The 111,388-nt window shown below is 73.6% G+C and carries 99 protein-coding genes, 3 tRNA genes and 2 riboswitches (1 of these 104 cut by a window edge); of the genes, 31 read left to right on the forward strand and 71 right to left on the reverse strand.

Going from position 1 to position 111,388, the window contains the following annotated elements; genetic code table 11:
* Nucleotides 1-245 carry the start of an FGGY family carbohydrate kinase gene (locus ACZ6CZ_RS21925; protein WP_469023646.1) on the reverse strand. It extends 1,186 nt beyond the left edge of the window, so the window shows 245 of its 1,431 coding nt (coding positions 1-245); the start codon lies at nt 243-245; the stop codon falls past the left edge of the window.
* 290 nt (nt 246-535) lie between these two features.
* Here ACZ6CZ_RS21925 and ACZ6CZ_RS21930 point away from each other — a divergent pair, with 290 nt between their 5' ends.
* From ACZ6CZ_RS21930 to ACZ6CZ_RS21945, 4 genes are all read left to right on the forward strand, one after another.
* Nucleotides 536-1,525, forward strand: a complete 990-nt coding sequence (locus ACZ6CZ_RS21930; RefSeq protein WP_469023649.1) for a hypothetical protein — start codon at nt 536-538, stop codon at nt 1,523-1,525.
* Nucleotides 1,526-1,655: 130 nt separating this feature from the next.
* Nucleotides 1,656-3,197 carry an amino acid permease gene (locus tag ACZ6CZ_RS21935; protein WP_469023652.1) on the forward strand — a complete coding sequence of 514 codons (1,542 nt, stop codon included), beginning with the start codon at nt 1,656-1,658 and terminating at the stop codon, nt 3,195-3,197.
* Nucleotides 3,198-3,397: 200 nt separating this feature from the next.
* Complete coding sequence (locus tag ACZ6CZ_RS21940) at nt 3,398-4,513, forward strand: mechanosensitive ion channel family protein (RefSeq protein WP_469023655.1); 1,116 nt, start codon at nt 3,398-3,400, stop codon at nt 4,511-4,513.
* A gap of 55 nt (nt 4,514-4,568) precedes the next feature.
* Complete coding sequence (locus ACZ6CZ_RS21945) at nt 4,569-4,997, forward strand: DUF4186 family protein (RefSeq protein WP_469023657.1); 429 nt, start codon at nt 4,569-4,571, stop codon at nt 4,995-4,997.
* 1 nt (nt 4,998) lies between these two features.
* On the opposite strand, the gene ACZ6CZ_RS21950 is transcribed toward ACZ6CZ_RS21945, so the two are convergent.
* Entirely contained in the window at nt 4,999-6,588 is a 1,590-nt protein-coding gene (locus tag ACZ6CZ_RS21950) for a M1 family metallopeptidase (protein WP_469023660.1), read from the reverse strand.
* Nucleotides 6,589-6,830: 242 nt separating this feature from the next.
* Here ACZ6CZ_RS21950 and ACZ6CZ_RS21955 point away from each other — a divergent pair, with 242 nt between their 5' ends.
* Both ACZ6CZ_RS21955 and ACZ6CZ_RS21960 read left to right on the forward strand, forming a co-directional pair.
* Nucleotides 6,831-9,050: an NADP-dependent isocitrate dehydrogenase gene (locus ACZ6CZ_RS21955; RefSeq protein WP_469023663.1), complete on the forward strand. Its 2,220-nt coding sequence runs from the start codon at nt 6,831-6,833 to the stop codon at nt 9,048-9,050.
* A 145-nt stretch (nt 9,051-9,195) separates the two neighbouring features.
* Complete coding sequence (locus ACZ6CZ_RS21960; RefSeq protein ID WP_469023666.1) at nt 9,196-9,993, forward strand: N-formylglutamate amidohydrolase; 798 nt, start codon at nt 9,196-9,198, stop codon at nt 9,991-9,993.
* A gap of 27 nt (nt 9,994-10,020) precedes the next feature.
* Here ACZ6CZ_RS21960 and ACZ6CZ_RS21965 read toward each other — a convergent pair whose 3' ends face one another.
* The 3 genes from ACZ6CZ_RS21965 to ACZ6CZ_RS21975 form a co-directional block, all read right to left on the reverse strand.
* On the reverse strand, nt 10,021-10,491 hold the full coding sequence (locus ACZ6CZ_RS21965) for a hypothetical protein (RefSeq protein WP_469024004.1): 471 nt from the start codon (nt 10,489-10,491) through the stop codon (nt 10,021-10,023).
* A gap of 62 nt (nt 10,492-10,553) precedes the next feature.
* The gene (locus ACZ6CZ_RS21970; protein ID WP_469023669.1) at nt 10,554-11,192 is read right to left on the reverse strand and encodes an RNA polymerase sigma factor; all 639 of its coding nucleotides are present in this window, start codon (nt 11,190-11,192) and stop codon (nt 10,554-10,556) included.
* On the reverse strand, nt 11,189-12,625 hold the full coding sequence (locus ACZ6CZ_RS21975) for a S8/S53 family peptidase (protein ID WP_469023671.1): 1,437 nt from the start codon (nt 12,623-12,625) through the stop codon (nt 11,189-11,191). The genes ACZ6CZ_RS21970 and ACZ6CZ_RS21975 overlap by 4 nt, the downstream gene beginning before the upstream one ends.
* Nucleotides 12,626-12,782: 157 nt before the next feature.
* On the opposite strand from ACZ6CZ_RS21975, the gene ACZ6CZ_RS21980 reads away from it, so the two are divergent.
* Entirely contained in the window at nt 12,783-15,347 is a 2,565-nt protein-coding gene (locus tag ACZ6CZ_RS21980; protein ID WP_469024006.1) for a CHAT domain-containing protein, read from the forward strand.
* Nucleotides 15,348-15,378: 31 nt separating this feature from the next.
* On the opposite strand, the gene ACZ6CZ_RS21985 is transcribed toward ACZ6CZ_RS21980, so the two are convergent.
* The 8 genes from ACZ6CZ_RS21985 to ACZ6CZ_RS22020 form a co-directional block, all read right to left on the reverse strand.
* On the reverse strand, nt 15,379-17,214 hold the full coding sequence (locus tag ACZ6CZ_RS21985) for a LuxR family transcriptional regulator AbsR2 (protein WP_469024009.1): 1,836 nt from the start codon (nt 17,212-17,214) through the stop codon (nt 15,379-15,381).
* A gap of 328 nt (nt 17,215-17,542) precedes the next feature.
* A complete protein-coding gene (locus ACZ6CZ_RS21990) occupies nt 17,543-18,916 on the reverse strand; it encodes an NtaA/DmoA family FMN-dependent monooxygenase (protein WP_469023674.1) in 1,374 nt (457 codons plus the stop codon).
* 19 nt (nt 18,917-18,935) lie between these two features.
* On the reverse strand, nt 18,936-20,183 hold the full coding sequence (locus ACZ6CZ_RS21995) for an LLM class flavin-dependent oxidoreductase (RefSeq protein ID WP_469023676.1): 1,248 nt from the start codon (nt 20,181-20,183) through the stop codon (nt 18,936-18,938).
* A gap of 102 nt (nt 20,184-20,285) precedes the next feature.
* Nucleotides 20,286-21,314, reverse strand: a complete 1,029-nt coding sequence (locus ACZ6CZ_RS22000) for an ABC transporter substrate-binding protein (RefSeq protein ID WP_469023677.1) — start codon at nt 21,312-21,314, stop codon at nt 20,286-20,288.
* Between the two features lie 111 nt (nt 21,315-21,425).
* Complete coding sequence (locus ACZ6CZ_RS22005) at nt 21,426-22,220, reverse strand: amino acid ABC transporter ATP-binding protein (protein ID WP_469023680.1); 795 nt, start codon at nt 22,218-22,220, stop codon at nt 21,426-21,428.
* Entirely contained in the window at nt 22,217-23,299 is a 1,083-nt protein-coding gene (locus ACZ6CZ_RS22010; RefSeq protein ID WP_469023682.1) for an amino acid ABC transporter permease, read from the reverse strand. Before ACZ6CZ_RS22010 ends, ACZ6CZ_RS22005 begins: the two co-directional genes overlap by 4 nt.
* Nucleotides 23,300-23,654: 355 nt before the next feature.
* Nucleotides 23,655-23,778: riboswitch (SAM riboswitch) on the reverse strand.
* A 78-nt stretch (nt 23,779-23,856) separates the two neighbouring features.
* A complete protein-coding gene (locus ACZ6CZ_RS22015; RefSeq protein ID WP_469023685.1) occupies nt 23,857-24,753 on the reverse strand; it encodes a glutathione S-transferase C-terminal domain-containing protein in 897 nt (298 codons plus the stop codon).
* A gap of 131 nt (nt 24,754-24,884) precedes the next feature.
* Nucleotides 24,885-25,007, reverse strand: coding sequence for a putative leader peptide (locus ACZ6CZ_RS22020; protein WP_469023687.1), 123 nt, complete (start codon nt 25,005-25,007; stop codon nt 24,885-24,887).
* Between the two features lie 263 nt (nt 25,008-25,270).
* On the opposite strand from ACZ6CZ_RS22020, the gene ACZ6CZ_RS22025 reads away from it, so the two are divergent.
* Entirely contained in the window at nt 25,271-25,663 is a 393-nt protein-coding gene (locus ACZ6CZ_RS22025) for a hypothetical protein (RefSeq protein ID WP_469023689.1), read from the forward strand.
* A 195-nt stretch (nt 25,664-25,858) separates the two neighbouring features.
* Nucleotides 25,859-26,686: a hypothetical protein gene (locus tag ACZ6CZ_RS22030; RefSeq protein WP_469023692.1), complete on the forward strand. Its 828-nt coding sequence runs from the start codon at nt 25,859-25,861 to the stop codon at nt 26,684-26,686.
* Between the two features lie 125 nt (nt 26,687-26,811).
* Here the strand turns inward: ACZ6CZ_RS22030 and ACZ6CZ_RS22035 are convergent.
* Both ACZ6CZ_RS22035 and ACZ6CZ_RS22040 read right to left on the reverse strand, forming a co-directional pair.
* Nucleotides 26,812-26,885: transfer RNA gene (locus ACZ6CZ_RS22035), tRNA-Pro, on the reverse strand.
* 152 nt (nt 26,886-27,037) lie between these two features.
* Nucleotides 27,038-27,577 (reverse strand): hypothetical protein, encoded by a 540-nt coding sequence (locus tag ACZ6CZ_RS22040; RefSeq protein WP_469023694.1) that lies wholly within the window; start codon nt 27,575-27,577, stop codon nt 27,038-27,040.
* Between the two features lie 140 nt (nt 27,578-27,717).
* On the opposite strand from ACZ6CZ_RS22040, the gene ACZ6CZ_RS22045 reads away from it, so the two are divergent.
* Nucleotides 27,718-28,062, forward strand: a complete 345-nt coding sequence (locus tag ACZ6CZ_RS22045) for a cupin domain-containing protein (protein WP_469023697.1) — start codon at nt 27,718-27,720, stop codon at nt 28,060-28,062.
* Between the two features lie 130 nt (nt 28,063-28,192).
* Here ACZ6CZ_RS22045 and ACZ6CZ_RS22050 read toward each other — a convergent pair whose 3' ends face one another.
* Nucleotides 28,193-28,381: a hypothetical protein gene (locus ACZ6CZ_RS22050; RefSeq protein ID WP_469023700.1), complete on the reverse strand. Its 189-nt coding sequence runs from the start codon at nt 28,379-28,381 to the stop codon at nt 28,193-28,195.
* 275 nt (nt 28,382-28,656) lie between these two features.
* Between ACZ6CZ_RS22050 and ACZ6CZ_RS22055 the strand changes: the two genes are divergently transcribed.
* Genes ACZ6CZ_RS22055 through ACZ6CZ_RS22075 form a run of 5 tightly spaced genes read left to right on the forward strand, consistent with a single transcriptional unit; the run spans nt 28,657 to nt 35,203 of the window.
* A complete protein-coding gene (locus ACZ6CZ_RS22055) occupies nt 28,657-29,970 on the forward strand; it encodes an ABC transporter substrate-binding protein (protein ID WP_469023702.1) in 1,314 nt (437 codons plus the stop codon).
* Nucleotides 29,967-30,947, forward strand: coding sequence for a carbohydrate ABC transporter permease (locus tag ACZ6CZ_RS22060; protein WP_469023705.1), 981 nt, complete (start codon nt 29,967-29,969; stop codon nt 30,945-30,947). Before ACZ6CZ_RS22055 ends, ACZ6CZ_RS22060 begins: the two co-directional genes overlap by 4 nt.
* Nucleotides 30,944-31,840, forward strand: coding sequence for a carbohydrate ABC transporter permease (locus ACZ6CZ_RS22065; protein WP_469023707.1), 897 nt, complete (start codon nt 30,944-30,946; stop codon nt 31,838-31,840). Before ACZ6CZ_RS22060 ends, ACZ6CZ_RS22065 begins: the two co-directional genes overlap by 4 nt.
* Nucleotides 31,841-31,865: 25 nt before the next feature.
* Entirely contained in the window at nt 31,866-33,179 is a 1,314-nt protein-coding gene (locus ACZ6CZ_RS22070) for a glycoside hydrolase family 36 protein (protein ID WP_469023709.1), read from the forward strand.
* Nucleotides 33,176-35,203, forward strand: coding sequence for a beta-galactosidase (locus ACZ6CZ_RS22075; RefSeq protein WP_469023712.1), 2,028 nt, complete (start codon nt 33,176-33,178; stop codon nt 35,201-35,203). The genes ACZ6CZ_RS22070 and ACZ6CZ_RS22075 overlap by 4 nt, the downstream gene beginning before the upstream one ends.
* Before the next feature lie 22 nt (nt 35,204-35,225).
* On the opposite strand, the gene ACZ6CZ_RS22080 is transcribed toward ACZ6CZ_RS22075, so the two are convergent.
* The 8 genes from ACZ6CZ_RS22080 to ACZ6CZ_RS22115 form a co-directional block, all read right to left on the reverse strand.
* Entirely contained in the window at nt 35,226-36,212 is a 987-nt protein-coding gene (locus ACZ6CZ_RS22080) for an aldo/keto reductase (RefSeq protein WP_469023715.1), read from the reverse strand.
* A gap of 61 nt (nt 36,213-36,273) precedes the next feature.
* Entirely contained in the window at nt 36,274-38,241 is a 1,968-nt protein-coding gene (locus ACZ6CZ_RS22085; protein ID WP_469023717.1) for an ArnT family glycosyltransferase, read from the reverse strand.
* A 56-nt stretch (nt 38,242-38,297) separates the two neighbouring features.
* Entirely contained in the window at nt 38,298-39,383 is a 1,086-nt protein-coding gene (locus ACZ6CZ_RS22090; RefSeq protein ID WP_469023719.1) for an NlpC/P60 family protein, read from the reverse strand.
* A 44-nt stretch (nt 39,384-39,427) separates the two neighbouring features.
* Nucleotides 39,428-39,910 (reverse strand): poly-gamma-glutamate biosynthesis protein PgsC/CapC, encoded by a 483-nt coding sequence (locus ACZ6CZ_RS22095; protein ID WP_469023722.1) that lies wholly within the window; start codon nt 39,908-39,910, stop codon nt 39,428-39,430.
* Nucleotides 39,907-41,442, reverse strand: a complete 1,536-nt coding sequence (gene pgsB / locus ACZ6CZ_RS22100; protein WP_469023725.1) for a poly-gamma-glutamate synthase PgsB — start codon at nt 41,440-41,442, stop codon at nt 39,907-39,909. Before pgsB ends, ACZ6CZ_RS22095 begins: the two co-directional genes overlap by 4 nt.
* Before the next feature lie 15 nt (nt 41,443-41,457).
* Entirely contained in the window at nt 41,458-43,710 is a 2,253-nt protein-coding gene (locus tag ACZ6CZ_RS22105; protein ID WP_469023727.1) for a HAMP domain-containing protein, read from the reverse strand.
* A gap of 250 nt (nt 43,711-43,960) precedes the next feature.
* Entirely contained in the window at nt 43,961-45,304 is a 1,344-nt protein-coding gene (locus ACZ6CZ_RS22110; protein WP_469023730.1) for an alpha/beta hydrolase family protein, read from the reverse strand.
* 313 nt (nt 45,305-45,617) lie between these two features.
* Nucleotides 45,618-45,691: transfer RNA gene (locus ACZ6CZ_RS22115), tRNA-Pro, on the reverse strand.
* A gap of 105 nt (nt 45,692-45,796) precedes the next feature.
* Between ACZ6CZ_RS22115 and ACZ6CZ_RS22120 the strand changes: the two genes are divergently transcribed.
* Nucleotides 45,797-46,318, forward strand: a complete 522-nt coding sequence (locus ACZ6CZ_RS22120) for a DUF309 domain-containing protein (protein ID WP_469023733.1) — start codon at nt 45,797-45,799, stop codon at nt 46,316-46,318.
* Nucleotides 46,319-46,410: 92 nt separating this feature from the next.
* Entirely contained in the window at nt 46,411-47,184 is a 774-nt protein-coding gene (gene cobF, locus ACZ6CZ_RS22125) for a precorrin-6A synthase (deacetylating) (protein WP_469023736.1), read from the forward strand.
* 19 nt (nt 47,185-47,203) lie between these two features.
* On the opposite strand, the gene ACZ6CZ_RS22130 is transcribed toward cobF, so the two are convergent.
* The 4 genes from ACZ6CZ_RS22130 to ACZ6CZ_RS22145 form a co-directional block, all read right to left on the reverse strand.
* Nucleotides 47,204-47,950 carry a cobalt-precorrin-6A reductase gene (locus ACZ6CZ_RS22130; RefSeq protein WP_469023739.1) on the reverse strand — a complete coding sequence of 249 codons (747 nt, stop codon included), beginning with the start codon at nt 47,948-47,950 and terminating at the stop codon, nt 47,204-47,206.
* A gap of 101 nt (nt 47,951-48,051) precedes the next feature.
* Nucleotides 48,052-48,834, reverse strand: coding sequence for a sulfite exporter TauE/SafE family protein (locus tag ACZ6CZ_RS22135; protein ID WP_469023741.1), 783 nt, complete (start codon nt 48,832-48,834; stop codon nt 48,052-48,054).
* A 108-nt stretch (nt 48,835-48,942) separates the two neighbouring features.
* A complete protein-coding gene (locus tag ACZ6CZ_RS22140; protein ID WP_469023744.1) occupies nt 48,943-50,451 on the reverse strand; it encodes a long-chain-fatty-acid--CoA ligase in 1,509 nt (502 codons plus the stop codon).
* A gap of 168 nt (nt 50,452-50,619) precedes the next feature.
* Nucleotides 50,620-51,807 (reverse strand): thiolase family protein, encoded by a 1,188-nt coding sequence (locus ACZ6CZ_RS22145; protein WP_469023746.1) that lies wholly within the window; start codon nt 51,805-51,807, stop codon nt 50,620-50,622.
* Nucleotides 51,808-51,955: 148 nt separating this feature from the next.
* Between ACZ6CZ_RS22145 and ACZ6CZ_RS22150 the strand changes: the two genes are divergently transcribed.
* The 3 genes from ACZ6CZ_RS22150 (at nt 51,956) to ACZ6CZ_RS22160 (ending at nt 53,877) form a co-directional block, all read left to right on the forward strand.
* On the forward strand, nt 51,956-52,774 hold the full coding sequence (locus tag ACZ6CZ_RS22150; protein ID WP_469023748.1) for an alpha/beta fold hydrolase: 819 nt from the start codon (nt 51,956-51,958) through the stop codon (nt 52,772-52,774).
* Between the two features lie 217 nt (nt 52,775-52,991).
* Nucleotides 52,992-53,474 (forward strand): Dps family protein, encoded by a 483-nt coding sequence (locus ACZ6CZ_RS22155; protein WP_469024010.1) that lies wholly within the window; start codon nt 52,992-52,994, stop codon nt 53,472-53,474.
* A gap of 67 nt (nt 53,475-53,541) precedes the next feature.
* A complete protein-coding gene (locus ACZ6CZ_RS22160) occupies nt 53,542-53,877 on the forward strand; it encodes a DUF3140 domain-containing protein (RefSeq protein ID WP_469023751.1) in 336 nt (111 codons plus the stop codon).
* A gap of 146 nt (nt 53,878-54,023) precedes the next feature.
* Here ACZ6CZ_RS22160 and ACZ6CZ_RS22165 read toward each other — a convergent pair whose 3' ends face one another.
* Nucleotides 54,024-54,884, reverse strand: a complete 861-nt coding sequence (locus tag ACZ6CZ_RS22165; RefSeq protein WP_469024012.1) for a Cof-type HAD-IIB family hydrolase — start codon at nt 54,882-54,884, stop codon at nt 54,024-54,026.
* 215 nt (nt 54,885-55,099) lie between these two features.
* Here ACZ6CZ_RS22165 and ACZ6CZ_RS22170 point away from each other — a divergent pair, with 215 nt between their 5' ends.
* Complete coding sequence (locus ACZ6CZ_RS22170) at nt 55,100-55,636, forward strand: NUDIX hydrolase family protein (protein ID WP_469023753.1); 537 nt, start codon at nt 55,100-55,102, stop codon at nt 55,634-55,636.
* Nucleotides 55,637-55,795: 159 nt separating this feature from the next.
* Here the strand turns inward: ACZ6CZ_RS22170 and katG are convergent, their stop codons facing one another.
* The 3 genes from katG to ACZ6CZ_RS22185 form a co-directional block, all read right to left on the reverse strand.
* Nucleotides 55,796-58,030: a catalase/peroxidase HPI gene (gene katG, locus ACZ6CZ_RS22175; protein ID WP_469023756.1), complete on the reverse strand. Its 2,235-nt coding sequence runs from the start codon at nt 58,028-58,030 to the stop codon at nt 55,796-55,798.
* Nucleotides 58,031-58,190: 160 nt separating this feature from the next.
* A complete protein-coding gene (locus ACZ6CZ_RS22180) occupies nt 58,191-58,622 on the reverse strand; it encodes a Fur family transcriptional regulator (protein ID WP_469023759.1) in 432 nt (143 codons plus the stop codon).
* A gap of 158 nt (nt 58,623-58,780) precedes the next feature.
* A tRNA-Pro gene (locus ACZ6CZ_RS22185) sits at nt 58,781-58,857 on the reverse strand.
* Nucleotides 58,858-58,981: 124 nt separating this feature from the next.
* On the opposite strand from ACZ6CZ_RS22185, the gene ACZ6CZ_RS22190 reads away from it, so the two are divergent.
* Together ACZ6CZ_RS22190 and ACZ6CZ_RS22195 are read left to right on the forward strand one after the other, a co-directional pair.
* Entirely contained in the window at nt 58,982-59,701 is a 720-nt protein-coding gene (locus ACZ6CZ_RS22190; RefSeq protein WP_469023762.1) for a transketolase, read from the forward strand.
* Between the two features lie 64 nt (nt 59,702-59,765).
* Nucleotides 59,766-60,686, forward strand: coding sequence for a transketolase family protein (locus ACZ6CZ_RS22195; protein ID WP_469023765.1), 921 nt, complete (start codon nt 59,766-59,768; stop codon nt 60,684-60,686).
* Between the two features lie 9 nt (nt 60,687-60,695).
* On the opposite strand, the gene ACZ6CZ_RS22200 is transcribed toward ACZ6CZ_RS22195, so the two are convergent.
* The 15 genes from ACZ6CZ_RS22200 to ACZ6CZ_RS22270 all read right to left on the reverse strand — a co-directional run bounded on the left by ACZ6CZ_RS22200 (nt 60,696) and on the right by ACZ6CZ_RS22270 (nt 74,905).
* Complete coding sequence (locus ACZ6CZ_RS22200) at nt 60,696-62,129, reverse strand: MFS transporter (RefSeq protein WP_469023768.1); 1,434 nt, start codon at nt 62,127-62,129, stop codon at nt 60,696-60,698.
* 49 nt (nt 62,130-62,178) lie between these two features.
* The gene (locus tag ACZ6CZ_RS22205) at nt 62,179-62,529 is read right to left on the reverse strand and encodes an MmcQ/YjbR family DNA-binding protein (protein WP_469023770.1); all 351 of its coding nucleotides are present in this window, start codon (nt 62,527-62,529) and stop codon (nt 62,179-62,181) included.
* A 10-nt stretch (nt 62,530-62,539) separates the two neighbouring features.
* Nucleotides 62,540-63,112, reverse strand: coding sequence for a GNAT family N-acetyltransferase (locus ACZ6CZ_RS22210; RefSeq protein ID WP_469023772.1), 573 nt, complete (start codon nt 63,110-63,112; stop codon nt 62,540-62,542).
* Nucleotides 63,109-63,687: a helix-turn-helix domain-containing protein gene (locus ACZ6CZ_RS22215; protein ID WP_469023775.1), complete on the reverse strand. Its 579-nt coding sequence runs from the start codon at nt 63,685-63,687 to the stop codon at nt 63,109-63,111. Before ACZ6CZ_RS22215 ends, ACZ6CZ_RS22210 begins: the two co-directional genes overlap by 4 nt.
* A 67-nt stretch (nt 63,688-63,754) precedes the next feature.
* On the reverse strand, nt 63,755-64,657 hold the full coding sequence (locus tag ACZ6CZ_RS22220; RefSeq protein WP_469023777.1) for a LysR family transcriptional regulator: 903 nt from the start codon (nt 64,655-64,657) through the stop codon (nt 63,755-63,757).
* Between the two features lie 61 nt (nt 64,658-64,718).
* Complete coding sequence (locus tag ACZ6CZ_RS22225) at nt 64,719-65,912, reverse strand: glycine C-acetyltransferase (protein ID WP_469023780.1); 1,194 nt, start codon at nt 65,910-65,912, stop codon at nt 64,719-64,721.
* A gap of 59 nt (nt 65,913-65,971) precedes the next feature.
* Nucleotides 65,972-67,000, reverse strand: coding sequence for an L-threonine 3-dehydrogenase (gene tdh, locus ACZ6CZ_RS22230; protein ID WP_469023782.1), 1,029 nt, complete (start codon nt 66,998-67,000; stop codon nt 65,972-65,974).
* 186 nt (nt 67,001-67,186) lie between these two features.
* A complete protein-coding gene (locus tag ACZ6CZ_RS22235; protein WP_469023785.1) occupies nt 67,187-67,762 on the reverse strand; it encodes a GAF domain-containing protein in 576 nt (191 codons plus the stop codon).
* A gap of 61 nt (nt 67,763-67,823) precedes the next feature.
* Nucleotides 67,824-68,423: a GTP-binding protein gene (locus ACZ6CZ_RS22240; RefSeq protein WP_469023788.1), complete on the reverse strand. Its 600-nt coding sequence runs from the start codon at nt 68,421-68,423 to the stop codon at nt 67,824-67,826.
* Nucleotides 68,401-68,772 (reverse strand): DUF742 domain-containing protein, encoded by a 372-nt coding sequence (locus ACZ6CZ_RS22245; RefSeq protein WP_469024015.1) that lies wholly within the window; start codon nt 68,770-68,772, stop codon nt 68,401-68,403. The genes ACZ6CZ_RS22240 and ACZ6CZ_RS22245 overlap by 23 nt, the downstream gene beginning before the upstream one ends.
* 2 nt (nt 68,773-68,774) lie before the next feature.
* Nucleotides 68,775-69,209 carry a roadblock/LC7 domain-containing protein gene (locus ACZ6CZ_RS22250; protein WP_469023791.1) on the reverse strand — a complete coding sequence of 145 codons (435 nt, stop codon included), beginning with the start codon at nt 69,207-69,209 and terminating at the stop codon, nt 68,775-68,777.
* 116 nt (nt 69,210-69,325) lie between these two features.
* A complete protein-coding gene (locus ACZ6CZ_RS22255) occupies nt 69,326-71,296 on the reverse strand; it encodes a sensor histidine kinase (RefSeq protein ID WP_469023794.1) in 1,971 nt (656 codons plus the stop codon).
* Between the two features lie 276 nt (nt 71,297-71,572).
* Complete coding sequence (locus ACZ6CZ_RS22260; RefSeq protein WP_469023795.1) at nt 71,573-72,790, reverse strand: MBL fold metallo-hydrolase; 1,218 nt, start codon at nt 72,788-72,790, stop codon at nt 71,573-71,575.
* A 170-nt stretch (nt 72,791-72,960) separates the two neighbouring features.
* Nucleotides 72,961-73,746 (reverse strand): SGNH/GDSL hydrolase family protein, encoded by a 786-nt coding sequence (locus ACZ6CZ_RS22265; protein ID WP_469024017.1) that lies wholly within the window; start codon nt 73,744-73,746, stop codon nt 72,961-72,963.
* Nucleotides 73,747-73,984: 238 nt separating this feature from the next.
* The gene (locus ACZ6CZ_RS22270; RefSeq protein ID WP_469023797.1) at nt 73,985-74,905 is read right to left on the reverse strand and encodes a M23 family metallopeptidase; all 921 of its coding nucleotides are present in this window, start codon (nt 74,903-74,905) and stop codon (nt 73,985-73,987) included.
* A gap of 4 nt (nt 74,906-74,909) precedes the next feature.
* A riboswitch (cyclic di-AMP (ydaO/yuaA leader) is annotated at nt 74,910-75,067 on the reverse strand.
* A gap of 406 nt (nt 75,068-75,473) precedes the next feature.
* Here ACZ6CZ_RS22270 and ACZ6CZ_RS22275 point away from each other — a divergent pair.
* Entirely contained in the window at nt 75,474-76,271 is a 798-nt protein-coding gene (locus tag ACZ6CZ_RS22275; protein ID WP_469023798.1) for a tyrosine-protein phosphatase, read from the forward strand.
* 9 nt (nt 76,272-76,280) lie between these two features.
* Here the strand turns inward: ACZ6CZ_RS22275 and ACZ6CZ_RS22280 are convergent, their stop codons facing one another.
* The 18 genes from ACZ6CZ_RS22280 to ACZ6CZ_RS22365 form a co-directional block, all read right to left on the reverse strand.
* Nucleotides 76,281-76,400 carry a DUF6126 family protein gene (locus ACZ6CZ_RS22280; protein ID WP_469023799.1) on the reverse strand — a complete coding sequence of 40 codons (120 nt, stop codon included), beginning with the start codon at nt 76,398-76,400 and terminating at the stop codon, nt 76,281-76,283.
* Nucleotides 76,397-77,020 carry a helix-turn-helix domain-containing protein gene (locus ACZ6CZ_RS22285; RefSeq protein ID WP_469023802.1) on the reverse strand — a complete coding sequence of 208 codons (624 nt, stop codon included), beginning with the start codon at nt 77,018-77,020 and terminating at the stop codon, nt 76,397-76,399. The genes ACZ6CZ_RS22280 and ACZ6CZ_RS22285 overlap by 4 nt, the downstream gene beginning before the upstream one ends.
* A gap of 106 nt (nt 77,021-77,126) precedes the next feature.
* The gene (locus ACZ6CZ_RS22290) at nt 77,127-78,512 is read right to left on the reverse strand and encodes an aspartate aminotransferase family protein (protein ID WP_469023805.1); all 1,386 of its coding nucleotides are present in this window, start codon (nt 78,510-78,512) and stop codon (nt 77,127-77,129) included.
* Between the two features lie 124 nt (nt 78,513-78,636).
* Nucleotides 78,637-79,659: an adenosyl-hopene transferase HpnH gene (gene hpnH, locus ACZ6CZ_RS22295; protein WP_469023807.1), complete on the reverse strand. Its 1,023-nt coding sequence runs from the start codon at nt 79,657-79,659 to the stop codon at nt 78,637-78,639.
* Between the two features lie 5 nt (nt 79,660-79,664).
* The gene (locus ACZ6CZ_RS22300) at nt 79,665-80,327 is read right to left on the reverse strand and encodes a phosphorylase family protein (protein ID WP_469023810.1); all 663 of its coding nucleotides are present in this window, start codon (nt 80,325-80,327) and stop codon (nt 79,665-79,667) included.
* Entirely contained in the window at nt 80,327-82,363 is a 2,037-nt protein-coding gene (shc, locus tag ACZ6CZ_RS22305) for a squalene--hopene cyclase (RefSeq protein WP_469023813.1), read from the reverse strand. Before shc ends, ACZ6CZ_RS22300 begins: the two co-directional genes overlap by 1 nt.
* 119 nt (nt 82,364-82,482) lie before the next feature.
* Nucleotides 82,483-83,610 (reverse strand): polyprenyl synthetase family protein, encoded by a 1,128-nt coding sequence (locus ACZ6CZ_RS22310; protein WP_469023816.1) that lies wholly within the window; start codon nt 83,608-83,610, stop codon nt 82,483-82,485.
* A complete protein-coding gene (gene hpnE / locus ACZ6CZ_RS22315; protein ID WP_469023818.1) occupies nt 83,610-85,037 on the reverse strand; it encodes a hydroxysqualene dehydroxylase HpnE in 1,428 nt (475 codons plus the stop codon). Before hpnE ends, ACZ6CZ_RS22310 begins: the two co-directional genes overlap by 1 nt.
* Nucleotides 85,034-85,186 (reverse strand): DUF6380 family protein, encoded by a 153-nt coding sequence (locus ACZ6CZ_RS22320; RefSeq protein WP_469023821.1) that lies wholly within the window; start codon nt 85,184-85,186, stop codon nt 85,034-85,036. Before ACZ6CZ_RS22320 ends, hpnE begins: the two co-directional genes overlap by 4 nt.
* Complete coding sequence (hpnD, locus tag ACZ6CZ_RS22325) at nt 85,186-86,139, reverse strand: presqualene diphosphate synthase HpnD (protein WP_469023823.1); 954 nt, start codon at nt 86,137-86,139, stop codon at nt 85,186-85,188. Before hpnD ends, ACZ6CZ_RS22320 begins: the two co-directional genes overlap by 1 nt.
* Nucleotides 86,136-87,062: a squalene synthase HpnC gene (hpnC, locus tag ACZ6CZ_RS22330; RefSeq protein WP_469023825.1), complete on the reverse strand. Its 927-nt coding sequence runs from the start codon at nt 87,060-87,062 to the stop codon at nt 86,136-86,138. The genes hpnD and hpnC overlap by 4 nt, the downstream gene beginning before the upstream one ends.
* Before the next feature lie 327 nt (nt 87,063-87,389).
* Entirely contained in the window at nt 87,390-88,190 is an 801-nt protein-coding gene (locus ACZ6CZ_RS22335) for an ABC transporter ATP-binding protein (protein ID WP_469023828.1), read from the reverse strand.
* The gene (locus tag ACZ6CZ_RS22340) at nt 88,183-89,112 is read right to left on the reverse strand and encodes an ABC transporter permease (RefSeq protein WP_469023830.1); all 930 of its coding nucleotides are present in this window, start codon (nt 89,110-89,112) and stop codon (nt 88,183-88,185) included. Before ACZ6CZ_RS22340 ends, ACZ6CZ_RS22335 begins: the two co-directional genes overlap by 8 nt.
* A 141-nt stretch (nt 89,113-89,253) precedes the next feature.
* Nucleotides 89,254-90,126: a glycosyltransferase family 2 protein gene (locus ACZ6CZ_RS22345; RefSeq protein WP_469024020.1), complete on the reverse strand. Its 873-nt coding sequence runs from the start codon at nt 90,124-90,126 to the stop codon at nt 89,254-89,256.
* Nucleotides 90,127-90,149: 23 nt separating this feature from the next.
* Nucleotides 90,150-90,935, reverse strand: a complete 786-nt coding sequence (locus tag ACZ6CZ_RS22350) for a CDP-alcohol phosphatidyltransferase family protein (RefSeq protein ID WP_469023832.1) — start codon at nt 90,933-90,935, stop codon at nt 90,150-90,152.
* Nucleotides 90,913-91,974, reverse strand: coding sequence for an iron-containing alcohol dehydrogenase family protein (locus tag ACZ6CZ_RS22355; protein WP_469023834.1), 1,062 nt, complete (start codon nt 91,972-91,974; stop codon nt 90,913-90,915). The genes ACZ6CZ_RS22350 and ACZ6CZ_RS22355 overlap by 23 nt, the downstream gene beginning before the upstream one ends.
* Entirely contained in the window at nt 91,962-92,714 is a 753-nt protein-coding gene (locus ACZ6CZ_RS22360; protein ID WP_469023836.1) for a phosphocholine cytidylyltransferase family protein, read from the reverse strand. Before ACZ6CZ_RS22360 ends, ACZ6CZ_RS22355 begins: the two co-directional genes overlap by 13 nt.
* Entirely contained in the window at nt 92,711-94,519 is a 1,809-nt protein-coding gene (locus ACZ6CZ_RS22365) for a DUF5941 domain-containing protein (RefSeq protein WP_469023839.1), read from the reverse strand. Before ACZ6CZ_RS22365 ends, ACZ6CZ_RS22360 begins: the two co-directional genes overlap by 4 nt.
* Nucleotides 94,520-94,795: 276 nt before the next feature.
* Between ACZ6CZ_RS22365 and galE the strand changes: the two genes are divergently transcribed.
* From galE to idi, 3 genes are all read left to right on the forward strand, one after another.
* The gene (galE, locus tag ACZ6CZ_RS22370; protein ID WP_469023842.1) at nt 94,796-95,767 is read left to right on the forward strand and encodes a UDP-glucose 4-epimerase GalE; all 972 of its coding nucleotides are present in this window, start codon (nt 94,796-94,798) and stop codon (nt 95,765-95,767) included.
* A gap of 134 nt (nt 95,768-95,901) precedes the next feature.
* On the forward strand, nt 95,902-96,843 hold the full coding sequence (locus ACZ6CZ_RS22375; RefSeq protein WP_469023844.1) for a cation diffusion facilitator family transporter: 942 nt from the start codon (nt 95,902-95,904) through the stop codon (nt 96,841-96,843).
* Nucleotides 96,844-97,015: 172 nt separating this feature from the next.
* Nucleotides 97,016-97,609 (forward strand): isopentenyl-diphosphate Delta-isomerase, encoded by a 594-nt coding sequence (idi, locus tag ACZ6CZ_RS22380; protein WP_469023847.1) that lies wholly within the window; start codon nt 97,016-97,018, stop codon nt 97,607-97,609.
* 30 nt (nt 97,610-97,639) lie between these two features.
* Here the strand turns inward: idi and ACZ6CZ_RS22385 are convergent, their stop codons facing one another.
* Complete coding sequence (locus ACZ6CZ_RS22385) at nt 97,640-98,134, reverse strand: ATP-binding protein (RefSeq protein ID WP_469024022.1); 495 nt, start codon at nt 98,132-98,134, stop codon at nt 97,640-97,642.
* 201 nt (nt 98,135-98,335) lie between these two features.
* Here ACZ6CZ_RS22385 and ACZ6CZ_RS22390 point away from each other — a divergent pair, with 201 nt between their 5' ends.
* Nucleotides 98,336-99,091, forward strand: a complete 756-nt coding sequence (locus ACZ6CZ_RS22390) for an enoyl-CoA hydratase/isomerase family protein (RefSeq protein ID WP_469023850.1) — start codon at nt 98,336-98,338, stop codon at nt 99,089-99,091.
* Here the strand turns inward: ACZ6CZ_RS22390 and ACZ6CZ_RS22395 are convergent.
* Nucleotides 99,063-99,713, reverse strand: a complete 651-nt coding sequence (locus tag ACZ6CZ_RS22395; protein ID WP_469023852.1) for a DJ-1/PfpI family protein — start codon at nt 99,711-99,713, stop codon at nt 99,063-99,065. The genes ACZ6CZ_RS22390 and ACZ6CZ_RS22395 overlap by 29 nt on opposite strands.
* A 27-nt stretch (nt 99,714-99,740) precedes the next feature.
* Nucleotides 99,741-100,703: a GlxA family transcriptional regulator gene (locus ACZ6CZ_RS22400; protein WP_469023855.1), complete on the reverse strand. Its 963-nt coding sequence runs from the start codon at nt 100,701-100,703 to the stop codon at nt 99,741-99,743.
* Nucleotides 100,704-100,864: 161 nt separating this feature from the next.
* Here ACZ6CZ_RS22400 and ACZ6CZ_RS22405 point away from each other — a divergent pair, with 161 nt between their 5' ends.
* Nucleotides 100,865-103,306: a Tex family protein gene (locus ACZ6CZ_RS22405; protein ID WP_469023858.1), complete on the forward strand. Its 2,442-nt coding sequence runs from the start codon at nt 100,865-100,867 to the stop codon at nt 103,304-103,306.
* A gap of 63 nt (nt 103,307-103,369) precedes the next feature.
* Here ACZ6CZ_RS22405 and ACZ6CZ_RS22410 read toward each other — a convergent pair whose 3' ends face one another.
* A complete protein-coding gene (locus ACZ6CZ_RS22410) occupies nt 103,370-105,013 on the reverse strand; it encodes an ABC-F family ATP-binding cassette domain-containing protein (RefSeq protein ID WP_469023861.1) in 1,644 nt (547 codons plus the stop codon).
* A gap of 142 nt (nt 105,014-105,155) precedes the next feature.
* On the opposite strand from ACZ6CZ_RS22410, the gene ACZ6CZ_RS22415 reads away from it, so the two are divergent.
* Nucleotides 105,156-106,088 carry an FAD-dependent oxidoreductase gene (locus ACZ6CZ_RS22415; protein ID WP_469024024.1) on the forward strand — a complete coding sequence of 311 codons (933 nt, stop codon included), beginning with the start codon at nt 105,156-105,158 and terminating at the stop codon, nt 106,086-106,088.
* 6 nt (nt 106,089-106,094) lie between these two features.
* Here the strand turns inward: ACZ6CZ_RS22415 and ACZ6CZ_RS22420 are convergent, their stop codons facing one another.
* Nucleotides 106,095-108,065, reverse strand: a complete 1,971-nt coding sequence (locus ACZ6CZ_RS22420) for a Xaa-Pro dipeptidyl-peptidase (protein ID WP_469023864.1) — start codon at nt 108,063-108,065, stop codon at nt 106,095-106,097.
* Between the two features lie 173 nt (nt 108,066-108,238).
* On the opposite strand from ACZ6CZ_RS22420, the gene ACZ6CZ_RS22425 reads away from it, so the two are divergent.
* Complete coding sequence (locus tag ACZ6CZ_RS22425) at nt 108,239-109,729, forward strand: M1 family metallopeptidase (RefSeq protein ID WP_469023866.1); 1,491 nt, start codon at nt 108,239-108,241, stop codon at nt 109,727-109,729.
* A gap of 68 nt (nt 109,730-109,797) precedes the next feature.
* Here ACZ6CZ_RS22425 and ACZ6CZ_RS22430 read toward each other — a convergent pair whose 3' ends face one another.
* The gene (locus ACZ6CZ_RS22430; RefSeq protein WP_469023868.1) at nt 109,798-111,258 is read right to left on the reverse strand and encodes an amino acid permease; all 1,461 of its coding nucleotides are present in this window, start codon (nt 111,256-111,258) and stop codon (nt 109,798-109,800) included.
* Between the last annotated feature and the right edge of the window lie 130 nt (nt 111,259-111,388).

Genomic DNA, 111,388 nt, shown 5'->3' on the forward strand with positions numbered 1-111,388 from the left:
ACGGTCTCGCCCTGGTTGGCCAGGCCCATGGCCGTGACCGGCTCGCCCGCCTCGGCGAGGGCGCGGCGCCCGGCGTCGAGGACGGAGGCGTACAGCTCGCCGGGGTCGGCCTCGACCAGGCCGCCGGGCCGGTAGCGGGGCCGTACGGCGGCGAAACCGGTGCCGATGACGCCGCGTTCGGGGCAGACCACCAGGGCCTTGGTGCCGGACGTGCCCTGGTCGACGGCGAGCACCGGCCCGGTCATCGCACTCTCCCCCACCCTCGGCGCGCGCCCCGCAAGATCGCGGGCGGGCGACAGCCTGCCGCCGTGCGCCGCCCCGCGTCAAGAACACCTCACCGACAGTCACCGAAACGCGAACTGGGCATATGTGTGAGGGCAGTTCACTACCGGGGCGTACGGTCGGCGCGGCACGGGCCGGGCGTCTATAGTTTCCGCCGACCAAGTCGATCTCCTCAACCGCCGCCCCCGGGAGCGCTGTTGTTACTCCGCCCCACCGCCCTGCCGGTCCGTCCGCGGACCGGAACGGACGGCTGATGGCCAAAGAAGGAGCACGTCCCGCCTACGACCCCGCCGGTCACGACTCCGCCCTGCGCACCGCCCTGCAGGACCTGCGCACCGGGCGCTGGATGGCCATGCGGGAGCTGCTCCAGGACACCTCGGGCTGGCCGCTGTGGACCCGGCGCACCCAGGTCCTCGCGGCCGCGGCCGCCGGTACCGACGTCGTGCGCGCCTGGCTGGCGGAGGAGCCCCACAGCGTGCCGGGCGCGGTGATGAACGCCCGGGTCGCCGTGGAGCGGGCGCTGCGCGCGCACCGCGAGCGGCACCGCCGGGGGCACGAGTGGTGGATCGAGGCGTGGGACGTCGCCGACGCGGCCACCCGGACCGCACCGCGGGACCCGGTGCCCTGGGTGTGCCTGCTGGCGCTGGCCCAGCTCGACGCGGAGCAGTCCTGGGCGGAGCACCGGGCGCCGGCCCCGGAGCCGACGCTGCCGCCCGGACCCTGGGGGCTGCTGGCCGAGGCCGCCGCGCGTGACCCGCACAACCGTGAAGCGCATCACCGCATGCTGCAGTTCCTCTACGCGCGAAGCTCCTCGGGCCGGCTCGCGGAGGCGGCCCGGTACGCCCAGTGGGCCGCCGCGGCCGCGCCGCCCGGCTCCGCGCTGCACCTGCTGCCGCTGTACGTCCGGGTGGAGCGCTACCACCGGGCCGGCGGCCACGACGCGGCGCTCGACCTGCACTGGGTGGCGGAGGACGCGACCCGGGAGGCGGAGCGCGCGCTGGGCGCCTGGTTCGAGCCCTCGCGCCCGGCCGACCGCTCCACGCTCGACCTCAACCACCTGGCGCACGCCCTGTGGGGCGCCCTCCGCTTCCCGGACGCCGCCCGGGTGTTCGACGCGATCGGCCCCTACTGCACACCCCTGCCCTGGATGTACCGCACCCCGGACCGGACCCGCGCCGTGGAGGTCTTCCTGCGCGCGCGGGACCGCTGCCGGGCGGCGGCCGGGCCCCCGGCCCACCCCTGACCCGCCCGCACGCCATACGCACGTCCCGCACGTCCCGCACGTCATACGCGCGCCCCGCAGGCCGTAGTCACGCCCCGCACGCCCCACCCCCGTCCGGTCCGGCTCCGCCCAACTCCCCGGAGGCTCACGCATGTCCCCCACCCCCGACCCAGCGCTCTCCCCCGGTTCGCCCGTCGTGCCCCCGCACGACGAGGAACAGCGCCTGCGCGAACTCGGCTACCGCCCCGTGCTGGCCCGGCGCATGGGCGGCTTCGGCAACTTCGCGATCAGCTTCTCGGTCATCTCGATCCTGTCCGGCTGCATGACCCTGTACGGCTTCGGCCTCGGCACCGGCGGACCCGCCGTGATGCTGTGGGGCTGGGCCGGCGTGGGCCTGTTCGTGCTGTGCGTCGGTCTCGCGCTCGCCGAGGTCACCAGCGCCTACCCGACGTCCGGCGCCCTGTACTACATGGCCGACCGGCTCGGCGGCCGCCGCTGGGGCTGGTACACCGGCTGGCTCAACCTGCTCGGCCTGCTCGGTGCCATAGCCGGCATCGACTACGGCGCCGCCCTGTTCACCGGGGCGTTCGCCAATCTCCGGTGGGGCTTCACGCCCACGCCCGGCAGGACGATGCTGATCTTCATGGCGATCCTGCTGCTGCACGCCGTGCTGAACCTCTTCGGCGTCCGCCTGGTCAGCGTGCTCAACTCGGTCAGCGTGTGGTGGCACCTGGCCGGCGTCGCCCTCATCGTGGGCGCCCTGGCCGTCGTCCCGGACCACCACCAGTCGCCGTCGTTCGTGTTCACCACGTTCGTCAATGACACCGGCTGGCACAACCCGGTGTACGTGGCGGCGATCGGTCTGCTGCTCGCCCAGTACACCTTCTCCGGCTACGACGCCTCCGCCCACCTGTCCGAGGAGACCTCCAACGCCTCGGTGTCCGCGGCCCGCGGCATCGTGCGCTCCATCTGGGTGTCGTGGCTGGCCGGGTTCGTGCTGCTGGCCGGCCTGACCTTCGCCATCCAGGACTACGACGCCACCCGCACCAGCGCCACCGGAGTGCCGCCCGCGCAGATCCTGCTGGACGGACTGGGCACCGACGGGGCGAGCGCCCTGCTGCTCGTGGTGATCGTCGCCCAGCTGTTCTGCGGCAACGCCGAGGTCGCCGCGGCCAGCCGCATGGTGTTCGCGTTCAGCCGGGACGGGGCGCTGCCCGGCTCGCACCTGTGGCGCACGGTCAGCAGCCGCACGCAGACGCCGGTGGCCGCCGTGTGGCTGTCGGTCGTCGTCGCCTGCCTGCTGGCCCTGCCGTCCCTGTACTCGACGACCGCCTACGGCGCGGTCACCGCGATCAACGTCATCGGCATCACCCCCGCCTACGCCATCCCCGTGCTGCTGCGGCTGCGGGCCGGTGACCGGTTCCGGCCGGGCCCGTGGAGCCTGGGCCGGTGGAGCAGGCCGATCGGCTGGATCGCGGTGGTCTGGGTGGCCTGTGTGACGGTGCTGTTCTGCCTGCCGCAGTCCTCGCCGGTCACCGCGGACACGATGAACTACGCGGTCGTGGCCCTCGCCGTCGTCCTCGTCCTGGCCAGCGTGTGGTGGTACGTCGCCCGCCGTTCGTACGGCACCCCGACCACCGCCGCCTACGGCAGCGACCGGGACCAGGCCGAACTGGCGGAGGGCATCGTCTGAACCCCGCTCCCGCGCCGCCGCTCCGGATTGCGAACTCCCGTTCCGGATACGGCAGGATGAACGCTCGCGCCGGTCACGGTCCCGTACCGGGCCGGCGCGCGTGGCACATCCCGCAGACGAGCAGGTGACAACGTGACGAGTCCTCATACCGGTGCGACCGCGGCCCGGCCGGCCGCAGCACCCCGCCCCGGAGGTGACCGGTGAACCGGGCGCTCACCCTGGACGACCTCGTGCTGGCCGGAATCGCCCTGGGCGCGGGCCTGTTGCTGGCCTTCCTGTCCCGCACCCTGCTGCGCTGGCTGGCCAAGCACGCCAAGCGGACCCGCTGGGGCGGCGACGACGTCGTGGTGGACGCGCTGCGCGGCGTGGTGCCGTGGGCGGCGATCTCGGGCGGCGTGGCGGCGGGCGCCGCGGTGCTGCCGCTGACCGGGACGGTCCGGCACCACACCGACCAGAGCCTCCAGGTCCTGCTGATCTTCGTGGTGACGCTGTCCGCGGCCCGGGTGATCGCCGGTCTGGTGCAGTCGGTCACCCAGTCCCGCTCCGGCGTGGCGGGCTCGGCGACGATCTTCGTGAACATCACCCGGGTGCTGGTCCTGGCCATCGGCTTCCTGGTCGTCCTGCAGACGCTGGGCATCTCGATAGCGCCGCTGCTCACCGCCCTCGGCGTGGGCGGTCTGGCCGTGGCGCTGGCCCTCCAGGACACTCTCGCCAACCTCTTCGCGGGCATCCACATCCTCGCCTCCAAGACCGTCCAGCCGGGCGACTACATCCGGCTGAGCAGCGGCGAGGAGGGGTACGTGGTGGACATCAACTGGCGCCAGACGACCGTGCGGCAGCTGTCCAACAACCTGGTGGTCGTGCCCAACGGGCAGCTCGCCAAGTCGAACATGACCAACTACACCCGCCCCGAGCAGCAGCTGACCGTCCTGGTGCAGGCGGGGGTGGGCTACGACAGCGACCTGGACCACGTCGAGCGGGTGACGGCGGAGGTGGTGGCGGAGGTGATGACCGAGATCACCGGTGCCGTGCCGGACCACGAGCCGGCCGTCCGCTTCCACACCTTCGGCGACTCCCGCATCGGCTTCACGGTCATCCTGGGCGTCGGCGAGTTCAGCGACCAGTACCGGATCAAGCACGAGTTCATCAAGCGCCTGCACCGCCGCTACCGCGCGGAGGGCATCAGCATCCCGGCGCCCACCCGGACGGTGACCCTGCACGCGGAGCCAACGGAGTCCGGGGAGTCCGTGGAGTCCGTGGTGATCCCGCAGCAGCGCGGCGGGCGGCGGACGGCCGCGGGGCCGCAGGCGGAGTAGCGCGGGGCCGGGCCAGGCGGGGCGCGGGGCGCGGGGTCGTATGCTCGGAACGGCGATGACCCGTCACCCCGAATCACCCGAGATCCCCGGACCGCCGGGCCGGACGCTCGACGAGCGGCTCGACGCGCTGGCGCGCGTGCCGTTCCGGGCGCGGTTCCGGCTGCGGGGCCCGGAACGGGTCACCGCCGAGCTGCACGGCCCCGCGACGCTGCGGTGGCACGCCCGCGACCTGATCGCGGCGCGGCTGGCCCCGGCCGCGCCGCGCAACGACGGCAGGCAGACCCCGTACCGGGGCCACCCGGTGTTCGTCGCCCAGCACGCGACCGCCACCTGCTGCCGCCGCTGCCTGCGGCGCTGCCACGGCATCCCCGAGGGCCGGGAGCTGAGCCGCGGCGAGCGGGCCTACGTGGCCGACGTGATCTGCCGCTGGATCGAGCGCGAGGTGGCGGGCGGCGCCGGTCCGGGCCCCGCCCGCCACCGCTGACTCAGAGCGTGGCCGAGTTGTCGTGCCAGTGCCCGCCGCGCCGGCTGTGCGGCGCCGCGAAGGACGACGCGACCGGGGTGACCGTCCAGTCCGGGTGGCCCGGCATGCGCGGTGTCTTCGTGCCGTACAGCCAGTCGGTGAGGAATCCGGACAGGTCCTGGCCGGAGACCTCCGAGGCCACGGCGATGTAGTCGGCCGTGGACGCCGCCGCGTCACGGAAGCGCTCCAGGAACGTGCGCTCGACGGCGGTGAAGACCTGCTCGCCGACCAGTTCCCGCAGCGCGTACAGCACCAGGACGCCGCCCAGGTAGCGCTGGCTGTCGAAGAGGTTGGCGGCGTCGGGGGCGGCGACCGGGCCGGAGTCGTGGCGCCACTGGTCGCCGCGGGCGTAGGTGTCCTTCATCCGGGCCTCCATGGTGCTCAGGCCCAGGGAGTCGGTCCAGCCCCGCTCGTAGCGGTACAGCAGCCCGTAGAAGTCGGCGTGGCCCTCGTTCAGCCACAGGTCGGCCCAGGTGGCGGGGGAGACGAGGTTGCCGAACCAGGAGTGGACCAGCTCGTGCATCATGTGCGAGCCGATCTTCTTCTCCTCCTGGAGCAGGAAGTTCGGCTTGTACAGGGTGAGGGTCTGCGTCTCCAGGCCGGTGAAGTCGAAGGCCTTCGGGTCGTCCGAGTTGCACGGCAGCAGGCCGTACGTCTCGAAGGGGTAGGCGCCCAGGCGGTCCTCGAGCCAGGTCACCAGGCCGGGGGTGAGCGCGAGCGCCGGTTCCAGCGCGGCGGCCCGGGCGGTGGGCACGACGTCGCGCAGCGGCAGCCCGTGCGGGCCCTGCCGGTCCTTGACGACGTAGTCGCCGACGGTGATCTGGACCAGCTCGGTGGCCATCGGGGAGGCCGACCGGTACGAGTACGCCGTCCGGCCCCCGTCCAGCGCCTCGGTGCCGGTCGGCAGGCCGTTCGCCACCGCGCGCAGCCCGTCGGGCACCGTGATCCGGAAGCTGAAGTCCGCCTTGTCCGACGGGTGGTCGTTGCACGGGAAGACGGTGTGCGCGGAGTCGGGCTGCGGGCAGATCGCGAAGCCGTCCGGGGTGGGCACCCAGGCGGTGTGCGCGAGGGTGGCGCGCGGGTCGGCGGAGTACTCGACGCGGACGGAGAGGGTCGTGTCCGCCGCCGGTGCCTTGGCCGGGGTGATCCGCAGCTTCTCGCCCGCCTGCTCGAAGGCCGCGGCGCGGCCGCCGACGCGTATGGAGCGCACGTCCAGCCCGAGGGCGTCGAGCGAGAAGCGGCTCAGGGCGCGGGTGGTGCGGATCTTCAGGGTGGCGGTCGCGTCGACCCGCCGGGTCGTGGCGTCGTAGGCGAGGTCGAGGTGGTAGGCGCAGACCCGGTAGCCGTCGTTGCCCAGGCCGGGGAAGACGGGGTCGCCGAGGGTCTCCGGGCCGGGGGCCGCCGTGCGAGGGGCCGGGGTGCGCCGTGCCGCTCCGGACGCGGCCGCCCCCGCGCCGGCGGGCCGGGCCTGGGCGGGGGTGCCGGCCGCCAGCGCGGCGGCCGTGCCGATCAGCGCGGCCGCCGGGGCCGTCACTCTGCTGCGATATCTCATGGTCAGCTTTCGCTCGGACGGCCGGGTGGTCAGGTCCGGCCGCGGTTCGGTGAACGATCACTTGTCATGACCACTAGATTCGCCGTCCGGTTGCACAAGGACCGCGATCGGCGCCCGGAGGAAGAGGAGGCGGTCCTTCCGGGCCGGCGGACCCGCCCGTGACGCGGACCCCTGTCGAACCGGGGTCCGTCACGAGATATCTTGATGTCGAGCAATGTTGCAGACGTGGAGCGGAGCACCCGGTGACTGACTCGACCATCATCTACACCTACACAGACGAGGCCCCGGCCCTGGCGACGCATTCGTTCCTGCCGGTGGTGCAGGCGTACGCCTCGCAGGCCGGTGTCGCCGTGGACACCCGCGACATCTCGCTGGCAGGGCGCATCATCGCCGTCTTCCCGGAGTACCTGGACGAGGCGCAGCGCATCCCGGACGCCCTGTCCGAGCTGGGTGAGCTGGCCAAGACGCCCGAGGCCAACATCATCAAGCTGCCGAACATCTCGGCGTCGATCCCGCAGCTCAAGGCCGCCGTCGCGGAGCTGCAGGCCAAGGGCTACGCCCTGCCGGACTACCCCGACGACCCCAGGACCGACGAGGAGCGCGACATCCGCGCCCGCTACGACAAGGTCAAGGGCTCCGCCGTCAACCCGGTCCTGCGCGAGGGCAACTCCGACCGCCGCGCCCCGGCCTCGGTGAAGAACTACGCCAAGGCCCACCCGCACCGCATGGGCGCCTGGACCGGCGAGTCCCGCACGAACGTGGCCACCATGGGCGAGAACGACTTCCGCTCCACCGAGAAGTCCGTGGTGATCCCCGAGGCCGGCGCCCTGCGGATCGAGCTGGTCGCCGAGGACGGCGCCACCACCGTGCTGCGCGAGTCCGTACCGGTCACCGAGGGCGAGGTCGTCGACGCCTCCGTGCTGCACGTGGCCGCGCTGAACGAGTTCCTCGCCGCGCAGGTCGCCCGCGCCAAGGAGGAGGGCATCCTCTTCTCGGTGCACCTGAAGGCCACGATGATGAAGGTCTCCGACCCGATCATCTTCGGCCACGTCGTGCGCACGTTCTTCCCCCAGACCTTCGCCAAGTACGGCCGGACCCTCGCCTCGGCCGGCCTCACCCCGAACGACGGTCTCGGCGGCATCCTCAAGGGCCTGGACAAGCTCCCGGAGGGCGCCGAGATCAAGGCCTCCTTCGACGCCGAGCTGGCCGAGGGCCCGGCCCTCGCCATGGTCGACTCCGACAAGGGCATCACCAACCTGCACGTGCCGTCGGACGTCATCATCGACGCCTCCATGCCGGCCATGATCCGCACCTCCGGCCACATGTGGGGCCCGGACGGCCAGGAGCAGGACGCCCTCGCCGTCATCCCGGACTCCTCCTACGCCGGTGTCTACCAGGCCGTCATCGAGGACTGCCGGGCCAACGGCGCCTACGACCCCGCCACCATGGGCTCGGTGCCGAACGTCGGCCTGATGGCGCAGAAGGCCGAGGAGTACGGCTCCCACGACAAGACCTTCGAGATCCCGGCCGCCGGCACGGTCCGCCTGGTCGACGGATCCGGCAACGTCGTCATCGAGCAGCCGGTCGCCCAGGGCGACATCTTCCGCGCCTGCCAGACCAAGGACGCGCCGATCCGGGACTGGGTGAAGCTGGCCGTCACCCGCGCCCGCGCCACCGGCGACCCGGCGGTGTTCTGGCTGGACGAGGAGCGCGCCCACGACGCGCAGCTGATCGAGAAGGTCCGGCAGTACCTGCCCGAGCACGACACCGAGGGCCTGGACATCCGCATCCTCAACCCGGTCGAGGCCACCAAGCTGTCGGTGGAGCGCATCCGCCGCGGTGAGAACACCATCTCGGTCACCGGCAACGTGCTGCGCGACTACCTCACCGACCTCTTCCCCATCCTGGAGCTGGGCACCAGCGCCAAGATGCTGTCGGTCGTCCCGCTGATGGCCGGCGGCGGCCTGTTCGAGACGGGCGCCGGCGGCTCGGCCCCGAAGCACGTGCAGCAGCTGGTCAAGGAGAACTACCTGCGCTGGGACTCCCTGGGCGAGTTCTTCGCCCTGGTGCCGTCCTTCGAGCAGTACGCCGAGGCCACCGGCAACACCCGTGCCAAGGTCCTCGCCGACACCCTCGACCGCGCCACGGCGACCTTCCTCGAGGAGGACAAGTCGCCGACCCGTCGCGTGGGCGGCATCGACAACCGCGGCAGCCACTTCTACCTGTCCCTGTACTGGGCGCAGGAGCTGGCCCGGCAGACCGACGACGCCGACCTCGCCAAGGCGTTCGCGGCGTTCGCCGAGACCCTCGCGGCCGCCGAGGGCACGATCGTCGAGGAGCTGAACGCGGTGCAGGGCTCCCCGGTCGACATCGGCGGCTATTACCAGGTCGACAAGGCCAAGGCGGACGCGGTCATGCGCCCGTCGGCCACCTGGAACGAGGCGCTCGCCTCCATCGGCTGACGCGGGGGCCCGCAGGGCCGTTCCCGTTCCCGTGAGTGATCCGCCCCGGTCGGCACAGCCCGGCCGGGGCGGCGCCGTACCCGCCGTGACCCGCTCACCCGGTCCGTTCTCCCTCCCCCGCCGACGACGCCCCCCGGAGCCGCCCGTGTCCCGTCCCGCGCCCTCGTTCGAGTTGCTGCCCGGTGCCGGCGACTCGCCCGTGATCCTGCACGTGCCGCACGGGGCACGGGAGATACCGGCGGCCGTGCGGGCGGGCATCCTGCTGGACGACGCGGCGCTGGAGCGGGAGCTGGACCACATCACCGACGCGCACACGGCGGAGCTGGCCGGTGCGGCGGCCGGGCTGGCCGCGCTGACGCCCTGGCGGTTCGTGAACCGGCTGTCCCGGCTGGTCGTCGACCCGGAGCGGTTCCCGGACGAGCGGGAGGAGATGGTCCGCGCCGGGATGGGCGCGGTGTACACCCGCACCACGCACCGGGCGCCGCTGCGGCCCGCCGGCACCGACCCGGAGCCGCTGCTGGCGCGGTACTACCGGCCGTACGCCCGGGCGATGACCGAGGCGGTGGCCGGCCGGCTGGCCGCGACCGGGCGGGCCGTCGTGATCGACGTGCACTCCTACCCCAGCGCGCCGCTGCCCTACGAGCTGCACGGCACGGGCCCGCGGCCGCCGGTGTGCCTGGGCACCGACGCCTTCCACACCCCGCCGCAGCTGGTGGAGGCGGCCCGGACGGCCTTCGCGGAGTGCGGCGGGACCGGGCTGGACAGCCCGTTCAGCGGCGCCTACGTGCCGCTGGAGTTCTACGGGGGCGACCCGCGGGTCACCGCGTTGATGGTGGAGATCCGCCGGGACACCTACCTCACCGAGCCGGGCGGACCCGCCGGGCCGGCGCTGTCCCGGCTCGCGGCGGCGCTGGCCGCCCTGGTCGACGCCGTCCCCCGCTGACGGCCGCCCGGCGGCCGGGCCCGGCCGTCAGGCCCGCAGCCACTCCGTGACGATCACGTCCCCGCCGGTGCGCAGCCGGAGCGCGAAGGGACCGGCGGGCGGGGTGTCGCTGGTGAAGCGGCCCAGGGCGTCGACGGTGACCGGGTCGGCCGTCCGCGGGCCGCCGAGCAGCTCGATCCGGGCCGGCTGCGGCGGCAGCACCTGGCCCATCAGCCCCTCCCCGGTGACCTCGACGTCGACCGTCAGCCCGTCCGTGCGGAAGGTGAGCATCCGCGGCGCGTCCGTCACCCCGCGCACCGGCAGCGCGTCGACCAGCGAGTCGAAGGCCAGCTCGGCCACCTGGGCCTCCAGGTCGTGCAAGGCGTAGGCGGCCAGGGCGAGTTGGCGCAGCTCGGCGGGGACCGGGTCCAGGACGGCGGCCGCCTGCCGCAGTTCCTCCTCCAGCAGGGCGTCCCCGAACCCGTCCGCCGCGCCGTCGGGCATCGCGTGGCCGGGCATCGCGTCACCGGGCCTTTCGTCGTCGGGCATCCCGTCGCCGTGCGGGTTCTCGTGCATGCCGCTCACACCGCCCCCCGGGTGTCCATCCGGGCCCGCAGCCGGCGCAGACAGCGCTGGCGCAGGGGTCCGATGCTGCCCACCGCGATACCGAGCGCGGCGGAGATCTCCGCATAACTGGGCGGGGGCGACGCCATCAGGACGCGCAGCAGCTGCCGGCAGCGGTCGCCGAGTGCCTCGAACTCCTGCCACAGCCGGCGCACCCGCTCGGCCTGGGCCGCCGCCTCCTCCGAGTCGATCAGCGACTGCTCGGGCGTACGGTCGTCGCTGGCCCGGTCCAGGAGCTGCGGATCGTCCGTCGGCATCAGCCGCATCAGCCCCTTGATCACCTTCAGGCACTCGTGGCGGGCGGTGCTGGCCAGCCAGGACCCGGCCTTCTCGGGCTCGCGGATGCGGCCGAGGTGCTGGGCGAAGCGGAACCAGACGGTCTGGTACACCTCGTGCCCGTCGGCGTCGGAGAGCCGGTGCGCCCGTACGACGGACCACACCAGCGGACTCAGCCCTTCCACCAGCGCCTTCCAGGCCGCCGCGTCACCGTCGACGGCGGCCCGGACCAGCGCCCCGACCTCTGCTCGGTCCACGGTCCCACCCCTCGTGTACGGCACGTCATCGTACGCCGTGGAGGGGACGCAACCCGACGTCATGCCGACGCCGCCGGCCGATCGAGGGGCACCGGGCGCCATGTGGGCGGCCGCAGCGCCGGTACGTGCGCCCCGCGCACCTCCGCGTACTCCGGGGTGCCGTCGAGGAGCTGGGTGCGTGCCAGGCGGGGATCACGCTCCTTGTGCGCCGTCATGTGGGCCGCCACCAGCGCGGCGGCGACCGGGGTGGCGAACGAGGTGCCGCTCCACTGCGCGAACCCGTCGAACATCACCTGGTCCGGCTTGCCCGAGGTGCTCTGCCGGGCCTCGCTCAGCACGCCGGTGTGGCGCGGGTGGCGGCAGGTGCAGGCGTAGGTGAAGCCGTACCGGCAGGTGTCGTAGGTGGAGTGCTGGTAGATGTACGGCACCGGTGCGTCGAAGCCGGTCAGGGCGCTGGTGAGGCGCTCGCCGGGGGCGTAGACCCGCACCCAGGGGCCGTGGTTGCTGAAGCAGGCGCCGTACTCGCCGTCGCCGCGCAGCGCGCCGACCGACAGCACGGCGTCCTGGAACTCGGGCAGCGCCGCGTAGGCGGCCGGCCAGAACGGGGCGGCGCTGGCGTTGTTGCCGGCGGCGGCGACCAGGAGGGTGGGGTGGTCGAGCAGTTCGCGCAGGAACGCGTCCAGGCCGAGGAGGCCGTCGGTGCGGCCGTTGGCGGTGCCCGCGGAGAGGCTGATGATGTCGGGCCAGCCGTCGCGGTCGACGGCCTCGAACAGCTTGGCGCCGAACTCCGACTCCAGTACGGCGCCCGCGTCGTTGAGCGTGCCGCGCACGGTGACGTCGGTGTTGGGGGCGACGGCGGCGACCAGCCCGGCGATGAACGTGCCGTGGCCCACGTACTGCTGGAGGACGCCGGCCTCGTCCGTCTCCCGGGCCTGGCCGTCGCCCTCGGTGCGGGCCAGCGGCGGGTAGGAGCGGTAGTCGTGCATGAGCCCGGTGTCGACGACCAGGACGCCGACGGCGGTGTCCGGGTCGTACGGGACCTCGGCGGCCGCCGGGTTCGGCGGCCCGGTGCGCGGGGCGGGCACGGGTTCGTCGCCCGGGCAGGCGTTGACGGCGATGGACACCACGTGGTTGCGGCTGACCAGCCGGTGCCCGCGGCGTCCCTCGGCCTCCCGCAGGGCGCGCAGGGCGTGGGCGACCGCGCGGTCGCCGGTGTGGTCGCCGTGCGCGGGGTCGCCGACCTGGATGCGGGTGATGCCGCTGCGGCTGGTCTCCGGGCCGGCCCGGCGGACATGGTCGGGCACCAGGTCGGGGGCGGCGGTGAAGTGGGCCCGTACGGTGTCCTCGACGGCCCGGGCCTCCTCGCCGTCGCGGGCGAGGACGACGCCCTTCTCGTAGACGAACTCGGCGGAGTCGTCAGGTCCCATCGCCAGGGGGACGTGCGGCATCGATCGCTGGATCTGGCCGAACTGCTCATGGAATCGCTGAAGTGCCATGCGGTGTCCTCCCCTGCGGCGGTGGTCGTCAGTCAGAGCCGCGGCCACTGCCGGTGATACAGGCGCCCGGGCGGCGAACCCGTGTGGGGCGGGCCGGCCGGCCACTACCATCCGAGGAGTGACAGCACGCAGCGAGGCGGTGTACGACCTGCTGCCGATGGTGTTCGCCGACCCGGGCGAGGCGCGGGTGCGGGCGGAACAGGTGCTGCGCGACGGGCCGCCGCCGCTGCACGCCTGCGTCGCCCATCAGGTGCTCGGCATCTGGCAGCGGGACTTCGGCGACCTGCGCATCGCGCTGCGCCACCTGCGGCGGGCCCGGGACCTCGCGGCCCGCGCGGAGTCGGCCGAGCGCGAGGCGGACGTCCTCGCCACCCTCGGGGTCGCACTGGTGCACGCGGGGCGCACACGGCAGGGGCTCGCGTCGTTCGAGCGGGGCGTCGCGCGGGGCAGCGGACACACCCGCGCCCGGGTGCTGTACCGCCGGGCGTACGTCTGGTGGGTGCTCGGCCGGCACCGCGAGGCCCTGGAGGACGTCCGGCGGGCGATACCGGTGCTGCGGCAGGCGGACGACGTGATCTGGACGGCGCGGGCGCTGACCCTGCGGGCCACGGTGCACCTGGCGCTGGGCGCGGTGGACCGGGCCGACGCCGACTTCACGGCGGCGGAGGCGCTGTGGGACACCACGGGGCAGGAGCACGACAAGGCGGACGCGGTGGAGAGCCGCGGCCTCGCCGCCTTCCGCTCCGGAGACATCCCGGCGGCGCTGCGGCTGCTGGACGAGGCCGAGGAGCGGTACGCCAGGCTCGGCACCCCGACGTTCATGCTGTCGATCCGGCGCTGCGAGGTGCTGATGGCGGCCGGTCTCGCCCCGGAGGCGCTGGCCGGCGCGGACACGGCGATCGCGCTGCTGGACCGGATCGGCGGCCAGTCCACGCGCAAGGCCGAGCTGCTGCTCGCCGCCGCCCGGGCCGCCCGGTCGGCCGGGGACCCGCACACCGCCATCGCCCGCGCCGCCGTCGCCGTGCGGCTGTTCGCCGGGCAGCGGCGGACCTGGTGGGAGACGCACGCCCGGCTGGTGCTGGCCGAGGCGCGGCTGGCGGCGGGCCGCCGGTCGGGGCGGCTGGTCGCGGACGCGGCCGCCGTCGCCGAACGGCTGGCGTCCTTCGGCTCGCCCGCCGCGCCGGAGGCCTCGCTGCTGGCCGGCCGGATCGCGCTGGCGCTGGGCTGGACGGCGGACGCGGAACGGCACCTGGCGGTGGCCGCGCGCAGCAGGCACGCCGGTCCGCCGTCGGCCCGGATGACGGGGTGGGCGGCGCAGGCGCTGCGGGCCCGGGCGGCCGGTTCCACCCGCGGGGTGCTGGAGGCCTGCCGGCGCGGCCTGGCCGTGCTCGACGACCACCGGATGACGCTGGGCGCCTCCGAGCTGCGGGCCCGGGCCACCGCGCAGGGCGCCGAACTGGCCGCGCTGGCCCAGGAGGTGAGCCTCGGGCGCGGCGAGCCGCGCCGGCTGCTGGAGTGGAGCGAGCGGTGGCGGGCCACGGTGCTGTCCGCGCCGCCGGCCCGGCCGCCCGCCGACCCGGCGCTGCTGCGCGGCCTGACCGCGTTCCGGGAGATCGCCTCCCGTGCGGAGGCCGCCCGGATGGACGGCCGTCCGGTGCCCGCGCTGGAGCGTGAACAGCGGCGCCTGGAGCGGGAGATCCGCTCCCGTACGCACCACATGCGCGGCGCCGCCTCCGGCGACGGCGGCCGCTTCTCCGCCAAGCGGCTGCTGGAGCGGCTCGGGGACGGGTGGCTGCTCGAACTCGCCGTGGTGGACGGGCAGGTGCACGTGCTGCTGTGCGGGCAGGGCAGGGTGCGGCGGTTCCCGGGCGGGACGCTGGCGGAGGCGGTGGCCGAGGCCGAGTACGTGCAGGCGGGGCTGCGGCGCCTGGCGCACCCGGGCGCGGAGGGCCGGCTGGCGCTGGTGGAGGCGGCCGGCCGGCGTCTGCAGGAGCTGCTGCTGGACGGGGCCGTGCCGCATCTGGGCCCGGGGCCGGTGGTGGTGGTGCCGCCCGGCGCGCTGCACCGGGTGCCGTGGGCGCTGCTGCCGGCGCTGCGGGAGCGGGTGCTGAGCGTGTCGCCGTCGGCGAGCAGCTGGCTGCGGGCGCGGGAGACCGAGCCGCCGCCGGGCGGCCGGACCGTGCTGGTGCGCGGGCCGGGTCTGGCGACGGGCGGGGCGGAGGTGCCCGAACTTGCGGACCGGTACGGCACGGCGACGGTGCTGGAGGGCGGTGACGCCGAGGTGCCGCGGGTGCTGGAGGAGCTGGACGGGGCGGTCCTGGCGCACCTCGCGGCGCACGGCACCTTCCGCGCGGACAGCCCGCTGTTCTCCGCCCTGCGGATGGCCGACGGCCCGCTCATCGCGCACGACTTCGAGCGGCTGGCCCGCAGCCCCTACCGGATCATCCTCTCCAGCTGCGACACCGCCCGGCTCGCGTCGGTGGGCGCGGACGAACTGCTCGGCCTGGTCACGGCGCTGCTGCCGCTGGGCACGGCCGGGGTGGTGGCGAGCAGCGCGCCGGTGAACGACGCGGCGGTGGTGCCGCTGATGCTCACCCTGCACAAGGGGCTGGGCGCGGGCCTGTCGCTGGCCGAGGCCCTGCGGGACGCCCGCGCCGCCCTGCCGGGCGACGCGGTGCACCAGGCGACGGGGTGGGCGTTCGCGGCGTTCGGCGCGGCGTGAGCGGCGGCGCGCGGGAGCGGCGGACGGTCCCTCACGCCGACTCGGCCGCGGGCAGGTCCGCCGGCCAGGGCAGGGAGCCGCGGTCGCTGGCGCCGAGCCGGGTGTAGGCGCCGTAGAGGTGGTTGCCGACCGTGCGGACGGAGAGGGTGAGCCGTTCGGCGATCTGCCGGTTGCTCAGGCCGGCCGCGGCGAGGGTGACGATCTGCCGCTGCCGGGCGGTCAGTTCACCGAGGACGAGCCGGGTCAGGGCCGGGGTGCGGGCGCCCTGGCAGCGGGCGGCCAGCGCGGCCGCCCGGGTCCGGGAGAGCCGGGCGGCGCGCGGGTCGCGGTGCGCGTGCACGGCCTGGGCGTGCGCCTCGGCCGCGAACAGCAGGAAGCCGCGCTCCCCCAGCTGCTCGGCCACCCGGTCCAGGGCGGGTCCGTCGTCGCGGGCCAGCGCGTCGGCGTGCCGGGCGAGCACCGAGCCCGCGGGCAGCAGCCCGGCGACCCGTTCGGGCGCGCCGAGCCGCACGGCGTCGTACCGGGCGAACACCCCGGGCCCACCGGCCCGCGCGAGCGCCCCGTCGAGGTCGCCGCGTGCCGCGGCCTCCCACACCGGCGCCTCGGCGACTCCGGCCACCTCGCCCGACTGGGCGGCGGCGAGGGCGAGTTCGGTACGGCAGCCGCTGTCGTCCGGCGTGCCCCGCAGCCCCTCCCGCGCCCACGCCGCCGCCTCGCGCAGCTCCCCCCGCAGCCGCGCGTACCGGGCGCGTACGGCCGCGTACCCGGCCGGTACCGGCGCGCCCTCCGCCGCCAGCCACTCCCCCAGCGGCGCCGACGGCTCCCGGACGTCGAGGCGTTCGATCCGGCGGGCCAGCGCGGCCTGTTCGGTGGCCAGCGCGACCCCGGTTCCGGCCGGGGTGCGGGCCAGCCGCCGGGCCGGCAGCCGCCCGGCGGTGGCCCGCAGCACGGGGCCGTACAGCGGGTGGGCGAGGCGGACCCGGCCGTGGCCGTCGACCTGGACCAGGCCGTCCGCCTCCAGGCGTTCCAGGACATCCAGCGCCGGGCCGTCGGCGCCGAGGTCGTCCTCCGGGGCGTGGCCGGCCGCGGCCAGGTCGCCGAGGCCGAGCGGCAACGGCTCGGCGAACGCCAGGCGTTGCAGTGTCTCGCGCTCCTCGGCGCGGGGGCGGTCCAGGGCGGCGGTGCGGTCGCGGACGGTCGCGGTGACCGGCACCGGGCCGCGCCAGGCCCACTCGCCGGTGTCCGGCACGGGAATCAGCCGCCCGGAGCCGCGCAGCGCCCCGAGCAGGTCGCGCAGCAGCCGCAGGTCGCCCCGGCACAGCCGGTGCAGGCGGCGCACGGTGAGCGGCTCGAGCCCGCCCATGGCCGGCAGCCGGGCCGTCTCCTCGCCGGACAGCGGCTCCAGTTCGAGTCGCGGCAGCAGTTCCGCGGTCCACAGCCGGGACACCGCGCCGGGCACCCGGGCGCCGTCGGCGGCGCTCACCAGCAGCCGGGTGCGGCCGTGCACGGCGAGCTGGTGGACCAGGGCGGCCGAGGACTCGTCCAGCAGGTGGGCGTCGTCGACCACGAGCAGCCTGGCCCCGGACAGCAGGTGCAGGGCGCGGTGCAGGGAGACGGTGCCGGGCAGCAGGTGCGCGAACGCCGCGAAGGGCAGGCCGCGGGCCCCGGGCGTGCCGGTGACCCGGACGCACTCCGCGCCCCGGACGGCCTCCGTGATCAGGCGGGTCTTGCCGCAGCCCGGGGGGCCGGTCACGGCGATCCCGGGCCGGCCGGCGGCCAGCGAGCGCCGGATCAGGTCGAGTTCGTCGTCCCGGCCGGTGAACGGCCAGGGCAGTTCCAGGGTCTTCACGTCGGACACGTCGGTCACCGGGTAGGTCGTCACGGCAACAGGAGTCGGGCGACTCACTCCTGATACAGGGTGACTTGAGTACCCCCCGACTCAGGCGCCCGGGCGGCGGGCACGGCAGGCTGGCCGCACGACCCGCCGCCACCGCCCGCTCCCGCGGCAGTCGCCCCGGCCTTCGCTCCGGGGCCGACCGCAGCGGCTCGGCGCGCTGCCCGGCGGACGGCGGATGCGGGTCGGCGGCACGGTCCGGCACCGGGGGGGAAGCGGCCGGGGGAACGTCACCTTCGGGGGAGGGAGACGTTCTCCCGGCCGCGCTACCGTGCCGGTCGGCGGGTGGCGGCGGCCTGCCTCACGAAGCGGCCCGCTCGCCCGCCGGCTCGTCCGGGTGAGCCAGGCCCAGGTGGTCGCGCAGGGTGGTGCCCTCGTAGTCGGCGCGGAAGACGCCCTGTTCCTGCAGCAGCGGCACGACCCGGTCGGCGAACGGGTCGAGGCCGCCGGGGGTGATATGCGGGACCAGGATGAATCCGTCGGAGGCGTCGCTCTGCACGAACTCGTTGATGGTCCGGGCGACGGTGGCCGGGGAGCCGACGAAGGTCTGCCGGTTGCCGGTGTGGATGACCAGCTCCCGGATGGACCACCCGTTGGCCTCGGCCAGCTCCCGCCACTCGCGGGCGGTGGCCAGCGGGTCGCGGTACATCCGTACCTGGGCGCGGCCCCGGGAGATGTGCTCCGGGCCGACCAGCGGGTCGACGTCCGGGAGCGGGCCGTCCGGGTCGTAGCCCGACAGGTCCCGGTTCCAGACGAACTCCAGGTGCTTGAGGGCGGTGGCCCCGCTGACCTGCTGCCGGCGCACCTCGCGCGCCAGTTCCTCGGCCTCCGCGTCGGTGTCGCCGAGGACGAAGGTGGCGGCGGGCAGGATGAGCAGCTGGTCGTGGCGGCGGCCGTACTTGGCGAGGCGGTTCTTCACGTCCGTGTAGAAGGCCTGCCCCTCGCGCAGGGTGGCGTGCCGGCTGAAGATGGCGTCGGCGCCGGAGGCGGCGAACTCGCGGCCCTCCTCCGAGTCACCGGCCTGGAAGATCACCGGGCGGCCCTGCGGGGAGCGGGGCACGTTGAAGCGGCCGTGGATGTCGAAGTGCTGCCCCTGGTGCACGAACGCGCCGGCCTTCGCGTCGCTGAGGAAGGTGCCGGTCGCCTGGTCGGCGAGGATCTCGTCGCCGCGCCAGGAGTCGAACAGCTCGTGGGCCGTAGCCAGGAACTCCTCGGCGCGGGAGTAGCGCTCCTGCTGGGGCAGGAAGCCGCCGCGGCGGAAGTTCTCGCCGGTGAAGGCGTCCCAGGAGGTGACCACGTTCCAGGCGGAGCGGCCGCCGGAGAGGTGGTCGAGGCTGGCGAACTGCCGGGCCACCTCGTAGGGCTCGTTGAAGGTGGAGTTGATGGTGCCGGTCAGACCCAGGCGGTCGGTGACGGCGGCCAGCGCGGCCAGCACGGTGAAGGTGTCGGGGCGGCCGACGACGTCCAGGTCGTAGATCTGCCCGGCCTGTTCGCGCAGGCGCAGTCCCTCGGCGAGGAAGAGGAAGTCGAACTTGGCGCGTTCGGCGGTGCGCGCGAAGTGCGCGAAGGAGCTGAACTCGATGTGGCTGCCGGCGGCCGGGTCGCTCCATACGGTGGTGTTGTTGACGCCGGGGAAGTGGGCGGCCAGGTGGATCTGCTTCAGCGGCTTGCTCATGGCGTGCGGGTCCTCCGGCTCAGGCGGTTGCGGTGGGGGTCACCCCGGGCTCGAGCGGAGCCGAGAGCTTGGGGGCGTAGCGGTTGGCGGGGCGCGGCAGGCCGAGCAGGCCGCGCAGGGTGCGGGCCTCGTAGGCGCTGCGGAACAGGCCCCGGCGCTGGAGTTCGGGCACGAGTGTCCGGGTGATGGCGGGCAGGTCGTGGCCGAGCACGGCGGGCCGCAGCCGGAACCCGGAGATGCCCGCTGCCTGGAACTCCTCCAGCAGGTCGGCGAGTTGGGCGGGGCTGCCGGCGAAGATCCGGGCGTCGCTGGTGTACGGGGTGCCCGCGAGGCCGTCGAGGCGCTCGCGCCGGGCCACGGCCAGGGCGGGGTCGTCGTCCAGGAAGACCACCAGGTCGGCGAAGACGTGCACGGTCTGGTCCGCGCGTCCGGCCGCCTGCTGTCCGGCGCGGATCTCGGCGATGATCGCGCGGGCCTGATCGGCGTCGTGCGGGGTGACGTACCCGACGTCGGCCTGCCGGGCCACCAGCCGGAACGGCTCGCTCTGGTGGGCGAGCGCGGTGACCGGCGGCTGTCCCTGGGGCGGGCGGGGGGTGATGGAGGGGCCCTTGACGCTGAAGTGGCGGCCCTCGAAGTCGATGTAGTGCAGTTTGTCGCGGTCGATGAAGCGGCCGGTGGCCGCGTCCCGGATCTCCGCGTCGTCCTCCCAGCTGTCCCACAGGCGGCGCACGACCTCCACGTGGTCGGCGGCCTCGTCGAACAGCTCGGCGACGGTCTCGCGGGCGGCCGGGCTGTCGTAGGCGTCGATCCGGGGGATGGTGCGGCGGCCGAAGTGCGCGGCCTCGTCGGGCCGGGCGGTGATCTGCACGCGCAGGCCCGCGCGGCCGGCGCTGACGTAGTCGAGGGTGGCGATCGCCTTGGAGATGTGGAACGGCTCCGTGTGCGTGGCCACCACGGTCGGCACCAGGCCTATGTGGTGGGTCACCGGTGCGACGCGGGAGGCGATGAGGACGGCGTCCAGCCGGCCGCGTACCTGGTCGGTGCGGTCGTCGGGTGCGAGGAAACGCGAGGTCTGCGGGCCAAGGCCGTCCTCGATGGTGACGAAGTCGAGCAGGCCGTGCTCGGCCTCGGTGACCAGGTCGGTCCAGTAGCGGGCGGTGAACAGCTCACGCGGCCGGGCCACCGGCTCGCGCCAGGAGGCGGGGTGCCAGCCGGTGCCGTCCAGGGCGACGGCGAGGTGCAGGAGGGGGGCGGGGGTCGAGGACACGATGGGTGCCTTCCTGGAGGTCCGTACGGGGGCGCCGGCGCACCGGCGGCGGGGTGCGCCGGCGGGACGGGGACGGGCCGCCGGGCCCGTCCCCGTCCGGGGTCAGGAGTTGTCCAGCGGCAGCCCGGGCGGGTTGACCTCCGCCTTGGTGACGGCCTCGTCGGAGAGGTTCCAGGCGGCCAGCCACTTGGCGTACTGCCCGTCGGCCACGAGGTGGTTGATGGCGTCGGCGAAGGGCTTGGCCAGGCCGCTGCCCTTCTTCGTGGTCGCCCCGATCAGGCCCTGCAGGCTCGCGCCCGCGCCGGAGAAGGTGCCCGCGCTGCGGGTCGGGTTCGGCGACTTGGCGGTCTGCGTGACGTGGTAGGCGACGCCCGGGTTGGCGGAGAAGTAGGCGTCGATGCGGCCGCCGGTCAGCGCCAGGTAGGTGGCGTTCTTGCTGGCGTAGTGCTTGACGGTGACGTTCTTGCCCTCCTTCTTCAGCTTCGCCTGCCACTCCAGGAGGATCTTCTCCTGGTTGGTGCCGTTGTCCACGGCGACCGTCTTGCCCGCGAGGTTGCGGTAGTCGCCGTCGAAGTTCCACGTGCTCTTCTTCAGCACCTCGAAGCCGACGTTGTCCTTGCGGTAGGAGGCGAAGTCGTACTTCTTCTTGCGCTCCTCGGTGTCGGTGATGTTGGCGAAGGCGGCGTCGTACTTGCCGCTGTCGACGCCGACGAACATGTTCTCCCAGGTGGCGTTGGAGAACTCGGCGTTCAGCCCGAGGACCGCGGCGACCAGCCGGGCGAGGTCGGGTTCGGCGCCGGTGAGGGTCTTCTGGTCGCTGCCGACGTACGCCAGCGGCGGGAAGCCGTCGGGCAGGGCGCCGACGCCGACGCGCAGGACACCGCTCTTGCGGACGGAGGCGGGCAGTTCGGCCCGTATCGACGCGACCTGGGAGACCTTCAGCGCGGTCTGCCGGGCGGCGCCGTTGGACAGCTGGCCCACGGTCACCGTGCCGGTGGCGTCCTTCACCTGGGCGGAGGTGGCGGCGTCGCTGTCGCCGCCGCAGGCGGCGAGCCCGGTGGCGAGGGTGGCGACGGCGGTCGCCGCGGTCAGGCCGCGCAGCAGGTGGCGCCGGGTGAAGTGGCTGGGCATGGCTGTCCTGTTCGTTCGGTGAAGTGCGACGGTGTATCGGTGTGTCGGTATGACGGTGTGTCGGTAAGTCGGTTCATGGACATGTCGAGCGGTATGCGTGATGCCGGGGTGTCAGAGGACCTTGCTGAGGAAGTCCCGGGTGCGGGTGTGCCGGGGGTTGTCCAGCACCTCGGCGGGCGGCCCCTGTTCGACGATCCGGCCGCCGTCGATGAAGACGACCCGGTCGGCGACCTCGCGGGCGAAGCCGATCTCGTGGGTGACGATGACCAGGGTGGTGCCGCTGGTCGCGAGGTCCTTGATGACGGAGAGCACCTCCCCCACCAGTTCGGGGTCGAGGGCCGAGGTCGGCTCGTCGAAGAGGATGATGCCCGGCCGCAGCGCCAGGGCGCGGGCGATGGCGACGCGCTGCTGCTGGCCACCGGACAGCTGCCGCGGATAGGCCTCGGTCCGGTCGCCGAGGCCGACCCGGGTGAGCAGTTCGCGGGCCAGCTCCCGGGCCTCGGCCCTGGGCAGCCTGCCGGTGGCGGCCGGGGCGGCGGCGACGTTGTCGAGGACGGTCAGGTGCGGGAAGAGGTTGAAGTTCTGGAAGACGAAGCCGATCCGGCTGCGCTGCGCGAGGATGGCCCGCTCGCTCAGCTCCTTCAGCCGGTCTCCGCTGCGCCGGACGCCGATCAGTTCCCCGCCGACGCTGACGTACCCGATCTCGGGCTTCTCCAGGTGGTTGATGACCCGCAGCAGGGTGGACTTGCCCGAGCCGGAGGGACCGAGGATCACCGTCACCTCGCCGGGGCGCACGGTCAGGTCGATGCCGTCCAGGACGCGCTGGGCGCCGTACCACTTGTGGACGTCGTGGACCTCCAGCGCGGCGGGGGTGAGGGCGAGCGTCTCGGTCTCGGTGGCGGTCATACGGCGGCCTCCTGGCGCAGCCGGGCGCGCAGGGCGCTCAGCCCGGCCCGTGCCTTCTGAAGCGGCGTCGGCGGCAGGGCGCGGGTGGCGCCCCGGGCGAAGTACCGCTCGACGTAGAACTGGACGACGGACACGGCGCTGGTCAGCAGCAGGTACCAGACGGTGGCGACCAGCAGCAGCGGCACGATGTCGCCGGGGTAGGTGCTGCCCATGGTCTGCACGGAGCCGAACAGGTCGAGCAGCGACACGTAGAAGACCAGGGACGTGCCCTTGATCAGGCCGATGAGCTGGTTGACGTAGTTGGGGGTGATGGACCGCAGGGCCTGCGGGAAGACGATGCGGGTGAACTGGTAGCCCCTGGGCAGGCCGAGCGCGGCCGCCGCCTCGTGCTGGCCCTGGTCGACGGCGAGGATGCCGCCGCGGACGACCTCGGCCGCGTAGGCCGCCTCGTTGAGGCTGAGGCCGACCACGGCGACCGTCATGTCGGTGGCCAGCCTCGACTCGTCGAAGGTGACGAACGCCGGGCCGAAGGGGACGCCCAGGCTCAGCGTCTGGTAGAGGGCGCTGAAGTTGTACAGGAAGATCAGCACGACGATCAGCGGCACCGAGCGGAACAGCCAGGTGTACGTCCAGCTCACCGCGCGCAGCACCGGGCTCCCGGAGAGTCGGCCCAGGGCCAGCAGGACGCCGCCGAGGAGTCCCAGCAGGGCGCTGAGGGCGGCGACTTCGAGGGTGATGAGCAGGCCGTCGAGGATGGTGGGCCGCAGGAACCAGTAGCGGAAGCGGTCCCACTGGTAAAAGGGGTTGGTGGCCAGTCCGTGCAGGATCTGGGCCACCAGCACCAGGACGACGGCGGTGACGATCCACCGCCCGGGCCGGCGCAGCGGCTGAACGCGCTGTGCGGTCAGCGCCTTTGACGGCCTGTCGGCCGCGGGCGCACCGGCGGACGGCTGCCCGGCCGGCGGCAGGCCGACGGAGGGCTGCTCGGCCGCCGGCGGGCCGGCTGTCGGCCGGTCGGCGGGCGGGGAGGGTGCCTGCGTGTCGGTGAGGGACACGGTGGCGCCTGGGGGTTCACTCATGGCGGGCTCCGGCGGGAGTCGGACACCCCCGGCCACGGCGGATCACACGTGGGCTGCCGGACGGCACCGGGACACGGGGCGGCACACGGGAACGCGCGGGAAACGGGGGCGGGGCGGGCAACGGCGCACCGCGGCAGCGGTGTTCGTCGGGTACGCGGGCTGGGAAGTGGCGTCAGCCCTGACAGCGGGCACGGCCCGAGGCCGTACACAGCGCACTGTTCACGCGGAGCAGATCGACGGCTCGGTCGGAGACGAGCAGGCCCGCGAACGACCGTACGCAGCCCTGCGGCCGGCTCGGGGCCGTCCTGGGAGCTGCGTACATGGCGTCACCTGTCACTGTTCCGGCCCCGGAGGGCCTTCGCGCTTACCGAAACGTCATCCGTGAAACGTCATCCGGTCCGGTCGTCACCTGGGGCACCCCACCGCGGAGCGAGGGTTGCCGGTCAGCGAGCCAGGGCTTGTCGCTGACGCTCATGACCGTTCTGAGCCGTAAGTTAAGGCAGTCGGCCGTCGTGCTGTCAACGGCCGTCCAGGGATTGGACGCGGGCGAACCGCTCTCACCTGCGAGCGACGTCCGGGGCGTCCGCGGTGTAGGCCGCCCAGTCCAGGATCTGGACGGCGGCTCCGGCGGCCTCCAGGCCGGTGCAGCGGCCGTGGTGGCGGCGGGCGATGCCGTCCAGGTCGAGGTGGGCGCCGAAGGCCGGGTGGGCGGCCAGGCGCCGGGCGTAGGCCCACAGGGCCGCGTGTCCGGCGATGCGGTGCACGGCGGCCGCGTCCAGGTGGTTGCGGTGCACGGTGTCCAGCTGGACCAGCGCCACCCAGGCCTCGATGTCGGCAGCGGTGAGCCGGCCGCCGACGAGGTACTCCTCGCGGGCCAGCCGCCGCTCCAGCAGGTCCAGGGCGCGGAACAGGGTGTCCAGCGCGGCGGCGCGCTCCGCCGGGCCGGTTCCGGCCGCTCCGGCGCGCTGGGCGGCCTCTTCGATGCCGTACGCGCACAGCCGCTCGACGTCGGCCAGCTCGGTCGCCTCGGTGCCGGCGCCGCGGGGACGCAGCGAGGTGGGGCCGTCGTCGCGGAAGCGGCCCAGGTCGCGCAGGATGTCGGGGGTGTGGGTGCTGACGATCCGTCCGGACCAGTCGTCGCTGAGCACCGGCGCGAGGGCCGGCCCGGAGTAGCGGTGCGCGCTCGCCTCGTACAGCGGACGCAGGGCGGAGTGGCCGCCGCCGGGGCAGTCCGGGACGGCGGGCAGATGGTCGACCGGACAGCTCTCGGCGAGGTCGAGGACGCTGTGGGTCACGGCGAGGCGCAGGCCGTCGGGACAGGCCGTGGAGAGATGGAGCCGGTAGCGGTGCGGCACGGCGTAATGGCCGCTGCGGGCGTCCCGGCCGATGCGGCCCCGGAAGGCGGGAGCGGTGCCGCGGGCGGACGGAGCAGCGGCGAGCGGACGGACGGACATGCGTCTCCCTGGGTCAGGGTGTGTGGTCAGGGTCTACCGGTGGGCGGTCAGGGGTGTGGACCGGATGCGGACCGGATGCGGCGGGAGCGTCGGCGGCAGGATGCGCGGGGATGGGTGCACGAAGGCGCGGCTCAGCCGCGGCGGCTGAGGGAGCTGCACACCCGCAGCAGGTCGATGTGGCGGCGGGAGGTGAGGAGGGGAGCGCGCCACGGCGTACGACCGGCCCGGCCGGTGACCGTCTCGAGGCGCCCCATTGTTTCCCTACCCGTTCACTAGGATTCCCTCTGGAGTGTCGATCCGCCCCGGCACGGCGTCAAGGGGGCGTCCACGGTGAGGACACCCGGATGCGCGATCCCGGCGGGAGTTCCGGGTGCGGGCCCGCCCGGGTTGCCGTGCGGCGGGCGGCGCGGTGCGCTGGAGAGCGGACGGGGTGCGCGGGAGGCGGAGCCGGACGCACCGAGGGGAAGCGCGGGGCGCGCCGCAGGGCGGTGCGCGGGCGCGGGAGGAGCCGGATGCCATGGGACGGGACGACGACGACTCGCCCGGCGCGTCCGTTCCCGCCGCCGTGACGGAGACCTTCGCCTTCGCCTGTGACGCCTGCGGGCACGTCTGGCGGGCCGACTTCCGGCTCATGTTCTTCACCGACCCGGCCGAACCGACGGGCGCCGGTGCCCAGGAGTACGTCGACGAGGCGGGCCGGGCGGTGCGCTCGCCGCTGGCCGACGCGGTGTGCCCCCGCTGTGGAAGCCGGCGGGTCGACGTGTCGGCGCCGGGCGGGGCCGGGCGGCGCGGGCCTCCCGCGCACCGGGTCCGCCTGTGGCTGCACCGGCACCTGCCGCCGCGTCCGCTCCGGCGTCCGCGCCGCCGCGGGTCCGGGCCGCCGGACGGGAAGGGCGGCCCCGCCCGGTGAACCCGCGGCCGGACTCCACCGGTGCGAGCCCGGCATCACCCGGACGGCCCGCCGGAACCGGTCGGCGCGCGTCACCCGGACGGCCCGCGGGAACCGGTCGGCGCGCGTCACCCGGACGGCCCGGTGCGGCTGGCCGGTCACCGGGGCCGGTGGTGGCGTGGGAGCAGGTTCCGCGCTCCCGAGGAGGCAGTCGCCATGAAGCGTCCGTACCGTCCCGTGCGTCTGCTCGCCGGCACCCTGACGGCGGGGGCCCTGCTGGCCACGGCTGCCTGTGCGGACGGCGGCGGCTCCTCCGGCACCGCGGCCTCCGTCTCACCCGCCGCCGAGCGGTCCCCGTCGCCGTCCGCCACCCCGCTGCTGACCGGGCCCGGTGCGAAGGCGGCCCTGATCACCGAAGGAGACATCGAGGAGGACTGGACGCAGGTGGACGACGCGTCGACCTGGAGCGACAAACTGCTCGTCGGCAAGGTCGACGTCGCCGCGTTCGTCAACGGCAAGTCGACCGCGGCCGACTGCCAGAAGCTCATGGACAGCCTCTACTCGGACACCCTGCTGGGCCGCGCCACCGGGGCGTCGGCGCTCACCGGATTCACCCAGCAGGACTCCCGGCTGCTGTACCAGGTCGGCGACTACGGCCAGGCCTCGCTGAACAAGACCCTGGACTGGCTCAAGAGGCTGCCGCAGGAGTGCGACCAGTTCACGGTGGACAGTTCGGACAACTCGGACGACGCGAACGGCGGCAAGCGGACCGTGCAGGTGGTCGCGGCCTCGCTGCCCGAGGCGGGTGACGCCCGGCAGGGAGTGACGGTCACGGTGCAGGGCTCGACGAACGGCCAGCCGGTCACGCTCACCCTGGACGTCGCGGTGCTGCGGGTCGGCGCCTCAGGGGCCGCGGTCACCAACGGCGGTACCAGCGGCGCCGATCACAGCAGCACGAACCTGGCGGTGAGCAACGGCGCCCAGCGGCTGCAGGACGTACTCGCCGGAAAGACCCCGGGCGGCGAGCCGAGCAACGTCGACTGATCCCCGGCGCCGCGGACGCCCGACGTCCCGACGTCCCGGAGGCCGGGAAGTGGGCACTCGGAACGCAGCACTCGGAACGCGAAAGGGCCGTCACAGACTCGCGTCTGTGACGGCCCCTCGCACCGTCGGGACGACAGGATTTGAACCTGCGACCCCTTGACCCCCAGTCAAGTGCGCTACCAAGCTGCGCCACGTCCCGGTGCGGTGCCACGCGGTGTCTCCCGCGTGATCGCGCAGGTCAACCCTACCGTACGCGCACGGGTGCCGCGGCCGCCGAGACAGCGGCGGGACCGGCGGCGGGGCGGGGGCGGACCGACGGCGGGGTGGGGCGGGGGGCCGGCTGCCGCGCGCCTACTTGATGAGCGCGTTCGCCACCACCACGACCACCCCGAGCAGCGCGTCCACCGCGCCGATGAGCAGGGCGGCCGGCCAGGTGCGCGCCGCGGCCCGGGCGGTGACCAGGCCCAGGGTGAACAGAATGGCGATGTTCAGGCCGAACGCCGGGTACTCGACGCCGTTCGCCGGCCACCAGCCCCACCCGGCCCCGGCGAGCAGCAGCACGGTCGGCAGGACGGCCGCGACCAGCGGCCACTCCTGGACCAGGGCGCGCAGGACCTCCCAGCGGCCGTGCGGCGTCCGCTCGGCGATGTAGTGCGCGTAGCCGTGGGCGAGTGCGGAGGCGAGGGCGGTCACCACCAGCCAGAGGGCGTCGTAGCGGCGGCTCGCGGTGGAGCTGTGGCCGTACTGGGTGAGCGCGGCGACCAGCGAGCTGGCCAGGACGGCGCCGTAGACCCCGCCGAAGAGGAGCGCCTCGCGCGTGTCGTGCCGCGGGCGCGGCTCGCCGACGGCCGCCGCGGAGTCGCCCATGCGCTCGGCCGTGGAGTCACCCATGCCCTCCACGATCACCCGGCCCGGGCGGCCACGCCAGCCGGCCCGCCGCCGTGCGCCGCGACGAAGTGTCCGCCCGCCGGGCCCGATGCCCCACACACTGTCGGCGGCGGCGTGCGGCGGCGGCTCGCTAGGGTCGGCGCATGACCCACAGCTTCGCGCTCCACATCCCCGACGCCGACCTCGAGCCGGAACCCCTCGACCCGGAGCGGATCGTCTCCGGCACCCCCGAGGTGACCGGGAAGGTGGTCTGGGAGTCGGCGGACGGCCGGCAGCTGCGGGGCGTCTGGCAGATCACGCCCGGGGTCGTCACCGACACCGAGGCCGACGAGCTGTTCGTGGTGATCAGCGGGTCGGCGACCATCGAGGTCGAGGGCGGGCCGACGCTGACGGTCGGCCCGGGGGACATGGCCGTCCTGCGTGCGGGCGACCGGACGACGTGGACCGTGCACGAGACGCTGCGCAAGGCTTACGCGATCAATCTGTGAGCCGGTTGGGGGCGGCGGGCCGGCGGCGGCCGGACGCGCCCCCGGTGCCGCACGGACGCGTGAGCACCCCGCGTCCGTCCCGCGTCGGCGCCGCCCGCCCGGTCGCGCGCGGCGTCCCGGTCAGCGGCGGTCAGCCGCAGTAGCGCACCAGCCACTCGTCCGCGTGGTAGCGGTCGCGCGCCGGGTCCGGCCGGGTCGCCGGGCTCGTCTCCACGGTGTCCTGCGGGCGTATCCGCTCGGGAAGGGTGCCGAAACGGGCTCGCCGCAGGGCGGCCTCAGGGCTGTCCGGCGCGGTCTCGGCGTGCTGCGTGTGCGACATGCGTCCTCCCGTCCTCACGACGGGTCACTCCCCGTCACCCTCTCCAACGCCCGCCGGACTCCGGCGGTTCCCGTTCGTCGAAGGGGCAGGTGGCCGGGTCGATTACGTTTCGGACAAGAGACCGGCACCCGTTGCACGAGGTATTGACGCATGACCGGGACGTCGCTGTCATTACGCCCACGATGTTCGGTCGAGTTGGTTTCTGATCGGTTTCGAGACCTTTCGGAATACCGGCTCATCCCCTTGACCGAGCCCTGTTTTCCTCAGGAGCCGCCATGCGCCACTCCCCCTCCGGTCTCGCCCTCCCGGGCCCCAGCCGCCGTTCGCTGCTGCGCGGCGCCGGCGGCGCCGCCGTCCTGGCGGGTGCCGGGATACCCCTGCTGTCCGGCTGCGGCGGCAGCGGTTCGGCGTCCGACCCGAAGACCGTCACCCTGGGCTCCAACGCGTCCGACGCCGTACCCAAGAAGGCGTTCGCCGAGATCTACGCGTCCTTCAGGAAGACGTCCGGCATCACGGTCGACGTGAACACCAAGGACCACAACACCTTCCAGGAGCAGATCAACTCCTACCTCCAGGGCACGCCGGACGACGTGTTCAACTGGTTCGCGGGATACCGCATGCAGTTCTTCGCGGCGAAGAAGCTCGCCACGCCGATCGACGACGTCTGGCAGAAGATCGGCGGCAACTTCCCCGAGGCGATGCGGAAACTCAGCAAGGGCGAGGACGGCAAGTTCTACTTCCTGCCGCTGTACACCTACCCGTGGGCGGTGTTCTACCGCAAAAGCGTCTTCGAGCAGCACGGCTACGAGGTTCCCACCACCTGGGACCAACTGGTGGCGCTGTGCAAGCGGATGAAGAAGGACAACCTGGTCCCGATCGCCTTCGGCGACAAGGACGCCTGGCCGGCGATGGGCACCTTCGACCAGATCAACTTCCGGCTCAACGGCTACGACTTCCACGTCCAGCTCATGGCCGGCAAGGCCTCGTGGACCGACGCCAAGGTCAAGGCCGTCTTCGACCACTGGAGCGAGCTGCTGCCCTACCACCAGGACGGCGCCATGGGCCGCACCTGGCAGGACGCCGCGCAGACCCTGGTGGCCAAGAAGGCGGGCATGTACCTCCTGGGCAGCTTCGTGGGGCAGCAGTTCACCGACAAGGCCGACCTGGACGACCTCGACTTCTTCCCGTTCCCGGAGATCAACTCCGCCTACGGCCAGGACACCGTGGAGGCGCCGACCGACGGCTTCATGGTCAGCAAGGCCCCGAAGAACCACGCGGGCGTGGTGAAGCTGCTGGAGTACCTGGGCACGCCGGAGGCCGAGCAGATCTACCTCAAGGCCGACTCCAGCGTGGTGGCCGCCTCCGGGAAGGCCGACACCTCGTCGTACACGGCGCTGCAGAAGAAGGCGTACGCGATGATCAGCGGGGCCAAGAGCCTCACCCAGTTCATGGACCGCGACAGCCGGCCGGACTTCACCTCCACGGTGATGCAGCCCGCCCTGCAGAAGTTCGTCCAGAACCCCAAGGGCGTGGACGGCCTGCTGGCGTCGATCGAGCGCCAGAAGAAGACGATCTTCGCCTCCGCATGAGCACCGACACGACCACCACGCCCCCGGAGGCGGTCACCGTGCCGCCCCCGGGCGCCGCACCCGGGAAGAGGCGGGTCGTCCAGGGCCACCGGCGCCTGCTGACCCGCCGCGACCGGATCACGCTCGGCCTCATGGCGGGCGTGCCCACGGCCCTGCACGTCGTCCTGGTCTGGGTCACCGCCCTGGCCTCCGTCGCCCTCGCCTTCACGACCTGGGACGGCATCGGGTTCGACTCGATCCGCTGGGTGGGCCTGGACAACTTCCGCCAGCTGTTCAGCGACAACCCGCAGTTCTGGCCCGCCGTCCAGCACAACGTGATCTGGTTCGTCGTACTGATCCTGGTCCCGACGCCGTTCGGGCTGTTCCTCGCCCTCCAGCTGGACAAGCGCATCCGGTTCAGCCGGGTCTACCAGACCGCGTTCTTCCTGCCGGTCGTCATCTCGATGGCGTGCATCGGATTCGTCTGGCAGCTGGTGTACAACCCGGACACGGGCCTGATCAACAGCATCATCGGCGCCAACGAGCCCGGCCACTACATCGACTGGATCGGCGATCCCGACCTGAACCTGTGGGCGGTCCTGGTCGCCGCGTCCTGGCGGCACACCGGCTACATGATGATCCTGTACCTGGCCGGTCTGAAGAGCGTCGACCCGTCACTGCGCGAGGCGGCCGCGCTGGACGGCGCCGACGAGTGGCAGACCTTCCGCGGCGTGATCTTCCCGACGCTGCGGCCCACCAACACCGTCGTCCTGGTCGTCACCATCATCGAGGCCCTGCGCGCCTTCGACCTGGTCTTCGTCTTCAACAAGGGCGCCCAGGGCACGGAGTTGCTGTCGATCCTGGTGACCAACAACATCATCGGCGAGTCCAGCCGCATCGGCTACGGATCGGCGATCGCCGTCGTCCTGCTGGTGATCTCCCTCGTGGTGATCATCCCGTATCTGGTGGCCACCTTCCGGAAGGAGCGGCGATCGTGAGCGCCCCCACCGCCGCGGCCGGCGCGCTCAGGCGGCGCACCCCGGTCCGCCCCGCCCGCGTCCTGCTGCACGTCTTCCTCGCCGGTACGGCACTGGCCTGGCTCGCCCCGCTGCTGTGGGCCGTCTTCTCGGCCCTGCGCCCGTACAGCGAGACCAGCACCAAGGGGTACGTGTCCTGGCCGGACAGACTCAGTCCGGACAACTTCACCAACGCCTTCACGCAGTCGGACATGGCGCACTACTTCGGCAACACGCTGCTCATCGCCGTGCCGGCCGTGCTGCTGACGCTGTTGCTGTCGTCGATGGTCGCCTTCTACGTCAGCCGCTTCGACTTCCGCGTCAACCTGTTCCTGCTGCTGGTGTTCACGGCCGGCAACCTGCTCCCGCAGCAGGTCATCATCACCCCGCTGTACCGGATGTACCTGCTCACCGACCTGCCCGGCATCACGGTCAGCGGCAAGCTGTACGACTCCGCGCTCGGCCTGGTCCTCATCCACATCGCGTTCCAGTCCGGTTTCTGCGCGTTCGTACTGAGCAACTACATGCGGTCGCTGCCGCACGAACTGACCGAGGCCGCGCTCGTCGACGGCGCCTCGGTGTGGCGGCTGTACTGGCAGATCACGCTGCCGCTGTGCAAGCCGGCGATGGCGGCGCTGGCCACCCTGCTGTCCATCTGGATCTACAACGACTTCTTCTGGGCCCTGGTGCTCATCTCGACCGGCGAGAACATGCCGATCACCTCCGCCCTGAACAACCTCTCCGGCCAGTACTTCACCGACCCCAACCTGGTCGCCGCGGGCGCCCTGCTCACCGCCGTACCCACACTCGTCGTCTACTTCGTGCTCCAGCGCCAGTTCGTCAGCGGTCTGACCCTGGGCTCCGCCAAGGGCTGATCCGGCTCAGTCGAAAGAGAACCCCGTGCAGAATCCCTTCACCCCCGTGGCCTCGGTGCCCGTGGACCCGCGCACCGCCCGGGTCCACGAGGAGGGCTGGCAGTCGTGGAGCCCCAGCGGCGCCTACGCCCTCGACGCGGCCCCCCACCGCCCGGTGAACGACAACTGGGCCACCGTCTGCTACCGCCCCGGCCGCGCCGTGCCCGCCGGCACCTTCCAGGGCGAGGGCCTGCTGGCGCTCGACCCCGGGGACGGCTCCCCGGCCCGGCTGTGGGCCGCCGCCGACCCCCTCCACCACGTTCCGTCCGTCCGGCTGACCGTCACGGACGGCCACGCCGAGGTCAGCGCCGACGGCCCGGTGGAGGAGTGGACCGCCACCGGCATCGGCCCGGCGCTGGCGAGCTGGGCCGACGCCCGCGCACTGCCCGCCCCGCGCCCGGCGCCGACGGTCTGGTGCTCCTGGTACGAGTACTTCACGGCCGTCACCGAGGACGACATCCACGAGAACCTGCGCGCGATGCACGCCCTCGGCCTGCCCGTGGACGTCGTCCAGATCGACGACGGCCACCAGAGCGCCCTCGGCGACTGGCTCACCCTCTCCGGCCGGTTCCGCTCCCGCGCCGGCCTCGCCGACGCCGTCCGGTCCCGCGGCCGCCGCGCCGGCATCTGGACGGCGCCCTTCCTGGTCGCCCCGGACAGCGCGACCGCCGCCGCCCACCCCGACTGGCTGGTCCGCGACGCCGGCGGCGCCCCCGTGCACGCGGGCCACAACTGGAACACGGACCTGTACGTCCTGGACACCACCCACCCCGGGGCGGCGGAGTACCTGACGCGGGTCTTCACGACCCTGCGCGCCGAGGGCTACGACTACTTCAAGACCGACTTCCTCTACGCGGGCGCCCTGGACGGCGTACGCCACGAGGACACCGACGCCCTCACCGCCTACCGCGCCGGGATCACACTGATCCGCGAGGCGATCGGGGCCGACGCCTATCTGCTGGGCTGCGGCGCGCCCCTCCTGCCCTCCATCGGCCTGTTCGACGCGATGCGGGTCAGCCCCGACACCGCGCCGCACCGCCGCCCCGAGGCCGGCGACTACAGCCAGCCCGGCCAGGACGCGGCCGAGTTCACCGGCGCCGCCCGGCAGTGGCAGCACGGCCGGCTGTGGATCAACGACCCGGACTGCCTGATGGCCCGCCCGGCCGTCGAGACCCGGGAGCGCTGGGCCGCCCACGTGGAGGCCACCGGCGGCCTGGTCGCCTCCAGCGACCGCCTGCTCTCGCTCGACGCCTGGGGCGTGGACACGACCCGCCGGCTGCTGACGGGAGCCGCCCGGTGAAGCCCGCCCTGAGCCTGCCCGGCCTCGCCTACGGCGGCGACTACAACCCCGAGCAGTGGCCGGAGGAGGTGTGGGAGGAGGACATGCGCCTGATGCGCGAGGCCGGGGTGAACCTGGTCAGCGTCGGCATCTTCTCCTGGGCCCTGCTGGAACCCGCCGAGGGCCGCTACGACTTCACCCACCTGGACAAGGTCCTCGGGCTGCTGCACGACAACGGCATCGCCGCCGGCCTCGCCACCCCGACGGCCGCCCCGCCCGCCTGGTTCTTCCGCGCCCACCCCGAGGCCCTCCCCGCCGACCGCGACGGCCGCACCCTGTCCTTCGGCAGCCGCCAGACGTTCTGCCCGTCCAGCCCCGCCTACCGCGAGGCCGCGCTGCGGATCACGGGCGCGCTGGCCGAGCGGTACGCGAGCCACCCGGCGGTCGCCCTGTGGCACGTGCACAACGAGTACGGCTGCCACAACGCCGCCTGCTACTGCGACACCAGCGCGGCCGCGTTCCGCCGCTGGCTGCGCACCCGGTACGGCGACGACCTCGGCGCGCTCAACCACGCCTGGGGCACCGCCTTCTGGAGCCAGCGGTACGGCGACTGGGAGGAGATCCCGCCGCCCCGCGCCACCGGTGCCGTGCCCAACCCGACGCACCAGCTGGACTGGCGGCGCTTCTGCTCGGACGCGCTGCTGTCGCTGTGCACGGCGGAACGCGACGTGCTGCGCCGGGCGGCACCCCGGATCCCGGCCACCACCAACTTCATGGTGCTGCCCGTCTTCGACGCGCTGGACTACTGGCGCTGGGCGCCGGAGCTGGACGTCGTCTCCAACGACCACTACCTGATGTCGACCGACCCGGAGCCGGAGATCGACCTAGCGCTCAGCGGCGACCTGACCCGCTCGCTCGCGGGCGGGCCGTGGCTGCTGATGGAGCACTCCACCGGCGCGGTGAACTGGCAGCCCGTCAACCGGGCGAAGTCCCCCGGCCAGTTGCGCCGCAACGCGCTCGCCCACGTGGCGCGCGGCGCGGACGGCGTCGCCTTCTTCCAGTGGCGGGCGGCCAGGGCGGGCGCCGAGCAGTGGCACTCGGCGATGCTGCCGCACGCCGGGACCGACAGCCGGATCTGGCAGGACGTGGTGCGGCTGGGCGCCGACCTGAAGGCGCTGGCTCAGGTGCGGGGCAGCTTTGGCACGGCCGAGGTGGCCGTCGTCTGGGACTGGCCCGCCCGCTGGGCGCTGGAGCTGCCCTCCCAGCCGAACGGCGAGCTGCGCCACCAGGACCTCGTCCGCGCCTGGTACGAGCCGCTGTGGCGGGCCTCGGTGGCCGTGGACTTCGTCCGCCCCGGCGCGGACCTCACGGCGTACAAGGCCGTCCTGGTGCCCAGCCTGTACCTGGTGGACGACGCCGGCGCGGCGAACCTCGCCGCCTACGCGGAACACGGCGGCACCCTGGTGGTCGGCTTCCACAGCGGGGCGGTGGACGACCACTGCCATGTCCGGCTGGGCGGTTACCCGGGCGCGTTCCGCGAGGTGCTGGGCGTGCGCTCGGACGAGCCGTTCCCGCTGCTGCCCGGCGAACGGGTCGGCCTGACCGGCGAGGTGCCGCGGGGCGCCACCGGCACCCTGTGGTCGGAGCGGCTGCGCCTGGCGGGCGCCGAGGAGATCGCGTCGTACACGGACGGCCCCCTCGCCGGTGTCCCCGCGGTGACCCGCCGCGCGTACGGCACCGGCGCCGCCTGGTACCTGGCCACGCTGCCCGACCCGGCCACCCTGCGGGCGCTGCTGGACCGGGTCCGCGCCGAGGCGGGTGCGGAGCCGGTGCGCGACGCGCCGCCGGGTGTCGAGGTGGTCCGCCGGCGCGGCCCGGACGCCGACTACGTGTTCCTGATCGACCACGGCGGCCGGGGCGCCGAGCTGCCGGTGGCGCCCGGCGCCACGGAACTGCTCACCGGCCGGCCGGCGACCGCCACGGTCACCGTGGCGCCCGGTGACGTCGCCGTGGTGCGGGAGCCCCACCGGGGTGCCCGGGGCTGACGCCCGGCGCCGCGTGCTCCGCTCAGTGCGCGGCGTCCAGGCGGGCCCGCTGGTCCCCGGTCAGCTCCAGGTCGACGGCGGCCAGGTTCTCCTCCAGCTGGGCCACCGAGGAGGCGCCCGCCAGCGGGATCACGGGCAGCTCCCCGCCGATCTGCCAGGCCAGCACCACCTGGTTGACGCTCGCCCCCGTCTCCCGGGCCACCTCGCGCAGCACCGCGAGCCGGGCCCGGGTGCCGGGGTGGTCGTAGTCGGGCGGCAGGGGCTTGTCGTCGCGGGTGTAGGCGCCGGCGAGGAGCGGCGAGTAGGCCACCAGGGTCAGCCCGGGCTCCGCCCGCAGATAGCTGAGCAGCTGGGCGTCGGCGCCGCCGAGGCTGCCGTCCGGGAACAGCCCGCTCGGCAGGTCCGTGCGGGGGCGCAGATGGCTGTGCTGGTACTGCAGCACCTCGTAGCCGGGCAGCCCCGCCGCCGCGGCCAGGGCGCGGGCGCGCTCCACCCGCCAGACGGCGTGGTTGCTGACGCCCAGCAGCCCCACGGTGCCCTCGGCGACGAGGGCGGCGAACCCCTCCACCGTCTCGCCGAGCGGGACGGTGCGGTCCTCTATGTGGGCGTACAACAGGTCGAGCCGCTCCACCCCGAGCCGCTCCCGGCTGCGCTCGGCGGCCTCCCGGATCACCTTCGCCGACAGCCCCTCCGGACGGTCGACGAAGCCGGCGCCCGGGACGAGCGGCCGGGCACCGAGCTTGGTGGCGATCACCACCTCGTTCCCGATGCCCCGGCTGCGCCGCCAGCGCCCGAGCAGTTCCTCGCTCTGCCCGCCCTGGCCGCCGTCCTCCCAGAACGCGTAGTTGTCCGACGTGTCGATGAAGTTCCCGCCCGCCTCCACATAGCGGTCGAGCACGGCGAAAGAGGTGCGCTCATCGGTACGGGACCCCATCAGCATCGCCCCGAGCGCGAGCACGCTCACCTCGCGGCGGGTGGCGGGGTCGGAGCCGATCGTGCGGTACTTCATGGTCATCCTCCCGGTTCACGGCTGGTGTTCCGGGAGTCTTCAGCTTGAAGCGCACTTCAGGTCAAGGCCGGTGCGGGGGGTTGCCGCAGTCGTAGAGGGCGAAGCTGCCGTCGGCGTGGCGCAGGTAGGCGGTGGGCCGGACGTGGGCGCAGTGCGACGTCACCCAGGTGGTGGCGGGAGTGGTGGGGCGCTGGGTGGTGAGCAGCGCATAGCGCACCTGGTGGGTGGCGACGAGGCTGCCGAGCTGCTGGGCGGTGGGGAAGGGCGTGCCGCCCGTGAAGCCGCCCATGACGAGCATGGGCTCGGACGTCGCGCGCAGCAACGGCTCGGCCGTGTAGGCGGCCTGGGTCGCGAGCAGGTACTTCTCGCCGCGGCGGTGCGTGGTGAGGTAGTCGAGCAGGGCGGTGTCGCGGGCGCTGGGCCGGCCGAGCCCTCTCCTGCGCGGAGCGTGGCGGGGATGCTCGTAGTACGACTTGCCGACCGGACCGGCCATCGGCGAGGTGGCGGCGCCCGCGTAGAGCGGGTCGAGGCCGGAGACGGCCCAGCCGGCCGGTACGACCAGGGTGGCCGCGATTCCGGCGGCGAGGGCGGCGTGCGTCATCCGCGGGGAGGTGCGCGGACCGCGGCTCCACAGGCCCACCACGCCGAGCAGCGCGAGCATCACGGCGACCGGCAGCAGCCATGAGACGAATCGGGTGGGCCAGTCGAGCACCAGCGCCCACACCGCCGTCAGGACGATCCCCGCCGGGAGCGCCAGGTGCCGCCGGCCGCCCGCCTCGTGCGGCACGTCCGGCTCCGCTTCGCCATCGGCCGCCGGCTGCGGCTCGTGCTTCGCCTCGTACTCCGCTCGGAAGATCGCGAGCCCGCCGCCGGTCAGCGCGGCGAGCGCGGGGGCGATGACGGCCGTGTAGTAGGCGTGGTTGCCGTTGGAGGCGCCGAACACGAGGGCGTGCACGGCCAGCCAGCCACCCCACAGCACGAAGCCCTGGCGCAGCGGGTCGGTTCGCGGTTGCCCGGCGCGCCAGACGAGGCCCAGGACCGCGGCGAGCACGGCGAGCGGCAGGAACCAGCCGACCTGGGGGCCGACGGTGTGGTTGATCAGCATGTCCCAGCCCGTGTTGCCGGTGGTGCGGCTGGCGGCGGTGCCCGCGACGGCGCCGAAGGCGGTGGAGTCGCTGCTGAAACGGCTCAGGCCGTTGTAGCCGAAGACCAGGGCGAACGGATCGTTGTCGGACGTTCCGTCGAGGTACGGGCGGCTCGCGGCCGGTGTCGCCCAGGCGATCAGCACCCAGGAGCAGGAGACCGCGAGGGCGACCGCACCGGCCAGCAGGACGCGCAGGGCCCGGTTCGACCGGGTTCCGGGCCCGGCGAGTTGGTAGACCGCGGCGAAGACCGGCAGCACCAGCCACGCCTGCAGCATCTTCGTCTGGAAGGCGAGCCCGACCCAGATCCCGCAGGTGATCAGGGGCAGCAGCCGCTCGGTGCGCACCGCCTTCTGCAGCGCTCCGGCGGCCGCCACCAGCAGCAGGGTGAGCGCGGTGTCCGGGATGGTGGCACGGTTGAGCGCCACGGTGACTGGGGTGAGGGTGAGCGTCAGCGCGGCGATCAGCGCGGCGAACGGACCGGCCCAGGCCCGTACGATCCGGTGCAGCAGCCATACGGTGAGCACGCCTTCGACGACCTGCGGAAGCGCCGCTGCCCAGGTGTGCGGGCCGAAGAGCCAGACGGAGACGGCGTCGGGCCAGAAGGCGCCGGGCAGCTTGTCGATGCTGATCGAACCGCTCGCGTCGAGCCCGCCGAAGAAGAAGGCCCGCCAGCTGCCGGCCATCGACCGTATCGCCGCACCGTAGAAGGGGTGGAGTGCGGCGTGCCCGATCCCCCAGGAGTACAGCACCGTGGCGAGGACCAGCACCGCGGCGAGCGCCGGACGTTCCCAGCGCGGGGCGTCGTCCGGCAGGCCGGAGCGGCGGCCGGGCTGCCGGCGGCCTCGGTGTGCTCCGGTGGGCCGGGTGGCGGGGATGGCGGTCATGACAGTGGTCCTCGTATCGGCAGGTCAGGTGAGGCGGCGGGATCGGGGCCGCGGGATCACAGGCGGCGGGCCGCCCGGAAGCCGCGGGCGTAGAAGTCGGTGCCGTCCAGCAGGGCGTGCCCCGACATGTCGCCCATGGTCGGGCCGTTGGCGGCGGAGCGGCTGGAGTAGAAGCGGTGCCTGCCCTGGTCGTCGAGGCCCATGTACATGCCGCAGTGGTCGATGAAGTCCGGCCGGCCCTTGATGATGGCGAAGAAGACCAGGTCCCCGGGTTGCAGGACGCTCAGGTCGGTGGCCTGCCGCGTGCCCGTGTGCGGGATCACCGGACGGCCGGGACCGTCGGCGGCGATGGCGAACGCGCGGCGCGGCAGGCCGGCGCCCTTGGTGTTGGTGTTGTGCAGGGGAATGCCCATCCGGTAGCCCCACACCAGTCGCTGGAAACCGGAGCAGTCGACGTCGCCGTAGCGGGCCTTCTCCGGCTGCACGCGCGTGCCGTCCGGGAAGGTCCAGGGCAGGCCCAGGTAGTCGTAGAAGTCGGACTGTTCGTCGTGGTAGGCGAAGTCCAGCGGGTTGCCGACCGCGGTGTTGCGCGGGCCGAAATGGGCGGTGCCCGCGTAGCGCACGCCGGCGGCGTTGTGCTTGTCGGGCGCCCCGGCGCTGCTGTACTGGAACGCCACCGCGAAGACGTCCGGGCTGGTGTCACCCAGCGCCTTGTGGAACCAGCTCTTGAACGAGGCGGACTTCTCCATGCCCCGCCGCCACGCGTGCGGCAGCAGCCGCACCCAGGCGTCCGTGGTCACCTTGGCCTCGGTGGTCCGCGGCTCGCTGAAGCTGCGGGTGGGCCCGGTGAGTACGGCCGTACGTGTTCCGTCGGTGAACGTGGCGAGCGTGCCGCCGTCGGCGGCACGGACCACGGTGCGGGCGGGGGCGGACAGCCGCTCGAAGGTGAGGGCGCCGGTGGCCCGGGCGCTCGGGCCGGTGCCCGCCGCGCCGGCGGCCGCACCACCGTGGTCGTCGCCGCCCTGCCGGTGGTGGTCCCAGGCGTATCCGCCCGCCGCCCCGGCGGCCGCGACGCCCGCGATCGTTGCGAGCACGGCGCGGCGAGTGGGTCCGCCGCGTCTGCCGACGGGGTTGGAGTGCATGGCCGATCCTCCTGCGAGTGTGAGGTGAGAGAGGAGTGGGCAGGTCAGCCGGTGGGCAGCGCGCCCATCAACAGGCCGGAGACCAGCACCACGTACGTGGCCAGCGTCACCGCCGTGGTCGAGATGACCGTGGCCGCCATGGGCTGCCGGACCATCTGGTAGGAGACCAGTCCGGGGACGATGAAGCCAAGGGTCTGTGACGTGTACAGCAGCGGGAACTCGTGGCTGAGGGCGAGCATCACGGTGGTCTGTATCACCACCGCGCACAGCACCACGGCGGCGAACAGCCGCTTGCCGTAGAGAATCACCGTGCGCTGCAGCAGCTTCGTCATGAAATACGTGGCCGCCGCCACAGCGACCATCAGCCCGGCCATCCGCACGTCGGTGACGAGTGTGAGGGCGATCCAGCCCGGGGTGATCATTCCCCCGGGGGAGAGGTTGGTGGTCAGGTAACAGACGAGCGAGAAGACCAGCCCGAGGGCGATCCCGAGTGCGGCGGTCTGTGCGTTGAGCTCGGCGGGGATCACGGGTTCCTCGTGGACTGGGGCGGATCGTAGGAGTGGTGCCGGTTGGAGGAGCGGTGCGGGTCGTCGGGGTGATGCGGGTCGTGCGGGTGGTGCGGGTCGCGGGGGTGGTGCGAGTCCTCTTCGGTGCCCTGGTCGCCGGACCGGCCGTGGCGGGCGGCGAACCGGCGGGCCAGGTCGCGTTGTTCGGGGATGCGCAGGGCGTACGTCGGTGTCTCCAGCGGTGCCACCCAGCTGTACGGCTCCGGCTCGGGCGGCCGGGCCACCGAGACCCGCGGCCGGGGCAGGGCGATCTGCACGGTCTCCTGGTCCAGGCCGTCGCCGTCGGGAACGGCGTCGAACGGGTTCTCGGAGTCGTCCAGCGGCAGCTCGGCGAGGCATTCCAGGAACAGTTCGCCCTGACCGTGGATGTTGCCGATCGCCACCAGCGAGGAGGACGGGCCGAGTTCCGCGAGCATCGCCGCGGTCAGCTCCTCGGGATCCCGGCGGTCACCGCCGAGATCCACCACTCGCCCGGTGAAGCCTTCCGGAATCGCATCGCGGCTGCTCTTGGTCGGATGGCCGATCAGGAACACCGTCTCGGCGGCGAGGTCGGGAACGATGGCGCCCATCTGGCCGTTGCGCTCCACCCGGTCCGGGCGGCAGTTGATGACCACACTGATCGGTCGCCTGATCGCGCCCAGATCCTCCAGCTGCTTCACGTTCATCAGCGTCGACTCGGGATCGTTGGCCGCGAAGACATTGGCGAACCGCAGCTTCTTGCCCTCGGGGGTGACGTAGCGCTCCACCGACAGCACGCCCGGGTCGGGCGGCGCGTCCCACATGCCCTGCATCGCGGTCTGCCGCTCCACGCCGAGCAGTTCGGCGACGGCGAGTGCGATCGCCACGTTCTCCTTGAAGGTGAACCAGCTGAAACCGCGCAGTTCGGCGTCGGTCACCGACTCCGGATCGACCGAGATCAGACGGCAGTTCCGCTTGTCGGCCTCCTCCTGGAGGATGTGCAGCCGGTCCTTCTCCGCCGTCACGCACACCCCACCCACCGGCATCGAGCGGGAGAGCGAGCGGGCGACGTCGTCCAGCGTGGGCCCCATCTCCTCCAGATGGTCCTCACGGACATTGCAGAGCACACCGATCGTGGAACGGATCAGCTTCTCCTGATTGGTCTCCTGAAGCGCCGGCATCACCGCCATGCACTCGATGACCAGCGCGTCCGGCCGGTAGGTCGCCGCCCGCCGTACGATGCCGATCTGCTCGACGATGTTGGAGATGCCGAACTTGCGGTACACCGGTTCCTCGGTGGCATCCGGATGGATGAACCGGGCGGCGGTGCCGGTCGTCTTGGCCACCGTGACCAGACCGCCCCCGCGCAGCGCGCCCGCGCACAGCCGGGTGATCGAACTCTTGCCGCGGATGCCGTTGACCAGCACCCGCGTCGGTATCTGCTCCAGCGAGGCGAAGTGCCGCCGCTGCTCCAGGATTCCGGCGATCCACAGCCCGGCGCAGCACAGCAGGACGATGACATAGAGGAAGAGCAAGTCGATTCCGTCCTTCTACCGCTGGAGGGTGTTCTCGCGCAGGGGCCGGGACGACCCGGCGGCGGGGCCGGATCTGGCCGCCCGGTCGCGTTCCGCCAGCGCCTGGCGGATCAGCTCCAGGCTGCGGGTGACGGAGCCGATCTCGTCGTGGTTGACCGGATGCAACACGGTGCGGCGGTCTCCGCCGGCGAGCCGCTCGACGAGTACGGCGACCGCGCGCAGCGGCCGGATCACCACGACATGGAGCCAGCCCAGACAGGCCGCGCCCATGGCGAGGCCCAGGATGCCGCCGAGCATGGTGCGCTGCTCGGCCTGCATCGCGGGGAGCTGGAGCGCTGCCGCGGGCTCCGCGGTCACCACGTGCCAGCCGAGGCGGGCCGTGGGACCGCTCTGTGCCAGCGGCGCGGCGGCGTCGACCGAGGGGCCGGAGGAGGTGAGGTGCACCGCCGAGGTGGCGGTGCCCGCGGTCCCCGGGGCGCTCTGGGTGGCGCGGGCGAGACGGGTCAGGCCGGAGTCGGGCAGCGACTGGAAGGCGAGGTAGCCCACGCTTGACGCCAGCACCCTCTCCTCGCCGTCCGTCACCCAGACGCTGCCCAGCTTCGGCCTGGGCAGGACGGAGTTGAGCGCCTTCACGTCGATCTCGCCGAACAGGACCACCCCGGCGGCCCCGGCCTTGCCCTTGACGGCCCGGACCTGGGCGTAGGCGGCGATCGCCGGGATCCGGCCGGAGGTGTTGACGGTGGTGATCCCGCCGCCGACGGGCACGTGGACACGGGTGCGCAGCGGGGTACCGCCCACCCTCAGCGTGATGCCGCCGGAGCGGTCCAGGAGATACAGCGAGCGGTACTGCCTGTGGTCGGCGAGGGAGCGCCGCAGGGCCTCGGTCTGGGCGGCCCGGCTCTGGCCCGGCAGGCTTGCGGCCACGGCCCCCAGATCGGTGTACGACTGGTCGAGGGACTGCCGGAGCCGGTTCGCCGCGATCTCGGTGCGTGCCTGCTGGTCGGCGAGGACCGGAGCCGGAACCGCGGTCGCGGCGTCCGCCCGGTTCAGCAGAAAGATCATCGGCAGCGCCCAGCAGCTCACCACGACCATGCCGACCACGGCCAGCGCCCGGTAGCCCGGTCCGCGCCGGGCCGGGGACTCCTGCGGACCGGTCTCGCCGAGCAGTTGCCGGCGCAGTGTGTCCAGTGCCCGCCCGATCCGGGCCAGTTCCCCGAAGCCGTGCACCGGAACGGGCCGGGACAGCTCCGCCCACGCGGTCGGCCCGTCCCCGGTCGCGCCCCGGGCCAGGCGGCCGGCGGACAGATACAGCCGCAGCAGGGGCCGCTGCACGGAGAAGTACAGCGCCAGCCCGAGCAGCAGCGCGACTGCGGCCAGCGCTCCGGCGGCCTTGAGCGCGAAGCCCGAGTAGTCGACCGTGGTGGTCGTGGCGGGCACCGCGCGGGAGGTCAGTACCACCAGACCCAGGTCGCCGGTGTCGCCCGTACCGGTCGCCGAGGCGACCTGGGCCCAGCCGGCCACGGTGCGCCGACTGCCGGTGGTGTCGCCCAGCAGGCTTCCGGAGGCGTCGGTGCCGGCCCCGGACCCCTGCGCCGCGCGGACCGCCGCCGCGGACAGGCGGCGGTGGGCGGCTGCCGACGACGCCTTGCCATGGACCGCGGTGGCGAGTGCCGTGCCGCCGGCGTCCAGCACCTCGACGGTGCGTCCGTCGCCGTACGCGGCGAGGGACGGGAGCGCCTCGGAGACCACCAGCAGCCACTGCCGCTCGGGCCGGTCCGGGGCCTGGTACTGGTCCTGGTCGGGGTCCTCCTGCCGTGCGGGCAGCGTGATCCCGGCGAAGTACAGCAGGTGCCGGGCACCGCCCGACGTCACCAGCCGGGGCGGGACCGCCCGTGCCCCGGACGCCGTCCTGGCGGCGTCCACCCCGGCCAGTGGCACCGCCCCGCCGCCGGTCGCCAGCAGTCGGCCGGTGCGCCGGTCGAGCAGCGCGCCGCCGAGGAACGCCTTCCGCCCGGAGGTCAGCCCCTTGAGCGTGGTGGCAGGTGTCGAGGCGCCCGTCGCCGGGTACCCGCTCGCGGTACGGCGGACCGTGCTCGCCTCGCTGTCGATCGCGGTGCGCAGGGACTGCGCGCTGTCCGCGGCGATCTGCTGCTCCTCGTCCAGCACGGCCTGCGGGAGACCCGCGGTGTGGAGACCGCCGAGACCGATCACGGTCAGGGCGGCGACCACCAGGAGGAGTACGACGAGTGAGGCTGTCGGCGGGCGCACCCCGCCGAGCATCGGCATATCGGCGCGGCGGCGAATGCGGTGTCGGCGCGGCGCCCGGGGTGCGGAGGGCAGGGGGAGATCCTTCCTCAATTGGCGTCGAGCGCCCGAATGTTCGATAGAGCGAACATTCTAGCGCTCGCCTGCCGCGTGGCCGTCACCCTCCCGCTCCATGTGACGTACGTGTTAATTCGAATACGTCGGGAACACCGGGCGCCGGTGACACACGCCACCCCGGCACGCGGCCACCCCGTCAGGGGACGAAGGAGATCTCCGGATACCTGTCGGAGGGTCCGTCGAGCAGGGTGCTGTGCTTGTGCCGCACCGTCTGGTCGAAGAAGGCGGCAAGGTACACGCGCTGGACCTGGACCGCCCGGGCCGGGTCGATCGTGCCGTACCGCTCCTGCAACTGAGCCTGGGAGAGCCCGAGCAGGCCCGCCTCCTGCGGGACCATCCACTCCTGGTCGCTGAACGACAGGTGCGCCGCGCCATGGAGCTTGATGTCGACCCGGTACCCCTTCAGATGCGACCACAGCGTGCGCCACGACCCGTCGTTGTTGCGGTTGTGGGTGCCCGAGCTGAAGAGCATGAAGGGCCGGTCCAGATCCTTGCTCGGCGCCGTCCCGAAGAACTGGCCGTCCAGGTTGGCGCCGGCGTCGATCCGCTTGTCGAGTTGCATGGCGGTGTCCACCGCCGCGCCGCCCAGCGACCAGCCGAACATCCCGATACGGGACGTGTCCACCGACTGCGCCAGCCCGGAGGGCAGCGTCGCGTGGCCGGCGTCCGGGTTGCCGCCACTGCTGATCTTGCCGAGCTGGTTGATGACGAACTTGATGTCGGCCGCGCGCACTTTGAGCGTGTCGGAGGAGTGGGTGCCCGCCGGCATCCTGTTGACCTCGAGCCGCTTGCCGGGGAACTGCACCTCGTTGGCGTCGTGGGTGTGGTCGACGGTGACGACGAGGTAGCCGCGGCTGGCGAGATCCTGGGCGAGCGCGGTGCCCATCGCGCGGTCCGAGTGCAGCCCGGTCGAGTACAGCAGGACGGGCAGCTTGCCGAGCGAGGTCTTCACCGGGGCGAGGACATGGCCCGCGGTCCTCGGCAGGGTCACCTGCTGCGGCGACAGCCCGCGCGAGGCGAGGAAGTGGGCACCGGAGATCGACGGCATCCACGGCGCCTGATAGTGCCCGGAGGTGGCGGTGGCCGGATACCACAGCGTCACCATCACCTCGCGCTTGCCGCCCACGTACGGATCCGTACGGGACGAGTCGACGAGGTGCAGGCCCACCATGCCCACGCTGTTCGGCCCGGTCGGCGCGGGCATCTTCAGCTCCAGCGGCGACGCGGCCGCGCGGCCGGACATGAGCGCCTCAGGGCGTACGGACTTCGTGGGCAGCGGCGCCTCGTCGTTGTCCGGCGCCCAGTTCGTGTCCGGGTCGGGCTCGTCGGGCGAGAGGCCGGTGGCCGTAGGCGTGGCCGACGTCTTCCCGGCGGCCATCGCCGGCGTCATCCCGACCGACAGCGCCACGGCCAGCGCACCCGCCGAACCGACCGCTCTGGCGATGGCCCTGTGACGGGGCTGCGGGCGGCGGTGTTTCATGGAACCCCCTTGTTGGTCAGCGATCGGGGAACGCGCGATCGACTGCCGCATACCGTATCGCTGCGGCGACGGGCCGGCGCACGCTCCCGGGATGCTGCCGGGGTGACCTCACGTACGGCACGGGCGCATTGCGGTACCTCGGGCTGATCTGCCGCGATGGCGTGGGCCTCCTGCTGCCGGCGATACCGCGTACCGCCGGCCCCGGGCGAGGGCACTGGTCCCCGCCTCGGCCGGGAGGGACCGGTTCCCGGACATGACCAAGGGCCGGTTCCGGACACCTCCGAAACCGGCCCTGATCTGCGACCGTCTCCTGTCGGGACGACAGGATTTGAACCTGCGACCCCTTGACCCCCAGTCAAGTGCGCTACCAAGCTGCGCCACGTCCCGATGCGCTCACCCGCGGTGACCCGCGTGATCGCGACGCACAGCACTGTACCCCACGCGCCGGGTGGCGCCGAAGGGGGCCGGGGAGCGGGGGGCACAATCGGTCGTATGGGAGACGTGGGCTCAGGAGCAGGGCGGCCGGCCGGGGCGCGGGACCGGGACGCCGACGGTCGGGCGCGCAGCGCACGGCCGCGGGACGGGCTGGGGCGGCCGCTGCCCTACGGCGCGCCGGGCGTCGAGCGGCAGCCCGAGGGGGTCGTGCGCGATCCGGTGCGCAGCGTCGCCGAGGCTCAGGAACTGCTCGACTCGGGCAAGCCCTTCCACGCGCACGAGGTCTTCGAGGACGCCTGGAAGTCGGGCCCCGAGTCGGAGCGGGCGCTGTGGCGGGGCCTGGCCCAGCTGGCGGTGGGGCTCACCCACGCGGCCCGCGGGAACGTCACCGGCGGGGCCCGGCTGCTGCGGCGCGGGGCCGGCGCGGTCGAGGAGTGGGCCGCGGAGCGGGACGAGCCGCGGCCACACGGCATGGACCTGCCCGGACTGGCCGCGTGGGGACGGGAGCTGGCCGCGCGTGTGGAGCGGGGCGGCGATCCCGTCGACGCCCGCGCGGAGGCGCCCCGGCTGCGCGGCTGACCGGCGCCCCGGACCGCCCGCCGCGGCCGCCGCGCGGCGGGGGGCGCCGAGGCGGTGGAGGGGCCGTCGGTGGCATGGGGCAGACTCGGGGCGTGCGAACCATTCATGTCATCGGTATCGGCGCGGGCGACCCCGAGCAGCTGACCCTCCAGGCGGTCCGGGCGCTGCGGGACACGGACGTGTTCTTCCTGCTCGACAAGGGCGAGGTGAAGGGCGACCTCACGCGGCTGCGCCAGGACATGCTGGAGACGCACGTGCCGCACGGGTCGTACCGGGTGGTGCGGGCCCGTGACCCGGAGCGCGACCGGCGCGCCGGCGGCGCCGCCTACTCGCCGGCCGTCGAGGACTGGCGCAGCGCCCGCGCCGACATCTACGAGCGGCTGATCGCCGAGGAACTGGGCGAGCAGGAGCGTGGCGCGTTCCTGGTGTGGGGCGATCCGTCGCTCTACGACAGCACGCTGGGCATCCTTCAGGAGGTGCTGGCCCGGGGCGCGGTGGCGTTCGAGTACGACGTCGTGCCCGGCATCAGCAGTGTCTCCTCGCTCGTCGCCCGGCACCGCACGGGGCTGAACCGGGTGGCCCGGCCGGTGCAGATCACCACCGGGCGGCGGCTCGCCGAGGGGTTCCCGGACGGCGTGGACGACGTGGTGGTGATGCTCGACGCGCACCAGGCCTTCCGCCGGTACGCCGACGAGGACGTCGACATCTACTGGGGCGCCTATCTGGGCACTCCGGACGAGATACTCGTCTCCGGCCCGGTCGCCGAGGCCGGTCCGCGCATCGAGCGGCTGCGCGCCGAGGCCCGCGAGCGCAAGGGCTGGATCATGGACACGTATCTGCTGCGCCGGCACCCCGACCGGGGCTGACGGCGCCCGTCCGGGCCGGTCACGGGACGGCGAGCCCCAGCCGGTCGAGCACGCCGGCCGTGTCGGGCACCGCGCTGACCCCCTCGGGCAGCGCGGGCCGCCGTACGACCACCACGGGCAGGCCCAGCGCGCGGGCGGCGGTCAGCTTGGCCGCCGTGGCCTCTCCCCCGCTGTCCTTCGTCACCAGCACCTCGATGCGCCGGGACCGCAGCAGCCGCGTCTCGTCCTCGACGGTGAACGGGCCCCGGGCGAGCAGGACTTCGGTGTCGGGGGGCAGCGGCGGCCCGGGCGGCTCCACCGACCGCGCGACGAAGTGCAGGCCGGTGAGGTGGGCGAAGGACGCCAGGCCCAGGCGCCCGGTGGTGAGCAGCACCCGGCGGCCGAGTCCGGGCAGCGCCTCGGCGGCGGCGTCGAGCGAGGCGACCGGGTGCCAGCGGTCGCCGGGTCCGGGCCGCCAGCCCGGGCGGCGCAGGACCACCGCGGGCAGGCCGGTGGCCGCGGCCGCGCGGGCCGCGTTGGCGGTGATCGACGTGGCGAAGGGGTGGGTGGCGTCCACGACGGCGTCCACCGCGTGGGCGCGCAGCCAGTCGGCGAGTCCCTCGGCGCCGCCGAACCCGCCGGTGCGCACCTCGCCGGACAGTGCTCCCGGCCGGGTCACGCGGCCCGCCAGCGAGGTGGTCACCCGGAGGCCGGGACGCGCGGCGAGGTCGGCGGCGAGCCGGCGTGCCTCGGTGGTACCGCCGAGGATCAGGACGTGCGGGGACATGAGGTGCAGCCTAGAGCTGTCGCGGCGGGGCGGGGGTGGGACCCAGGTCGGTCGGGTCGGGTCGGGTCGGGGTTCCGCGTTACGGGCTACGGGTTACGGGTTCAGTGCACGAGCAGTTGCAGGCCGCCCAGGATCGTCGCCGCGATCACGAGTTGCTCGAACAGACGCTGGTTGATCCTGTTCACAGCCCATTTGCCGAACAGCGCGCCGGGCACGACGAACAGGGCGAGCGCGGCGTCAAGGAGCAGCGAGCGGCCGTCGATGAGGCCGAGGCCCGCGCTGAACGGCACCTTGCACACGTTCACGATCAGGAAGAAGAACGCGGACGTGCCCAGGAAGCCGAGCTTGCGGAAGCCCGCCGACAGCAGGTACAGCGACATCACCGGTCCGCCCGCGTTGGCGACCATCGTGGTGAACCCGCCGAGGACGCCGTAGGAGCGGGCCTTCGCCCGGCCGGTCCGGCCGGTTTCCGCGTCCGGGGCGCCACCGGCGTCCTCCGGCGTGGCGCCGCGCCGGCGCCACAGCGTGACCCCGGCCATCAGCAGCAGGATCGCGCCGATCGAGGTGCGTACGACACCGTCGTCGGCCCACACCAGGAAGAGCGTGCCGATCACCACGCCGGCCGCCACCGCGGGCAACAGCCGCCACAGGGTGGGCCAGTGGGCGTGCCGCCGGTAGGTGACGACCGCGAGCACGTCGCCGACGATCAGGATCGGCAGCAGGACGCCGGTGGAGGCGCGGGCGGGCAGGACGGCCGCGAAGACGGCGAGGCTGACCGTGTTGGCCCCGCTCACCGCGGTCTTGGAGAAGCCGACGAGCAGCGCCGCGCAGGCGAGCGCGGCGAACCCCCAGCCGGATATGTGCCACAGCGTCATCGTGTTCATGCGGAGATCGATGGTAGGCGCGGGCGTCCGATCCGTGCGCACCGTCTCGGTGGCTGGTCGGCACGGCCGGAACGCGGCGCCGCCTCCCCGGAGTTCCCGCGTCCCCGGTTACTCCGTGTACCGCGTCCGCAGTTCCCGCTTGAGCACCTTCATGCTCGGCCCCAGCGGCAGCGCGTCCGTGACCTCCACGCGCCGCGGGTACTTGTGCCGTCCGAGGTGCTGCTTGGACCACTCGGTGATCTCCGCGCCGTCGGGCGCGGCGCCCGGGGCCGGGACGACCACGGCGCAGACCTCCTCGCCGTGCAGTTCGTCGGGGATGCCGATGACGGCGACCTGGGCGACGCCGGGGTGGCGCATCAGCACCTCCTCGACCTCCCTCGGGTAGACGTTGTAGCCGCCGCGGATGATGACGTCCTTCTTGCGGTCGACGATCCGCAGGAAGCCGTCGTCGTCCTTGGTGCCGAGGTCACCGGTGCGGAACCAGCCGTCGACCATGGCCTCGGCGGTGGCCTCCGGGCGGCCGAGGTAGCCGGAGAAGACGTTGTGGCCGCGGATGACGACCTCGCCCAGCTCGCCCGGGGGCAGCAGTTCGATGCGCCCCTCGACCTCGGCGCGGGCGATCTCCACGTCGATGCCCCACAGGGGGTGACCGATGCTGCCGGCCCGGGTGCCGAAGACCGGCTGGTTGACGGTCGCCGTCGGGGAGGTCTCCGACAGCCCGTAGCCCTCGTAGATCGTCGCGCCGAACGCCTCCTCGAAGCGCTCCAGCACGGCCACCGGCAGCGAGGCGCCGCCCGAGACGCACACGCGCAGGTCGGGCAGCGCGTCGGCGCCGGCGGCGGCCGCCGCCAGGGACACGAACATCGTCGGCACCCCGTGGAAGGTGTTCACGCCCTCCCGCACCATCAGCTCGATCGCGCGGGCGGCGTCGAAGCGGGGCAGCAGGACCAGGGTCGCGCCCGCCCGCCAGGTCGAGTTCAGCGACACCGTCTGGCCGAAGGCGTGGAACAGCGGCAGCGCGCCGAGCGCGACGTCGTCGGCCCGGATGTCGTTGGCGTCGAAGGCGTTGACGGTCGCGTTCATCACCAGGTTGAAGTGGCTGAGCACGGCGCCCTTGGGCACGCCGGTCGTCCCGCTGGTGTAGAAGATCACCGCCGGGTCGTCGGCGGCGCGGCTGAGGTACGACGGCAGCGGCTCGGCGTCGGCCGCGAGCTTGTCGAACTCGGCGCCCAGGGTGAGGCACCGGACGCCGGTGGCCTGCGCGGCGGCCGCCCCGGTGTGCGCCTGCGCCGGGTGGACCAGCAGCAGCGTCGCCCCGCTGTCGGTCAGGACGTGCTCGACCTCCGGCGCCGACAGCAGCAGGTGGACGGGGACGACGACGCCGCCCGCTGCGGCGACGGCGTAGTACGCCACCGGGAACTCGGCCGTGTTCGGCGCCATCAGGGCGACCCGGTCGCCCGGCCGTACGCCCAGGCCGACGAGTGCGCCCGCCTGCGCCAGCGCCCGGCGCCAGACCTCGGTGAAGGTCAGCCGCAGGTCGCCCTCGACGAGGGCGGTCCGGTCCGGGCGGCGCCGGGCGTTCTCGGCGAGGATCGCGGCCAGGGAGAGGGTTGCCATGCCAGTGTCGCTCCGTTTTCTCGCGGCTCGTGTTGCGGGCGCGGGCGGGCCGCGGCTGCCGGGCCCGGCATCCGCCGGGGACCGTCCCGCGACCCGGTGCCCCGCGGTCCGGTGCCCCGCGGTCCGGTGGCTCGGGGTCCGGTGGCTCGGGGTGTGCCGGCCGGCGGCTCAGGGCCGGTCGACCAGCACCGCGCTGCCCTGTCCCACCCCCACGCACATCGTCGCCAGTCCGCGCCGTGCCCCCGTGCGCCGCATGCGGTGCAGCAGGGTGGTGAGGATGCGGGCCCCCGAGCAGCCGAGGGGGTGACCGAGGGCGATGGCGCCGCCGCTGGGGTTCACCAGGTCCGGGTCGATGCCGAGCTGGTCGACGCAGGCCAGCGCCTGTGCGGCGAACGCCTCGTTGAACTCGGCCTCCTCCAGGTCGGCGACCTGCCAGCCGGCCCGGGCGAGCGCCTTGCGGGTGGCGGGCACGGGTCCGATGCCCATCACGTCGGGGTGGACGCCCGCGGAGGCGCCCGCGACGTACCGGCCCAGGGACTGGAGCCCCAGCTCGTGCAGCGCCTCCTCGCTGACCAGCAGCAGACCGGCCGCGCCGTCGTTCATCGGCGAGGCGTTGCCGGCGGTGACCGTGCCGTCCGCGCGGAAGACCGGCTTGAGCCGGGCGAGCTTCTCCGGCGAGGTGTCCTCGCGGACGCACTCGTCGGCGTCCACGACCACGCCGTCCGGGCGCTCGTAGGGCAGGAGTTCGGCGTCGAAGTGGCCGTCCTTGCGGGCGGCGGCGGCCAGTCGGTGGCTGCGCAGGGCGAACTCGTCCTGCCGGGCGCGGGAGATGCCGTACCGGTCGGCGACCTCCTCGGCCGTCTCCCCCATGGCGAGCAGGCCGTGCAGGTCCTTCATCGCCGGGTTGACCAGGCGCCAGCCGAGGCGGGTGTCGACCGTCTCGATGCGGTGCGGCAGGGCCTCGTCGGGGCGGGGCAGCACGAAGGGGGCGCGGCTCATCGACTCCGAGCCGCCGGCCAGCACGACGTCCGCCTCGCCCGCCGCGATCGTGCGGGCGGCGGTGGTGACCGCCTCGAGGCCGGAGGCGCACAGCCGGTTGACGGTGGCGCCGGGCACGGTCTCGGGCAGTCCGGCCAGCAGCGCGGCCATCCGGGCGACGTTGCGGTTGTCCTCGCCGGCCTGGTTGGCGGCGCCCCAGTAGACGTCGTCGATCCGGGCGGGGTCGAGCGTGGGCACGTCGGCCACCAGCCGGCGGATCACGGCGGCCGCCAGGTCGTCGGGCCGTACCTGGGAGAGGGCTCCGCGCAGCTTGCCGATCGGGGTGCGGCGGGCGGCCGCGAAGTGGACGGGACGCACGACTGGTGACTCCTGACCGACGACGGTGTGGATCAGCTGGGGTTCAGCTCCGCAGTCTTAATTAGCACTGCTAGTTTTAGACTATAGACCTCCGACCGGCCCCCTGGGAAGATCTGCCGGAACCTTCACCGAGGCAGCCGGAGGAGCCATGGCCGACGTCCGCGTGCACACCCTCACCGGGACCCGGGGCGCCCTGGCCGTCCATGAGTGGCCGCACGCCCGGCCACGGTACGTCGCGCTCCTCGCGCACGGCTATGGCGAGCACGCCGGGCGGTACGGGGAGGTCGCCGGTGTCCTCGCCGGGCACGGGGCGGCCGTGTTCGCGCCGGACCACGCCGGGCACGGGCGGTCGGCCGGCGAACGCGCGCTCGTCGAGGACTTCGAGGACCTGACCGCCGACCTCCAGGCGGCGGCCGCGCTGGCCCGCGCCACGTGTCCCGGCCTGCCGCTGGTGGTGATCGGCCACTCCATGGGCGGGCTCGTCGCCGCCCGCCACACCCAGCGGTACGGCGCCGGGACGGCCGCCCTCGTCCTGTCCGGCCCGGTGATCGGCGCCTGGGAACTGCCCGGGCGGCTGCTCGCCCTCGACGAGATCCCCGCCACCCCGCTCAACCCGGCCGCGCTCTCCCGCGACCCGGCCGTCGGCGCCGCGTACGCCGCCGACCCGCTGGTGTGGCACGGCCCGATGAAACGGCCGACGCTCCAGGCGTTCGTACGGGGCCTGGAGACCGTGGCCCGGGGCGGCGCCGCCGGCCCGCCGCTGCTGTGGCTGCACGGCGACGACGACCGGCTCGTCCCGCTGCCGGGCAGCCGGACCGGGGTGGCGCGGCTGAGCGGCGGCACGGCGACCGCGCGGATCTACGCCGGGGCCCGGCACGAGGTGTTCCACGAGACGAACCGGACGGCGGTCCTCGCCGACCTCATCGCCTTCCTGGACGGCGTCCCGGCCCTGGCCGCGGACGGGTGACGCGCGGGCGGCCGGCCGGCCGGTCCGCTCCCCGCCACCGCGCTGATCAGCCGCGTTTGCACCGATTCACCCGGGGCACCCGCGTCGCAGGACAACGGAAGAGTCCGCAGACGACGAACACGTCGTGGACGGCGCACGCGACGCACGCGGGACACGCGACCCGGACTACGCGGCGACGCCGATGACGTGGACGAACACGAAGGGGAAGAAGCGCACCATGACCGTGGTGAAGAGCACTCTGCCCGACGAGGCGCTCCGTACGACCGGGAACGCCCTCCAGGAGACGCTGGTCGACCTGCTCGGACTGTCGCTGATCGGCAAGCAGGTGCACTGGAACGTCGTGGGGCCCCGGTTCCGCTCGATCCACCTCCAGCTCGACGAGGTGGTCGCGACGGCCCGCACCTACTCCGACACGGTCGCCGAGCGCGCCGCCGCGCTGGGGATCTCCCCCGACGGCCGCCCGGAGACCGTCGCCGCGTCCCTCGGGCTGCCCGGCACCAAGGAGGGCTGGCAGCGCGACAACGAGGTCGTCAGCCTCATGGTGGAGACCCTGGAGGCGGCGATCAAGCGGCTGCGCGAGCGGATCGAGGCGACCGAGAAGGCCGATCCGGTCACCCAGGACCTGCTGATCGGGCTGACCGCCGAGCTGGAGAAGGAGCGGTGGATGTTCGAGGCCGAGAACTGGCGCGACGAGAAGTGACCGCGTCCGCTGCGGCGGACCACGGGAGAACCGTACGCACCTCCACGGCCCGGAAGGGGACCACCCGATGGCCGACGCCCTCGAACTCGACGCGCTGTGGGAGGAGTTCCACCGCGTGGTGAACATGACGTCGCAGGAACTCGCGGCCTGGCTGCAGGTCCGCGACGCCGACGAGAACGCCGAGCCCCTGCCGGAGGACGCCGAGGGCACCCCCACCGGGGAAGACCTCCTCGCCCTCATGCAGAAGCGGCGCACCGACCTCACCGACGCCGACATCGAGGTGATGTACCACGTCGTCGACACGGTCGGGGACCTGGTGGACGAGGAGAACGGCACCGGCCCCGAGGACACCCGCCGCCGCCACCGCCTGCTGACCCTGGGCCACGACCCGGGCAGACCGTAGCCGGAGCCGTAGCCGTAGGACCGGGACGAACGAGCCCGGGCACACCGCAGTCGCCGCGCCCGCGCCCTGCCACGCCGCCACGTGCCGTGCGTGTCCGGGCGCGGTGGTGTGTGGCGGTCCGTTCGCCGCCTCTGGTTCTCCGCCGCTCAGTGCCCGGGTATGCGCAGTACCCGGGCGATCGTGCGCAGGACGCCGTTGTCGTTGTTGGACGGGGCCGTGTGGCGGGCCCGGCGGTGGACCTCGGGGTGGGCGTTGGCCATGGCGAAGGACCAGTCGGCGGCGTCGAGCATCTCCAGGTCGTTGAGGTAGTCGCCGAAGACCATCGTCTGGGCCGGGGTGATGCCCAGCTCGGCCTGGAGGGCGCGCAGGGCGGTGCCCTTGTCGGCGGTGCTGTTCATGACGTCGACCCAGTGCTCGCCCGAGACGACGACCTTGTGCGTGGCGGCGAACGCCTCCAGTGCCGGGGCCGTGGTCCGCTCGGCGGAGCCGAAGTCGAACAGCGCCACCTTGATCACCTCGTCGTCGACGGCGGTGACGTCCGGCACGATCCGGTGCTCCACGTAGTACTTGCGCACCTCGGCCAGGAACGGCTCGTCGGTCCGCTCGACGTACGCGGAGCGCTTGCCGCACACGACGGCGCCCACGTCGGCGCCGTCCGTGACCAGGTGCCGCGCCGTGCGCGCCACGTCGGCGGCGACGGCGGGGTCCATCGGGTCCGAGGCGAGTTCCACGCCGTCGCGCACCACGTAGGTGCCGTTCTCCGCGATGAACACCATGCCCTCGGCGACCTCCGCGAACTGCCGGGCCAGCGTGGCGTACTGGCGGCCGCTCGCCGGGCTGAACAGCACCCCGCGCCGGCGCAGTTCGGCGAGCATCGGCCACAGCCCCGCCGGGATCCGCTTGGCGTCGTCCAGGAGGGTGCCGTCCATGTCCGTGACGACGAGACGGATGTCGGCGGCGCAGGTGCCGGGGTCGTGGGTGAGGAGGGGCGCGGGCGAGGCGGGCATGTCCTGCTTCCGGTCGGGGCGACGGCGTACGCGCACCAGTGTCACCCATGGGGCGGGCCGGGCCCGAAATGGGGTGGACGATGACGGAACCGCCCGCTGCGGCGGATTCCCGGGACAGCGCGAGCGGGCCGCTGCACAATGGCGGCGGACGACCCGCCGAGCAGGCGGCAGCACACGACTGAGCGCCCGCCCCATCCGGAAAGTATGATCAACCAATGTCTGACATGACCGATACCACGCCCGGCTGGCTGACCACGGACGAGCTGGAGATGGCCAGGGCCCGCATGCCGATCCTGTACGTCGAGGCCGTGCCCGTGCGCGTCGACGACAGCGGCGACGTCACCAGCATCGGCGTCCTGCTGCGCATCGGCCCGGAAGGTACGGTCAGCCGGACCCTGGTCTCCGGCCGGGTGCTGCACCACGAACGGGTCCGCGACGCCTTGCTGCGGCACCTGGAGAAGGACCTCGGCCCCGTCGCGCTGCCGCGCGTGCCGCCGTCCCTCCAGCCCTTCACCGTCGCCGAGTACTTCCCGACCGCGGGCATCACGCCGTACCACGACCCGCGCCAGCACGCGGTGTCCCTCGCCTACATCGTCCCGGTGACCGGCGACTGCCGTCCCCGGCAGGACGCGCTGGACCTGGTCTGGTTCTCGCCGCAGGAGGCCGCGTCGGCGGCGGTGCAGGGCGAGATGCCCGGTGGCCACGGGGTGCTGCTGAAGCAGGCGCTGGCGCACATCGGTCACGTGTCCTGACGTCGGCCCGCGCACCCGGCGGGCGGTGGGCGTACGCGCCGTGGGCGCACGTGAGCGCAGGCGCCGTGAACGGACGCGGAGGGCCTCCGCGGGCAACTGCCCGCGGAGGCCCTCCGGGTGTCCGGTCCGGGTGTCCGGTGCCCTGTCAGGCGGCCGGGGTCAGACCAGGTCGAACCGGTCGAGGTTCATGACCTTGTCCCACGCGGCGACGAAGTCCGTGACGAACTTCTGCTTCGCGTCGTCGCTCGCGTAGACCTCGGCGAGCGCGCGCAGCTCGGAGTTCGAGCCGAAGACCAGGTCGGCGCGGGTACCGGTCCACTTGACCTCGCCGGTGGCCGCGTCGCGGCCCTCGAAGGTCTGCTGGTCCTCGGACGTCGACGTCCACGTGGTGCCCAGGTCGAGCAGGTTGACGAAGAAGTCGTTGGTCAGCGTGCCCGGGGTCGTGGTGAGGACACCGTGCGCGGAGCCCTGGTGGTTGGCGCCCAGCACGCGCAGGCCGCCGACCAGGACCGTCAGCTCGGGCGCGCTCAGGTTCAGCAGGTTGGCCCGGTCGAGCAGCAGGTACTCGGCCGGCAGGCGGTTGCCCTTGCCGAGGTAGTTGCGGAACCCGTCGGCGGCCGGCTCGAGCGCGGCGAACGACTCGACGTCCGTCTCCTCCTGCGAGGCGTCCACCCGGCCCGGCGTGAAGGGCACCTCGACGTCGAACCCGGCGTCCTTGGCGGCCTTCTCCACACCGGCGGCGCCGGCGAGGACGATCAGGTCGGCCAGGGAGACCTGCTTGCCGCCGGTCTGCGCGGCGTTGAAGGACTGCTGGACGCCCTCCAGCGTGCGCAGCACGGAGGCCAGCTCGTCGGGGTCGTTGACCTGCCAGCCGCGCTGGGGCTCCAGGCGGATGCGGGCGCCGTTGGCACCGCCGCGCTTGTCGCTGCCGCGGAAGGAGGAGGCGGAGGCCCAGGCGGTCGACACCAGCTGGGACACCGACAGGCCGGAGCCGAGGACCTGCTCCTTGAGGGCGGCGACGTCGCCGGCGTCGATCAGCTCGTACGTCCGCGCGGGCAGCGGGTCCTGCCACAGCAGCGTCTCACTGGGCACCTCGGGGCCGAGGTAGCGCACGACGGGGCCCATGTCGCGGTGGGTCAGCTTGTACCAGGCGCGGGCGAAGGCGTCGGCGAAGGCGTCGGGGTTCTCCAGGAAGCGCCGCGAGATCTGCTCGTAGACCGGGTCGAAGCGGAGCGCCAGGTCCGTCGTCAGCATCTGCGGGGCGTGGCTCTTCGCCGGGTCGTGGGCGTCGGGCACGGTGCCCGCGCCGGCGCCGCCCTTCGGCCGCCACTGGTTGGCGCCCGCGGGGCTCTTGGTCAGCTCCCACTCGTAGCCGAAGAGGATCTCGAAGAAGCTGTTGTCCCACGTGGTGGGCGTGTTGGTCCAGGTGACCTCGAGACCGCTGGTGATCGTGTCGCCACCCTTGCCGGTACCGAAGGAGCTGCGCCAGCCCAGGCCCTGCTCCGCCAGCGAGGCGGCCTCGGGGTCGTCGCCGACGTGGTCGGCGGGACCGGCGCCGTGGGTCTTGCCGAAGGTGTGGCCGCCGGCGATCAGCGCGACCGTCTCCTCGTCGTTCATCGCCATCCGGCCGAACGTCTCGCGGATGTCGCGGGCGGAGGCGATCGGGTCCGGGTTGCCGTTGGGACCCTCGGGGTTGACGTAGATCAGGCCCATCTGCACCGCGCCGAGCGGGTTCTCCAGCTCACGGTCGCCGGTGTAGCGCTCGTCGTCGAGCCAGGTGGTCTCGGGGCCCCAGTAGACGTCCTCCTCCGGCTCCCAGACGTCCTCGCGGCCGCCGCCGAAGCCGAAGGTCTCGAAGCCCATCGACTCCAGGGCCACGTTGCCGGCGAGGATCATCAGGTCGGCCCAGGAGATGCTCTGGCCGTACTTCTTCTTGACCGGCCACAGCAGGCGCCGGGCCTTGTCCAGGTTGGCGTTGTCCGGCCAGCTGTTGAGCGGCGCGAAGCGCTGCTGGCCGGCACCGGCGCCGCCGCGGCCGTCGCTGATCCGGTAGGTGCCGGCGCTGTGCCAGGCCATGCGGACGATCAGGGGGCCGTAGTGGCCGAAGTCGGCGGGCCACCAGTCCTGCGAGGTGGTCAACACCTCCGCGATGTCACGCTTCACGGCCGGCAGGTCGAGGCTCTTGAACGCCTCGGCGTAGTTGAACTCCGCGCCGAGCGGGTTGGCCACGGCGGGGTTCTTGGCGAGGATCTTGAGGTTGAGCCGCTCCGGCCACCACTGGCGGTTGCCGCCGCCCTGGGTCGGGTGCGGGGCGCGGCCGTGCGCGACCGGGCAGCCGCCCCCCGTCTCCTCCGGCTTCGGGTCTGTGACGATCGCGTCGTGGTTCTCGGTCATGGCAATCCTTCCGAACGGGGCGGAACACGTGCTCAGGAACTACGGGCGGAACTCGGACGGAACTACGGGCGGAACTGGAGGAGGAAGCTCGGTGGCCAGGGCCCGGGGAGCCGGGCCGGACCTCTCGGACCGGCTCCCGGCCCGGGGACCGGGACCCGCGCTACGGCCGACGGGCACAGTCGGGGCACAGGCCCCAGTAGGTGACCTCGGCCTCGTCGATGGAGAAGCCGTGGTCGTCGGACGCGGTCAGGCAGGGCGCCTCGCCGGCCGCGCAGTCGACGTCCGCGAGGGCACCGCACGACCGGCACACGACGTGGTGGTGGTTGTCGCCGACCCGGCCCTCGAACCGGGCCGGGTGACCGGCCGGCTCGATGCGGCGTATGAGACCCGCCGCGGTGAGCGCGTGCAGCGCCTCGTACACCGCCTGCACGGAGATGTGGCCCACGCGGCCGCGCACCCCGGTGGCGATCGCCTCGGCGCCGAGGTGGTCACCGTCCCGGACGGTCTCGAGCAGGGCCACCCGGGCGGCCGTCACACGCAGGCCCGCGCCGCGCAGCTCCTCGGCGGCGGTGGGCGGCGGGGAGGCGGTCATGACGACCAACCTACCGCCCTAAACACGAATCATTCAAGAGAACGAGTGACCCAACTTAGTGAACAGCGGGTGACGGGCCCGCCGGGGGAACCCGTGGGCGCATACGAAAAAGGCCGCCTTCTCATCTCTGAGAAGACGGCCTCCGACCTGCTACAAGCTGGTCGGGACGACAGGATTTGAACCTGCGACCCCTTGACCCCCAGTCAAGTGCGCTACCAAGCTGCGCCACGTCCCGGTGCCGTTTGACCTGGGATTTCCCCGGCCGAAACGCGCAGGGAAACAATACCGCACTCGCGTCGGTGGTCGCGCACGACTTACCCGTTGACCTCAAGTCCGGTTGAGGTTGCACGCTCGTCGGTATGACGATCACCGAGGAACACGGACGCCCCGCCGGAGGCGGCTTCGCCTACGCCGACCTGCCCGGCCTGATGGCGCTCATGACGGGCGACGAGAAGCACGGTCCGGCGGCGACCTCCACGCTGGACGCGCTGTGGGTGCTCTACGACCGGGTGCTGCGGGTCGCCCCCGAACGCGCGGACGACCCGCTCCGGGACCGGTTCCTGCTCAGCAAGGGGCACGGCCCGATGGCGTACTACGCCGTCCTGGCCGCCAAGGGCTTCGTCCCGGTCGACTGGCTGCCCGGCTTCGGCACCTACGACTCCCCCCTCGGCCACCATCCCGACCGGGTGCTGGTGCCCGGCGCGGAGATCGGCAGCGGGTCGCTCGGGCACGGCCTGCCGATCGCCGTCGGCATGGCGCTGGGGCTGCGCGCCCAGGGGCTGGACGACCCCCGGGTGTGGGTGCTGACCGGCGACGCCGAGCTGGACGAGGGCAGCAACCACGAGGCCGTCGCCTTCGCCGGACCGGCCGGTCTCGAACGGCTGCACACCGTGGTCATCGACAACGCCTCCGCCAGCCACGCCCGGCCGGGCGGGATCGCGGCGCGTTTCGAGGCGGCGGGGTGGTCGGCGCTGACCGTCGACGGGCGGGACCACGACGCGCTGTACGCCGCCTTCACCGCTCCGCATCCCGGGCGGCCGCACGTCGTCGTGGCCCGGGTGGAACCGAAGCAGCCCTGACCCGGCTCCGGTGACCTCCTCCCCGCTGCTCCGCCCTCTTGCCGACTTACCGGAAAGGCTCCCCATGGACACGATGCGTGACCGGCTCGCCCCTGTCGTCTCCCGTCTGCTGGACGAGGACCCGCGCGTCGCGGTCGTCCTCGCCGAGATCGGCCGCGACGGCTTCACCGAGGCCTGGCGACGGCACCCCGACCGCGTGATCAACGTCGGCATCCGCGAGCAGCTGCTGATCGGCGCGGCGGCCGGGCTGGCGCTGACCGGGCTGCGGCCGGTCGTCCACACCTTCGCCAGCTTCCTCGTCGAGCGGCCGTTCGAGCAGGTCAAGCTGGACCTGGGACACCAGGACGCCGGTGCGGTGCTGGTGAGCGCGGCCGCCTCCTTCGACTGGCCGGCCGGCGGCTACACCCACATGGCCCCCGGCGACGTGGCCCTGCTCGACACGCTGGACGGCTGGACCGTACATGTGCCGGGCCACCCGGAGGAGGCGGGGACGCTGCTGCGGCACGCGGTCGCCGCCGGGGACGACAAGGTCTACGTCCGGCTGTCGGAGCGGGCCAACCGGCAGGAGCTCGCGGTGGACGGGGAGCACCTGGTGAGCGTCCGTACGGGGCGGGCGGGTGTGGTGGTCGCCGTCGGTCCGCTGCTGGACGCGGTGCTCGCCGCCACGGAGGGGCTGGACGTCACCGTCCTGTACGCGACGACGGTACGGCCCTTCGACGCGGCCGCGCTGCGCCGGGCGACGCGGGCCGCGGGCACGGACGTCGTGCTGGTGGAGCCGTATCTCGCGGGCACCTCCACGGCAGCGGTGACCGAGGCGCTGGCCGATGTGCCGCACCGGGTGCTCGGCCTGGGCGTGGGCCGGCGGGAACTGCGGCGCTACGGCACCGTCGAGGAGCACACGGTGGCCCACGGCCTCGACCCGGCATCCCTGCGGCAGCGCATCACCGGGTTCCTCGGGGGCGGCGCCCCGCTCGGGAGCCGGTGAAAGCACTGCTCAGCCGGCCGTCGGCGGCCGGTCGGCGGGCAGCGGGCCGGCGGGAGGCGGCTCGGCGGAACGCGGTTCGGCGGGAGACAGGCCGACCGGCAGCGGGCCCGCGGACAGCGGCCCGGTGCGGCGCGGGCCGGCGATGGGCGGCGCGGCGCGGGGCAGGTCACGGATCGCGGGGACCGCGAGGAGGGCGGCGGGGACCAGGAGGCTCGTCACACCGGCGGCCAGCAGGACGTGCCCGGTGCCCAGCACCCCGGCCGCCGGGCCGGCGAGGGCCTGGCCGACCGGCAGCATCGCCAGGGAGCCGGCCACGTCGTAGGCGTGGATGCGGTTGAGGACGTCGGACGGGACCTGCGTCTGCACGCTGGTCTCCCACATCACGCCCCAGAACGACATCCCGGCCCCGGCTGCGGCCGCGCCCGCCGCCATCGCGGGCACGCCGAGACCGGCGCCGACCGCGGCCGGGAACCCGGCGAAGGCGAACAGCGCGAGCGCCCCGGCGCGCAGCATGCGGCGGGGCCGCAGCCGCAGGGCGAGCAGACCGCCGGCGACGGTGCCCGCGCCGAGCGCCGAGTTGACCAGGCCGTAGGCGCGCGGGCCGTGATGGTGCACGATGTGCGTCGCCACCAGCGGAACGGTCGGCCCCCACACGGCGATCATGTAGACGCACCACACGGCGATCACCGCCCACAGCCAGGTGCGCGACCTGAACTCCCGCCAGCCGTCCGCCAGGTCGGTGCCGAAGGCGCGGATGCCCGGCCGGGCGGCGCGGCCGTCGCCGGACGGCGGCGGCAGCCGGAGCAGCAGCAGGCACAGGGCGCTGACCGCGTAGGTACCGGCGTGCGCGGCGAACACCGCGCCGGACGAGGCGAAGCCGACCAGGACGCCCGCGACGGCCGGTCCGGCCAGCTGGGCCGCGGACTCCGCGACGCGTATCGCGCCGTTCGCGCGCTGGACGTCGGTGGCCAGCCGGGGCACGGTGCTGGCCACACCGGGCTGGAAGACCGCGCCCGCCACCCCGTTCACGACGCCGATCGCGCACACCTGCCACAGGACCACCTGGCCGGTGAAGAAGAGGAAGGCCGCGAGGGCCTGGGCGACCAGCCGGACGAGGTCGGCGCCGATCATCAGCCGGCGGGTGCTGAACCGGTCGGCGACGACCCCGCCGAAGACGACGAGCCCGGCGAAGGCGGCGGCCGTGGAGGCCATGGCCAGGCCGACCGCGCCGGCACCGTACCCGTGGCGCAGCAGACCCGCGGCGAGGGCCACGGGCAGCATGGCGTCGCCGAGCCGGGCGACGGCTCGCGCTCCGAAGAACAGGGCGAAGTCCCGCGACCAGAGGCCGGGAGCCGTCAGGTCCGTGCCCCTCCCCCCGCCGCCGCCTTTGACCCCGACCCCGACCCCGACGGCAGTCCTCCGCCGTGACCGCGTCCCCGTCATCCCCGCGCCCTCCCCCGCATCCGCGTGCCTCTCCGTGCGCTGACGCCGCTCACCTCACCGGCGGCGCCGGGCAGGTGTCCAGCAGCCGGGGTGGTGCCGCCTGTCCCCAGGAGTCGGCGAGGATGTCCCGCAGCTCGTCCTCGTCGTCCAGCGCGGCCAGCCGCACCCGCACCCAGGCGAACTGCGCCTCGTGACCGGCGATCCAGAACTTCTCCGGCTCGGCCAGCACGAGTTCGTCCCGCTCCTCCTTCGGGCAGCGCACGGCGATGGACGTCTCGTCCTCGGGCAGCGTGGCGAACATCTTCCCCGCCACCCGGAAGGTGGGCATGTTCCAGGCCGTCTTCTCGGTGGTCTCCGGCAGGGACAGGGCGACACGGCGTACGTCTTCAGCATCCGGCATGTCCGGCACGCTAACCCGTCCCACTGACAGCGCCCCGGACCGTCCCCCGCGATGACACGACCGGTGCGACCATGTGCTTGTAGTAGAGGGTCGTAGGACGCAGCCGGCCCTCGGGGTCGGCCGCGTAGTCGGGGATGACACCGGCGCGCGTCCAGCCGGCCGAGCGGTACAGGTGCTCGGCCGGGCTGCCGGTCTCGGTGTCCAGGTGCAGCAGGGTGATCCCGGCGGCGGCCGCGGCCTGCTCGACGGTGGTCAGCAGCCGGCGCCCGAGCCCTTGGCCGCGGGCTTCCCGGTGGACCATCAGCTTGACGAGTTCGGCGCGGTGGCGGCTGTTGGGCTTGTCGGGGAAGGCCAGGCTCACAGTGCCGGCCACCCGGTCCGCGCCGTCCAGCGCCGCCCACACGGCGAGCTGTCCGGCGGCCGCGGCGTCCGCCCGCCCCCGCCACCAGCGCAGCGCCTGCGCGCGGTCGAGCGGCGCGAGGAAGCCGACGGACGCGCCGCCCGCGACGGTGTCGGCGAGCAGTGCGGCCAGGTCACCGGCGCGCTCCCGGACCCCGGAGGCGTCCCAGCGGACCACCCTCACGGCCGCACCACCGCCAGTAGGTAGCGGGCCTCGGCGGCCCCGGCGCAGCGGAACCTGGTCGGCCCCCACACCCGCATCCGCAGGCAGTCACCGGCGCCGAGGCGGTGGACGGCGTCGCCGGCCGTCACCTCCAGGTCCCCGTCGCGCAGCCACAGGTGCTGCTCCAGGCCGGGCACGGGCGGGCGGTCGTAGGCGATGTCGGCGCCCGGGGCGAGGCGCCCCTCCACCAGCTCGCCGCGCAGGCCCGGGTGCGGCGGCGACACGGAGCGCCGTACGAAGCCGGAGGCCGCGTCCTGCCACACGCTCTGGTCGGCGGCGCGCACCAGCAGGGCGGGCTCGTCCTCGACCTCGCTCAGCAGCTGGGACATCGTGCGGCCGTAGACGCCGCACAACCGGTTCAGCATCGCGGCCGTGGGGCTGATCTCCGCGCGTTCGGCCCGGGACAGGGTGGACCTGCTCACCCCGCTGCGCTCCGCCAGCTCGCCCAGCGACCACCCGCGCCCGGCTCGCAGCTCGGCCAGCCGGGCACCGAGCCGGGCGTCGACGGGGTCGGGTTCCTCGCCCATCTGTTTCATATTCGGGAGAGTATCCCGAATGCGGGACAGAGGTGAAGGCCCGTTCTCGCGGAGCGCGCCCGGGACGCTAGGTCCGGCCGGCTTCCTCCAGGGCGTCCAGCACCGGGCGGATCAGCGGATGGTCCTCCGCCCCGCGGCGTACGGCGGCGAAGACCCGGCGGGTGGGTGGCGAGCCGTCGACCGGGCGGACGACGACGCCGCTCAGGTCCATGCCGCGCAGCGCCGACCGCGGAACGAGGGCCACCCCCGCGGCCGCGGAGGCCAGCGCGACGACCGCCCGGAAGTCGTCGGAGGAGTGCTCCAGCCGCGGCTGGAAGCCGGCCGCCTCGCAGGCGAGGACGACCACGTCGTGGCAGGGGTTGCCGGGGTACGGGCCGATCCACGGGTCCTTGGCCAGCTCGGCCAGCGGCACCTCGGCGGCGTCCGCGAGGCGGTGGTGGACCGGTACGACCGCGTCGAAGGGCTCGGCGTACAGCGGGACGTGGGTGAGCCGGGGATCGCCCGCGGACGGCGCGCCGCGGTACTCGACGGCGACCGCGACGTCGACCTGCCGGTCCAGCACCATCGGCAGGCTGGCGTCGCCCTCCGCGTCCTGGACGCGCATCCGGATCCCGGGCGCCGTGCCGGCGAGGCGGGCCACCGCGGGCGCGACGACCAGGGCGATGCCGGTGGCGAACGCGGCGACGGTGACCGTGCCCGCCGCGCCGGAACCGTACGCCGCCAGCTCCGCCTCGGCCCGCTCCAGCTGCGCCAGGACGGCGTTGGTGTGGGCGAGCAGGATCTCCCCGGCGGGTGTCAGGCGTACGCCCCGGGCGTTGCGCTCGACCAGGCGGTGGCCGGTCTCCTGCTCCAGGGCGGTCAGCTGCTGGGAGACGGCGGACGGGGTCAGATAGAGCGCGGCGGCAGCCGCCGTCACCGTGCGGTGGTCGGCCACCGCACGGAGGATGTGGAGCCGCCGCGCCTCGATCATGCGGACGATTATCGCAATCCGTCCGGGCTGTATCTGTCCGGGCTCGATCCGCCCGGACCGCTCAGGCCTCCAGCTCCGCGCGGGCCGCGACGAAGGCGTCGACCGCGCGGTTCACGTCGTCCGTCGAGTGCGCGGCGGACAGCTGGACGCGGATGCGGGCCTGGCCCTGGGGCACGACCGGGTAGGAGAAGCCGATCACGTACACGCCCCGCTCCAGCAGCAGTTCCGCCAGCCGGGCCGCGGTCGCCGCGTCGCCGATCATCACCGGGGCGATGGCGTGGTCGCCGGGCAGGACGTCGAAGCCCTCCGCCGTCATCCGGCGGCGGAAGAGCGCGGTGTTCTCCGCCAGCCGGACCCGCAGGTCGTCCGCCGCCTCCAGCAGGTCGAGGACCTTGAGGGAGGCCGCCGCGATCACCGGGGCGAGCGTGTTGGAGAACAGGTACGGGCGGGAGCGCTGGCGCAGCAGGGCGACGATCTCGGCGCGGGCGGCGACGTAACCGCCGGACGCGCCGCCGAGGGCCTTGCCGAGGGTGCCGGTGACGATGTCGACGCGGTCCATGACGCCGTGCAGCTCGGGCGTGCCGCGGCCGCTCGGGCCGACGAAGCCCACGGCGTGCGAGTCGTCGACCATCACCATGGCGTCGTAGCGGTCGGCGAGGTCGCAGATCTCGCGGAGCGGGGCGACGTAGCCGTCCATGGAGAAGACGCCGTCGGTGACGACCAGCCGGCGCCGCGCGGACTGCGCCTCCTTCAACTGCCGCTCCAGGTCGGCCAGGTCACGGTTGGCGTAGCGGAACCTGCGGGCCTTGGACAGACGGATGCCGTCGATGATGGAGGCGTGGTTGAGGGCGTCGGAGATCACCGCGTCCTGCTCGCCGAGCAGCGTCTCGAAGACACCGCCGTTGGCGTCGAAGCAGGAGGAGTACAGGATCGTGTCCTCCTGCCCGAGGAAGGCGGACAGCCGGGCCTCCAGCTCCTTGTGCACCTCCTGGGTGCCGCAGATGAAGCGCACGGAGGCCATGCCGTAGCCCCAGCGGTCCAGGGCCTGGTGCGCGGCGGCGACCACCTCGGGGTGGTCGGCGAGGCCGAGGTAGTTGTTGGCGCAGAAGTTCAGCACCTCGCCGGGGCGGCCGCCCGCGGTGACGTGCACGGACGCGGACTGCGGGGTGCCGATGACCCGCTCGGGCTTGTGCAGGCCCGCGGCGCGGATCTCGTCGAGGGTGGCGCGCAGGTCGTCGCGCACGGAGTCGAACATGGCGGAAACTCCTGGGTGGTACGGGCGGAGGGAGGGGGGTCGGGCGGGCCCGGCGGGCGTCAGGCGGTCCAGTCCAGGATGACCTTGCCGCCCTGGCCGCCGGCGGCGTCCGCGAAGGCCGCCTCGAAGTCGCGGTAGTCGTACCGGCCGGTGATCACCGGGGCGAGGTCCAGGCCGCCTTCCAGCAGCACCGACATCGCGTACCAGGTCTCGAACATCTCCCGGCCGTAGATGCCCTTGATGGTGATCATGGAGGTGACGATGCGGGCCCAGTCGACCGGGAACTCCTGGGAGGGCAGGCCCAGCATGGCGATCCGGCCGCCGTGCGTCATGTTGCCGATCATGTCCCGCACGGCCTCGGGCCGGCCGGACATCTCCAGGCCGATGTCGAAGCCCTCGCGCAGGCCGAGCGTGCGCTGACCGTCGGCGATGCTCGCCTCCGCGACGTTGAGGGCGAGGGTGACGCCGATCTTGCGGGCCAGCGCCAGGCGCTCCTCGCTGACGTCGGTGATCATGACGTTGCGGGCGCCGGCGTGCCGGGCCACGGCCGCCGCCATCAGGCCGATCGGGCCCGCCCCGGTGATCAGGACGTCCTCGCCGACCAGCGGGAAGGACAGCGCGGTGTGCACGGCGTTGCCGAACGGGTCGAAGATCGCGGCGACGTCGAGGTCGACGGGCACGCGGTGCACCCAGACATTGGCGGCGGGCAGCGCGACGTACTCGGCGAACGCGCCGTCCCGGCCCACGCCGAGGCCGACGGTGGCCCGGCACAGGTGACGCCGTCCGGCCAGGCAGTTGCGGCACTTGCCGCACACCAGGTGCCCCTCGCCGCTGACCCGGTCGCCGACGGCGATGTCGGGCACGTCGCGGCCGGTGGCGACGACCTCGCCGACGAACTCGTGGCCGAGCACCAGCGGTGTGCGGATGGCCTGCTGGGCCCAGCCGTCCCAGGCCCGGATGTGCAGGTCGGTGCCGCAGATGCCGGTGCGCAGCACCTTGATCAGAACGTCTGAGGGCCCCACCGCGGGCTCCGGGACGTCCGCGAGCCGGAGTCCGGGCTCCGCCTTCTCCTTGACCAGCGCCTTCACGCTACGGCTCCTGTGGGTGAGAGCCCGGCCGCGGGCACGCCGAAGCAGCCCGCACCGGGGACGAGGGGTGGAAACTTTCTGCAATCTGCCGCATCCGCGGGGCGGGGTCCATCGAGCTTTTCTTAACCGCCGCCTCAGCTTTCCTTCACGCCCCCGACCTGCCGGCCGCCCCGCGACGAGCGTCCCTCACAGGGGTAGTCCGTCACCCGCGTACCGCTCGAGCCGTGCGGCGAGTTCGGCCGCCCGCGCCTTGATGGTCTCCAGGCCCGCCCTGCCCCAGGGCCGCGGACCCACGTCGGCGACGCACACGGTGCCCAGCGCCATGCCGGAGCTGTCGATGAGCGGGGCGCCGAGGTAGGAGCGGATGCCGTACTCGTCGACGACCGGGTTGCCCGCGAAGCGCGGGTAGTCGCTCACGTCCTCCAGGGCCAGCGCCTTGTGTCGCACCACCACATAGGGGCAGAACCCATGGTCCCGTGGGAGGGACCGGCCGACCCGGGGCCTGCTGCCGTCGGCCCTGACCACCGGACCGGTCTCGGGGACGCGCAGCCCGGCGAAGAACTGGTGGTCCTCGCCGACGAAGTTGACCATGGCGAACGGCGTCCCGGCGAGGTGGGCGAGCTGGTCCGCGAAGGTGTCCAGGGCCGGTTCGGGCCGCTCCCCCAGACCGAGCCGCCGCAGCCGCCGGACCCGGGCCGGGGCCTCCTTGTCCTCGGGCGTGAGCAGCAGCCCCCTGGCCGGCCGGGGCGGCTCGTACCTCATGGCCGGGCTCCGTCGCTGTGGGCGTACCTCATATGCGGGCTCCGTGGGCGGTATGGCGGCGTCACATGTGGGCGCCGTGGCTGGGCGCGGGTGCCGGGGTGTGGGCGATGAGGTGCCGGACCAGGGCGAGCAGGGTCTGCACGCCCGAACTGGAGATCCGGGCGTCGCAGCGGACGACCGGTACCCCCGGATCGAGGTCGAGAGCGCTGCGCACCTCCTCCGGGTCGTACCGGTAGCCGCCGTCGAACTCGTTGACGGCGATGATGAAGCCGAGCCCGCGTTCCTCGAAGAAGTCGACGGCGGCGAAGCACTCGGCCAGCCGCCGGGTGTCGGCCAGGATGACCGCGCCGAGGGCGCCCTCGGACAGCTCGTCCCACATGAACCAGAACCGCTCCTGACCGGGCGTGCCGAACAGGTACAGCACGTGTTCCGGGTCCAGTGTGATGCGGCCGAAGTCCATGGCGACGGTCGTCTCGACCTTGTTCTCGATCCCGTCGAGGTTGTCGGTCGCGGCGCTGACCGTGGTGAGCAGTTCCTCCGTGCTCAGCGGCGCGATCTCGCTCACCGCGCCGACGAAGGTGGTCTTGCCGACCCCGAACCCGCCCGCCACCAGGATCTTCAGCGCGGTGGGGAACGAGTCAGAGCTGTCGTCGTAATCCATCAAGCACTGCCTCCAGCAGAGACCGGTCAGTGGGGTTGTGGTGGAACGCGGGGGGCTTGGCGGTCAGCACCCCGCAGTCGACGAGGTCCGAGAGCAGGACCTTGGTGACCACCGCCGGCAGCTTCAGGTGCGCGGCGACCTCGGCGACCGGGACGGGCGAGCGGCACAGCTCGAGCGCCTGGGCGTGCTCGGGGCCGAGGTAGCCGAGCGGGGTGGTTCCGGTGGCCATCACCTGCGACATCAGGTCGAGGGCGATGCTGGGTCTGGTGCGGCCGTTGCTGACGGTGAACGGGCGCACCAGCCGTCCTGCCGCGTCGTCGAGCCAGGGTCCGTCGCCGGCCGCCACCACCGTCAAGGCCTCATCGCCGTGGGTTCGACGCCGTGCTGCCGGGGTGCGGTCACCAGGTAGGGGCGCACGCTCTTGACCAGCATGGCCATCTCGTAGCCGAGGACGGCGGCGTCGGCCTCGCGGCCGGCCAGCACCGCGAGGCAGGTGCCGGAGCCGGCGGTGGTGACGAACAGCAGGGTCGCGTCGAGTTCCACGACGACCTGCCGTACGTCGCCGCCGTCGCCGAACCGGACGCCCGCGCTGCGGCCGAGGGAGTACAGCCCGGAGGCCAGCGCCGCCATGTGGTCGGCGCTGTCCGGGTCGAGGCCGTGGACGGACTTCACCAGTCCGTCGCAGGACAGCAGCACCGCGCTGGTGGTGTGCGGCACCCGCTGCACGAGGCCGCTCATCAGCCAGTCGAGGTCGGATACCTGGGCGGTCGGCGCATCGCTCGCCATGGTGGATCGACTCCTTGGGGTACGAACGTCTGCGAAAGCGCGGGACGTGGGGGTGGAGGTGGGGGTGAGTGCGCGGGTGGAGGTGCGGAGGGTCATGGGCGCGGCGGTGCGGGCGGTCATCCGGCCGGGGCGCTCCCGTCGGGCCGCGCGCCGGCCTCCGGCACCGGAGCCCCGGGGGACAGGGGCGTCGCGGCGGCATCGCTGCCCGGCAGCTCCGCGAAGTGCGGGGTGCGCAGCGGGGTGAGCCGCGGCGCGGGCGGCGGCTCGGCGTGCGAGGGGCCGGTGGGGTCCGGTTCGGCGGGGGCGGACTCCAGGTGCTGCTGGGCTTCGGCGAGGCCGATGCCGCGCTGGAAGGCCGCCATGAGGCCGGGGTCGTGGCCCGCCGGGTTCTCGCTGTCCTGGCGGGGGGCCGGGCCGCCGCGCAGCTGGGGCGCGATGTGCTCCTGGGCCCGGCGCCGGGGCAGCTGGGGCTTGCCCATGGTGCCGCGGACCGCTCCGGCGCGCGGGGTGGGCGGTGCGCCGGCGTTCTCCTCGACCGTCCGCCGGTCCTCGGGCCGGATGCCGGGCGCGGCCTCGGCGGGGGTGGACCGCGACCGGTGTGCGTCGCGTACCGGCAGCGGCGCGGGCGGGCCCTCGGACCCGGGCGGGCGCTGTGCGTGCCGGCGCCGCCCGGTCGGTGCCGGCCCGGCCGCCCCGGGCTGCTCGCCGGAGGGACCACCGTGGACGACGGGGTGACCGCCGGTGTCCCCGGGACCGGTGCCGTCGAGGTCGGTCACGCCCGGCGGGGGCTGCAGCGGGGGCGCGGGGAGGCTGCCGGTGCCCGGTGCGGCGTGCGGCTGCGGTACGGATACGGGGACGGGTACGGCTCCGGGGGCGGCCGGCGGGGTGCCCAGGAGGGCCTGCGGGACGACGAGGACGGCCTGCACGCCGCCGTAGATGTTGCTCTGCAGGCGGACGGTGATGCCGTGCCGGCGGGCGAGCTGGGAGACCACGAACAGGCCGATGCGGCCGTCGGCCAGCAGGCTGGCGACGTTGACCTGGTCGGGGTCGGCGAGCAGGGCGTTCATCCGCTGCTGTTCGCCGACCGGCATGCCGAGTCCGCGGTCCTCCACCTCCACGGCCAGCCCGGAGGTGACGAGGCTGGCGCGCAGCAGCACCTGGGTGTGCGGCGCGGAGAAGACGGTGGCGTTCTCGACGAGTTCGGCGAGCAGGTGGATGACGTCGGCCACGGCGTGGCCGCACAGGTCGCCGTCGACGGGCGGCACGAGTCTGACCCGCGAGTACTGCTCGACCTCGGCGATGGCGGAGCGCAGGACCTCCGTCATGGAGACGGGGTGGCTCCACTGCCGCCGCGAGACGGCGCCGCCGAGGACGGCGAGGTTCTCGGCGTGCCGCCGGATGCGGGTGGCCAGGTGGTCCACGTGGAAGAGGCCCTTGAGCAGGTCCGGGTCCTCGATCTCGTTCTCGAGTTCGTCGAGGATCGAGATCTCCCGGTGCACCAGGGACTGCAGCCGCCGCGCGAGGTTGACGAAGACTTCGAGCTTCTGCTCGCTGCCCGCCTGGCTGGAGAGCTGGGCGGCCTGCACGACGGCGGTGACGGCGCCGTCGTGCGCCCGGCCCAGGTCGGCGGCGAGCAGGTCGAAGTCGTCGGCGTCCCCGGGCGGCCCCCCGCGCGGCTTGCGCCGCGGCGGGCTCTCCCCGCGGCGCAGCGCCTCGACCAGGGCACGCAGGTCCGCCTCACCGCGCGCGGTGCCGCGGCGCAGGGCGCCGACGCGCTCGCCGACCGAGCGGGCGGCGCGGTCGGCGGCCACCGCGGCGATCAGGATGCCCGCGACGGTCACCGAGACGGCACCGGCGAGCACGGCCCACAGGACCGGACCCGGCCGTGCCCCGGTGGAGCGGACGGTGAACAGCACGGCCGCGCAGCCGCTGAGGGCGACCGCGACGGGCGGCAGCACGGCGAGCCGCATCAGCTGGGGCCGTATGTGCGTCTCGGGCAGCGCGGGGGCGGGTCGGGTGACCGGCCGTCCGTGCCGGCCGCCCTCTCGGCGGTCGGCGCGGGGGGCCGGTGCACGGAGGTGAGACATCGGTGTCCTCGTACTGGTCCGTCGGGCCTGGCTCCTCGCGCGGGGCGCGCGGGCAGGCGTGCGCCATCGCGGTGCCGGACGGGAGGACCGGGGCAATGCGGCCCTGTGTCGCCCGACGGACACTCACGGTAGTCGCCTGCGCACCATGTCCGGCGGGCAGTCGGCAAACTCCCCCGGGCAGCGTCCCGCTCTGGTATGAGGCGTCGTACGACAGACCGATAACCTGCGCGGCCGTGCGGCGTCGGGACCGCCAGGAGGGCGTACGGGGACCCTCGGTCAGCGCTCCCCGGCCAGGTCGAGATCCCCCTTTCGGGGGCTCTCCGCACGGCTTTCCACCGGGTCGCCGGCGCGGTCGGCGCCGCCGGAGAGGCGCCACGGGGTGTCGACGGGCGCGGACACCACCCGCCACCACGGCTGCGTGGGGAGCGTGCCCGCGGGCTCGAAGGGTTCGCCGGGCCGGGGCAGGGCGACCGCCTGGCCGGCGTCCTCGGCGGCGTCCTTCGTCCACTCGCCGGGCTCCGCCCAGGCGTGCGGGGCGAGGTTGAAGGTGCCCCAGTGGATGGGCAGCAGCACGCCGTGCGGCCGGCCGCCCTGGAGGTCGAGGTGGGCGCGCAGACCCTCGTCGGGGCGCATGTGGATGTCCGGCCAGAACTCGCTGTAGGCGCCGATCTGGACCATCGTGGCGTCGAAGGGGCCGTGCTCGGCGCCGATGTCCCGGAATCCCTCGAAGTAGCCGGTGTCCCCGCTGTGGTAGATCCGGTGCTCCTCGCCGGCCACGGCCCAGGAGGCCCACAGGGTGTGCTGGGTGTTGCGCAGGCCGCGGCCGCAGAAGTGGCGGGCCGGGGTGGCGGTCAGGGTCAGGCCGCCGATCCGGGTGGACTCGTGCCAGTCCAGCTCGCGCAGCCGGTCGGCGGACACGCCCCAGTGTTCGAGGTGGGCGCCGACGCCGAGCGGGACGGCGAACACGGTGTCCGTGCGGGCCAGCGCCTTGATCGTGGGCAGGTCCAGGTGGTCGTAGTGGTCGTGCGAGATGACCACGACATCGACCGGGCCGAGCGCGGCCAGGGGCAGCGGCACCGGGTGCAGCCGCTTGGGGCCGGCGAACGGGAAGGGGGAGCAGCGCTCGCCCCAGACGGGGTCGAACAGCACCCGGTGCCCGTCGATCTCGGCCAGTACGCTGGAGTGCCCCATCCAGGTCAGCCGCAGTCCCGTGGCGGGCGGTGCGGCCAGGTCGGCGACGGTGGTGGCGTGCAGCGGGACGGTGCCGCGGGGGGTGCGGCGAGGCCGCTGGTCCTTGTCGAAGAAGACCTTCGCGAAGTCGAGGGTGGAGCCGGTGGGCCGGGTGCGGGCGGTGCCCCCGGGGTTCTGGAACACGCCGTCCGCGAAATGCGGTGACCTGCGGATCCTGGCCATGCGCTCACCACCCGGGTCCGCACCGAAGGCCGCGGGCCGCAGCACGCGGACCCCGTGGCTCAGGGTTCGCAATCCGGTCACGGTACCTCCAGGAGAATCGCCGAGGTCCTCCATTATGGTCGGCCCCTCCGACAGCGCGGTCCCCGGCGGCACCACGGCCCGCCTCGGCCACACGGTGGAGCCGGGGCGGGCACGGTCCGCGCCGGTGATCCGGCGGACCGTGCCCGCTCCGGCGCCCCGGGCCGGCGGTGTCAGGCGACGGGGGCGATGCGCATCTTGATGTCGTCCGGCGACAGGGTGCCCTTGGCCGTCACATGGTCCCCGGAGGACTCGCCGCGCAGCCTGCGGCCGATCCACGGCACCAGGTACTCGCGGGCCCACTGGACGTTGTCGCGGCGGATCTCCAGCGTGCCGCGGGGCGGCAGCACCGGCCACGGCTGCTCCGGGTCGGCCGGCACCGGCAGGCCGAGGGCCAGCCCGGCCCGCAGCGCCACCCGGGTGTGCCCCTCGGGCGAGAGGTGCAGCCGGTCGTGGTCCCAGGCGCGCCGGTCCTGGATCGCCCGCAGGGACCACAGGTCGAGGACGGGGCAGCCGTACCGGTCGGCGACGGCCCGGACGTGCCCGTTGTAGGTGGCGATCTTGCCGCGCAGGTGCTTGAGCAGGGGCACGCCCCGGGTGTCGAACCCGGTGGTCACCATGACCGTGCCGACGGCGGAGGTCAGCCGGGCCACGGCGGCCTCGAAGCGCTCGGCCACCTCGTCCGGGTCGGTGCCGGGGCGGATGATGTCGTTGCCGCCGGCGCAGAAGGACACCAGGTCCGGCGCGAGTTCGAGGGCCCGGGGCACCTGGTCGGCCACGATCTGGTCGAGCAGTTTCCCGCGCACGGCGAGGTTGGTGTACTCGAAGTCTCCCTCGGGCCGCCGGTCGGCGAGGAGGACCGCGAAGCGGTCGGCCCAGCCGACGAACGCCCCGTCGGGGCCGGGGTCGCCGACGCCCTCGGTGAAGCTGTCCCCCACCGCCACGTACGACCCGATCACTGATCTGCTGTCACTCTTCGAATCGTCTGCCACGTCGGTCCATGATTCACCTTCGGGTGTGACCTACGCGACCGTAAGCGGGGGTTGACGATCGGTGAGATAAGCCACTCTCAAATGTTCGGTCAAGTACGGAATACGCAGGTCGCGAGGCGTGTCGGGGATGCGGACGGGCCGGAGGCCGGACCCGGGGATCGGGTCCGGCCTCCGGCGGGTGCCTGGCGGGGTGCCTGACGAGGCGTCAGCCGACGGCGAGGCCGTGTCCGCGGAGGTAGGCAACGGGGTCCACGTCCGAGCCGTAGTCGGGCGTGGTGCGGATCTCGAAGTGCAGGTGCGGGCCGGTCACGTTGCCGGTCGCGCCCGAGAGGCCGACCTGCTGGCCCGCGGTCACGCTCTGGCCGGCCGAGACGGAGAGCTGGGACAGGTGGCCGTACTGGGCGTAGTGGCCGTCGGCGAGCTTGATGACGACCTGGTTGCCGTAGGCGCCGCCCCAGCCCGCGGAGACGACCGTGCCCGCGCCGACGGCCTTGAGGGAGGTGCCGGTCGGGACGACGAAGTCCACGCCGGTGTGGTAGCCGCTGGACCACATGCCGCCGGCCACGTGGTAGCCGGTGCCGACGGTGGCGCCGGTCACCGGCAGGACGAAGCCGGTGGAGGTGCCCGCGGACACCGGTTCGGTGTCCGCCTGCCGCGGGGCCGCGGCCTCGGCCCGCGGGGTGGCGGAGTGCGCCGGGGCGGGCGGGGCGGGCTTCGGGGCGGCGGACTCGGTGTGCGCCGGTGTGGCCCTGCCGCCCAGCGTCAGCTTCAGGCCGGGGTGGATCAGCGAGGGATCGGCGCCCACGGCCTCGCGGTTGTCGGCGTAGAGGCGGTGCCAGCCACCGGCGACGTGCTGCTGCTCGGCGATCCTGGAGAGGTAGTCACCGGTGCGGACGGTGTAGGTGCGCGCCGTCCCCGCGTCCGACCGGGCCGCGGAGGCCGACGTGGCGGCCACCGGCGCGGACCGCACCGCGCTGCCGGCGGCGGACTCCTTGACCGTGGCGGCGTGCGCCCCGGTGGCCCCGAGGAGCGGCAGGGCCAGTGCGGCGCCACCGGTTCCGGCGACGGCGATGGAGCGGGTGAGACGCGGGGCCTTGGGGCGGCGGTGCTTACCCTTGGCGGGCATGACGCATTCCTCTCCGGCGCCTGCGAGGTGAGCTGTCGGGTTCGGACTGGAGCTGCCCGGCCGCGCAGCACGCGGCTTCACCCCTAGCCGTCCCGGGCACCGGAACAGGCAGTCGTACCTGGTGGGTCCCCCGCTCCTGCCGTGCACGGGTGAGTGTGTGCGGGGCTCCGGGCGGCGGCAGGATTCGGCGTTCCGTCCGGATTGGTGGCGAACGTAAGCGAGCGGGACGCGGGGGAACAAGCAGAAGTTCTCCGCCGTCCGCCTTTCCCATGATCCACAGGGGGAATTCCCGGTCACTTTCCGTGGACAGACGCCGCCCGGAATGGCGAACAGCCCAAGGAAGCACGCCGATTACGTGGACATGACGTGCGACGGACGGTCACGGATATGACGCTCCTCACGCGCCGCCGTACAGATAGTGCCATTCCGGAGTGAGTTGCAGCGAAGCCAGCGAATAGCAATAGAACGGACAGAAGGATCGGATACCGCACGGTCGGACCGATGTCGTAAGGTCGACGGCGTGCCCGCCGACGAGCCGCGCCGCCGGGACCGACCGGGAGGAGCCCCCGTGACGCAGCAGGTCCCGTCGACCGAGCCGCAGCTGGCCGGAGTGCGCAACTTCCGCGACGTGGGCGGCCTGCCCACCACCGACGGCCACCGGGTGCGGTACGGGGTGCTGTTCCGCAGCGGGCATCTGGCGCACGCGACCGCCTCGGACGCCGAGTACCTCGCCTCGCTGGGCCTGCACACGGTCTTCGACTTCCGCAACGCCGCCGACCACAAGCTGGAGGGCCCCGACGTGGAGCTGCCCGGCGTGCGGAACGTGAACCTGCCGCTGAGCGACCCGGCGGACGGCGCCGAGTTCTGGAAGATGGTCCGGGACGGCGACATCGAGCAGCTGCGCGGCATCCTGGCGGACGGCAAGGGGGCGGCCCGGATGACCGCCTCCTACCGCAGGATCATCACGGAGCGCACCGCCGAGCACTCCCGGGTGCTGCACGCGCTGGCCGAGGACAGCGTGCCCGCGCTGATGCACTGCGCCGCGGGCAAGGACCGCGCCGGGCTGTCGATAGCCGTGACCCTGCTCGCGCTGGGCGTGGAGCGCGAGGCGATCGTCGCCGACTACCTGGCGTCCAACGCCAGGCACCGCCGCTACAAGGTGCACCGCAGCGGCGACGCGGCCACCGCGTACACGCCCGAGGTGATGGAGCTGCTCAGCCCCCTGTTCGACGCCCGCGCCGAGTATCTGACGGCGGCCTTCGAGACCGTCGAGGAGACCTGGGGCGGGGTCGAGGCGTATCTGGCGCAGGGTCTGGGCCTGACCCCGAACACCCGCGAGCGGCTGCGCGAGCGGCTGCTGGACTGAAGCGGCGGGCTACTTGGCGCCCAGCGTGAACAGCAGGTAGAGGAAGGCCGCCAGGAGGTGGCCCGCGGCGATGTAGATGATCAGCCGGACCCACAGGGCCCGGGGGAACTTGTCCTCGACGTTGCTCATGACGGCTCTCCGGTCAGGGGCCCGAGGCACAGCGTGGCCGTGGGGCTCTGCAGCAGGGTGTGGACGAACAGCAGCTCGACGCCGTCGTGGTCCTCGGCGGCGATGCGGTGCGGGGTGAGCGAGTCGAAGTGCGCGCTGTCACCGGGCGCCAGCAGATGCGCGGCGTCCCCGAGACGCAGCCGCAGCCGGCCGCGCAGGACGTACAGCCACTCCTCGCCGGGGTGCACGCGCACGATGTCGCCCTGGGAGCCGTGCGGCACCCGGACCCGCAGCGCCTGCATCCCGCGGCCCGGCGCGCCGGCCTGGAAGTAGGTCCAGCCGCCCGCCGGGGTCGGTTCCATGGCCGCGCCGCGGACGATCGCGTCCCGGTCGGGCACCGACTCGCCGAGCAGCTCCGAGACGGTCGTACCGTAGATACGGGCGAGCGCGAGCAGCATCGGCAGCGACGGCTGCCGCAGGCCGGTCTCCAGCCGGGAGAGGTGCGCGGGCGACAGCCCGGCCGCGCGGGCCGCGGCCTCCAGGGTGAGGCCGGTACGGCGGCGCAGCGCGCGCAGCTGCGGCGCGACGGCGGGCAGGTGGCCGCCGGGGCCCGCCGCCGGAGGGGCTTCTTCGGGGCTCATGCCTCCATTCAGCCCCCGTTTTGCCTCTGCGGCAAATCTCTTGCCTCAGAGGCAAAACCGGTATTGCCTCCGAGGCCCGGACGGGGAGCGGGCCGGTGAGCCGGTGTCAGCGGTTGGCGACCGCCTGCTTGACCAGTGTCTTGCCGAAGTCCCACATGAGACCACCGCCGCTGTGCGCGTCGTCCATCACGTCGGTGAAGGCGTCGACGAACCGGTCCACGTCGGCCTCGTCGATGATCAGCGGCGGGATGAGCTTGATCACTTCCAGGTGGTCGCCGGAGACCTGGGTGAGGATGCGGTGGCGCTGGAGCAGCGGGACGACCACCATCTGCGCGAACAGGCCCTTGCGGGCGGCCTGGAGCACGGCCCAGCGGCTGCGCAGCTTCAGCGAGCCGGGCCTGCCGAACTCTATGCCGATCATCAGGCCCCGCCCGCGCACGTCGGCGAGCAGCTCGTAGGTGCCGACCAGGGCGGCGAGGCGGGACTTCAGCCGCTCCCCCATGGCCCGGGCGTTGGCGACGATCTGCTCGTTCTCCATGACCGCGAGCACGGCGAGGCCGGCCGCCATCGCCTGGGCGTTGGACCCGAAGCTCGCCGAGTGCACCAGGACGCGGTCCATGGACGAGTAGACCTTCTTGAAGATCCAGTCCTTGCCGAGGGTGGCGCCGACGGGGACGTACCCGCCGGACAGCGCCTTCGCCACGCAGACCAGGTCGGGTTCGACGCCGTCCTCGTGCTGGTAGGCGTAGAAGTCGCCGGTGCGGCCGAGACCGGTCTGCACCTCGTCGGCGATGAGCAGCGCCTTGTGCCGGTGCAGCAGCTCCTGCGCGGCGCGCAGATAGCCGGGGGGCGCCTCGTGCACCCCCTTCCCCTGGATCGGCTCCACGATCAGGGCGGCGACGTCCCCCTTCCGCAGCTCCCGGGCCAGGGCGTCGAGGTCGCCGAGCGGTACGGCGGTGTCGGGCAGCAGCGGGGCGAAGCCGTCACGGAAGCCGCCCTCGCCGTTGACCGAGAGGGAGCCGGTGGTCAGGCCGTGGAAGGCGTGGTCGCAGTACAGCACGCGCGGCCTGCCGGTGGCGTACCGGGCGAACTTCAGGGCGGTCTCGACGGCTTCCGTCCCGCTGTTGCCGAAGAACACCCGGTCCAGATGGGGGCTGTGGGTGAGGAGGCGCTCGGCGAGCAGGCCCGGCAGCGGCTGGCAGTCGAAGCGGGTGAGGTCGGCGAGGGAGGCGTCGAGGACGTCGTGCAGCGCCTTGCGGACGACCGGGTGGTGGCGGCCCAGTCCCATCACGCCGAACCCGGCGAGCATGTCCAGGTAGTCCGCGCCGTCCGCGTCCCAGAAGTGGGCGCCCTCGGCCCGCTCGTAGACCTTGTCGAAGCCGATGGTGTGCAGCATGCGCGGGAGCTGGTGGTTGAGGTGCCTGGCGTGCAGCTCGTAGCGTTCGGCGCCGCGCTCGGCGAGCAGGGCGCCGAGGTCGAACTCGGTGGTCATTCACTCTCCTTGGCTGTGCCGCCGGTGTCCCGGCGGCCGGGCGCGCGCCGGCCCGCCCGGCGATGCCGCCCCGCCTCCGGCCGGGCCGGGGCCCGGACGGAGGCGGGCGGCGGCGCTCACGACGTCAGTCCCGATTGCCGGAGACGGTCTCGCGCATGGCCCGCAGGGACTCCTTGAGCGAGCCCATGGTGGCGAGGACCGCGGTCGGCTCGTAGCCGCAGTGCGCCATGCAGTTGGCGCAGCGCGGGTCCTTGCCGCGGCCGTACTTGTCCCAGTCGGTGTCCTCCACCAGCTCGCGGTAGGTGGGCACGTACCCGTCGCTCATCAGGTAGCAGGGGCGCTGCCAGCCGAACAGCGAGTAGTTCGGGATCGCCCAGGCGGTGCAGGGGAAATCGACCTTGCCCTCGAGGAAGTCCAGGAAGAGCGGGGAGTGGTTGAGCCGCCAGCGGGAGCGGTTGCCGCCGGAGAAGGCCTTGCGGAACAGCTCGCGGGTCTGCTCCACGCCCAGGAAGTGCTCCTGGTCGGGTGCCTTCTCGTAGGCGTAGGCGGGCGAGATCATCATCTCGTCGACCTTGAGGTCGTCGTTGAGGAAGTCGAGCACCTCGATGACGGTCTGCGGGGTGTCGGTGTTGAAGAAGGTCGAGTTGGTGGTCACCCGGAAGCCGCGCCGCTTGGCCTCCTTGATGGCCTCCACCGCCTCGTCGAACACGCCCTCCTTGGCCACGGACTCGTCGTGCCGCTCCCGCAGCCCGTCGATGTGCACGGCGAAGGCGAAGTAGGGCGAGGGCGTGAACTTCTCCATCTTCTTGCGCATCAGCAGGGCGTTGGTGCAGAGGAAGACGTACTTCTTCCGCGCCACCAGCTGCCGCACGATCTCGTCGATCTGCGGATGCATCAGCGGCTCACCGCCGGCGATGGACACCATCGGCGCCCCGGACTCCAGCACGGCGCCGACGGCCTGCGCCACCGGCATGCGCTGCTTGAGCACCCCGGCAGGATGCTGGATCTTGCCGCAGCCCTCGCACTTGAGGTTGCACGCGAAGAGCGGCTCCAGCTCCACGATCAGCGGGAACTTGTCCCGTCTGCGGATCTTCTGTTCAGCCAGGTATGTAGCGACCTTGATGGACTGGCGCAGCGGCATGACCATCTGGCTCACCTCCGGGGGAGCAGCACATTGCGGTGCCATTCGATAAAAGCGGGAAGTACGGAACGAAGAACACGGAAAGCCGATATTCCACCGCGTACCGTGCCGATCCGGACGAGTTCATATTCTGGAGCGTCCACGACCACCCGGACGGCCGCAACCGGGCGCGCGCCCGTGCGGACGGCGCTCAGCAGCGTGGCGGCCGACTCCATGTCGACCGCGACCGCGCCGGTGGCCCGCAGGGCGGGCCGCTCGGATGCGCGCACGACGTGGTCGGAGCCGGCCAGCGGGCCGGTGTGGACGGCCCGCCCGGGAACCGTGCGGGCCAGTTCCCGCACCAGCAGGTCGGTGCCGACGCACGGCACGCTGCCGTCGGGGTCCCGGGTCTCCTCGGCGACGACGAGGTCCCCGGGGTGCATGCCGGGGGCGAGGCCCGCGCAGAAACCGGTGGCCAGCACGGCGGCCCCGGCCAGCCCGGGCCCGGCCAGCGCCCGGGTGACGGAGCGCTGGGCCGACCGGGGGCCCATGCCGGTGCGGACGAAGGTGACCGGCCCGCCCGGAGCCCCGCCGCCCGGCCCGGCCGGGGGGCGGCCGCCCGTGCGCAGGGCGAGGTGCTCGATGCCGAGCGCGCAGGCGATCAGCAGCGGGGCCGGGGCGGGCGGCGGGCTCATCAGCTCGCCCCGGCCCCGGAGCGCGCCTGCCGGGCCTTGGCGAGGGGCCGTCGCTCGAAGGGGTCGCCGTGCAGGTAGCGGCCGAGCGCGGTGAGCGGGAAGACCTGCCGGTACAGGTGGTAGTTGATGGAGAAGTCCCAGGGGAACCCGGTGCCGGTGAAGTAGGGCTCGTCCCAGGAGCCGTCCTCCCGCTGGGTGGCGGCCAGCCACGCGACGCCCCGCTCGACGGCCCCGCTGTCCTTCTCCCCCGCCGCGAGCAGCGCCATCAGCGCCCAGGCGGTCTGGGAGGCGGTGGAGGCGCCGCGGCCGCTCCACTCCCTGACGTACCGGTAGGAGCGCAGGTCCTCGCCCCAGCCGCCGTCGTCGTTCTGGACGCTCTCCAGCCAGCGCACGGCCCGCCGGATCGCCGGGTGCGAGCCGGGCAGGCCGGCCGCGGTCAGCGCGGGCACCACCGAGCCGGTGCCGTAGATGTAGTTGACGCCCCAGCGCCCGAACCACGAGCCGTCCGGCTCCTGTTCGTCCAGCAGCCAGGCGATGCCGCGCCGGGTGCGCGGGTCGTGGGCGAGGCCCTCGGCGGCGAGCATCTCCACCACGTGCGCGGTGACGTCGGCGGACGGCGGGTCGATGACCTCGCCGAAGTCGCAGAACGGCAGCCGGTTGGGGAACGGGCTGGTGTTGTCGGCGTCGAAGGCGCCCCACGCCCCGTTGCGCGACTGCATGCCGAGGTTCCAGCGCACGCCGCGTGCGACGGCCCTGTCCACCCGCTCGGGGTCGTGGTGGCGGACCCGGCGCAGCGCGAGGGCGACCTCGGCGGTGTCGTCGATGTCCGGGTAGTTGTCGTTGTGGAACTCGAAGGCCCAGCCGCCCGGCGGCAGTTGGGGCCGCTTCACGGACCAGTCGCCGGGCCGGACGATCTCCTCGCCGAGCATCCAGTCGGCGGCCTTGACCAGTTGGGGGTGATCGGCGGGCAGCCCGGCGTCGGCCAGCGCGATGGTGGCGAGACAGGTGTCCCACACCGGCGACTGGCAGGCCTCGATCATCCGGGCCCCGTCCTCGCGCCACACGGCGAACCGGTCCAGCGACTCCAGCCCCGCGCGCATCACGGGGTGCCGGAGGTCGAAGCCGAGCAGGTGCAGGGCGATGATCGAGTACACGGCCGGCGGCTGGATGCCGCCCCAGCAGCCGTCGTTCTCCTGCCGCTCGATGATCCAGCGGGCGGCGGAGTTCATCGCGGCCCGCCGCAGCCGGCGCGGGGCGACCTTGCGCAGCCCGTGCAGCGCCTTGTCGAGCCGCTGGAAGGCGCCGTCCCAACTGGCCGCCGGGGCGAGCGGGGTGGCCGGGTTGGGGTCGGCCGGGTCGGTGTGCAGCTCGTCCAGCGCGAAGGGCGCGGGGCGGACCGGGCGCTTGGCGGAGACGATGGTCAGCGGGACGATGGTCTGCCGGGCCCAGCAGCCGAAGTCGTAGATGTTGAGCGGCATCCAGGTGGGCAGCCAGATCAGCTCCGGCGGCAGTTCGGGCAGGTCCTCCCACTTCCACCAGCCGAACAGGGCGAGCCAGATCCGGGTGAAGACCCGGCAGGCCGCGATGCCGCCGCGCTCGCGGACCCAGGCGGCGGCCCGGGCCATGTGCGGCGCCTGCGGGTCGTCACCGGCCAGGCGCAGGGCGACGTACGCCTCGACGGTGGCGGACAGGTCGCCGGGGCCGCCGTAGAAGGTGGCCCAGGTGCCGTCGGCCCGCTGCTCGCCCCGGATGAACAGGGCGGCGGCGTGCGCGGTGGCCTCGTCGAGGATGCCCAGGAACTGCCGGAGCAGCAGGTCCTCGGCATCCATGGTGACGTTCGTCTCCAGGTCGCCCTTCCACCACCCCTCGGCGTCCTGCCGGGACAGCAGGAAGTCGGTGGCGCGACGGGCCGCGCGCGCTGCGGCTTCTTGTACCCCGGCCGCCTCGGGGATGGTGATGTCGGTGTCGGTGTCGCTGGCCGCGGCAGCGCGGGGTGGCACAGTGGCCCCGGTGCTTCCGTCGGTCGTCGCTGTCATGGCTTCCCCTTCGTGCAGTCGTGCGACATCGTGCTGCTGTGGGTCCGCCGTCGGCCGGTACGCGTTGCTGCTCGCCGCACCGGCCGGCGACTACGCGAGGACTGTTCGACCGCTAATGATCATCTCTTCCGTACGACGACGAAGTCGGCGAGGGCCGTGAAGGCGGCCCGCACCCGGTCGGGCATGTCCACGGTGTTCAGGGCGTCGATGGCGATGACGTGCTGGCGGCGGGCCTCCTCGGCCGTCCACTCGCGGCCGCCCGCCTCCTCGATGAGGGCGGCCCGCGCCGCGAACTCCTCCTCGGAGAAGTTCTCGAAGTCGCTGCTCTTGGCGTCGGCGGTGAGGATCTCGCCGAGCCGCTCGGAGGCGGGGCCGCCCGCCGCGAGGGCGGCCACGACCGGCAGGGATTTCTTGCGCTGGCGCAGGTCGCTCCAGGTCTGCTTGCCGGTGGACTGCGGGTCGCCCCAGATGCCGAGGAGGTCGTCGACGGCCTGGAAGGCGAGGCCGAGGTGGTAGCCGTAGGTCTCCAGGGTGTCGGCGGTGCGGTCGTCCGCGCCGCCGAGCACCGCGCCGATGGAGCTGGAGGCGGCGAGCAGGGCGCCGGTCTTGTTGCCCTCCATCTCCAGGCACTCCTCGACGCTGACCCGGTCGCGGTGCTCGTAGGAGATGTCCTGCGCCTGACCGTCGATCAGCGCGCGGGTGGCGGTGGTCAGGCGCCGGGTGGCCCGGCCGGCCTCGGCCGAACCCAGCTCCAGCAGCACCTCGTTGGCCAGCGCGAACAGCGCGTCCCCGACCAGGATGGCCTGGGCGGGGCCGTGCACCTTCCACACGGTGTCGCGGTGGCGGCGCTGCTCGTCGCCGTCCATCAGGTCGTCGTGCAGCAGGGAGAAGTTGTGGACCAGTTCGACGGCGACCGCGCCGGGCACCCCGGTCTCGGGAGCGGCGCCGGTGACCTCCGCGGAGAGCACGGCCAGCGCGGGCCGCACGGCCTTGCCGCCGTCGCCGTCCGCGGGGTTGCCCTGGGCGTCGATCCAGCCGAAGTGGTAGGCGGCGACGGTGTCCATCGGCGGGGCCAGGCGGTCGACGGCCGCCCGCAGCACCGGTGTGGCCAGGGTCCGGCCGCGCTCCAGCAGCGCGGTCACGTCCACCGCGTCGGCAGCCGTCGGGGCCGGGGGCACAGTGGGCACAGTCTCTCCTCTTGTCGCGGTACGGGGGGTGCGGGGAGCCGCCGCGTTCCGGCCGGGCATCAGGCCGCCTCCTCGAACGAGAAGAGGTGACCGGGGCGGGGCCGGCCCAGGGCGCTCAGCGCGGCGTCGGCCGCACTCACTCCGCTGCGAACCGCACTCTCCATGGTCGCGGGCCACCCGGTGGCGGTCCACGCTCCGGCCAGCCAGAGGCCGGGGGCCTTGGTACGGGCGCCGGGCCGCAGCCGCCCGGTGCCCGGAGCGGGCGCGAACGTCGCCGTGCGCTCCCTGGTCACGAAGAAGTCCCGCACCTCGGCGCCGCGCGCGCCGGGCAGCAGCCGCTCCAGCTCCGGCAGGTACCGCTCCCGCAGCACGGACACCGGCAGGTCGATCTCGTCCTGCGCGGCCGACTGGGACAGGGCGAGGTACTGCCCCTCGCGCAGCCCGGAGGCGTCGGTGCGGTCGAACACCCACTGCACCGGGGTGCCGAGGGCGGCGAAGAAGGGGGCGGTGAGCACCGTGCGGTCGTAGACGACGTGCACGTTGAGGATGGGCGCGGTGCCGAGCCGAAGCAGCCGGCCGGGGGCGTCGAGGGCGCCGGCGGGCAGCAGGTCGTGCGTCTCGCGCGGCGGTACGGCCAGCACGACCGCGTCCGCGGTGAGCGTCTCGCCGGGGACCTGAACGCTCCAGCTCCCGTTTCCGTTCTGGGAGAGGGAGGTGACGCGTGTACGGACCTCGGTGCGCACGCCCGCGGAGTCGAGCGCCGTGCGGGCCAGCCGGTCGTGCAGGTCGCCCAGCGGGACGCGGGCCCAGCCGATGTCGGCCGCGCCCGGCTCGGACAGCAGACCGGTCTTGAACACCCTCGCGGCCAGCGCCAGCGAGGCGTCGCCCGCGACCGCGTTGAGGGTGGCGACGCCGACCAGGTCCCACAGGGCCTCCACTGCGCGCGCCGACTGGCCGTGCGCGGCCAGCCAGCTGCCGAAGTCCTGTGCGTCCAGGGCCGGGTCGGCGAGGTCGAGGCCCTTGAGGGCGAGGGCGGCCCGGCCGACGGCGGCACGCTCGGCGAGCGAGAGGTGCGGGTAGGTGGCCAGGCTGCGCCCGAGGTGGAGCGGGACCGGCAGCGGGTCGCGCCGCAGCCGGCCGAGCCGGCGTCCGGCGGGCTTGGCCACGTCGAGGACGGGCACGTCGAGACGTTCCTGCAGCGGTGCCAGCGCCGCGCCGCCGATCCGGTCGAGGAACCAGCGGTAGGCGGTGCAGCAGCGCAGGTACACGTGCTGGCCGTTGTCGACGCTCAGGTCGCCGCGCCGGAAGGAGAAGGCCAGGCCGCCCAGCCGGGGCCGGCCCTCCAGCAGGGTGACGCGGACGCCGGCGTCGGCGAGCGCGAGCGCGGCGGTGATCCCGGCGAGGCCGCCGCCGACCACCACGGCGCTGCGGCCGGTGGCCGCGGGGGTGCCCGCGGATGACCCTGGGGGCCGCGTGCCGTCGGTCATCGTGCGTCCTTCCGTGCGGGCCCACCGTGCTGGTCGAACGGTGCACCGCAGGCCGTCGCACTCAGGGACGCCACGCCGTGCCGGAAGGTTGCCCCGGCCGGCCGCGCCGCGCCCCCGTCGGCCCCTTCCGCCTGATCCGCCGGGTCCATCAGACGCGCCTCCTGACGGTGCGCCGGGAGACGTGCCTGCGGGTGTCGAGGCCGGACAGTCCGCGCACGGCGACGTACGCCTTCTCCCGCCCGGGCAGCGAGACCCGGCCGCGCAGCACCGCCTCCGGTTCGCGCTCGATGCGATCCAGCAGGCGGCGGTAGATGCCGGCCATGGCGGCGACACAGGCGCCGCTGCGGCGGTCGAGCATGGGCAGCAGCCGGTAGCCCTCGGCGAAGAGGGCGCGGGCGCGTCGCACCTCGAAGTGGACCAGGCCCGCGAAGTCGGAGCCCTCCGGCGGGGTCGGCCCGTGGAACCCGGCCGAGCAGCCGAACTTCGCGAGGTCGTCGGCGGGCAGATAGGTACGGCCGCCCTCGGCGTCCTCGCGGACGTCCCGCAGGATGTTGGTCAGCTGCAGTGCGAGCCCGAGGGTGTCGGCGTACTCGGCGGCGCGTTCGGCGCCGCGCGCGCCGGATTCCGTGCCGAACACGCCGAGCGAGAGCCGGCCGATGGCACCGGCCACACAGCGGCAGTAGACCTTCAGGTCGTCCCAGGTCTCGTAGGTCGCGCCGCGCACGTCCATCTGGACGCCGTCGATCAGCTCGTCGAGGCCGCCGAGCGGGATCGGGAAGGCCCGGGCGGCATGGGTGAGGGCGACGGCGACCGGGTCGGTGTCGTCCTCGGCCACCTCGCCCTCGCGGACGCGGCGCAGCAGCTCGCGGGTCTCCTCCAGACGCGCCACCTTGACCGGGCCGGCCAGCTCGCCGTCACCGATGTCGTCGACACGCCGGGAGAAGGCGTACAGCGCCGACATGGCGCGGCGCTTGGGCGTCGGCAGCAACCGGATGCCGTAGGCGAAGTTGCGGGCCTGCTGCCCGGTGACGGCCTCGCAGTAGCTGTAGGCGGCGAGTACCGGCGCGGACGCGTGCGGCGCGGGATCCACGCTCCGGATCACCCCTCTCCTCGCAGAGTCACGCCCACCTCACGCAGCAACTGGACCTTGCCGGGTCTGGGCGGGCCGGGCAGTACGTCGTAATCGGCGGCGGCGATCGCCCGGACCGCCGCCCTCCCTCCCGCCACGAACCCCGCGAGCAGCAGCTTCAACCTGCCGTGGACGCTACCCACCAGGGGGCGTCCTTCATTCAGCAGATCGAGGGCGCGTTGTGCCTCGTATGCAACCAGGGCGCGCACCGATGCGCCCGCGGTTTTCGCGGCGAGGTCCGCTTCCTGGACGTGGAAGCGTTTCATGTCCTCGGCCGGGAGGTAGATACGGTCGCGGCCGAGGTCCTCGGCGACGTCCTGGAGGTGTTCGACGATCTGCAGGGCGGTGCAGATGGCGTCGGAGAGCCGGACCCGCTCGGGGGTCGAGGTGCCGGTGACGGCGAGGACGAGGCGGCCGACCGGGTTGGCGGACAGCTCGCAGTACCCGACCAGGTCGTCGTAGGTCTCGTAGCGGGTGACGAGCTGGTCCTGGCGGTTGGCGGCGATCAGGCCGAGGAACGGCTCGGGGGTGAGCGAGCGGCGGCAGACGGTGTGCTGGAGGCGGCGCAGCAGCGGGTGGCGCGGGTCGCCGTCGAAGACGCGGCGCAGGTCCGCCTCGAAGGCGTCGAGGAGGACCAGGCGGTCCTCCGCCCGGGCGGCCGACACGCCGAGGGCGCGGGCGTCGGCGCCGCCGGGGGCCAGGTCGCCGTCGCCGATGTCGTCGACGAGGCGTGCGAAGCCGTAGACGGCCATCAGGTCGTCGCGCCAGGGGCGGGGCAGGAAGAACGGAGCCACGGGGAAGTTCTCACCCGCGGCCTTGTCGAGTGTGGCGCGCTCCGTGTCGCGCTCCGCCTCGGTCGCCGTCACCGCGCGCTGCCCGGGGCGGGGACGGCACATGCTGCGGTGAGCTGGGGAGTTTCCGTAGCCATTGCCGTCACATCTCCCGTTCTACACTGCCGATCCGATACACACTATTTCGGACACGCCGCCCCGGGGCCCGTGCGGGCCCTGGCGGAGGGTGTCGCGCATTATCGCCCCACTTGCCGCTTTCGGGGACCGGTACAGCTTACGTTGTACAGCGCAGCACGGTTCCCCTGGGTGTCCTGCGCATCACAAGAACACACCGATCGGGGGCAAGATTCCTCAGCGGGCCCGGAGTTGACGCTTCCTTTGCAGACGCGGGGCCCCACCGGAAGGCTGCGGCGGGGCCCTGGCCGGAAGCGGCTACTTGCCCGTGAACTTCTCGTACTCCTTGAGGACCTCGGCGGTCGGGCCGTCCATGCGCAGCTCGCCGCGCTCCAGCCACAGCACGCGGTCGCAGGTGTCGCGGATCGACTTGTTGTTGTGACTGACCAGGAAGACCGTGCCCGCCTCCTTGCGCAGTTCCCGGATGCGCTCCTCGGAACGCTTCTGGAACTTGCGGTCACCGGTGGCCAGCGCCTCGTCGATCATGAGGACGTCGTGGTCCTTGGCGGCGGCGATGGAGAACCGCAGCCGGGCCGCCATGCCGGAGGAGTACGTCCGCATCGGCAGCGTGATGAAGTCGCCCTTCTCGTTGATGCCGGAGAAGTCGACGATGTCCTGGTAGCGCTCCTTGATCTCCTCACGGGACATGCCCATGGCGAGGCCGCCCAGGATGACGTTGCGCTCGCCGGTGAGGTCGTTCATCAGGGCCGCGTTCACGCCGAGCAGCGAGGGCTGGCCGTCGGTGTAGACCTTGCCCTTCTCGGCGGGCAGCAGGCCGGCGATGGCCCGCAGCAGGGTGGACTTGCCGGAGCCGTTGGAGCCGATCAGGCCGATCGCCTCGCCCCGGTAGGCGACGAAGGACACGCCCCGCACGGCGTGCACCTTGCGCACCCCCCGCTCCTCGCCGCGCCGCAGGATGCGGCTGAGGGCCGCGGTGGCGCTGCCCTTGCCGGACTTGGCGCCGTTGACGCGGTAGACGATGTGCAGGTCGTCCGCGATGACGGTCGGACGACGGTCGCGCTCGGTGCGCTCGGTGCCCTCGGGGTTCTGCTCAGCCACGGCCGTACCGCTCCTCCGCCTTCCAGAAGTACACGAAACCGCCGGCGAACACGGCCACCGCCCAGACCACGGCGAGGGCCCACACGTGCGGCGGGAGGTAGGACGAGCCGTAGCCGTCGATGAGCGCGTAGCGCATGAGGTCCATGTAGACGGCCGCCGGGTTCGCCTGGAGCACCCGGGCGATCCACTCCGGGTGGCCCTCGAGCATCTTGTCGATCGAGAACATGACGCCGGAGCTGTACATCCAGGTGCGCAGGATGAACGGCATCAGCTGGGCCAGGTCGGGCGTTTTGGCGCCGAGGCGGGCCACGACCAGCGCGAGCCCGGTGTTGAACAGGAACTGCAGCACCAGCACCGGCCCGATCAGCAGCCAGGACAGGCTCGGGTAGCTGCCGAAGGCGATCACCACGACGAACAGCACGATCATGGAGAACATCAGCTGCTGAAGCTGCTGGAGGGCGAAGGAGACCGGCAGCGAGGCGCGCGGGAAGTGCAGGGCGCGCACCAGGCCGAGGTTGCCGGAGATGGACCGGACGCCGGACATGATCGAACTCTGGGTGAAGGTGAACACGAAGACGCCCGTGACCAGGAACGGGATGTACACGTCGTGCGACAGGCCGCGGCGGGCGTCGAGGATCAGGCCGAAGATGAAGTAGTACACGGCCGCGTTCAGCAGCGGCGTGGCGACCTGCCAGACCTGGCCGAGCTTGGCCTGGGCGTACTGCGCGGTCAGCTTGGCCTGGGAGAAGGCGAGGATGAAGTGGCGCCGGCTCCACAGCTGACGGACGTAGTCGGCGAGTGAGGGCCGGGCGCCGCTCACGGCGAGGCCGTACCGGTCGGCGAGCTGCTGCGCCGTCAGCCCCTCGTCGGGCGACGGGGCCGCGCTCACCGCGACTGTGCCGTCATGCGTTGTCTCACTCACGGATGGAAACTTTCGTCCTCTGGGTCGGCCGCCTGGTTCCGGCTGGTCCGGGGCGGCCGGGGGTGGTTCCTGCGAGTGGTCCGGCCGGCCGGCCGGTCCCGCGTCGTCCCGGGGCGCGTGCGCCCCGCTGTGTCGAGCTTGTCAGATCACCGGGGGGCGGCCCAGCCGGGTCAATCGCCACACGGTACGCCACTTCATCGGGCGCCGGGGCCCGCACGGGGTGCTCCAGCCCTCCCGGAACCCGCCGAACCAGGCCCGCAGGGCCGGGCGCGAGGGGCGGCGCAGCAAGGTCAGCAGCAGCCACACCCCGAGGTAGACGGGGACCAGCGCGGCGGGCAGGTTGCGGCGGGCCAGCCAGACCCGGTTGCGCGCGACCATGCGGTGGTAGACCGCGTGCCGGGAGGGCGCGGTCGTGGGGTGGTACAGCACCATGTCGGACCGGTAGTCGATCATCCAGCCCGCGTCGAGGGCCCGCCATGCCAGGTCGGTTTCCTCGTGTGCGTAGAAGAATGCGTCCGGCAGCCCGCCGGCTTCCGCGAACACCTGGGTCCGTACGGCGTTGGCGCCGCCGAGGAAGGTGGTGACCCGGGAGGAGCGCATCGGGTCGGCCGCGCGCAGCCGGGGGACGTGGCGGCGCTGGGTGACGCCGGTGTCCGGGTCGGCGATGCGGAAGCTGATGATGCCGAGTTCCGGGTCGGCGGTGAAGGCCTGGCGGCACAGCTCGGCGGTGTCGGTGCGGGCGAGCAGGCCGTCGTCGTCGAGGAAGAGCAGGATGTCGACGTCTCGGCCGCTGGGCCCGAAGGCTTCCGTTCCGACGTTGCGGCCGCCGGGGATGCCCAGGTTCTCGGGCAGCTCGATGGTGCGCACGCCCGCGGGGACGTCCGGGACGGGCGAGCCGTTGCCGACCACGACCACCTCGACGGGGTCGCCGTCCTGCTTGGCGATCGAGTCGAGCAGCGCGCGCAGCTCCTCGGGGCGGTTGCCCATGGTGATGATGACGGCGCCGACCTTCAGGGCGGAGGAGGTCTCCACGGCACTCACCTCAGCCTGCTGGACGCGAGGACGGACACCAGGTGCAGCAGCGTCTGGAGCAGGGCGATGCCGGCCAGGACGGCGGTGCCGAGCCGGGTGAAGAACAGATCGCCGTGGATCTGGTCCGCCACGGCCAGGAGCAGGATCAGGAAGGACGCCTCTATGCCGAGGATGAGCCGGTGGAAGCGCAGCGCCGAGGCGGCCCGGCGGGCCAGCGCCATCCCCGCGGAACGCGGTTCGGCGACGCCGGCCGCGTCCTTCGCCGGGGGCATCCCGGCCTGGTGGCGGGCGACACCGACCAGGTCGGTCTCCGCCTTGATCAGGATGGCGCCCAGCGCGGCCAGCGTGCCGAGGAACGCCCACAGCCAGTCGATGCGCCCGCTGCCCCACAGGTCGGCGGCGCGCAGCCCGAGGCCGACCAGGACGGCCGCGTCGGTCAGGTAGGCGCCGACCCGGTCGAGGTAGACCCCGGCGAGGGAGTACTGCTTCTTCCAGCGGGCGACCTCCCCGTCGACGCAGTCCAGCAGCAGGTACAGCTGGGTGGCGACGATGCCGAGGACGGCGCCCGCGATCCCCGGCACCAGCAGGGCCGGGGCCGCGAGCACACCGCAGACGGTCATCAGGTACGTGAGCTGGTTGGGCGTGACCCTGGTGTTCACCAGGTAGCGGTCGATGCGCAGGGACACCTCGCGCATGTAGAGGCGTCCCGCCCAGTGCTCGCCGCTGCGCCGGTCCTTCACCCCCGCGGGGTGGACGACCGGACGGAGTTCAGCTACCGATGGCCTTGACATAGTCGGCGTAGAGGTCCTTGATCTGCTCGGTCTTGAGGTCGAGGTGTTCCAGGATGGTGTAGCGGCCGGGGCGGGTCTCCGGGGCGAACTGCACGACCCGGACGAACTCGTCCACGGTGAAGCCGATCTCCTCGGGCAGCACCGGCAGCCCGTGCCGGCGCAGCACCTCGGCCATGTACGCCGACTCCTCGTGCGCCCCGCGCAGGAACATCGCGAAGGCCGCGCCCAGTCCGCACTGCTCGCCGTGGCTGGCCGCGCGCTTGGGGTGGAGCAGGTCGAAGGCGTGGTTGATCTCGTGGCAGGCGCCGGAGGAGGGGCGGGAGTCGCCCGACACCGACATGGCGATACCGGTGAGGACCAGGGCCTCGGCCAGTACCTGGAGGAAGCCGTTGTCGCCGACCCCGCCGGGGTGGCGCAGCACGGCCTCGCCGGCCTGCCGGGCCATGGCGGCGGCGAGGCCGTCCACCTTCTCGCCGTTGACGCGCTGGGACAGCTCCCAGTCGGCCACGGCGGAGATGTTGGACAGCGCGTCGCCGATGCCCGAGCGCACGAAGCGCACCGGCGCCTCGCGGATCACGTCGAGGTCGATGACGACCGCGATCGGGTTGGGCACGCCGTAGGAGCCGCGGCCGGCGTCGTTGTCGAGGGTGGCGACGGGCGAGCACAGGCCGTCGTGCGCGAGGTTGGTGGCCACCGCGACGAGGGGCAGGCCCACGCGCGCGGAGGCGAACTTCGCACAGTCGATGATCTTGCCGCCGCCGAGGCCGACGACGGCGTCGTAGTGGCCGGACTTTATGGCGTCGGCCAGCCGGACCGCGTCGTCGATGGTGCCGCCGCCGACCTCGTACCAGTCGGCGCCGGGCAGGGACGGGGCGAGCCGGTCGCGCAGCCGGGCGCCGGAGCCGGCGCTGATGGCCACCGCGAGCCGCCCGGACTGCGAGATCCGCTGGTCGGCGAGGACGCCCGCGAGGTCGTCGAGGGCACCCGGGCGGATGTCCACGACGACCGGCGAGGGAATCAGCCGGGTCAGTACTGGCATGCGATCTCCCGTCCCCGGGCGAGGTCGTCGTGGTTGTCGATCTCCACCCACGGGACGTCGCCGATGGGCGCCACGTCGATCCGGAAGCCGCGGTTCACCAGCTCCTGGTACCCGTGCTCGTAGAACTGCTGCGGGTCGGTCTCCCAGACCGCCTTCAGCGCGTCGGCCAGCTCGGCGGCGGCGTCGCCCTCGATGAGGGTGACGCCGATGTACTCGCCGGTCGCCTCGGCCGGGTCCATCAGCTTGGTGATGCGCGTCATGCCCTTGCCGGGGTCGGCGACGACCTTCATCTCCTCGTCCGCGAGGGACTTCACGGTGTCGAGGGCGAGGATGATCCTCTTGCCGTCGCCGCGGGCGGCGAGCAGCGTCTTCTCGACGGAGACCGGGTGGACGGTGTCGCCGTTGGCGAGGATCACGCCGTCCTTCAGGGCGTCACGGCCGCACCACAGGGAGTAGGCGTTGTTCCACTCCTCGGCCTTGTCGTTGTCGATGAGGGTGAGCTTCAGGCCGTACTTCCGCTCCAGGGCGGCCTTGCGCTCGTAGACGGCCTCCTTGCGGTAGCCGACGATGACCGCGACCTCGGTCAGACCGATCTCGGCGAAGTTGCCGAGGGTCAGGTCCAGGACCGTCGGTTCGCCCTCTATGCCCGCGGGACCGACCGGCACCAGAGCCTTGGGGAGGCTGTCGGTGTAGGGGCGCAGACGCCGTCCGGCGCCGGCCGCCAGCACGAGGCCGATCATGCGGGTTCTCCTTCATCGTGTACGGCGGGCGCCCCACCCTGGTGGGCGGACACCCAGAAGCGGATGCTCTCGACGAGCACCACGAGGGCGACGGCCACGGCGAGCACCGTGAGCGCGGCCTTGAACTGCGGACCGGTGAGCAGCGCGGCCGCCACCGCGACCAGCAGCGTGCGCCCTTCCTGTCCCCCGATGGCGCGCACCAGCCAGGCCGGGGGCGCTCCGGCGTCGCCGCGGATGCGGTACACCGTGTCGTAGTGATGGTAGGCGACCGCGCCCACCAGCCCGAAGGCCGCGGGAAGGGCTCCGGGCACGTCCGCCTGGGCGGCGAGGACGAGCACGGTGGTGTACTCGGCGGCCCGGAACAGGGGCGGGACCAGCCAGTCGAGGGCGCCGGTGAGGGGCCGCGAGAGGGCGGTGCCGCAGGCGACGGCGTAGACGGCGGCGCCCGCGACGGGGGCCCAGGCCGGGCCGGAGAGGGCCGCGGCGGCGAGCGTCGCGGCGAGGACGGCCGCACCGGCGAGGGCCACCACCAGCGGGCCGCCCGGGCGCGGCCGGGGGGTGCGGCCGACGAGCGAGGCGAGCGGGCCGTTGTCGGCGAGGTCCGCGAGGGCGCGCGCCGCCCGCTCGGTACGCCGCGCCTTGCGGGTCACCGAGCGCAGCACGCGGCCGGCCGTGGTGTAGGTCGCGGCGAGGGCGCAGCCGGCGAGCAGCACGAGGAAGGTGGTGCGCGGGGTGGTGGCGGCGGTGAGGACGGCGATCATGGCCCAGCGTTCGCCGATGGGCAGCACGATCATCCGGCGGGCCCAGACCGTCCAGCCGACGCTGTCGAGCTTGTCGGAGAGGGCCGCGGTGGGGCTGGTGTTGGCGGTGGCGCCGGCGTTGGCCTCGGTGAAGGAGAAGTCCACGACGTGCCGGCAGGTCTGCAGGACCATCGCGGCCAGGGCCAGGACCCACACGTCGTCGCCGTCGCGTGCGGCGCCCAGCGCGAGGCCGGCGTAGTAGGCGTACTCCTTGGCCCGGTCGAAGGTGGCGTCGAGCCAGGCGCCGAGCGTGGAGTACTGCAGGGAGTAGCGGGCGAGCTGGCCGTCGGTGCAGTCCAGCACGAAGGAGGCGATCAGCAGCACGCCGGCCGCGACGAACCCGCCGCGGGTGCCGGTGGCCGCGCAGCCCGCGGCTATCAGGGCGGTGAGCAGCGACGCGGTGGTGACCTGGTTGGGGGTCAGGCCGCGGCGCGCGCACCAGCGGGCGAGGTAGCGCGAGTAGGGGCTGATGAAGAACGTGGTGAAGAAGCCGTCGCGGGCCTTGACGGCCGACTTCAGGCGTACGGCCTCGTCGTCGACGGCGGCGACGGCCTGCCGGGCCTCGTTGCGGGCCTGCGGGTCGGCCGGGACGGCGGCGACCAGGCTGCCGAGTTCGGGGCGGTGCACGGCGCTGCCGTCGGCGTCGAGGGCGGTGACGATCCGGTCGGCGAGGCTGTCGACGGCGAGCGCGGTGCCGCCGCCCGCGGCGCTCTCGCGGGCCAGCGCCCGGGTCAGGGCCTCGCGGCCGGCGGGCTGCGCGGTGACGGCGCCGGGCACGGCGGCGAGCGGGAAGCGGGGGTCGGTGAGACCGAGGCGCAGGGCGTGCGGGTGGCCGACGAAGCGGGCGTCGACGACGGCGATGCGGTGGCCGGCGGGCACGGCCGCGAGGAGGGTCCCGGTCGCGGGGGCGTCGGGGGCCGCCAGCACGTCGAAGCCGAGGGAGCGCAGCTCGCTCTCGAGTGACGATCCGGGGACCGGCTGACCGGTGACGATGGCGGTCGGCAACCGAACTCACTCCCTGGGTGCCGGCGCGGCTGCGCCGGTCGTCTGCGTGGTGGGGCGCCCGGTCCGCGGCACCCGGGCGGCATGTCGGCGAAGGCTATCGGATGGCGCGCGGCCCGCGTTCACCACCCGTTCACGGGCCCGTCGACGGGTTCTGCCCCGGCCTTCGCCGCGATCATCATGAGCGATCCGGGGCCCGCCCCACAAACCCGGTGCCCACAACCGGGCATCGGGGACACGCGGCGCCGCGGTGCCGGCCCCGGCATAGGGTGGGCGACCATGACGTGGCTGATCACCGGCGGTGCCGGATACATCGGGGCGCATGTGGCACGAGCCATGGCCGGCGCCGGAGAGCGTGTGGTGGCGCTGGACGACCTGTCGGCGGGCATCCCCGCCCGGCTGCCGGCCGGCATCCCGCTGGTGGCGGGGTCCGCGCTGGACCCGGCGCTGCTGAAGCGGGTCCTCGCCGAGCACGGCGTCACGGGCGTCGTCCATCTCGCGGCGCGCAAGCAGGTCGCCGAGTCCGTGGCGCGGCCCACCCACTACTACCGGGAGAACGTGGGCGGCCTGGCCACCCTGCTGGACGCGGTCGCGGACGCCGGTGTCGAACGCTTCCTCTTCTCCTCCTCGGCCGCCGTCTACGGCGCCCCGGACGTGGAGCTGATCACCGAGGACACGGCGTGCGCGCCGGTCAACCCCTACGGCGAGACGAAGCTGGCCGGGGAGTGGCTGGTGCGGGCGGCGGGGCGGGCGCACGGCATCGCGACGGTGTGCCTGCGCTACTTCAACGTGGCGGGCGCCGCCGCTCCGGAGCTGGCCGACACGGGGGTGTTCAACATCGTGCCCATGGTGTTCGACCGGCTCACCCGCGACGAGGCGCCGCGCATCTTCGGCGCCGACTACCCGACTCCGGACGGCACCTGCGTCCGGGACTACGTGCACGTCGCCGATCTGGCCGAGGCGCATCTCGCGGCGGCGCGGCGGCTGGCCGGGGGGGACCTGTCCGGCGACCTGACGCTGAACATCGGCCGGGGCACCGGGGTGTCGGTGCGCGAGCTGGTCACCGTCATCGGCGAGGTCACCGGGGACCGCCGGGAGCCGGTCGTCGAGGCGCGCAGGCCCGGGGACGCGCCGCGGGCGGTGGCGTCGGCCGAGCGGGCCGCCGAGGTGCTGGGCTGGCGGGCGCGGCGCGGGGTACGCGAGATGGTGGAGTCGGCCTGGCGGGGCTGGCGGCTGCAGCACGGCGAGTGAGCCGCGCCCGCCCTGACCTGCGATTCGTTTCCGCAGGTCAGAGCATATGACAACGGTGTTCACTGCCGCGTTGCCCGATACCCCCCACCCGTAGTTGACTGTGAGCCCGGGCGGATCACGGAAGGGCGGTCGTCATGGGGGCTGGGCATGATCACGGACACGGGCACGCCCACGCGCCGCCCACCGGCACCGCGGCGGCGGCGTACCGCGGGCGGCTGCGCGCCGCGCTGTGCATCACGCTCACGGTCATGGTCGTGGAGATCGTCGGCGGCCTGGTCGCGGACTCCCTGGCGCTGATCGCGGACGCGGCCCACATGGCGACGGACGCGGTGGGCCTCGGCATGTCGCTGCTCGCCATCCACTTCGCCGCCCGCCCGCCGAGCGAGCACCGCACGTTCGGCCTCGCCCGGGCGGAGATCCTGGCCGCCCTGGCCAACTGCCTGCTGCTGCTCGGGGTCGGCGGCTATGTGCTGTACGAGGCGATCGAGCGGTTCCTGACCCCGGCGGACACCCGGGGCGGTCTGATGATCGTGTTCGGTCTGATCGGTCTGGTCGCGAACATGATCTCGCTCACCCTGCTGATGCGCGGGCAGAAGGAGAGCCTGAACGTGCGCGGCGCCTTCCTGGAGGTGGCCGCGGACGCGCTGGGCTCGGTGGCGGTGCTGATCTCCGCGACGGTGATCCTGACCACCGGGTGGCAGGCCGCCGACCCGGTCGCCTCGCTGGTCATCGGGTTGATGATCGTGCCGAGGACGCTGAAGCTGCTGCGCGAGACGCTGGAGGTGCTGCTGGAGTCGGCGCCCCGGGACGTCGACATGGCCGAGGTGCGGGCGCACGTCCTGGCGCTGGACGGCGTGGAGGACGTGCACGACCTGCACGCCTGGACGATCACCTCGGGCCTGCCGGTGCTGTCCGCGCACGTGGTGGTCCGCTCGGACGTGCTGAACGCCATCGGGCACGAGAAGATGCTGCACGAGTTGCAGGGCTGTCTGGGTGACCACTTCGACGTGGAGCACTGCACCTTCCAGCTGGAGCCGGTGGGGCACGCGGCGCACGAGGCGCGTCTGTGCCACTGACCCCGGCGCCCGCGGCACCACCGCACATCTGAGCGCCCGGCCGGGCGGTTCCGCCGTCACCGGTCCGGGCACGATCACCTCCCGGGTCGGCTTCCGGACACGCCGGGAAGTGCCGGGAGTGCCGGATTCGTACGGCAGACTTGGGGGGCGAAGACCGAGGCGAAGGATGGGTATGCCGATCACACCTGCCACCGCGACGCACAGCTCGTCGAACGGCACCGCAGAGCCGATTTTGCTGGAACTGGTCGACGAGAAGGGTGTCACGACCGGCACGGCGGAGAAGCTCGCCGCCCACCAGCCCCCGGGACTGCTGCACCGGGCGTTCTCGGTGTTCCTCTTCGACGAGCAGGGGCGGCTGCTGATCCAGCAGCGCGCGCTGGGCAAGTACCACTCCCCCGGTGTGTGGTCCAACACCTGCTGCGGCCACCCCTACCCCGGCGAGGCGCCGTTCGCGGCGGCGGCCCGGCGCACGTACGAGGAGCTGGGTGTCTCCCCGTCGCTGCTCGCGGAGGCGGGCACGGTCCGCTACAACCACCCGGACCCGGCCTCGGGCCTGGTGGAGCAGGAGTTCAACCACCTGTTCGTGGGACTGGTGCAGGCACCCGCGGGACCGGACCCGGAGGAGGTCGGCGCGATCGCCTTCGTGACCCCGCAGGAGCTGGCCGAGCGGCACGCCGCGGCCCCCTTCTCGGCCTGGTTCATGACCGTGCTGGACGCGGCGCGCCCGGCGGTGCGGGAGCTGACGGGTCCGTCCGCGGGCTGGTAGCCGCTGCGCGGCGCCGCGGGCCCGCGGCGGTCAGGTGAGCGGAGCGGGCTTGAGCGGCAGGGCGGCCCAGATCACCTTGCCGCCGCTCGCGGTGTGCTCCACGTCGACCACCCCGCCCGCTTCCCGGGCCACCTCGCGGACCAGGAGCAGGCCGCGGCCGCCGGTCCGGGCGTGGTCGGCCTCCAGGGCCGTGGGACGGTAGGGGTGGTTGTCCTCCACCGACACCCGCACCCACTCGGCACCGACGGCGACCTCCACGGCGAGCATCGGCGACAGCAGCGCCGCGTGCCTGACCGCGTTGGTCACCAGTTCGGAGACGATCAGCAGCAGACCGTGGACCAGGTCGTCCTCGACCGGGACGCCCTGGCGCAGCAGCAGGTCGCGCACCGCGTGCCGGGCCTGCGGGACCGAGGCGTCCACCGCGGCGGCGGTGAACCGCCAGACCCCCTCGTACGGCAGCGGACCGGACGGCCGCTCGGCTTCTTCCGCTGGGCGCCGACCGTCCACGCGCCCATGGTTGTCCATCGTCCGGTCGCCGCCCTCGCGCTCGATTGTCACCACACGTCGAGTGTTGTCAGCGCTCCGCACCGGCCCGCCGGACTGAACACAAGTCAGCTGGTATCGAACGGTTCTGACCGTTCTCGCACGACCGGGTCGGCTGAGGGACCGTTCCTGACGCCGGAGGGCTGCCTTCGCGAACTTTTCGGGTTGTATAGCATCCGGCGCATGGAGCCGCAGCTGCTGCACCGGGTCGCCGACTCGGTCGCCACCGTCGTCGTCCACCATCCGGCCAAGCGCAACGCCATGACGGCCGCGATGTGGCGGTCGCTGCCCCCGCTGCTCGACAAGCTGGCCGCCGACCCCGGGGTACGGGCGCTGGTCCTCACCGGAGCGGAGGGCACCTTCTGCGCCGGGGCCGACATCTCCACGCTCGTCGGCTCGCCCGAGGAGGCGCAGCGGCTCGCGGTGGAGGCGGAGGAGGCGCTCGCGGCGTTCCCCAAGCCGACGCTGGCGGCGGTGCGCGGGCACTGCGTGGGCGGCGGCGCACAGCTCGCGGCGGCCTGCGATCTGCGGTTCGCCGAGCAGGGGGCGCTGTTCGGGGTGACGCCGGCGAAGCTCGGGGTCGTCTATCCGGCGTCCGCCACCCGGCGGCTGGTGTCGCTGGTGGGTCCGGCCGCCGCCAAGTACCTGCTGTTCTCCGGCGAGCTGATCGACACCGGCCGGGCGCTGCGCACCGGTCTGGTCGACGAGGTGCTGCCGCCGGGCCTGCTGGAGCGGCGGGTGGCGGAGTTCACCGCGGTCCTGGTCGCCCGCTCCCAGCTGACCCAGGCGGCGGCGAAGGAGTTCGCCGACGGCCGCGCCGACCGGGACGCCCACTGGAGCGGGCAGGCACGCGGCAGCGGCGACACCGCGGAGGGCGTCGCCGCCTTCCTGGAGCGCAGGCCGCCGCGCTTCACCTGGAGCGTTCCCGCACCGGAGTGAAGCGGCCGCCGGCGCGCAGCTCCTCGACCAGGTGGGCGGGTGCCGTGCCGGGCGAGCCGGCGTCGTAGGGCGGTCGGGGGTCGTACTCGGTGAGCAGCTGGACGGCCTGGGCGTGCTCGTCACCGGCGATCCGGCCGACCAGGCTCAGGCCCATGTCGAGGCCGGCGGAGACACCGGCCGCGGTGACGTACTTGCCGTCGGTCACCACCCGTTCCCGCGCGGGCTCGGCCCCGTGGCGCCGCAGCAGGTCGAGGGCGGCCCAGTGGCAGGTGGCCCGCCGGCCCCGCAGCAGTCCGGCGGCGGCCAGCAGCAGCGAACCCGAGCAGACCGAGGTCGTCCAGGTGCTGGTGGCGTCGGCGAGCCGCAGCCAGTCGAGCAGGGCCGGGTTCTTCGCCTGTTCGAGCGTGCCGGGGCCGCCGGCCACCACGATCAGGTCCGGGCGGGTCACCTCCGCCAGCGCCCGGTCGGCGGTCAGCGCCAGGAAGCCCGTCTCGGTGCGCACCGGTCCCGGCCGCTCGGCGACGAAGTCGACCCGGACGTCCGGGAGGCGGCAGAGCATCTCGTAGGGCCCCACGGCGTCGAGGGCGGTGAAGCGGTCGTAGAGGACGATGGCGATCTGCATGGGTGTCCCTTCTCGTTCCCGTCCGGCTCAGCCGGCGGGTGCGGCGCAGAAGCGCCGCCGGTATGCGGCCGGGGAGGCGCCGAGGACCTTGCGGAAGGCCCGGCGCATGGCCTCGGGGGTGCCGTAGCCGCTGGCCCGGGAGATCTCCTCGATGCCGTCGGCGGTCTCCTCCAGCAGGCGCCGGGCGTGCTCCAGGCGGACCCGGTCCACGAAGCGGCCCGGGGTGGTGCCGGTCTCGGCCTGGAAGGCGCGGGCGAAGTGGCGCGGCGAGAGGGCGGCGCGGGCGGCCAGCGCCTCGACGCTCAGGTCGCCGGCCGGGTGCTCGCTGATCCAGCGCTGGACCTCGCGCAGCGGCTCGCGGCGCGCCGTCTGGGCGGCGAGCTGGGCGCTGAACTGGGCCTGGTTGCCGGGTCTGCGCAGGAAGACGACGAGGTGGCGGGCGACGGCGAGCGCGGTCTCCCGGCCGAGGTCCTCCTCGACGAGGGCGAGGGCGAGGTCGATGCCGGAGGTGACGCCGGCCGAGGTGCGGACCCGGCCGTCCCGGATGTAGATGGGCTCCGGGTCGACCGCGACGGCCGGGTGGGCGCGGGCCAGGGTGGCGCAGTACGCCCAGTGCGTGGTGGCCCGGCGGCCGTCCAGCAGCCCGGCGGCGGCCAGCAGGAACGCCCCGGTGCACACCGAGACCAGCCGCTCGGCACGGGGCCCGTGGACGCGCAGCCAGTCGGTCAGGCGCGGGTCAGGCTCGCGGGTGCCCCGGCCGCCGGGGACGAGCAGGGTGTGCGCGCCGGGCGGGCCGGCCGTCAGGGACCGGTCCGGGACCAGGGTGAGGCCGCTGGAGGTGTGCACCGGCGCGCCGTCCAGGGAGGCGGTGCGGATGCGGTACGTCCCCGGGACGCGCTGCTCGCCGCCCGCGAAGACCTCCACGGGGCCGGTGACGTCGAGGCTCTGGACGCCGTCGAAGAGGACGACGAGGACGGTTCGCTCGGGCATGCCCCGATTCTCCGGCGGGCCGCGCGATGGCCGCAATGACGGGCTTCCCACCTTTCCTGCCACCCGGCCGCCCGCCGACCCGGCCCCGCCCTGATCCCCGGTTGTCGGTGTCACCTGCCACAATTGCCGCGCAACCTCAGCGGAGAAGGCGGTACGGGATCGTGACGACACCCGGGTCCGAATCAGGGTCCATCGAAGGCAGGATCGCCGGGGAACTCGGCGTACGGGAGCGGCAGGTGAAGGCCGCGGTCGAACTGCTCGACGGCGGTTCGACGGTGCCCTTCATCGCCCGCTACCGCAAGGAGGCGACCGGGACGCTCGACGACGCGCAGCTGCGCACGATCGAGGAACGGCTGCGCTACCTGCGGGAGCTGGAGGAGCGGCGGACCGCGGTCCTGGAGTCGGTGCGCGAGCAGGGCAAGCTCACCGAGGAGCTGGAGGCCCGTATCCGGGGCGCCGAGACCAAGGCGCGCCTGGAGGACATCTACCTGCCGTTCAAGCCGAAGCGGCGGACGAAGGCGCAGATCGCGCGGGAGGCCGGGCTGGAGCCGCTGGCCGACGGCCTGCTCGGCGACCCGGCCGTCGAACCGCTCGCCGCGGCCGCCGCGTTCGTCGACGCGGCCAGGGGCGTCGCCGATCCGCAGGCCGCCCTGGACGGCGCGCGGGCCATCCTCACGGAGCGGTTCTCGGAGGACGCCGACCTCATCGGCGAGCTGCGCGAACGCATGTGGCAGCGCGGGCGGCTGGTGGCCCGGGTGCGGGAGGGCAAGGAGGAGGCCGGCGCCAAGTTCGCCGACTACTTCGACTTCGCCGAGCCGTTCACCGCCCTGCCCTCGCACCGCGTCCTGGCGATGCTGCGCGGTGAGAAGGAGGAGGTCCTGGACCTCGTCCTGGAGCCGGAGGAACCGGTCGAGGGGCCGTCGTCGTACGAGGGGATCATCGCGCACCGCTTCGGCATCGCGCAGCGGGGCCGCCCGGGCGACAAGTGGCTGGCGGACACGGTCCGCTGGGCCTGGCGCACCCGGGTCCTGGTCCACCTCGGCATCGACCTGCGGCTGCGGCTGCGCACCGCCGCCGAGGACGAGGCGGTCGACGTGTTCGCCGCCAACCTCCGCGACCTGCTGCTGGCCGCGCCGGCCGGCACCCGCGCCACGCTGGGCCTCGACCCCGGTTTCCGTACGGGTGTGAAGGTGGCCGTGGTCGACGGCACCGGCAAGGCGGTGGCGACCGACGTCGTCTACCCGCACGTCCCGGCCAACAAGTGGGACGAGGCCGTCGCCAAGCTCGCCCGGCTCGCCGAGGAGCACGCCGTGGAGCTGGTCGCGATCGGCAACGGCACGGCGTCCCGGGAGACGGACCGGCTCGCCGCCGACCTGATCGCCCGCCATCCGGAGCTGAAGCTGACGAAGGTGATGGTGTCGGAGGCGGGCGCGTCGGTGTACTCGGCGTCGGCCTACGCCTCGCAGGAGCTGCCCGGCATGGACGTGTCGCTGCGCGGCGCCGTCTCCATCGCCCGGCGGCTGCAGGATCCGCTGGCCGAGCTGGTGAAGATCGATCCCAAGTCGATCGGTGTCGGCCAGTACCAGCACGACCTGTCCGAGGTGAAGCTGTCGCGCTCGCTGGACGCGGTGGTCGAGGACTGTGTCAACGGTGTCGGCGTGGACGTCAACACGGCGTCCGTGCCGCTGCTCGCCCGGGTCTCGGGCATCTCCTCGGGGCTGGCCGAGAACATCGTGGCGCACCGCGACGCCAACGGCCCCTTCCGGTCCCGTTCGCAGCTGAAGAAGGTGGCCCGGCTGGGCCCGAAGGCGTTCGAGCAGTGCGCGGGCTTCCTGCGCATCCGCGGCGGCGACGACCCGCTGGACGCCTCCAGCGTGCACCCGGAGGCGTACCCGGTGGTGCGGCGCATGGTGAAGACCACGGGCGAGGAGGTCGCCTCCCTGGTCGGTAACACCGGTGTGCTGCGCTCGCTGCGCCCGGCGGACTTCGTGGACGACACCTTCGGTCTGCCGACCGTCACCGACATCCTCAGGGAGCTGGAGAAGCCCGGGCGCGACCCGCGGCCCGCCTTCCGCACGGCCACCTTCAAGGAGGGCGTGGAGAAGCTCTCCGACCTGCGGCCGGGGATGGTCCTGGAGGGCGTCGTGACGAACGTCGCCGCGTTCGGGGCGTTCGTGGACGTCGGCGTCCACCAGGACGGGCTGGTGCACGTCTCGGCGATGTCGAAGACGTTCGTCAAGGATCCGCGCGACGTCGTCAAGCCGGGTGACATCGTCAAGGTGAAGGTCCTCGACGTGGACATCCCGCGCAAGCGCGTCGCGCTGACGCTGCGGCTGGACGACGAGGCCGCCGCGCAGGACGCGCCCCGTCAGCAGCGCGGCGGCGGCCGGCCGCCCCAGCAGCGCCAGGCGCGCACGGGGCAGGGGCAGGGTCAGGGCCAGAAGCGGGACCGGAACCAGGGCCAGGGCCAGGGGCAGGGCCAGGGCGGGCAGTCCCGCGGTGGCGACCGCGGCGGCCGGCAGGCTCCCGCGCCGGGCAACAGCGCGATGGCGGACGCCCTGCGCCGCGCGGGTCTGCTCGACACGGACAAGGGCCGGCGCTGACCCGCCGGGGCCGGGGGCGCACGCCGCGCCGCCGGCCCCGCTTCCCGGCCGGCCGGCCGCCACCTACCGGCGTTCGGTCACCTTGCCGTCGGCGACCTCCAGGCGGCGGGTGACCCGGACCGCGTCCAGCATCCGCCGGTCGTGGGTGACCAGCAGCAGCGTGCCGTCGTAGAGGTCGAGCGCCGACTCCAGCTGTTCGATGGCCGGAAGGTCGAGGTGGTTGGTGGGCTCGTCCAGGACGAGCAGGTTGACGCCGCGGCCCTGGAGCAGGGCGAGGGCGGCGCGGGTGCGTTCGCCCGGGGAGAGGGTCGCCGCGGGGCGCAGCACGTGGTGCGACTTCAGGCCGAACTTGGCCAGCAGGGTGCGCACCTCGGCGGGCTCGGTGTCGGGGACGGCCGCGCAGAACGCGTCGAGCAGGCTCTCGGTGCCGTGGAACAGCTCGCGGGCCTGGTCGACCTCGCCGACCAGGACGCCCGGGCCCAGCGCGGCGTGCCCGGCGTCCAGCGGGACCCGGCCGAGCAGGGCCCCCAGCAGGGTGGACTTGCCCGCGCCGTTCGCGCCGGTCACCGCGACCCGGTCCGCCCAGTCGACCTGGAGGGAGACCGGGCCGAGGGTGAAGCCGTCGCGGCGCACCTCGGCGTCCCGCAGGGTGGCGACGACCGCGCCCGAGCGGGGGGCGGCCGCGATCTCCATGCGCAGCTCCCACTCCTTGCGCGGCTCCTCGACGGTCTCCAGGCGTTCGATCATGCGCTGGGTCTGCCGGGCCTTGGCGGCCTGCTTCTCGCTGGCCTCGCTGCGGAACTTGCGGCCGATCTTGTCGTTGTCGTTGTTCGCCTTGCGCCGGGCGTTCTTGACGCCCTTGTCCATCCAGGACCGCTGCATCTGCGCCCGGTCGTGCAGGGCGGCCTTCTTGTCGGCGAACTCCTCGTAGTCGTCCCGGGCGTGCCGGCGGGCCACCTCGCGCTCCTCCAGATAGGCCGCGTAGCCGCCGCCGTAGAGGTTGACCTGCTGCTGGGCGAGGTCGAGTTCGAGGACCTTGGTGACCGTGCGGGTGAGGAACTCGCGGTCGTGGCTGACGACGACCGTGCCCGCGCGCAGTCCGGTGACGAAGCGCTCCAGGCGCTCGAGTCCGTCCAGGTCGAGGTCGTTGGTGGGCTCGTCCAGCAGGAAGACGTCGTAGCGGGACAGCAGCAGGGAGGCGAGGCCGGCCCGGGCCGCCTGACCGCCGGACAGGGAGGTCATCGGCCGGTCCAGGTCCACGGCCAGGGCGAGGGAGTCGGCCACTTCTTCGGCCCGCTCCTCCAGGTCGGCGCCGCCCAGGTCCAGCCAGCGCTCCAGCGCGGTGGCGTAGGCGTCGTCGGCGCCGGGCAGCCCGTCGACGAGTGCCTGGGTCGCCTCGTCCATCACCCGCTGGGCCTCGGCGACGCCGGTGCGGCGGGCGAGGAAGGCGCCCACGGTCTCGCCCGGCCGGCGCTCCGGTTCCTGCGGCAGGTGGCCGACGGTCGCGGCCGGCGGGGAGAGCCGCAGCTCGCCCTGTTCGGGCGCGGTCAGCCCGGCGAGCATCCGCAGCAGGGTGGACTTGCCCGCGCCGTTGGCGCCGACCAGCCCGATCACGTCCCCGGGGGCGACGACGAGGTCGAGGCCGGAGAAGATCGAGCGGTCGCCGTGTCCGGCGGCGAGGTTCTTGGCGACGAGGGTGGCAGTCATCAGACGGCCGATCCTAACGGCCCCGCGGCGCCCGCCGCGGCGGCGTTCACCGGACCGCGGCCGCTCCCGGCGCCCGCGGGGCTGAGCGTGCCATGACAGAGTCCGCTAACGTCGCGGCGTGGAGCGGGAGTCGAACGACGAAGTGATCGTGGTGGGCGGCGGGGTCGTCGGCCTGACGACGGCCGTCGTGCTCGCCGAGGCCGGGCGCCGGGTGCGGATGTGGACGCGGGAGCCGGCCGAGCGCACGACCTCGGCGGTGGCCGGCGCGCTGTGGTGGCCGTACCGCATCGAGCCGGAGCGCCTCGTCGGGGCGTGGGCGCTGGAGACGCTGTCCGTGTACGAGGGGCTGGCGGCGCGGCCGGAGGAGACGGGCGTGCGGCTGGTCGAGGGGGTGCACGCGGGGCTGCGGCTGGACGGGCTGGGCGACTGGGCGGGCCGGGTCGCGGACCTGCGGCCGGTGCCGGACGCCGGGGACGGCGCGGGCGGGCTGCGGGCCCGGCTGCCGCTGCTGGACATGCCGGTGCACCTGGCGTGGCTGCGGGAGCGGCTGGTGCGGGCCGGCGGGACGGTGGAGGAGCGGACGGTGAGCGATCTGGCCGCGGTGCCCGCCCGGGTGGTGGTCAACTGCACGGGGCTGGGGGCGCGGGCGCTGGTGCCCGATCCCGGGGTGCGGCCGGTGCGCGGACAGCTGGTCGTGGTGGAGAACCCGGGGATCACCACGTGGTTCACGGCCGTCGAGCACGACGCGGCGGCGTCCACCTACTTCTTCCCGCAGCCCGGCGGGCTGATCCTGGGCGGTACGGCCGAGGAGGACGCCTGGTCCCTGGAGCCGGACCCCGCGGCCGCGTCGGCCATCGTCGAGCGGTGCGCCGCCGTCCGGCCGGAGATCGCCGGCGCGCGGGTCCTGGCGCACCGGGTGGGCCTGCGGCCGGCCCGGGAGGCGGTACGGCTGGAGCGGGTGCCGCTGCCGGACGGGCGGGTGGTGGTGCACCACTACGGGCACGGCGGCGCCGGTGTCACCGTGGCGTGGGGCTGCGCCCGTGCGGCGGCCGGGCTGGCGTACCCGGCCGCCTGAGGCGGGTCAGCCCACGGGGACGCGCTGCGCGGCGCGCGGCGCGTGGAGGCCGGTCAGCGGGGCCGGTGCCGGAGCGGCGGGGGCCGCGGCGGCGGGCGAGGTGGCGCGGGCGAAGGCGGCGGGGCCGCCGGCCAGCGGGAGACGGGCGGCGGTGCGGGCCAGGTCGAGCGTGAGGGTGGGCCGGTCGGCCGGCGGGTCGATGAGGTCCTTGTCGGTGCCCGCGACGATCAGCGCGAGCCGGTGTCCCCGGGGCACGACATGGTCGGTGGCCGCGAGGTCGATGGTGATGGTGTAGGCGCGGCCCGGGGTGAGCGGGACGCCCCGGTGCGGGGAGGCGTAGGTGCCGAGGTCCGCCCAGCCGCGGCTGAGCACCGTGTAGTCGACGTCGGCCGTCTTCGCCGCGGTCGCCAGGAAGCAGGCGCTGTCGCCGGGTGTGCTCCTGCCCCAGCAGGTGCGGTCGGTGAGGGTGGTGATGCCCTCGCCGGCGTCGGCGTAGTCCCGGACGGTGTCCCGGCCGAGGTCCACCAGGACGGCGGTCAGGTGGGCCGTCGGGGTGGTCGGGGTGGCGGTGACGGTGACCTCGGAGGAGCCGGCCAGCCGCAGGGCCCGGGTGAGCGGGCGGGTGACGAAGCCGGCCTTCTCGGGGGTGGTGGCGCCGATGTGGGCGGCCCAGTCGGTCTCGCCGCGCGCCGGGTCGTCGGTGAAGGTCTCGGTGCCGGCGGCGGAGCGCGCGCCGAGGGTGCCGGCGCCCGGCCGGGCGCCGGTGGCCGGGTGCAGGGTGGCGGTGCGCACGGTGCGCGGCGGCCACACCGCGGAGGTGGCCCACCGGTCGGGGTGGCGTTCGACGTCGGCCATGGGTTCGCGGTCGATGCCGTTGTCGTAGCCGAGCAGTTCGTGGTCGAACCAGCGGTGCAGGGTGTCGACCCAGGCCGCGCGGCGGTAGTCGAAGGGGTCGACGTGCCCGGTCTGGGAGAGCCAGATCTTGCGGGTCACGCCGCGTTGCGCCAGCGCGTCCCACCACTGGCCGAAGTGCTTGGTGCGCACGTTGAGGTCCTGCATGCCGTGCACCAGGAACACGCTGGCCCGCACCTTGGCGGCGTCCTTGACATAGTCGCGCTCGCTCCACAGCGCGGTCCAGTCGCCGGAGCGCGGGCTGCCGTCGGCGAGCCGGCGCTGCACGGCCGCGCAGTGGGCCAGGGCGTCGTCGCTCTCGACGTAGCCGGCCAGGTCGTCGGGGCCGCCGTCGTAGAGCGGGGCGCCCTGGGCGAAGTAGTAGTCGTACCAGGAGGAGATCGCGCTGATCGGGACGATGGTCTTCAGCCCCTTGACGCCGGTGGCGGCGACGCCGTTGGCGATGGTGCCGTCCCAGCTCTTGCCGATCATGCCGGTCCTGCCGTTGCTCCAGGACGCCGTGGCCCTGGTGGTACCGGTGCGGGTGGTGTAGGCCTTCGCGCGTCCGCCCAGCCAGTCGACGACGGCTTTGGCGGACTGGATGTCGGAGCGGCCGCCGACGTCGACGCAGCCGTCGGAGCGGTCGGTGCCGGCCAGGTCGACGCCGACGAAGGCGTAGCCGCGGGGCACGAAGTAGTTGTCGTAGAACAGCGGCATCTGCACGACCCGGCCGTCGGCGTCGTAGGTCTTGCGCTGGCTCTCGTTGCCGCGTCCGCAGCAGGAGTAGTAGGGGCTGGCGTCCATGATGACCGGGACCCTGCGGCCCTGCCGGGCCGGTTCGGCGGGGCGGACGATGTCGGCGGCGACCCGGTCGGCGCGTCCGTCGCCGTCCGCGTCGAGGCCGGTGTCCACCCAGACGGACTCCCGGACGGCGTGCGCGTAGGAGTAGACGGGCCGGCTCTCGCGGGGCGCGGGGCGTGCGGCGGCGGGATGCGCGGCGGCGGGGGTGAGGAGGACGGCCGTCAGGGTGGCGACGGCGACGGTCGCGAACGTTCTCCAGATCGTGAAGCGCGTGCGTTTCGGCATGCGCGGACGGTACTCCGGTCAACTCCCGTGCAGAAGACGGCATCTGAGGCGGCGTCCGAGCGCGTGACGGCCGAATGGCGATCGTGTGACAGCCGGGGTCGTGGACATGCCAGGGCTCGGCGGGACTCAATAGGCTCCGAACAGACTTCCTGTCCGAACGACTTGGAGCTGACGTGCACCGCAGAATCATCGCACCGGGCGCACTCGCGGCCGCCTCCCTGCTGCTGGCGATCCCGGCATCGGCCGCGAGCCACTCCCCCGGCGCGCCGGGCATCGGCGACCCCTACTACCCGTACTACGGCAACGGCGGCTACGACGTCTCCCACTACGACCTGAGGCTGCGCTACCAGCCGCGCACGGACGAGCTGGAGGGCACCGCGACCATCCTGGCGCGCACCACCCAGGACCTGTCCAGCTTCGACCTGGACTTCCTGCTGGACGTGAGCGAGGTACGGGTCAACGGCGCCGCGGCGTCCTTCACCACCTCCGGGCAGCACGAGCTGGTGGTCACCCCCAGGACACCCCTGGCCAAGGGCGCGGCGGTCACCGTCGTCGTCCGCTACAGCGGCGTGCCGTCCGCCAAGAGCGCGTACGGCTTCAGCACCTGGCACCGCACCCCGGACGGCGCGGTCGCCGCCGACGAGCCCGAGGCCGCCTGGTGGTGGTACCCGAGCAACGACCACCCGCTCGACAAGGCCACCTACGACGTGTCCGTCGCCGTCCCGGACGGCACACAGGCGATCTCCAACGGAACCCTCCAGTCGGCCGTCTCGAAGCTGGGCTGGACCCGCTACTCCTGGCGGCAGGACAAGCCGCAGGCGACCTATCTGACCACGCTCGCCGTCGGCCGGTTCGACATCGTCACCGGCACCTCCGACGGCGGGGTGCCGGTGATCAACGCCTACAGCACCGACCTCGGAGTCAACGACGGGGCGGCGCGGGCGAGCGTCGAGCGCACCGGGGAGATCGTGGACTGGCTCAGCGGGTACTTCGGGCCGTATCCGTTCGCCACCGCCGGCGGTTACGTCCCCAACACCACCACCGGGTACGCGGTGGAGACCCAGACCCGCGTGTACTACAGCCCCCGGCAGTTCGCGAACGGCTCCAACACCTCGGTGGTCGCGCACGAACTGACCCACCAGTGGTTCGGCGACTCGGTGTCACTCAAGGGCTGGAAGGACATCTGGATCAACGAGGGCTTCGCGCGGTACGCGCAGTGGCTGTGGTCGGAGCACGAGGGCGAGGGCACCACGCGGGAGCTGGCCGACTACGTCTACGCCTCGCACCCGGCGGACGACGCCTTCTGGACGGTGAAGCCGGGCGACCCCGGCCCGGACGACCAGTTCGACACCGCCGTGTACGACCGGGGCGCGCTGGCCGTCCAGGCGCTGCGCGAGGAGATCGGGGACGACGCGTTCTTCGCCGTCCTGCGGGGCTGGCCGAAGGAGCACGCGTACGGCAACGCCTCGGTCGACGACTTCCGCACGTACGCGGAGCGGGTGTCCGGCCGGCCGCTGTCCGCACTGTTCGACACCTGGCTGTTCCAGCCGTCGAAGCCCGCCGCGTCCGCCGCGCGCTCCGCGTCCCTCACCACCGCCGCGGCGCCCGCCCGGCCGCGGTCGTGGCGGACGATCGAGGCCACGAACGACGTGCACGGGCACTGAGCCCCGGGCCGTGCGGCGTCCCCGCGGGGCGCCGCACGGCCGCCGTCACCGGCCGGGGAACCGGGGCGTCACCGCCCCGCGTCCGGCGACTCGGCGCCGGCGAAGACCCGGCGGCGCACGCCGAACCAGCCGCCGACCAGCAGGACGGCGATGGCCGGGACGAGCAGCAGGGTCTTGCGGCCGACCTCGGGGTCGTTCCACATCATGCCCAGGCAGGCGAGCAGGAAGGTCATCGTGACGATCTCGGTGACCGGGCTGAACGGCAGCCGGAAGTGCGGCCGGGTGAGCCGGCCCTCCCGGGCGCGGCGGACGAAGACCAGGTGGCAGATCATGATGATCATCCAGGTGCTGATGACACCGAGGGAGGCGACGTTCAGCACGATCTCGAAGGCCTGGCTCGGCACCAGGTAGTTCAGGCCCACGCCGAGCACGCACACCGCGCAGGTCAGCAGGATGCCGCCGTAGGGCACCTGGTGGCGGTTCATGCGGGCGGTGAATCTCGGCGCGGAGCCCGCGGTCGCCATGGAGCGCAGGATGCGGCCGGTGGAGTACAGGCCGGAGTTCAGCGAGGACATGGCGGCGGTCAGCACGACCAGGTTCATCACGTCCCCGGCCGCCGGGACACCGATCTTCGACAGCACGGTGACGAACGGGCTCTCGTCGGCCGAGTAGACCGAGCCGGGCAGCAGCAGGGCCAGCAGCACGACCGAGCCGACGTAGAACACGGCCACCCGCCACATGATCGAGTTCACCGCGCGCGGGACGACCTTCTCCGGCTCGGCGGTCTCGCCGGCCGCGACGCCGACCAGCTCCAGGGCCGCGTACGCGAAGATCACGCCCTGCATGACCAGGATCACCGGCATCAAGCCGTGCGGGAGGAGCCCGCCGTGGTCGCCGATGACCGCCGGGCCGGGCCGGTGGCCGCCCACGTCGTGCTGGGTGGCGAGCAGGAAGACGCCGATCAGCATGAAGCCGACGAGGGTGGCGACCTTGACGATCGCGAACCAGAACTCCATCTCACCGAAGATCTTCACCGAGATCAGGTTCACCGCCAGCACCACAGCGAGGGCGACCAGCGCCAGCACCCACTGCGGGATGCTGGTGAACGCGCTCCAGTAGTGCGTGTACAGCGCGATCGCGGTGATGTCGGCGATGCCGGTGGTCGACCAGTTGAGGAAGTACATCCAGCCGGCGACGTAGGCACCCTTCTCGCCCAGGAACTCGCGCGCGTACGACACGAAGGAACCCGACGACGGCCGGTAGAGCACCAGCTCGCCCAGGGCCCGGACGACGAAGAAGGCGAAGACGCCGCAGACCAGGTAGGCCACGGCGAGCGCCGGGCCGGCGGTGTGCAGCCGGCCGCCGGCGCCGAGGAAGAGCCCGGTGCCGATGGCGCCGCCGATGGCGATCATGTTGACGTGGCGGGCCTTGAGGTCCTTGCTGTATCCGGCGTCTCCCGCGTCGGCGGGTGCGCGGTCCGCGCGGGGACGGGCAGCGGCCGGTGCCGGTTCCACGACTTCCTTGCTCACGGGTGGTCCACTCCCTGGTGCGCCCGGGCCTCGCGGGGCCGGGGTCCGTGCAGGTCCAGGCCCGCACCACCCCGATGTGTCGCGGTACAGACCGAACCAGCAGCTTCCCCCGGGACGGCCGGGTATGCGA

The sequence above is a fragment of the Streptomyces sp. NPDC041135 genome (genome assembly GCF_055592085.1).

What these genes read in the sequence shown, in the direction of transcription:
- ACZ6CZ_RS22290 (WP_469023805.1), bottom strand. Translation starts at nt 78,512, where the DNA reads ATGACCACCGAGTTCGACCTCGGCGCCCTGCTCGCCGAGCGCGGCGCC.
- ACZ6CZ_RS22220 (WP_469023777.1), bottom strand. Translation starts at nt 64,657, where the DNA reads ATGATCGAGGCGCGGCGGCTCCACATCCTCCGTGCGGTGGCCGACCAC.
- ACZ6CZ_RS21990 (WP_469023674.1), bottom strand. Translation starts at nt 18,916, where the DNA reads ATGAGCAAGCCGCTGAAGCAGATCCACCTGGCCGCCCACTTCCCCGGC.
- ACZ6CZ_RS22050 (WP_469023700.1), bottom strand. Translation starts at nt 28,381, where the DNA reads ATGTCGCACACGCAGCACGCCGAGACCGCGCCGGACAGCCCTGAGGCC.
- ACZ6CZ_RS22215 (WP_469023775.1), bottom strand. Translation starts at nt 63,687, where the DNA reads ATGAAACAGATGGGCGAGGAACCCGACCCCGTCGACGCCCGGCTCGGT.
- galE (WP_469023842.1), top strand. Translation starts at nt 94,796, where the DNA reads ATGACGTGGCTGATCACCGGCGGTGCCGGATACATCGGGGCGCATGTG.
- ACZ6CZ_RS22390 (WP_469023850.1), top strand. Translation starts at nt 98,336, where the DNA reads ATGGAGCCGCAGCTGCTGCACCGGGTCGCCGACTCGGTCGCCACCGTC.
- ACZ6CZ_RS22225 (WP_469023780.1), bottom strand. Translation starts at nt 65,912, where the DNA reads ATGTTCGACTCCGTGCGCGACGACCTGCGCGCCACCCTCGACGAGATC.
- ACZ6CZ_RS22120 (WP_469023733.1), top strand. Translation starts at nt 45,797, where the DNA reads ATGGGAGACGTGGGCTCAGGAGCAGGGCGGCCGGCCGGGGCGCGGGAC.
- ACZ6CZ_RS22110 (WP_469023730.1), bottom strand. Translation starts at nt 45,304, where the DNA reads ATGAAACACCGCCGCCCGCAGCCCCGTCACAGGGCCATCGCCAGAGCG.
- ACZ6CZ_RS22395 (WP_469023852.1), bottom strand. Translation starts at nt 99,713, where the DNA reads ATGCAGATCGCCATCGTCCTCTACGACCGCTTCACCGCCCTCGACGCC.
- ACZ6CZ_RS22045 (WP_469023697.1), top strand. Translation starts at nt 27,718, where the DNA reads ATGACCCACAGCTTCGCGCTCCACATCCCCGACGCCGACCTCGAGCCG.
- hpnC (WP_469023825.1), bottom strand. Translation starts at nt 87,062, where the DNA reads ATGTGCCGTCCCCGCCCCGGGCAGCGCGCGGTGACGGCGACCGAGGCG.
- ACZ6CZ_RS22410 (WP_469023861.1), bottom strand. Translation starts at nt 105,013, where the DNA reads ATGACTGCCACCCTCGTCGCCAAGAACCTCGCCGCCGGACACGGCGAC.
- ACZ6CZ_RS22165 (WP_469024012.1), bottom strand. Translation starts at nt 54,884, where the DNA reads ATGCCCGCCTCGCCCGCGCCCCTCCTCACCCACGACCCCGGCACCTGC.
- ACZ6CZ_RS22130 (WP_469023739.1), bottom strand. Translation starts at nt 47,950, where the DNA reads ATGTCCCCGCACGTCCTGATCCTCGGCGGTACCACCGAGGCACGCCGG.
- ACZ6CZ_RS22240 (WP_469023788.1), bottom strand. Translation starts at nt 68,423, where the DNA reads ATGGATTACGACGACAGCTCTGACTCGTTCCCCACCGCGCTGAAGATC.
- ACZ6CZ_RS22055 (WP_469023702.1), top strand. Translation starts at nt 28,657, where the DNA reads ATGCGCCACTCCCCCTCCGGTCTCGCCCTCCCGGGCCCCAGCCGCCGT.
- ACZ6CZ_RS22160 (WP_469023751.1), top strand. Translation starts at nt 53,542, where the DNA reads ATGGCCGACGCCCTCGAACTCGACGCGCTGTGGGAGGAGTTCCACCGC.
- ACZ6CZ_RS22150 (WP_469023748.1), top strand. Translation starts at nt 51,956, where the DNA reads ATGGCCGACGTCCGCGTGCACACCCTCACCGGGACCCGGGGCGCCCTG.
- ACZ6CZ_RS21945 (WP_469023657.1), top strand. Translation starts at nt 4,569, where the DNA reads ATGACCCGTCACCCCGAATCACCCGAGATCCCCGGACCGCCGGGCCGG.
- ACZ6CZ_RS22135 (WP_469023741.1), bottom strand. Translation starts at nt 48,834, where the DNA reads ATGAACACGATGACGCTGTGGCACATATCCGGCTGGGGGTTCGCCGCG.
- ACZ6CZ_RS21980 (WP_469024006.1), top strand. Translation starts at nt 12,783, where the DNA reads ATGGTGTTCGCCGACCCGGGCGAGGCGCGGGTGCGGGCGGAACAGGTG.
- ACZ6CZ_RS22280 (WP_469023799.1), bottom strand. Translation starts at nt 76,400, where the DNA reads ATGAGCAACGTCGAGGACAAGTTCCCCCGGGCCCTGTGGGTCCGGCTG.
- ACZ6CZ_RS21935 (WP_469023652.1), top strand. Translation starts at nt 1,656, where the DNA reads ATGTCCCCCACCCCCGACCCAGCGCTCTCCCCCGGTTCGCCCGTCGTG.
- ACZ6CZ_RS22285 (WP_469023802.1), bottom strand. Translation starts at nt 77,020, where the DNA reads ATGAGCCCCGAAGAAGCCCCTCCGGCGGCGGGCCCCGGCGGCCACCTG.
- ACZ6CZ_RS22020 (WP_469023687.1), bottom strand. Translation starts at nt 25,007, where the DNA reads ATGGGGCGCCTCGAGACGGTCACCGGCCGGGCCGGTCGTACGCCGTGG.
- ACZ6CZ_RS22250 (WP_469023791.1), bottom strand. Translation starts at nt 69,209, where the DNA reads ATGGCGAGCGATGCGCCGACCGCCCAGGTATCCGACCTCGACTGGCTG.
- ACZ6CZ_RS21950 (WP_469023660.1), bottom strand. Translation starts at nt 6,588, where the DNA reads ATGAGATATCGCAGCAGAGTGACGGCCCCGGCGGCCGCGCTGATCGGC.
- ACZ6CZ_RS22015 (WP_469023685.1), bottom strand. Translation starts at nt 24,753, where the DNA reads ATGTCCGTCCGTCCGCTCGCCGCTGCTCCGTCCGCCCGCGGCACCGCT.
- ACZ6CZ_RS22195 (WP_469023765.1), top strand. Translation starts at nt 59,766, where the DNA reads ATGGACACGATGCGTGACCGGCTCGCCCCTGTCGTCTCCCGTCTGCTG.
- ACZ6CZ_RS22320 (WP_469023821.1), bottom strand. Translation starts at nt 85,186, where the DNA reads ATGGACCCGGCGGATCAGGCGGAAGGGGCCGACGGGGGCGCGGCGCGG.
- ACZ6CZ_RS22010 (WP_469023682.1), bottom strand. Translation starts at nt 23,299, where the DNA reads ATGAGTGAACCCCCAGGCGCCACCGTGTCCCTCACCGACACGCAGGCA.
- ACZ6CZ_RS22090 (WP_469023719.1), bottom strand. Translation starts at nt 39,383, where the DNA reads ATGCACTCCAACCCCGTCGGCAGACGCGGCGGACCCACTCGCCGCGCC.
- ACZ6CZ_RS22040 (WP_469023694.1), bottom strand. Translation starts at nt 27,577, where the DNA reads ATGGGTGACTCCACGGCCGAGCGCATGGGCGACTCCGCGGCGGCCGTC.
- ACZ6CZ_RS22060 (WP_469023705.1), top strand. Translation starts at nt 29,967, where the DNA reads ATGAGCACCGACACGACCACCACGCCCCCGGAGGCGGTCACCGTGCCG.
- ACZ6CZ_RS22300 (WP_469023810.1), bottom strand. Translation starts at nt 80,327, where the DNA reads ATGAGCCCGCCGCCCGCCCCGGCCCCGCTGCTGATCGCCTGCGCGCTC.
- idi (WP_469023847.1), top strand. Translation starts at nt 97,016, where the DNA reads ATGCCGATCACACCTGCCACCGCGACGCACAGCTCGTCGAACGGCACC.
- ACZ6CZ_RS22000 (WP_469023677.1), bottom strand. Translation starts at nt 21,314, where the DNA reads ATGCCCAGCCACTTCACCCGGCGCCACCTGCTGCGCGGCCTGACCGCG.
- ACZ6CZ_RS22190 (WP_469023762.1), top strand. Translation starts at nt 58,982, where the DNA reads ATGACGATCACCGAGGAACACGGACGCCCCGCCGGAGGCGGCTTCGCC.
- ACZ6CZ_RS22170 (WP_469023753.1), top strand. Translation starts at nt 55,100, where the DNA reads ATGTCTGACATGACCGATACCACGCCCGGCTGGCTGACCACGGACGAG.
- hpnH (WP_469023807.1), bottom strand. Translation starts at nt 79,659, where the DNA reads ATGGTCATGCCGCTGCGCCAGTCCATCAAGGTCGCTACATACCTGGCT.
- katG (WP_469023756.1), bottom strand. Translation starts at nt 58,030, where the DNA reads ATGACCGAGAACCACGACGCGATCGTCACAGACCCGAAGCCGGAGGAG.
- ACZ6CZ_RS21930 (WP_469023649.1), top strand. Translation starts at nt 536, where the DNA reads ATGGCCAAAGAAGGAGCACGTCCCGCCTACGACCCCGCCGGTCACGAC.
- ACZ6CZ_RS22140 (WP_469023744.1), bottom strand. Translation starts at nt 50,451, where the DNA reads ATGGCAACCCTCTCCCTGGCCGCGATCCTCGCCGAGAACGCCCGGCGC.
- ACZ6CZ_RS21970 (WP_469023669.1), bottom strand. Translation starts at nt 11,192, where the DNA reads ATGACGTCGGGTTGCGTCCCCTCCACGGCGTACGATGACGTGCCGTAC.
- ACZ6CZ_RS22080 (WP_469023715.1), bottom strand. Translation starts at nt 36,212, where the DNA reads ATGAAGTACCGCACGATCGGCTCCGACCCCGCCACCCGCCGCGAGGTG.
- shc (WP_469023813.1), bottom strand. Translation starts at nt 82,363, where the DNA reads ATGACAGCGACGACCGACGGAAGCACCGGGGCCACTGTGCCACCCCGC.
- ACZ6CZ_RS22255 (WP_469023794.1), bottom strand. Translation starts at nt 71,296, where the DNA reads ATGTCTCACCTCCGTGCACCGGCCCCCCGCGCCGACCGCCGAGAGGGC.
- ACZ6CZ_RS22025 (WP_469023689.1), top strand. Translation starts at nt 25,271, where the DNA reads ATGGGACGGGACGACGACGACTCGCCCGGCGCGTCCGTTCCCGCCGCC.
- ACZ6CZ_RS22385 (WP_469024022.1), bottom strand. Translation starts at nt 98,134, where the DNA reads ATGGACAACCATGGGCGCGTGGACGGTCGGCGCCCAGCGGAAGAAGCC.
- ACZ6CZ_RS22270 (WP_469023797.1), bottom strand. Translation starts at nt 74,905, where the DNA reads ATGCCCGCCAAGGGTAAGCACCGCCGCCCCAAGGCCCCGCGTCTCACC.
- ACZ6CZ_RS21965 (WP_469024004.1), bottom strand. Translation starts at nt 10,491, where the DNA reads ATGCCCGGCCACGCGATGCCCGACGGCGCGGCGGACGGGTTCGGGGAC.
- ACZ6CZ_RS22235 (WP_469023785.1), bottom strand. Translation starts at nt 67,762, where the DNA reads ATGAGGTACGAGCCGCCCCGGCCGGCCAGGGGGCTGCTGCTCACGCCC.
- ACZ6CZ_RS22200 (WP_469023768.1), bottom strand. Translation starts at nt 62,129, where the DNA reads ATGACGGGGACGCGGTCACGGCGGAGGACTGCCGTCGGGGTCGGGGTC.
- ACZ6CZ_RS22375 (WP_469023844.1), top strand. Translation starts at nt 95,902, where the DNA reads ATGGGGGCTGGGCATGATCACGGACACGGGCACGCCCACGCGCCGCCC.
- ACZ6CZ_RS22155 (WP_469024010.1), top strand. Translation starts at nt 52,992, where the DNA reads ATGACCGTGGTGAAGAGCACTCTGCCCGACGAGGCGCTCCGTACGACC.
- ACZ6CZ_RS22205 (WP_469023770.1), bottom strand. Translation starts at nt 62,529, where the DNA reads ATGCCGGATGCTGAAGACGTACGCCGTGTCGCCCTGTCCCTGCCGGAG.
- ACZ6CZ_RS22400 (WP_469023855.1), bottom strand. Translation starts at nt 100,703, where the DNA reads ATGCCCGAGCGAACCGTCCTCGTCGTCCTCTTCGACGGCGTCCAGAGC.
- ACZ6CZ_RS22360 (WP_469023836.1), bottom strand. Translation starts at nt 92,714, where the DNA reads ATGATCGGCCTCGTGCTGGCGGCCGGCGCCGGACGGCGTCTGCGCCCC.
- ACZ6CZ_RS22355 (WP_469023834.1), bottom strand. Translation starts at nt 91,974, where the DNA reads ATGCCAGTACTGACCCGGCTGATTCCCTCGCCGGTCGTCGTGGACATC.
- ACZ6CZ_RS22085 (WP_469023717.1), bottom strand. Translation starts at nt 38,241, where the DNA reads ATGACCGCCATCCCCGCCACCCGGCCCACCGGAGCACACCGAGGCCGC.
- ACZ6CZ_RS22310 (WP_469023816.1), bottom strand. Translation starts at nt 83,610, where the DNA reads ATGCCCGGCCGGAACGCGGCGGCTCCCCGCACCCCCCGTACCGCGACA.
- ACZ6CZ_RS22420 (WP_469023864.1), bottom strand. Translation starts at nt 108,065, where the DNA reads ATGCCGAAACGCACGCGCTTCACGATCTGGAGAACGTTCGCGACCGTC.
- ACZ6CZ_RS22180 (WP_469023759.1), bottom strand. Translation starts at nt 58,622, where the DNA reads ATGACCGCCTCCCCGCCGCCCACCGCCGCCGAGGAGCTGCGCGGCGCG.
- hpnE (WP_469023818.1), bottom strand. Translation starts at nt 85,037, where the DNA reads ATGACCGACGGCACGCGGCCCCCAGGGTCATCCGCGGGCACCCCCGCG.
- ACZ6CZ_RS22350 (WP_469023832.1), bottom strand. Translation starts at nt 90,935, where the DNA reads ATGTCAAGGCCATCGGTAGCTGAACTCCGTCCGGTCGTCCACCCCGCG.
- ACZ6CZ_RS21975 (WP_469023671.1), bottom strand. Translation starts at nt 12,625, where the DNA reads ATGGCACTTCAGCGATTCCATGAGCAGTTCGGCCAGATCCAGCGATCG.
- ACZ6CZ_RS22005 (WP_469023680.1), bottom strand. Translation starts at nt 22,220, where the DNA reads ATGACCGCCACCGAGACCGAGACGCTCGCCCTCACCCCCGCCGCGCTG.
- ACZ6CZ_RS22030 (WP_469023692.1), top strand. Translation starts at nt 25,859, where the DNA reads ATGAAGCGTCCGTACCGTCCCGTGCGTCTGCTCGCCGGCACCCTGACG.